Below are 112,448 nucleotides of genomic sequence, written 5' to 3'. Positions count from 1 at the left end.
AAGTCAGATTTAGGTCCAGCCTCTCAGGAAGTTGATCTGATTATTTCGGTGGAAGGTGTACAGCAGAAATAATGCTGAAATGTTGCCGGATGACGCGCATCCGGCAATGATGTTTATTCCGCTGGATCAGGTATGCCCAGTGTCGTATTCAGGCGTCCCCGCGACTTATTGAAGATTTTATTGCCATTTTCTCGCCCGACTCGACGGCGTCGCTGTTCTTCTGGCGGTAACGCGCTCTCTTCGCAGCAAATCTCACTACAACACCCCTTGAATTTCTCAGCACATGTCGGACACTGGATAAACAGCAAGTGACAGCCATCATTTTTACAGTTGGTATGGCTGTCACATGGCGTGCCGCACTGATGGCAATGCGCAATAACTTCATCAGAGATGCGCTCGCCCATCCGTTCGTCAAAAACGAAATTTTTGCCAACAAAACGCACTGGTAAGCCTTGTTCACGCGCCTTACGGGCGTATTCAATAATGCCGCCTTCAATATGCCAGACTTTATTAAAGCCGTTATGCTTCATCCAGGCACTGGCCTTTTCGCAACGAATGCCACCAGTGCAGTACATGACGATTTTTTTATCTTTATGCGTCTGCATCATCTCAACCGCTTTCGGCAGTTGTTCACGAAAGGTATCAGCCGGAATTTCTAACGCATTTTCGAAATGACCGACTTCATATTCATAGTGGTTGCGCATGTCGATAAACAGCGTATCGGGATCATCAAGCATGGCATTCACTTCCGCCGCTTGCAGGTATTCCCCGACATTAGTGGCATCAAATTGAGGATCGTCAATCCCGTCAGCGACAATCCGCTCGCGGACCTTCATGCGCAGCACCCAGAAGGATTTCCCGTCATCATCCAACGCAATATTCAGGCGTAAACCCTCTAACGCAGGATCAAAAGCATAAAGCTGTGCGCGAAATGTCTCGACGTTGCTCCCTGGTACACTAATTTGTGCGTTGATCCCCTCATGAGCCAGATAGACCCGGCCAAAAACATTCAACGAAGCAAATAGCTGATATAAAGCATCGCGGGTCACTTTAGGATCGGCAATATGGAAATATTTATAAAACGAAATGGTGGTGCGCGGTTCACTCTCGGCCAGCATTTTGGCTTTCAGTGCGTCGTTGGAAATGCGGTTGTGTAACACTGGCATGGTGTACGGTTCCTGCGAGGTGGGAAAGTAAAATCCGGCGCATGATATAGCAATAATCGCAAATTAACATCCACACTTTTTACGCTACATTTGCGCATTAAAAATTATTAATAGTTTACATGCGCGGCATTTTCGCCCAGTCTTCAGCCTCAAATTTTGGTTGAGGGCGAAAAAATGCGACAATACATACAATTGCCCGTATAGGTTGAAAGACAGGATTGATATGACGAATCTACCCAAGTTCTCCACCGCACTGCTTCATCCGCGTTATTGGTTAACCTGGTTGGGTATTGGCGTACTTTGGTTGGTCGTGCAATTGCCCTACCCGATTATCTATCGCCTCGGCTGTGTGACAGGACGACTGGCGTTACGTTTTATGAAACGACGCGCCAAAATTGTGCATCGCAACCTGGAACTGTGCTTCCCGGAAATGAGCGAACAAGAGCGCCAGCAGATGGTGATTAAGAATTTTGAATCCGTTGGCATGGGACTGATGGAAACCGGCATGGCATGGTTCTGGCCAGAAAGTCGGGTTGCCCGCTGGACGGAAGTTATCGGCATGGAGCATGTCCGTGACGTGCAGGCGCAAAAGCGTGGCATCCTGTTAGTTGGCATCCATTTTCTGACGCTGGAACTCGGTGCACGACAATTTGGAATGCAGGAGCCGGGGATCGGGGTTTATCGCCCAAATGACAATCCATTGATCGACTGGCTGCAAACCTGGGGCCGCCTGCGTTCGAATAAATCAATGCTCGATCGCAAAGATTTAAAAGGGATGATTAAAGCACTTAAAAAAGGTGAAGTCGTCTGGTATGCGCCGGATCACGATTACGGTCCGCGCTCGAGCGTTTTTGTGCCATTGTTCGCCGTTGAGCAGGCGGCAACCACTAGCGGCACCTGGATGTTGGCACGAATGTCCGGCGCATGTCTGGTGCCATTTGTCCCTCGTCGTAAGCCGGACGGCAAAGGTTATCAATTGATCATGCTGCCGCCAGAGTGTTCACCGCCTCTGGATAACGCTGAAACCACCGCCGCGTGGATGAACAAAGTGGTCGAAAAATGCATCATGATGGCGCCAGAACAATACATGTGGTTGCATCGCCGCTTCAAAACACGCCCGGAAGGCGTTCCTTCACGTTACTAACCTTCTTTATGCCGGATGCGCAGCATCGCATCCGGCACATCAACATCCCCCCCTGATTTAGCGATAAAAGCTCTCTGCATTGCGTCACTTATAAGTCAGGCGCATAATTAGTGTGCTTATCTTTTATTCTCTTGTTCACCGCGCCCTGGCGCACCAACAGCGAATTGCTATGTCACCCTGTGAAAATGACACTCCCATAAACTGGAAACGAAACCTGCTCGTTGCCTGGCTTGGCTGTTTTCTTACCGGCGCCGCCTTCAGTCTGGTAATGCCGTTCTTACCCCTCTACGTTGAGCAACTTGGCGTTACGGGCCACTCGGCGCTAAATATGTGGTCAGGGATTGTCTTCAGTATTACCTTTCTATTTTCCGCCATTGCTTCTCCGTTCTGGGGAGGATTAGCTGACCGCAAAGGTCGAAAAATTATGCTCCTGCGCTCTGCCCTCGGGATGGGTATCGTGATGGTGCTGATGGGGGTAGTGCAAAATATCTGGCAATTTCTGATCCTGCGAGCATTGCTGGGTCTGCTCGGTGGATTTGTCCCTAATGCCAACGCACTAATCGCCACTCAGGTCCCACGCAATAAAAGCGGCTGGGCGCTGGGTACGCTCTCTACCGGTGGGGTTAGCGGCGCGCTGCTCGGCCCCATGGCTGGCGGCTTGCTCGCCGATAACTACGGCTTACGTCCGGTATTTTTTATTACCGCCAGTGTGCTAATACTCTGCTTTTTCGTCACCCTGTTTTGTATCAAAGAGAAATTCCAGCCAGTCAGCAAAAAAGAGATGCTGCACATGCGGGATGTCGTGACAACGCTTAAAAACCCGAAGCTGGTACTTAGCCTGTTTGTCACAACATTAATCATCCAGGTCGCCACCGGTTCAATCGCGCCAATTCTGACACTCTATGTCCGCGAACTGGCGGGGAATGTCAGTAATGTTGCTTTTGTCAGTGGCATGATTGCCTCGGTCCCCGGCGTGGCTGCGCTACTTAGCGCGCCACGGCTTGGCAAACTGGGGGATCGTATCGGGCCGGAGAAGATCCTGATAACGGCGCTGCTCTTTTCTGTGCTGCTGTTAATCCCTATGTCTTACGTCCAGACACCATTCCAACTGGGGGTTTTACGCTTTTTACTTGGAGCCGCTGATGGCGCGTTACTCCCCGCGGTACAAACGCTACTGGTCTATAACTCAACAAACCAAATCGCCGGACGAATTTTCAGCTACAACCAGTCATTTCGTGATATTGGCAACGTTACGGGACCATTGATGGGCGCGGCTATCTCGGCAAACTATGGTTTCCGCGCAGTGTTTCTGGTCACCGCAGGAGTTGTGTTGTTTAACGCGGTTTATTCCTGGAACAGTTTGCGTCGCCGCCGATTGCCCCAAGTGACAGGCTGATTTTTCGCCTTTCATACTTGCAAAAGCGCATAATCAGCTATTCTTTCCCTGAATACATCATCAAATCAAAGGGAGAATCGTGATGACTATGTACGCAACGCTTGAAGAAGCCATTGATGCCGCACGGGAAGAATTTCTTGCTGACAACCCCGGAATCGATGCAGATGAAGCAAATGTGCAACAGTTCAATGTCCAGAAATACATTCTGCAAGATGGCGACATTATGTGGCAGGTTGAGTTTTTTGCTGATGAAGGCGAAGAAGGTGAATGTCTGCCAATGTTCAGCGGTGAAGCTGCACAAAGCGTCTTTGACGGCGATTATGATGAAATTGAAATCCGCCAGGAATGGCAGGATGAAAATACGCTGCATGAATGGGACGAAGGCGAATTTCAGCTTGAGCCGCCTCTGGATACTGAAGAAGGACGCGCTGCCGCCGATGAATGGGATGAGCGTTAATTACTCATATGGCCCATGTTGAATATCAATGGGCAGGAGTAAGGTATCAAAGACGAGGGAGAACGGCAGATCGAGGATCGTAACATAGCGCCATGCGGAGTCACGAACATCCCATTGCACTCCGGGATAATATTGGTTGCCATGCCCCTGCCCCGGTAAAGTGCGGCTAATGATGCTGCCACAGCCACTCAGTAAGGTAACCATGATGCCTACCACAATGAAACGCATTTGATACCTCTTTCCTAAAAAAATACCGGCATTACGCCGGTATTTTTATTGGCTCGTTGTTTTTGCCGGATGCAGCGTGAACGCCTTATCCGACCTACAAAATCTTGCAAACTCAATATATTGCAGGAACGATGTAGGCCTGATAAGCGTAGCGCATCAGGCAACTACGTTTTTATTGCGAAGCCGCATCCGGGTTACGCAATGCCTGTGGATTCAGCTTTATCCCTTCATAGTAACTCACCCATGAAGAATATTTCTCCGGAGAGTTCCATACGCGGAAATGCAAACGTGCCATCGTTACCGGGTCGCTCAAAAGCACCAGACGACGATCGCGGTTCAGCTTCTCTGGCGTCTCGTTCAGCGCCTGTTCAACGTGGCGGTCACGGGCGATTTCCAGCACCTTACTGGCGCGGTGACGCGCGGTCGCCATTGCCGTTGCCAGGGCGTTAAACGACGGGTTAAATACCGCGTGCATAAAGCCATCGTCGAGAGAACGTTGACGGTTCATCTCAAGGAAACGATCGGTATCTACCAGCACCTGCGGCGGTGAATACTCTTCCGGGATCAGGAACAGTTTCCAGCGTTTCGCACGCAGCCCCACGGTCGCACGACTGGAGATCACCGAAACAAACGGTGACAGGATCAGTGAGAAGACAATCGGCGCCAGCCAGAACAGGAATCTCAGGTCCAGCCATGCCATGCCAACCGCCCACACAAGACCCAGTAACAGTTGCGAACCGTGACGTTTAAACGCTTCTCCCCAGGAAGTGGAGTCATCATCACGTTGCGGTGAATTCCACACCACCTCCCAGCCTAGGAATGCACTGACCACGAATACCGTATGAAACAGCATGCGCACCGGCGCCAGCAGTACGGAGAACAGCACTTCCAGCAGCAGCGACAAGGTGACGCGCCAGAAGCCACCATACTCTTTAGTCCCTTTGCACCAGATGAGCAAAATACTCAACAATTTTGGCAGGAACAGCAGCACCATTGTTGAGGCAAACAGTGCAATCGCCAGTTCAGGACGCCATTGCGGCCACACCGGAAACAACTGCCGTGGTTGCAGGAAGTATTGCGGTTCGGTCAACGCATGCACTACCTGTAATGCGGTCGAGAGCGCGAGGAACATAAACCACAGCGGCGCAGAGAGATAAGACATTACCCCCGTCAGGAACACCGCACGGTGTACCGGGTGCATCCCTTTGACCAGGAACAGGCGGAAGTTCATCAGGTTGCCGTGACACCAGCGACGGTCACGCTTTAGCTCGTCCAGCAAGTTTGGTGGCAACTCTTCATAAGAGCCTGGGAGATCGTACGCAATCCATACTCCCCAACCTGCACGGCGCATCAGTGCCGCTTCTACAAAGTCGTGCGACAGGATTGAACCGGCAAAAGAGCCTTCACCCGGCAACGGCGCCAGCGCGCAGTGCTCGATAAAGGGTTTCACGCGGATAATCGCGTTATGCCCCCAATAGTGCGACTCGCCAAGTTGCCAGAAGTGCAGACCGGCAGTGAACAATGGCCCATAAACACGGGTCGCAAACTGCTGGCAGCGCGCGTACAGCGTATCCATACCAGATGCTTTCGGCGAAGACTGGATAATCCCGGCGTTCGGGTTGGCTTCCATCAGGCGCACCAGGCCGCACAAGCAATCACCGGTCATCACTGAATCGGCATCCAGCACTACCATGTAGCTGTACTGACTGCCCCAGCGACGGCAGAAGTCATCGATATTACCGCTTTTACGCTTTACACGACGGCGGCGGCGGCGATAGAAAATCTGCCCTTCGCCGCCGACTTCAGCGATAAGCTCCATCCAGGCTTTTTGCTCTGCGACGCAGATATCCGGGTTGTAACTATCACTCAGAATGTAGACATCAAAGTGTTTAGCATTGCCGGTGGCTTTTACCGATTCCCACGTTGCGCGCAAGCCTGCAAAGACGCGATTCACGTCTTCATTACAGATGGGCATGATCAATGCAGTACGATGCTCCGGGTTTAGCGGTTCATCGCCAACGGTCGACGCAGAAATACTGTATTTATCGCGACCAATGAGCAGTTGCAGGAACCCCATCAACGCGGTCCAGAAACCGGCAGACACCCAGCAGAAAAGAACAGCAAAGAGGATCAGAATGCCGGTTTGCAGCATATAAGGCAGGAGCTGCATAAAGGAAACCCACAGATCCTGATCGACCATATCAACCGGATTAATAAACGCCCACCCCTGGTACGGAAGAATCGTCTTCATGTACCAGGTGGCGACAACGGTTTGCGCCAGTGTCAGGATAAGCAGGATATAACGACGGATTGTCCCGACGGTACGCCATTTTTGCTCGCTTTCCTGTTCTTCTTTGGTCAACCGAGCCAGATAGCGCGGTGTCACATCGCGCCCGCGCAGACGATCCCAGAATCGCCCTACCGGGTTAGTTCGCCACGGGTCGGGAAACATAGAGGAACGTTTTGCTTTCGGCATGGCCTGCAGCTGATCGCGTCCTTCGTCGTCTTTAATTAACTGCCCATCAGCCAGTGAATCCGGCCAGGCTTGTTCAAGACGCGCCTTCACCGACCCTTGCGGGGAGTCATCCTCCCGCGCCCAGGTGCGGTGTTCGGCATCCAGCGCCTGATGAACGGCGCGGATATCGGTCTTCGGCAATGCCGCTTTCTCACTGGCGGAGATGGGCATTGCGTCAATGTACTCAGTTGTTTTATTCATTGGCAGGTAACTGGTAGCTCCAGGTTTCACTCAACGTCTGATCGGCATTCACCAGCGCAGCACGCATTTCAGTGGTTTTCTTGGCATCTTTCACTTTCACGCGCATTACCAGACGCCAGCCTTTGGTGACCGGGTTATAACGCACTGTACTCTCTACAATCTCACCATTATCGCCAATACTGGTTTGTGCGGTGACTGGCGTATCCGCTGGCAGTTTTTTCATTTCTGCACCAGTAAAATCGACCACAAAGGCGATAGTACCGTCAGGTTGACGAATCAGGTTTGATTGTTTCACATCCCCCGTTGAACGACGCGTCTGCTGTACCCAGGCGTTATCTGGCGCATGCAATTTGTCTTCGTCCCGGCTGAAGGTGATGGTGTATTTAAAGTTCATCTCTTTACCCGGTTCCGGCAGCTGGTCCGGCGTCCAGTAAGCGACGATGTTATCGTTAGTTTCATCGTTGGTCGGGATTTCTACCAACTCAACGCTACCTTTACCCCACTCCCCTTTCGGTGTTACCCAGGCGCTTGGACGCAGATCGTAACGGTCGTCGAGATCTTCAAAACGAGAGAAGTTGCGGCCACGCTGTAACAGACCAAACCCTTGCGGATTCTCCATAGAGAAGCTGCTAACTGCCAGATGTTTCGGGTTATTCAGCGGACGCCAGATCCACTCGCCGTTACCGGCATGGATAGACAAGCCGTTTGAGTCGTGCAATTCCGGACGATAGTTATTCGCCGGAGACGGCTGGTTCGGTCCGAACAGGAACATACTGGTTAGCGGCGCAACACCCAATTTGCCGACTTTGTCGCGCAGATAAATTTTAGACTGCACATCAACAACCGTGTCACGTCCTGGCATAACCACAAACTTGTAAGCGCCTGTCGCCCGCGGTGAGTCAAGCAATGCATAAATGGTTAAACGTTTATCAGTCGGTTTTGGACGCTCGATCCAAAACTCTTTAAAGCGCGGAAATTCTTCACCGGATGGCAACGCGGTATCAATTGCCAGGCCGCGTGCAGAAAGGCCATAAACCTGACCTGCACCAATCACGCGGAAATAGCTGGCCCCGAGCATGCTGACGATTTCATCGTTTTTATCTTTGCTGTTGATCGGGTAAAGCACTTTAAAACCGGCAAAACCAAGGTCTTTTACCGTGTCTTTGTCATGCTGAACATCGCCGAATGTAAAATAATCCGGACTGTATTTGATTCTTTTTACTGCCGTTGCAGTAACTTCATTGATTTTGACCGGTGTGTCGAAGTACATACCCTGATGGTAGAACTCGAGCTTGAATGGGGTCTTCAGATTGTTCCAGTAGGCTTTGTCATGATTAAACTGGATCTGCTGATAGTCCGCGTATTTCATGTCGCGGAAAACGGAGGGCAAGTTGCTTTTAGGCGCCTCATAGCCTTTTCCGGCTAAGGATTGAGCTTGCTTTGCAACATCGTCAATGCTGAACGCCCAGCTTGAAGAGGTATACAGGGTTAACATTACTGCAGCACTCAACCAACGCATTTTCATCATTTGTAGTTTATGTTTCATAATAAGTAAGCACTTCCCCCTTTGTGTGCTTATATCGATCCGATCTATTTTAATGGATAACCAGCCATTACGACAACAGAATCCCGGTGTTATTCAGCATGCTGGCTCATGGATTAAGCACTTGATTGCGGCCGTTTTCACTTTCCGTGCTTCTCCTAAAGACAGAAGCAGCGAGTTCGTGTAGGGTTTGCCAGCAAAGTTATTTATCAACAGTCTTACAGACGCTTCCATTTTGGTTAGTGGTAGTGACTATGCCGCGCAAAAACACCCGTGAAGCCTGTGCCAGATGCGGTCAGGTCGATGTTGTTATGGCAAAAGCCTAAAGGCATTACCCGGCAGGGATAAGACGAAAAATCCGAGATTAGTTAATCATATATGAATCCAGTACCCGCGCAGCGTGAATATTTCCTCGACTCCATCCGCGCCTGGTTGATGTTGTTAGGGATCCCTTTTCATATTTCTTTAATCTATTCAAGCCACACCTGGCATGTGAATAGCGCAGAACCATCCTGGTGGCTGACACTTTTTAACGATTTCATCCACTCGTTCCGCATGCAGGTATTTTTCGTTATTTCTGGTTATTTTTCCTACATGCTTTTTTTGCGCTACCCATTGAAAAAATGGTGGAAAGTTCGCGTCGAACGTGTGGGGATCCCGATGTTAACGGCCATTCCTCTGCTGACCTTGCCGCAATTCATTATGCTGCAGTATGTCAAAGGCAAAGCAGAAAGCTGGCCTGGCCTGTCATTATATGACAAATATAATACACTGGCCTGGGAATTAATTTCGCACCTGTGGTTTTTACTGGTATTGGTGGTCATGACGACACTTTGCATATGGATATTTAAGCGCATCAAAGATAATTTAGATAATTCCGAAAACAAAAATAAAAAATTCTCAATGGCTAAACTATCGGTGATCTTCCTATGCCTCGGCATCGGCTATGCGGCAATAAGAAGAACGCTCTTTATCGTTTATCCGCCTATTTTAAGCGATGGCATGTTCAATTTTATTTTCATGCAGACGCTGTTTTATATGCCGTTTTTTATCCTTGGCGCATTAGCTTTTATTTTCCCTAATCTTAAAGTCTTGTTTACCACACCTTCTCGTGGTTGCACACTCGCTGCAGCAATGGCATTTGTCGCATATTTGCTCAATCAACGTTACGGTAGCGGCGATGCCTGGATGTATGAAACCGAGTCGGTGATCACGATGGTACTCGGCTTGTGGATGGTGAATGTGGTTTTCTCCTTTGGTCACCGTTTGCTCAATTTTCAGTCGGCGCGGGTGACCTATTTTGTAAACGCATCGCTGTTTATCTACTTGGTTCACCACCCGTTAACGCTGTTTTTCGGCGCATACATCACCCCGCATATCACCTCAAATTGGCTTGGTTTTCTCTGCGGCCTGATATTTGTGATAGGGATTGCGATAATTCTGTATGAAATTCATTTACGCATTCCGTTGTTGAAGTTTTTGTTCTCCGGAAAACCGGCCATTAAGCGCGAGAATGATAAAGCGCCAGCCCGCTGAGCCACGCTTACAATAACCATTCAACGGGTAATATTGACGCCAGTCTGACCAAAACCCGCTTCCAGACACTGGTTGCGGGTTCTTTTTTGAGAATAATTTCTTCCTTCCCGTGGCGATCGACCCAGTTAATCCGCCCCCACCGATCCAAACGCAACTGCCAGGCCGCATCATACTGACTCTGAATAAAGCGTTTATCGATCAGTTGCGCCAGCGTTTTGCTCTCTATTACCAGGCCCATTTCAGTGTTGAGTAATGTTGAACGCGGGTCGAAATTGAATGAACCAATAAATACGGTTTTGCCATCGACACTGAAGGTCTTGGCATGCAGACTGGCACCGGAATTCCCGGTTATTCCACGGTCGTGCAGTGTACCGGGTTGTTCCTGCGTCGGCTTCAGTTCATAGAGTTCCACGCCATAACGGAGCAATTTTTTGCGCCAGCGTGCGTAGCCAGCATGCACCACAGCGACATCATTGGCGGCAAGTGAGTTGGTTAAGATTGCTATCTTTACCCCTTTTCTTACCATCCGTAACAGTTGCGCTACACCTGCACGCGTCGGCACAAAATAGGAAGAGATAATATCAATCCGCTCGCCGGGTGACCCCATGATATCGAACAAACGCTGCGGCAGAAGGGAATGGCGTTTTGCTTTGCCCTCCCCTTTCGCAGGATCATCACTTAATAAACGCGTTTTTGCCCAAATAAGCGGTAACGCCCCCTCAACGAGTTGATTCATAAAAGGGCTTGATTCCAGTTTATGCAAATAGCGATGCGTGATGCTGTCATTATGCCAGGATGCGGGTAGCTCAATACGATCAGCCATTTCACCTTCTGGCACATCCAGAACATGCTGCAAGGGTGAAACTGATTTGCAATACCAGTAGCGGGCGAAATCATCAGCGACGTCCTCAACAACCGGCCCCATTGCCATCACATCTAAATCTGAAAAAAGCGGTTCTTCTCCTGCGCCAAAATATGCATCGCCGATGTTTCTCCCCCCCACCAGCGTCACCACGCCATCGACGGTAAAACTCTTATTGTGCATACGTCGATTGAGACGGGAAAAATCGGTGATATAGCCAAGCGGACGCAATAAGCGAAATGAGAAAGGATTGAAAAGTCGAACTTCAATCCGCGGATGACTATCGAGCAAGCGTAAAATGTCATCAAGTCCGGGTGTATTGTTGTCATCAAGCAACAAACGAACGCGAACGCCACGCTTCGCGGCGGCTAACAGAGCGGAAAACAGTAACCGCCCCGACATATCGTCCTGCCAGATGTAATACTGAACATCCAGCGTATGTTCCGCCATTTCTGCCAGGCAATAACGTGCGGCAAACGCATCCAGACCTTTATCAAGGGGGAAAATGCCGCACAGTCCTGGATGCTGCGAACACAAGGGCAACACCGCGCTCGCCAGCCGGGGCAAATCATTCATCTCCTTGTTGGGTAAGGAGTCTTTCGTAGAGATGGGCGTTTTCTTCATCATAACAGACAAAGTATACCTGCTCGGGTAAAGCGTGACGGGTAATAAATTCCGAAACGGTTTTTACTGCTATTTCAGCCGCTGCAGCGCGTGGGTATCCATAAACACCTGTACTAATGGCAGGGAAAGCTACCGATGTATAACTGTTCGCCGCCACCAGTCGCAGACTATTGAGATAGGCATCCTGCAATAGCTGATCTTCATTTTGTTCTCCGCCGCGCCACACGGGTCCAACAGTATGTACAACAGCTTTGGCGGGGAGATCGCCTGCGAGGGTAATTACTGCGTGTCCCGTAGGGCAGTCGCCCTGTTGTTGTCTGACTTTTAAACAGGCATCCAGCAGCGCCGGACCGGCAGCGCGATGTATAGCGCCATCGACGCCGCCTCCCCCCATCAACGATGGATTTGCCGCATTAACAATCACATCAACGGCCAGTTTGGTAATATCGCCCTGTACAACATGAATACGCGATTTCATAACGCCTCCTTACACCATCTTGTTTCTTAAGTGTACAGCAGGGTTTTTAGAGAAATCGCATTTTTCTTGTCAGCGACGTGAGTGATTCAGAAACTTAGTTATATTCGATATTCATCACAGCCAGCTTTTTCTGCTCATCAAGATACTGCACTTTTACTGAGGCAATTTGCGCATTTTTGACTTTGCCGCTCATTAGCTCTTTGCTGGAATACGTTTTGCTCTGTACAGGACCATTTTGCATACAGGTCATTTCAACTGGCGCTTGTAGGGAGCTCACGTCACACGCCGGTTCCACAATTTGACCATAAAAATGAATCACGCCACCTTGCGCATTACTTTCCGCTGTTGCAAAGAAAGGAAAAACCAGGCTGCCAAGCATAAGGGAGTTTAATAACGGTCTGAACATCTCTTCTATTTCCTCAATGATTAATCATCCTTGAGGTTGTGTTATCCATGCTTTCAGGTGGTCGATTCGTATCAGACCATTCTCTTCCGGTTCATTTTATGCTCAACTATCAATACATTAAGACTTTCCTGAAGAGGGCGGCCATTGTTGTGATAAATGAAGTGACTGTCCATCAGAAACAGTAACAACTATTTTCACCCGATCGTCCGGGGAAATATTTAAACTCAACTTCGTCAAGGCAATGGGTTGATTAGCGGGTAATGAAAGGGTCTTTTCTTGCTTCGTCTGACTTTGTCCAGAACTGCCTTCACGCAGAGATAATATTTGCACCCGGCACAAGCATGATTGCGTCAGAGTAACCTCAGGAATAATGGTGTACATGTCACCTTGTTGGGTTGTATTAAAGGTTATCTGGCTGGAAAGCGCCGCGAGAAGTAATAACGCGTTCATACTATTCTCCCGAAAAAAAACAGGGCTTGCGCCCTGTTTCTGTAATACAAATGCTGTATTAGTACTGATGAGCGGTCGCGTTGTTACCAAAGCCAACCTGAGTTACGTTGACACTGGAGTTAGATGCAGTCTGGTCAACTGCTGCACCGTTGCCGCCACCGAACTGTTTAACAGTCATTTCAGAGTTTTTACCGTTCCACTGATCCAGTGTCGCGCTGTTACCAAAGCCACGTTGGGTCAGTTCAATTGAGCTGTCATCAGAACCTTGTCCCACATCTGCGCCGTTACCGCCGCCGTGCTGGGTAATTGTCAGATCAGAGTTGCGGGCATCAGCCTGCAATGCAACAGCAGAGTTACCGCCACCGTATTGGTAAATATTCAGTTCTGAATTCGGGCCGCTGTTATTACCGCCACCACCGTGGTTGCCGCCGCCACCGCCGTACTGAGGAATAGAACCTGCCAGAGCGCTACCGGAGAATACGATTGCTGCAATTGCTGCTACTTTTAAAAGTTTCATGTAAAACCCCCATCGGATTGATTTAAAAGTCGAATGGAAATTAACGCTGTGTTACGCGAATAGCCATTTGCGACTGTCTCTGCACTACAATTGCCGTTTTTTGAGTACCATGCTGCGTAATATTTGCTTTATTACCAGAACCTTTCTGGATAATCATTGCAGTATTACCATATGCGCCCTGCGAAATACTGGCATCGTTGGCATTGCCCGCCTGATCAATATACGCAAGGTTATAATCTCCTGTCTGGTCAATCTTTGCCCGGTTGTTATTACCATCTTGCGAAACAACCGACAAAAGTTTAGAGCCTCCCTGCCGTAACTGTGCACTATTATTAGCACCAGCTTGACCAATTATGGCTGCCTGATTAAATGAAGACTTACTCAATTCATTTACCGCAAAGTTATACTCTGAATTAGCTAAATCATAACCTGCCGCGGCTGCAATCCCAGGCGCACCCAGTACTGTTAACATCATAAATAACAATCTGTTTTTCATGTTGTCACCCTGGACCTGGTCGTACATTTAAGAAATTTAAATCATTTCAACTTGGTTGTTAACGCAAACCGTTTTTTGTTAACGCTGCGTTACGATGGAAAGTATGTCTGCGGAAATATTTTTAATAACTCACCCGCGCGTTGTATTTTTCTTTTTTTACTCATGCCAAAGTATTAAAACTCGCGTAAATACGCTGTTATTTACGCAAAAATTATTTTGTTTACTTTTAAACCGTCGTTTTTTGACCACGAAAATTCGACAAACTATCTCTCCTCATGATTCACGAAGATTCTGTCGATATGTTTGCCTGACAAGCCGTCACAAACATCGTTTTTTTGCAGCCAAAAATTGTCCATGAAGAGAATCTGAAAATGCAGACAATTTTAACGCAACGAAAGGACCAGAGATAAATAAATTTTATAAAAACAATCATGTAGTTACGCGTATTTGTATGACTTTTCAAAATTGTGCAATAAAAGCCACATGTACAACTTTTCTATCATTACCAAACTTAACAACCCCTTAATGTTAACAAATTTAATTACCAGATTACATTTTGTTACATGTTTAACACTTGATTTAAGATTTGTAATGGCTAGATTGAAATCAGATGTAATCCATTAGTTTTATTTTTTACCCATTTAGGGTTGATTTATTACTACACACAGCAGTGCAACATCTGTCAGTACTTCTGGTGTCTTTATTGAATAAAGGCAGCTGTCAGGTGTGCGATTAATAAAAAGAGCGGGGTTTCATCATGTTTAATGAAGTCCATAGTATTCATGGTCATACATTACTGTTAATCACTAAACCTTCCTTGCAAGCGACTGCGTTATTGCAGCATTTAAAACAATCGCTGGCAATCACAGGAAAACTACATAACATTCAACGTTCTCTGGACGATATATCTTCTGGCTGCATTATTCTGTTGGATATGATGGAAGCAGATAAAAAACTCATCCATTACTGGCAGGATACATTAAGCAGAAAACACAACAACATCAAAACACTGTTGTTAAATACTCCAGACGATTACCCGTACCGCGACATTGAAAACTGGCCTCATATCAACGGTGTTTTTTACGCCCTGGAGGATCAAGAACGCGTCATCAATGGGTTGCAAGGCGTCTTACGCGGGGAATGCTACTTTACGCAAAAACTTGCCAGCTATCTGATTACACATTCAGGTAACTATCGTTATAACAGCACGGAATCTGCCCTCCTTACTCATAGGGAAAAAGAGATCCTTAATAAACTGCGTATCGGCGCCTCCAATAACGAGATTGCTCGTTCGCTGTTCATCAGCGAGAATACGGTTAAAACGCATCTTTATAATCTTTTCAAGAAGATAGCAGTCAAAAACCGGACTCAAGCAGTCTCATGGGCAAACGATAACCTCAGGCGATAAAGCCATGAAACGTTATTTATGCTGGGTTGTAGCAGCGAATATTTTCTTCGCTGCGGGGAATGTTCACGCCGTAGAGGTAGAAGTACCTGGATTGTTAACTGACCATACTGTTTCATCCATTGGACACGATTTTTATCGTGCCTTTAGTGATAAATGGGAAAGTAGCTATACCGGGAACTTGACGATTAATGAAAGGCCCAGTGCACGGTGGGGAAGCTGGATCACCATAACGGTAAATCAGGACGTTATTTTCCAGACTTTTTTATTCCCATTGAAAAGAGACTTCGAGAAAACTGTTGTCTTTGCACTGGCACAAACTGAAGAAGCACTGAACCGTCGACAGATTAGTCAGGCTTTACTGAGTACGGGCGATTTAGCGCCTGATGAATTTTAAATTAAATTGTCCGGAGGCTGCAATGCGTGTCAAACATGCAGTAATTCTACTCATGCTAATTTCGCCAATAAGTTTGGCCGGGAATATGACCTTCCAGTTCCGCAATCCTAATTTTGGTGGCAACCCCAATAATGGCGCTTTTTTACTAAACAGCGCCCAGGCACAGAACTCGTATAAAGATCCAAGCTATGATGATGACTTTGGTATTGAAACGCCCTCGGCGTTAGATAACTTCACCCAGGCCATTCAGTCACAAATATTAGGTGGGCTGCTGACAAATATTAATACGGGTCAGCCAGGACGAATGGTGACTAACGAATATATCGTCGATATTGCCAACCGGGATGGTCAGCTGCAACTGAACGTAACCGATCGTAAAACGGGTCAAACGTCCACGATTCAGGTTTCGGGATTACAAAATAACTCAACCGATTTTTAAGCCCCAGCTTTGTAAGGAAAATAATATGCAGCGCTTATTTGTTTTGGTTGCAGTCATGTTGCTGAGTGGATGCTTAACAGCACCACCAAAAGAAGCCGCCAAGCCGACATTAATGCCTCGAGCTCAAAGCTACAAAGATTTAACCCATTTACCTTCGCCAACGGGCAAAATCTTTGTCTCGGTATACAACATCCAGGATGAAACTGGACAATTTAAACCCTATCCGGCGAGTAACTTCTCCACCGCAGTTCCGCAAAGCGCGACCGCCATGTTGGTCACCGCATTGAAAGATTCGCGTTGGTTTGTACCACTGGAGCGTCAGGGCCTACAAAACTTACTGAACGAACGTAAGATTATTCGTGCGGCACAAGAAAACGGCACCGTTGCGCTCAATAACCGGATCCCGCTACAGTCGCTGACGGCAGCCAATATCATGGTTGAAGGGTCGATTATTGGTTATGAAAGTAATGTGAAATCGGGCGGTGCCGGGGCGAGATACTTCGGTATTGGCGCCGATACGCAGTACCAACTTGACCAAATCGCGGTGAACTTGCGTGTCGTTAATGTCAGCACCGGTGAAATCCTGTCATCAGTGAACACCAGTAAGACCATTCTTTCCTATGAAGTCCAGGCCGGCGTCTTCCGCTTTATCGACTACCAGCGGTTACTGGAAGGGGAAGTAGGATATACCTCTAACGAACCCGTTATGCTATGCCTGATGTCGGCGATTGAAACCGGTGTTATCTTCCTGATTAATGATGGTATCGACCGCGGTCTGTGGGATTTGCAGAATAAAGCAGATCTGCAGAATGACATTCTGGTGAAATACCGCCATCTGTCAGTACCGCCGGAATCCTGATCCATAAAAAAGCCGGAGTATTAATCCGGCTTTTACATATTCAATATAAAGCGTGATTCTCTCACGCTTTATTTTTTACTTGTTGCTCATGGTTAGCGGTCTTGGCACTGCGCGCCGCCAACCAAAGCCCACTGTTTTTCATCGCGTAACCAAACACCAGCCCAAGCGCCAGAGATGGCAATACCAGTTTCCAGTTTCCCTGCGCGGCAAACGTCGCACACGCACCGATAAATGTACCCGGAACAAATGACAGCAATAGCTGTTTGGCCTGAATACACATCAGGAAAGCGACAATGCCAGTCATGACATAGCCAACTATTTCCAGATGGGGTGCCAGCGCACTACCGTAAATAATGACCATTGCCCACACCACACCGCTAAGCAGCGTTGCAGCGGAGATCGCCAACCCTTTCAGGCCACCTTGCGGACAGGCAAAGTAGGCCGTGCAGCCAAGGAAACCCGCCCAGCTGAGTAAACCAAGGGAAACGGCCACCCATCCCCAGATACCGGAGAGAATGCCCGTTGTGATTGCAATAGAGAGAAGTATGTTCATGCCGCGAATGATAGCAGAAAACGCGGCCATGAATGAGATCGAGCACACATTTTATGCAACGTAGAGTTTGATGTTGCATTCACTAGTGATCATGATCACACTTATTCTTCTTTTTCTTCCTCAAGTTCATCCCACATTGCGCCGATAGCATCGCGGGTCAGTGGTGCCATAGTGCGCCAGAACGGCGTGGTTGCATGGGCCTCAATTTTACCGAGAAATGCGCCACACCACGGCAACAGATACTCGCTGAACAACGTTTCCAGTGCTTCGCTTTCATCTTCCGTTGACTGATCTTCCAGCCAGGAAGCCGCAAGCAGTAACGTGCCGATGTGATCGGCTGGCGTATCTGCTAACGGCATCCCGCGTTCTGAAAGAAAAGCACGCACTTCCGCTTCCGTCGCGCCCTCAACCCAGGCACTGCGGTAAGGCGGTACTGCACATTCATCGCCGATAAACAGCGCATTGTAATCGGCAGATACTTGCGCCATATCACAACTTTTCTGCAAGCGTGCCAGCAACTCATCCTGCTCCAGAGGCCAGCTCGCTGCCAATTTTCCCTCACGAATCAGGGTAAACAGCGGAACCAGTAAAGGGTCCTGCGGTTGGCGGTAATAAAGTGACCCCAGTACACGACACAGGATAGAAAACTCGTTCATTTATTTATTTCCATAAAAGCAATTAAAGTTCAGCAAATTCCGCAATCGGCGCCATACCGCGGGATTCCAGGAAGTTGAGTAAACGGCGCGGTGAAACATTCAAAATGCGTTCTTCTGGAAAATCAACCGCGTCAAGAATTTTACGACACTCTTCAAAATCACCCATAGTAAACGCGGTATGAGAATCCGAGCCTAATGCCACCCAACCGCCAGCATCGCGCACCGCAGCGGCAACTGCACGGCAGTTATCTTCACTGCCTTTGCGCGAGTGTAGGAAGGACGAATTATTGATTTCCAGCGCGACCTGGTGTTTCGCGGCTGCTTCCGCAACTGCTTTGAAATCAATGGAATATTTCGGATTGCCCGGATGGCTTATTATGTGCACATTGCCGCTGGCGATAGTCGCGATCATCGCTTGCGTATTGGTCGCTTCATCATGTGGTGCAAAAACCGGTTCATGAAAACCAGCAATGATTAAATCCAGCGACTCGAACATTTTGCCGCTACAGTCAATTTCACCGTCAACATTTTTAATGTTGGCTTCAATACCGCGCAGGATCCCTACCCCATCAACCACTCGTGGCCAAATACGCATATTAATGAAATGCCAGTGATGCGGCGCATCTTCCATATCCGGGCCGTGATCGGTAATTGCAAAAAGCTTGATTCCCTTCTGTTTAGCCTGGGCAATGTAGTCACTTAATGTGCTGTATGCATGCGTGCTGGCAACGGTATGCATATGTAGGTCGACGGGATACATAACTCTCTCCTGTATTCAATTCTTGCCAAGGATAGCAGGAATCCAGGCGCTTTATTAGTAGCCTCGAACTCGGTCGACTTGCCCGCTGACGGCCTCACCTCTTTCTAGCTGGGAAATGGTGCGCGAAATATACTCCACTGCTTCGACGGGGCGAGTAATAGCTGCCACATGTGGCGTTATCGTGACGCGTGGATGTTGCCAGAGCGGGCTTTCCGGCGGTAAAGGTTCACGATTAAAAACATCCAGCATGGCTCCTTTAATCTTGCCACTTTCCAGCGCCGCGAGCAGGTCATCTTCCACCACATGGACGCCACGCGCCAGATTGAGAAGATACGCGCCATCCGGTAATTGATTGAATAATTGTTGATTAATAATGCCAACCGTTTCGGGCGTATTCGGTAACAGATTAATCAGTACCCGGCATTGACTCAGAAATGCCTTCAGCTCCTCGCTTCCAGCAAAGCTTTGTACATCTGGCCAGGATTTACGACTGCGACTCCAGCAACGCAGCGGAAAGCGCCATGTTTGTAGACTTTGTGCGACTTTACTGCCCAACACGCCAGCGCCCAGGATGCCAATTGTAAAATCTTCCCGATGATATTCAGGCAGCGGTTGCCAGTGTGAAGCATTTTGCTGGATTCGATAATCGTCAAAACGTCGGAACCAATGTAGCACCTGGCTAACAGCATATTCCTGCATTTGCTCGCCCATACCGGTATCTTCCAGGCGGAAAAGCGGAATGGAGGGTTTAAGCATTTCAGGGTGTGCCTGTAGTTTACTCAATATAGAATCCACACCGGCGCCTAGTGCAAACACAGCTTTAAGATCGCGTCCTGCCAGCATTTCAACTGGAGGATGCCAGACTAACGCATAATCCGCGCCCTGGTTATCTCCGTTTTTCCAGGCTCTGACCCTGGCATGAGGTATCGCTTTACTCAGCGCCTCAATCCACCATTTTGAGTCAAAGGTTGGGTGATAAAAGATGATATCCATATTGGCTCCCGAAAAGAGTTGAGCGGAATTTATTCGCGCTTATTGTTATGATCTGCAAGGAACATCAGAATAGCAAATCTGCTGTCGGTGGCAAAAAAAGCAAAACTTGCTTATTTAAGCCACAAATTGATTGAAGTTTGAATAAACGCACTTTTTTTTTAAAAAAGTTTGTTGACCCGAGGCGACTATTTCCCTAAATTAGCGCCCGTTCCAGCAAGACAGGAACAACAATTTGGTGAGGTGTCCGAGTGGCTGAAGGAGCACGCCTGGAAAGTGTGTATACGGCAACGTATCCGGGGTTCGAATCCCCGCCTCACCGCCATATTTTAAGAAGAGCTCGTACGAAAGTACGGGCTTTTTTTTCGCATGTTGCACAGCCCGGCGGGGATGAGAAGCCCGGACCCGGGTTCGACAACTGGCGCCAGCCAGTTGGACAGACCGTGAACGCAGTGAACGGGCTGCCCACAGGGCGAGCGAAGCGAGTCAATCCCCGCCTCACCGCCATATTTTAAGAAGAGCTCGTACGAAAGTACGGGCTTTTTTTTCGCATGTTGCACAGCCCGGCGGGGATGAGAAGCCCGGACCCGGGTTCGACAACTGGCGACAGCCAGTTGGACAGACCGTGAACACAGTGAACGGGCTGCCCGCAGGGCGACGAGGAATTTCCCAACATAGTCTCCTGTTGCGTTCAGAAAGGATGAGGTAAGCGATACCTTGTTTTGCAAAATCATTTTTGCATTAGATAATACCGAAATAATATTTATTATTTACCAAGGCAAAAGCTGAATATAAATGTACAAAGTGATTCAATTCCAACTATTGCGGGTAAATGGATGGGAGTATCCTTTAATAACAGACAGCATGACTATGCTCTTCTGAAGCGAGCACAAGACAAAAGAGTTTCCGATATTGCTTTAGGAACTCTTGATACAAAAGATCCTGATGTTGATACTCACCTGCTTCTTGTTGAAGCAAAATAAATCTTAACTCTTACGAAACAGGTTGGCATTCAGGCACTCCAGACTCGCATATGTTCATGATCTACAAACAAATATTCAAGATGTCATATCTGCGATGAATTCTACATATTCTAAAATGGAGGATAAAGCATGAACTTAACTGAAATTTCAAAAGAAATTGAAAAATTGAAATACCATATAAGTATCCTTGGTGACATAATCGATTACCATAAGCATCCTGTGGAGTCATTAACTATTTCAATGGATTGGAATGAAAGAAACATTAACCGTACACATGATATATTTGAAAAATACGATGAAAAATTAAGCAACAATGAAAAATTAAAATGGTATGAATTTGAAAACGACTTAAAAGATGAACTCGATATTGAATACCAAATGGTAAAACAAGTTATTCTTGCTTTTTATAAAAACCATCAGTGGACAGATGTTTGTTATCAATATGCGCTGAGTTTTGGCCCCAACATACCTGCCGAGTTTTACCAAATTATTCGCCATAATAACTGATTGTTTATCTGGTAGTAGGCTAAATCTATTACCAGATAAATGCATTTGTTCATAATCATTTATTTATCAACTAATCTAATGCACAAACTGATATGGAATTGATTCGGGCGATGAGGTAGTAAATTATATACGATATTAATAATAATATTACGCATACATTAATATCAATTAGTATAGTTTTCATAGTAAATCAATTTAAGGATAGAACCATGTATAATACAAAGCGGATTGCCTGGCGTGCATATAAAAAAGGGTATCATACAGGGGAGAGTATAAAATGGTTTTCATATTTCCACTCAATTCTTACTGGAGCCTGCTTTACCTTTTTTATTGGGCTTTTTAGTGTACCCCCTGTTAATATCTCCAATAGTTTTCCGCTGTGGTGGGCTACGTTAGGTTTCGCAATATCAACATTACTGAACACAGGCTTCTCATTATTTTACATATTCGCAAGTGGCGAAAGGGAATTCATTTTTGAACTACACTCATATAGTAAAGTCGGTAACTTATTGATTATTACCTCATTAGCACTACCAGTAATTTCATTTATCATGTTACTTTTTTATTACTCCACACATATTGGCGTAATTATTTTATTTGTCACGGCCATCATTTTATTGATAATAAAAAGAATGTTTTCAGAGATAAAATCAACGAAGGATAAAATAGAAAAGAAAAAGTTATGGTCAATTGAAAACGAAAAGTTTGATGATTATGATACAATATGTGAACATTATGACTTTCCAATTTTCACACCAGAAGAACAAACCCAGAGGAATATTGAGTTTTACTTCCTTATCAAGATAAATAAAATTATTAAAAATTTTCAAGACAGCAACCCTCAAATCGACAACATGGATAATATTGATTTTTTCAATAACGAATTACTCAGCATTATTCATGAAATGTATAACAGCAGAAATTTCCACCCGGGCATTCTATCAAAAAAAACAAAGGAATTGATTTTATTAACCATGACCGACAACAATGAATTAAACAAGGAAAAAATCGCAGAAGAGCTGACAAAACTGAATGAATATATTGAGAACAGACTTTATAATTTAAAATAGCTATCCTGCATTGCAACTAAACCGGCTGTAGGTAGTTTCAGATAAATTTGCACTCCGAGCATACACATCAAAAACAAAGCCCGGTTAGCCCGGGCTCTGCGCTTGTAATACGCTTAACTATAGGCATGTAGCGTACGTTGGCAAAGAGCCGAACGTACGCAATCATTTTTGCCGAACCGGACGATCCCGACCATTTCATCTTCTTCGAAACGTTCCAGCGCGTCACTTAATCCAGAGCGCACGCCGCGAGGCAGATCGCATTGCGTGATATCACCATTGACGATAACCATTACGTTTTCCCCGAGGCGGGTTAAAAACATTTTCATTTGCGCGGCAGTCACATTCTGCGCCTCGTCAAGAATGACAACTGCATTTTCAAAGGTACGTCCACGCATATAGGCGAACGGCGCGATTTCCACCTTCCCTATTTCTGGTCGCAGGCAGTACTGCATAAAGGAAGCCCCTAAGCGCCGAACCAGCACGTCGTAGACCGGACGAAAATAGGGAGCAAACTTTTCTGCGATATCCCCAGGTAAGAAGCCAAGATCTTCATCGGCTTGCAAAACTGGACGGGTGACGATGATCCTGTCGACATCCTTATGTATCAGGGCCTCAGCCGCTTTTGCCGCACTGATCCAGGTTTTACCGCACCCGGCTTCGCCCGTAGCGAATATCAGCTGCTTACTCTCAATAGCCTTCAGATAGTGCAATTGCGCTTCATTTCGCGCCACGATTGGCGAAGTATCGCGACTGTCGCGGGCCATACCAATGGCTTCTACGCCGCTCATCTGCACAAGCGAGGTGACCGATTCTTCTTCACGCTGTTTATGGCTGCGTGAATCCCGTCTCAGCACACGTTTTGCTTCGCGACGAGCTTTGATCACTGCTTTTTGTCTTCCCATGGAGAGCACCTTGAGTTGTTTGTATTCATCACACGCGCCGTTGGCAGCGCGATTATGCGCACGAACATCAGAGGGTTGGCTTCCTTGTAAGCCATAGTTTGCTTTTGGAAATAACACCGAAAACGGCTACGCGCACCGTTCACGGCGTCGGTAACACAAGAAAAGGGAGGAAGTGAGTAAAAATACAGAGTGACGAAGTTGCTACCGGAGGAGAAATCTCCGCGTTTGGTCGAGCGTTGATTGTCAAAAACATGTCCAGTGCAGGACGTTACCATCCGCGATCTCCATAGTGACTGACTATCACTGCCGGGAACTACCGCTGTTACTTAATAAGTACAACAGTTTTCTCATTCATTGCAACAATATATTTACTTATATTTAACTATAAAGCACCATTTCAGTGACATTAGTTTCTACTGGAAAGATGACAGAGTGATGACAGTGATGAAAAAAGCTGTGTGCTTTCAGCAGGATTCGCTTCAGGCATCTGCACACGAACGCCGGATGCGGCGTAAACGCCTTATCCGCCTAAAAACATTAAACCTGCAATAGCGCCCTTCCCAGGTAATCATTCGCCTCCTTCACCCCCGGCAACGCATAAAAATAACCGCCGCCGATAGGTTTAACGTATTCCTCCAGCGCTTCGCCATTAAGCCTTTTTTGTACTGTCAGGAAGCCCTTTTCCAGATCGTGTTGGTAGCAGACAAACAATAACCCCATATCCAGTTGCCCGGAGTTGGTGACGCCCAACGAATAACTGTAGCCACGACGCAGCATCAGACTGGACTCACTCTCTGGCGTGCGGGGATTCGCCAGCCGGATATGGCTGTCCAGCGCAATCACCTTCCCTTCCGGATCGCTGGCGTAATCGGGAACATCATGCTCATGCTGCATTCCCAGCGGCGCACCGGTTTGCTTATCACGACCAAAAATCGTCTGCTGTTCTTTCAGCGGCGTTCTGTCCCAAAATTCCACTCGAAACTGAATCAAGCGTACTGCCTGATAGCTGCCGCCGATAGCCCACGCTGGCTCCTGCTGATCTGCCGTCACCCACACCACTTTTTGCATCAACTTATCATTCTGGCTATCGGGATTGGCGGTGCCGTCTTTAAAGCCCAGCAAATTTATCGGCGTCTCTTTGCCTTTACTACGCGCTGCGTGATCGGAAATAAACCCTTCCCGCTTCCAGCGCACGCTGAGCAAATCCGGCGTGTGTTTGATGATATCGCGCAGCGCATGGATCACCGTGTCCTGGGTGTTGGCGCAAATTTGTAGCAACACATCACCATGACATAACGCCGCATCCAGCGAGTCGTTGGGGAAACGCGTCATCTTCTGCAACTTTTTCGGCATCTGCGGCGCAAGCCCAAAGCGCTCATCAAACAATGAGTGGCCCACCGATAACGTGATGGTGAGATTATCGGGCGCAATGTAGTCGCCAAGAATGCCGGAATCGAGTGGTGGCAGGCGCGGATTTGGCGTTTCTGGTGCCGCTCCGCCCTGAGTCAGAAACGCAAAACGCTGAGTCAACAAGCGAAACAGCCGTTCAAGATCGGCTTTATCACTGGCAAGCACATCAAATGCCACCAGCATCATTGCGGCCTGTTGTGGCGTCAGGATCCCTGCCTGATGCTCACCATAAAACGGCTGTTTCTCATTACGTGCATCCGGTGAAAGCGTACCCGGCGCACTTTGCGGTTTTTGTGCATGAGCGACCGGACAACTTCCCGCCAGCGCCAGTGCACCAATCCCTTTCAGTAAACGTCGGCGTGACGGTTCATTCACGCCGTTTTCATCTTCATACTGCATAACGCTTAGTCCAGCCCCAGCACACCGCGAAGTTGCGCCAGATCTTCCGCCAGCGCAGTAATCGACCCTTTCAGCGCGTTACGGTCGGCATCGGTCAGTTTGTCGTAGGTTTCAAAACCGTCTTTGGTACGGTATTTCGCCAGAATGGTATCGACCTTTTTGAAGTTAGCATCGACTTTTGCCAGCAGCTCCGGGTTGGCTTTTTGTAGTTGCGGACGCAGCAGATCGACAATTTTCTGCGAGCCTTCAACGTTAGCCTGGAAATCCCACAGATCGGTGTGGCTATAGCGATCTTCTTCACCGCTGATTTTGCTGGCTGCCACTTCCTCAATCAGTCCGGCTGCGCCGCCGACCACTTTTGAAGGTGGGAAAGCCAGTTCACTGATGCGTTTTTGCAAATCGACCACATCGGTATAAAGCTGGTCAGCGTACTGATCCATTCCTTTGGTGGTGTTGTCGCCAAACAATGCTTTTTCCAGACGGTGGAAACCAGTGAATTTCGGATCGGCGGCTTTTTGCTCGTAATCATCTTCACGGGCGTCAATGCTGCCATCCAGATCGGAGAACAGTTCAGCAATCGGTTCGATGCGCTCATAGTGCTGGCGCGTTGGCGCATACAGTGTTTTCGCTTTTTCGATATCGCCTGCTTTAATCGCGTCGGTAAATGCTTTGGTGTCAGTCACCAACTGCGTGGTTTCCGCCATGACATACGCTTTATATGCAGTAATTGCACCACCAAGACTTAACAGCGCATCACTTTGCGCCGCATCCGCCGTTGCCTCGCCTTTGACGATCAACTTCCCTTTCGGGTTAGTCAGCAGGCCGCAGGTCATATCGTATTCGCCAGGCTGTAAATTCGCCGTCATTTTCTGGCTAAAGCCAGGGGCGATATTTTCCCGCTCTTCCACCACCATCACGCCTTTAAGGATCTCCCACTCCAGCGCCTTCTGGCTGTGGTTCTGAATAATGAACTGTGTTTTCCCGGCGTTAACCGTAATGGTCATCGGTTCGCACTGCTTATCCGTCACGGTCACTTTGACCTGCGGTACATCAGCGGCGTTAGCCATAAAAGCAGAAGAAAACAGCGCAGCCACGCTCAACTGCAATGCGTTACGGCGGAAGTTAATGGTCATGACGAGACTATCCCTTTAAAGTATGTTGTAACTAAGCAAGAGTTTGCGTCGTATTTGTTACGCAGAGCGAGACGCTGTCGCCCCTGCACGTGGCGGCAGAGCAAATGCCACCAGCGCCGGGATGAGATAAATAAACCAGACGGCGACTTCGCTGACGCTCGGCGCTTCCTGATAGCCAAAAATCCCTTCCATCAGCGTGCCAAACAGCGAGTGAGTTGAGAGCACCGCGCTCATATCGAAGGCGATTTCCTGAAAGTGGTTCCACAATCCGGCTTCATGAAATGCGCGAATGGCACCAGCTGCCAGCCCTGCGGCGACGAAGAGAATAAACAGGCTGGTCCATTTAAAAAATGCACCAAGATTGAGGCGAATACCGCCCCAGTAGAGCAGGAAGCCGAGCACCACGGCTGTAGCAAGACCGAGCATTGCACCCAGCGGCGGCCAGATCCCGACATCTTGTTGAAATGCCGCCAGCAGGAAAAAGACCGACTCCAGCCCTTCCCTTGCAACGGCAAAAAAAACCATCATCACCAGCGCCCAGCCATGATGATTTCCACGCTGCAATGCGCTATCGACTGCCTGTTCCAGTTGCACTTTGACGTTGCGCGACACTTTGCGCATCCAGAAAACCATCCAGGTAAGAATCACCACGGCGATCACCGCCACGATACCTTCAAACAGTTCCTGTTCTTTTTGCGGAAATTCGCCGGTGGTTTCGTTAATGAAGATTCCCAAGCCCAGGCACAACGCAGCGGCAAGCAACACGCCAATCCACATCACACCAATCCATCGGCCTCGCTGGGTACGCTTAAGATAGCTGGCAATCAAACTGACAATCAGCGCGGCTTCAAGTCCTTCGCGCAACATAATGAGAAACGGAACAAACATGCCACCACCCTTAAACGTTTTTCTGAGTCAATCTATGCAAAGAAAAGTAAATCGCAGTGATAGCGATTATCATTACGGCGAGGAAAAACACAAGCAGAATGTAGTAATAATGATGAGAAAATGTAAAATTTTTTTGAGAGAAAACACAGAGGGCAATCACCGATTGCCCTCTGCTTGCTTCCCATTATAACGTGGGATTTTCGTTAAAACGCCTTCCCTTAGCTTTCCTGCAACCGTGACGGCGGCGCCGAATGATAGTGCGCATCGGCCTCGGCAAAGCGTTTTTGCATCGCCGCTGACGGCGCTTTACCCAGCAAACTAAACACCACAATCCCGATACTGCCGAAGATGAAGCCCGGAATAATTTCGTACAGACCCAGCCAACCGAACTGCTTCCAGACGATAACCGTCAGCGCACCGATGATCATCCCCGCCAGCGCACCGTTGCGCGTCATGCGTGACCACATCACCGAGAACAGCACCACCGGACCAAACGCCGCGCCAAAGCCTGCCCACGCGTAGCTCACTAAGCCCAGCACGCGGTTTTCCGGGTTTGCCGCCAGCGCAATCGCCACCAGCGCCACCACCAGCACCATCACACGCCCTACCCACACCAGTTCTTTCTGGCTGGCATGTTTACGCAGAAACGCTTTGTACAAATCTTCAGTAATCGCACTGGAACACACCAGCAACTGGCAGCTTAAGGTTGACATCACCGCCGCCAGAATCGCCGACAGCAGAATCCCGGCAATCCACGGGTTAAACAGAATTTGCGCCAGTTCGATAAACACACGCTCGGCGTTCTGATTTACCGCACCCGCTACCGCCGGATGATCGTTAAAGTAAGCAATCCCAAAGAAGCCAACAGCCACCGCCCCTGCCAGGCAGAGGATCATCCAGGTCATACTGATACGACGCGCATGGACAATGCTGTGGTGAGAATCCGCCGCCATAAAACGCGCCAGAATGTGCGGCTGCCCGAAGTAACCCAGCCCCCAGCCCATCAGCGAGATAATGGCAACAAAGTTCAGCCCTTTGAGCATATCCACGTTTTCGATGCTCTTTTGTTTGATCACTTCCAGCGAGTCACCAAAGCCACCGACACTGATAATGACGATAATCGGCGTCAGGATCAGGGCAAAAATCATCAGGCTGGCCTGTACAGTGTCAGTCCAGCTCACCGCGAGGAAACCGCCAATAAAGGTGTAAAGGATCGTCGCCGCAGCGCCCGCCCACAGAGCCGTTTCGTAGCTCATGCCGAAGGTGCTTTCAAACAGACGCGCGCCTGCCACAATGCCCGAAGCGCAATAAATGGTGAAGAACAGCAAAATAACCAGCGCGGAGATAATGCGCAAAATGCGGCTTTTATCTTCAAAGCGCCCGGTGAAATAATCCGGCAGAGTTAAGGCGTTATTATTGTATTCGGTATGAACACGCAACCGCCCGGCCACCAGTTTCCAGTTAATCCACGCGCCTAATGTCAGGCCAATGGCGATCCAGCTTTCGGAAATCCCGGAAAGAAAAACCGCGCCTGGCAACCCCATTAACAGCCAGCCGCTCATATCCGACGCACCCGCCGATAATGCCGTCACGAATGGCCCAAGGCTACGACCGCCCAGAATATAATCGTCAAAGTTTTTGGTTGATCGCCAGGCGATAAACCCAATCAATATCATGCCAAAGATATAGACACAAAATGTCACCAACATCGGTGTGCTAATAGCCATCTAAAGTCTCCAAAAATTATTATCGGCAATGTCGAAACTTGCCGTTATATCTGCCACCGGAACGGGGTAACAGAGTTTATGTTTTACCAGGGCGACCGTATCCTGCCGGAAGTGCTGGTTATTCACAATCGATTTAACACATCATTTACATCAAATTTTATTGCCCAGCGATACTATTTTTCATCAGGTTGCACTTCCTCACATTTTTTACGGTTGCACCTTTCAAAAATGTTAACTGCCGCAGAGAAAAAGTCTGCGTTACTTTTTTAATCCCTGTCATATCGATTTCTTTTATTAACATTTCATTCATTTTTAAGCTTGCTACGTAAGTCACATTTAACGCGGTTGCACAAAGTTGCAACATAATAGATATTTCACGATAACGTTAAGTTGCACTTTTCAGAACAACAGGAGTAATGGCATGGGAACCACCACCATGGGGGTTAAGCTGGACGACGCGACGCGTGAGCGTATTAAGTCAGCCGCGACACGTATCGATCGCACACCGCACTGGTTAATTAAGCAGGCGATTTTTTCTTATCTTGAACAACTGGAAAATAGCGATACCTTGCCGGAGCTGCCTGCACTGCTTTCTGGCGCGGCCAATGAGAGCGATGAAGTACCAACTCCGGTAGAGGAACCACACCAGCCATTCCTCGACTTTGCCGAGCAAATTTTGCCCCAGTCGGTTTCCCGCGCCGCTATCACCGCCGCGTATCGCCGCCCGGAAACTGAAGCGGTTTCTATGCTGCTGGAACAAGCTCGCCTGCCGCAGCCGATTGCCGAACAGGCGCACAAACTGGCGTATCAACTGGCCGATAAACTGCGTAATCAAAAAAACGCCAGTGGTCGCGCAGGTATGGTTCAGGGATTATTGCAGGAGTTTTCGCTGTCATCGCAGGAAGGCGTGGCGCTGATGTGTCTGGCAGAAGCGTTGTTGCGTATTCCCGACAAAGCCACCCGTGATGCGTTAATTCGCGACAAAATCAGCAACGGTAACTGGCAGTCACACATTGGTCGTAGCCCATCTTTGTTTGTTAATGCCGCCACCTGGGGGCTGCTGTTTACCGGCAAACTGGTTTCAACCCATAACGAAGCCAGCCTCTCCCGCTCGCTGAATCGCATTATCGGTAAAAGCGGTGAACCGCTGATCCGCAAAGGTGTGGATATGGCGATGCGCCTGATGGGCGAGCAGTTCGTCACGGGCGAAACCATCGCGGAAGCGTTAGCCAATGCCCGCAAGCTGGAAGAAAAAGGTTTCCGTTACTCTTACGATATGCTGGGCGAAGCCGCGCTGACTGCCGCAGACGCACAGGCGTATATGGTTTCCTATCAGCAGGCGATTCACGCCATTGGTAAAGCGTCCAATGGTCGTGGCATCTATGAAGGGCCGGGCATTTCAATCAAACTGTCGGCGCTGCATCCGCGTTACAGCCGCGCCCAGTATGACCGGGTAATGGAAGAGCTTTACCCGCGTCTGAAATCACTCACCCTGCTGGCGCGTCAGTACGATATTGGTATCAATATTGACGCCGAAGAGGCCGATCGTCTGGAGATCTCCCTCGATCTGCTGGAAAAACTCTGTTTCGAACCAGAACTGGCAGGCTGGAACGGCATCGGTTTTGTTATTCAGGCTTATCAAAAACGCTGCCCGTTGGTGATTGATTACCTGGTTGATCTCGCCACCCGCAGCCGTCGCCGTCTGATGATTCGCCTGGTGAAAGGCGCGTACTGGGATAGTGAAATCAAGCGTGCGCAGATGGACGGCCTTGAAGGTTACCCGGTTTATACCCGCAAGGTGTATACCGACGTTTCATATCTCGCCTGTGCGAAAAAGCTGCTGGCGGTGCCGAATCTAATCTACCCGCAGTTCGCGACGCACAACGCCCATACGCTGGCAGCGATTTATCAACTGGCAGGTCAAAACTACTATCCGGGTCAGTACGAGTTCCAGTGCCTGCATGGTATGGGCGAGCCACTGTATGAGCAGGTCACCGGGAAAGTTGCCGACGGCAAACTTAACCGTCCGTGTCGTATTTATGCCCCGGTTGGCACACATGAAACGCTGCTGGCGTATCTGGTGCGCCGCCTGCTGGAAAACGGTGCTAACACCTCGTTTGTTAACCGTATTGCCGACACCTCTTTGCCACTGGATGAACTGGTCGCCGATCCGGTCACTGCTGTAGAAAAACTGGCGCAACAGGAAGGGCAAACTGGATTACCGCATCCGAAAATTCCCCTGCCGCGCGATCTTTACGGTCACGGGCGCGACAACTCGGCAGGGCTGGATCTCGCTAACGAACACCGTCTGGCCTCGCTCTCCTCTGCCCTGCTCAATAGTGCACTGCAAAAATGGCAGGCCTTGCCAATGCTGGAACAACCGGTAGCGGCAGGTGAGATGTCGCCCGTTATTAACCCGGCAGAGCCGAAAGATATTGTGGGCTATATGCGTGAAGCCACGCCGCGTGAAGTAGAACAGGCGCTGGAAAGTGCGGTTAATAACGCGCCAATCTGGTTTGCCACGCCTCCGGCTGAACGCGCAGCGATTTTGCACCGCGCTGCCGTGCTGATGGAAAGCCAGATGCAGCAACTGATTGGTATTCTGGTGCGTGAAGCCGGAAAAACCTTCAGCAACGCCATTGCCGAAGTGCGCGAAGCGGTCGATTTTCTCCACTACTACGCCGGACAGGTGCGGGATGATTTCGCTAACGAAACCCACCGTCCATTAGGGCCTGTGGTGTGTATCAGTCCGTGGAACTTCCCGTTGGCTATTTTCACCGGGCAGATCGCTGCCGCACTGGCAGCAGGTAACAGCGTACTGGCAAAACCGGCAGAACAAACGCCGCTGATTGCCGCGCAAGGGATCGCCATTTTGCTGGAAGCGGGTGTACCGCCAGGCGTAGTGCAGTTGCTGCCAGGTCAGGGTGAAACCGTGGGCGCGCAACTGACGGGTGATGATCGCGTGCGCGGGGTGATGTTTACCGGTTCAACCGAAGTCGCTACGTTACTGCAACGCAATATCGCCAGCCGCCTGGACGCTCAGGGTCGCCCTATTCCGCTCATCGCTGAAACCGGTGGCATGAACGCGATGATTGTCGATTCTTCAGCACTGACCGAACAGGTCGTCGTGGATGTACTGGCCTCGGCGTTCGACAGTGCGGGTCAGCGTTGTTCGGCGCTGCGCGTGCTGTGCCTGCAAGATGAGATTGCCGACCACACGTTGAAAATGCTGCGCGGCGCAATGGCCGAATGCCGGATGGGTAATCCGGGTCGCCTGACCACTGATATCGGTCCGGTGATTGATAGCGAAGCGAAAGCCAATATCGAGCGTCATATTCAGACCATGCGTAGCAAAGGCCGTCCGGTGTTCCAGGCAGTGCGAGAAAACAGTGAAGATGCCCGCGAATGGCAAAGCGGCACCTTTGTCGCGCCGACGCTTATCGAACTGGATGACTTTGCCGAATTGCAAAAAGAGGTCTTTGGTCCGGTGCTGCATGTGGTGCGTTACAACCGTAACCAGCTGCCGGAGCTGATCGAGCAGATTAACGCTTCCGGTTATGGCCTGACGCTTGGCGTTCATACACGTATTGATGAAACCATCGCCCAGGTCACTGGCTCGGCCCATGTTGGTAACCTGTATGTTAACCGTAATATGGTGGGCGCAGTGGTTGGTGTGCAGCCGTTCGGCGGCGAAGGGTTGTCCGGCACCGGGCCGAAAGCTGGCGGTCCGCTCTATCTCTACCGTCTGCTGGCGAATCGCCCGGAAAGTGCGCTGGCGGTGACGCTCGCGCGTCAGGATGCAGAGTATCCGGTCGATGCGCAGTTGAAAGCCGCATTGACTCAGCCGCTAAATGCACTGCGGGAATGGGCAGCAAATCGTCCAGAATTGCAGGCGTTATGTACGCAATATGGCGAGCTGGCGCAGGCAGGAACACAACGATTGCTGCCAGGGCCGACGGGTGAACGCAACACCTGGACGCTGCTGCCGCGTGAGCGCGTGTTGTGTATTGCGGATGATGAGCAGGATGCGCTGACTCAGCTCGCCGCCGTGCTGGCGGTGGGCAGCCAGGTACTGTGGCCGGATGACGCGCTGCATCGTCAGTTAGTGAAGGCATTGCCATCGGCAGTCAGCGAACGTATTCAACTGGCGAAAGCGGAAAATATAGCCGCTCAACCGTTTGATGCGGTGATCTTCCACGGTGATTCGGATCAGCTTCGCGCATTGTGTGAAGCGGTTGCCGCACGGGATGGCGCAATTGTTTCGGTTCAGGGTTTTGCCCGTGGCGAAAGCAATATCCTGCTGGAACGGCTGTATATCGAACGTTCGCTGAGTGTGAATACCGCTGCCGCTGGCGGTAACGCCAGTTTAATGACGATCGGTTAAACAGGTAGCCGGAGGATGTTACAACCTCCTCCGGCATCATTAACGTGGTCGAATCCCTTCAATAATAATCCGCTGCACGTTTTCAACCGTTTGATTGAAAAACACCTCATCGCGCAACGTCGCGCCTGTCACCGCCTCCACCTGAGGGGCAAAATCGGCGTAATGTTGAGTGGAAGCCCAGATCATAAAAATCAAATGCTGCGGGTCAATCGGCGCGAGTTTGCCGCTTTTGACCCAACCGGCAATCAGCGCCGATTTCTCATCAATTAATGCCTTCAAATCGCCCGTCAGTTCATCCATTAACAGCGGTGCACCTGCCAACATTTCCATACAGAACAGGCGCGAAGCCTGCGGATAATCGCGGGACACTTCCAGCTTCAGACGGATGTACTCTTTGATCGCCGCCAGCGGGGCGAAATCTTCACGAAACGCTTTTAACGGTGCCAGCCAGATATCGAGAATTTGCCGCAGCACGGCAATATACAGCGCCTCTTTTGACGGGAAGTAATACAGCAGATTGGTTTTTGAAACACCCGCCAACTCTGCGATCTGCTCCAGCCGTGTGCCGTGAAAACCGAATTGCGAAAAAGTGTCCAGTGCCGCGCTAAGAATCGCTTTTTTCTTCGCGCTTACTGCGCGCGAACGTTTACCCGTTGTTTTCACTGCGCCTTGCGTCATGCGCTCTCCCCTCTTGTAGATTAGCAACAGGATAGCAAAACCCCCGCCCGGCCTCGACCTTCTGCACTCTCATCGCGCACAGATGCATGTTTTATGTGCAACTGTTTTGACCGTTTAGTCCACTTTTTACCAGATATTTTAGATAACGCAATGTTAACACATTAATAACATTAACTTTTTAAAAACTGGCATCCGCTTTGCAAACAAGCCATTACGCGGCTGAAAAGGATATGCAGGATGCAGCGCCCCGTCTGACTTTCACTTTACGAGACGAAGAGAGGTTGATGATGAAAATTGGCGTATTTGTACCTATTGGCAACAACGGCTGGCTCATTTCGACCCACGCGCCGCAGTACATGCCGACCTTTGAACTGAATAAAGCCATTGTGCAAAAAGCGGAGCACTACCATTTCGATTTCGCCCTGTCGATGATCAAACTGCGTGGTTTTGGCGGCAAAACTGAGTTCTGGGATCACAACCTTGAGTCGTTCACCTTGATGGCGGGGTTGGCGGCCGTGACCTCGCGCATTCAGATTTACGCCACTGCTGCCACCTTAACGTTACCTCCGGCAATCGTCGCCCGTATGGCCGCAACCATCGACTCCATCTCTGGCGGGCGTTTTGGCGTCAACCTCGTGACTGGCTGGCAAAAGCCCGAGTATGAGCAGATGGGTATCTGGCCTGGCGATGACTATTTCTCCCGTCGTTACGACTATCTCACCGAATATGTTCAGGTGCTGCGCGACCTGTGGGGCACGGGGAAAAGCGATTTTAAAGGCGATTTTTTCACCATGAATGATTGTCGCGTCAGTCCGCAACCGAGTGTCCCCATGAAAGTGATCTGCGCCGGGCAAAGCGACGCTGGCATGGCGTTCTCCGCCCAGTATGCCGATTTCAACTTCTGTTTCGGCAAAGGCGTAAATACGCCTACGGCTTTCGCCCCGACCGCTGCGCGGATGAAACAGGCCGCAGAGCAAACCGGGCGCGACGTTGGCTCTTATGTGTTGTTTATGATGATTGCCGACGAAACCGACGATGCCGCTCGCGCCAAATGGGAACACTACAAAGCGGGCGCAGATGAAGAGGCGTTAAGCTGGCTAACCGAACAAAGTCAGAAAGATACCCGCTCCGGTACTGACACCAACGTCCGTCAGATGGCCGATCCCACTTCGGCGGTAAACATCAATATGGGGACGTTAGTCGGTTCTTACGCCAGTGTCGCGCGCATGTTAGATGAAGTCGCAAGCGTGCCTGGTGCCGAAGGCGTGCTGTTGACCTTCGATGATTTTCTGTCGGGAATCGAAACCTTCGGCGAGCGCATTCAACCACTGATGCAGTGCCGCGCCCATCTCCCTGCGCTGACTCAGGAGGTGGCATGATGACAACCTTAACCGCTCGACCGGAAGCCATTACCTTCGATCCGCAGCAAAGTGCGCTGATCGTGGTGGATATGCAAAACGCTTATGCCACGCCAGGCGGCTACTTAGATCTCGCCGGGTTTGATGTCTCAACCACTCGCCCGGTCATTGCCAACATTCAAACCGCCGTGACCGCAGCGCGAGCGGCAGGGATGTTGATCATCTGGTTTCAAAATGGCTGGGATGAACAGTATGTCGAGGCTGGCGGCCCCGGCTCACCGAATTTTCATAAATCGAACGCCCTGAAAACCATGCGTAAGCAGCCGCAGCTGCAGGGGAAATTGCTGGCGAAAGGCTCCTGGGATTATCAACTGGTGGATGAACTGGTGCCGCAGCCTGGCGATATTGTGCTGCCGAAGCCGCGCTACAGCGGTTTCTTCAATACGCCGCTGGACAGCATTTTGCGCAGCCGCGGAATACGCCATCTGGTTTTCACCGGTATCGCTACCAACGTCTGCGTCGAATCGACGCTACGCGACGGCTTTTTTCTGGAGTATTTCGGCGTGGTGCTGGAAGACGCAACTCACCAGGCGGGGCCGGAATTTGCACAGAAAGCCGCGTTGTTCAATATCGAAACCTTTTTTGGCTGGGTCAGCGACGTCGAAACGTTCTGCGACGCGCTTTCGCCCACGTCTCTTGCCCGTATTGCCTGAGGAACTTACTTATGCCGAAATCCGTAATTATTCCCGCTGGCAGCAGCGCACCGCTGGCCCCCTTCGTTCCCGGCACGCTGGCTGATGGCGTGGTGTATGTCTCCGGTACGCTGGCTTTTGATCAACATAATAACGTGCTGTTTGCCGATGACCCAAAGGCGCAAACCCGCCACGTTCTGGAAACTATCCGCAAGGTGATCGAGACGGCGGGTGGCACGATGGCGGATGTGACCTTCAACAGCATCTTTATTACCGACTGGAAAAATTACGCCGCGATTAACGAAATCTACGCCGAGTTTTTTCCGGGTGATAAACCGGCGCGATTCTGCATTCAGTGCGGACTGGTAAAACCTGACGCGCTGGTGGAAATCGCCACAATTGCGCATATCGCCAAGTGAGGCCGCGATGAAACTTTCACTCTCACCTCCCCCTTATGCTGATGCGCCCGTAGTGGTGTTGATTTCAGGTCTTGGCGGTAGCGGCAGTTACTGGTTACCGCAACTGGCGGTGCTGGAGCAGGAGTATCAGGTAGTCTGTTACGACCAGCGCGGCACCGGCAATAATCCCGACACGCTGGCAGAAGATTACAGTATCGCCCAGATGGCAGCGGAACTGCATCAGGCGCTGGTAGCCGCAGGGATTGAGCGTTACGCGGTGGTCGGCCATGCGCTCGGTGCGCTGGTGGGAATGCAGCTGGCGCTGGATTATCCCGCGTCGGTAACTGTGCTGGTCAGCGTTAACGGCTGGCTACGAATAAACGCCCATACGCGCCGCTGTTTTCAGGTTCGCGAACGATTACTGTATAGCGGCGGCGCGCAGGCATGGGTGGAAGCGCAGCCGTTGTTCCTCTATCCCGCCGACTGGATGGCGGCCCGCGCACCTCGCCTGAAAGCAGAAGACGCGCTGGCACTGGCGCATTTTCAGGGCAAAAATAATTTACTGCGTCGACTTAACGCCCTCAAACGCGCTGACTTTAGTCACCATGCGGATCGCATCCGCTGCCCGGTGCAAATCATCTGCGCCAGTGATGATCTGCTGGTGCCATCAGCATGTTCCAGTGAGCTTCATGCCGCCCTGCCCGATAGCCAGAAAATGGTGATGCGCTATGGCGGACACGCCTGCAACGTGACCGATCCCGAAACGTTTAATGCTCTGTTACTCAACGGGCTTGCCAGCCTGTTACATCACCGTGAAGCCGCCCTGTAAGGAATTGCTATGAACGAAGCCGTTAGCCCAGGTGCGCTTAGCACCCTGTTCACCGATGCCCGCACTCACAACGGCTGGCGGGAGACACCCGTCAGCGATGAGACGCTACGGGAGATTTATGCCCTGATGAAATGGGGGCCGACATCAGCTAACTGTTCTGCGGCACGGATCGTGTTTATCCGCACGGCAGAAGGAAAAGAACGTCTGCGCCCGGCGCTTTCCAGCGGCAATCTGCAAAAAACCCTGACCGCGCCCGTCACCGCTATCGTCGCCTGGGACAGTGAATTTTATGAACGGTTACCGCAACTGTTTCCTCACGGCGATGCCCGCAGTTGGTTTACTTCCAGCCCGCAACTTGCCGAAGAAACAGCGTTTCGCAACAGCTCCATGCAGGCGGCCTATCTGATCGTCGCCTGCCGTGCGCTGGGGCTGGATACCGGCCCGATGTCTGGTTTCGACCGTCAACACGTGGACGACGCCTTTTTTGCGGGTAGCACGCTGAAAAGCAACCTGCTGATTAACATCGGCTATGGCGATAGCAGCAAACTTTATCCGCGCCTGCCGCGTCTGTCCTTTGAAGAAGCCAGCGGGCTGTTATAAGGAGCAAACCATGAACATAGTTGATCAACAAACCTTTCGCGATGCGATGTCCTGTATGGGCGCGGCGGTCAATATCATCACCACGGACGGTCCTGCCGGGCGCGCCGGGTTCACCGCCAGCGCCGTCTGCAGCGTGACCGACACGCCGCCCACATTACTGGTGTGCCTGAATCGTGGGGCGTCCGTCTGGCCGGTATTCAATGAAAATCGAACGCTGTGTGTAAATACACTTAGCGCCGGGCAGGAGCCGCTTTCAAACCTTTTTGGCGGCAAAACGCCCATGGAACACCGCTTTGCCGCCGCCCGCTGGCAGACGGGTGTGACCGGATGCCCGCAACTGGAAGAGGCGCTGGTTTCGTTTGACTGCCGTATCAGCCAGGTGGTGAGCGTCGGCACCCACGACATTCTGTTTTGCGCCATCGAGGCGATTCATCGTCACGCCACCCCTTACGGCTGGTGTGGTTCGATCGCAGTTATCACGCGCTGATGCGCCCTGCTTGTTAACCTCCTTAAGGAGACAGCTGATGGCAATGTTCGGTTTTCCTCACTGGCAGTTAAAATCGACCTCTACAGAGAGCGGCGTGGTCGCGCCGGATGAACGATTGCCGTTTGCTCAGACGGCAGTAATGGGCGTTCAGCATGCGGTGGCGATGTTTGGCGCGACGGTGTTAATGCCGATTCTGATGGGGCTGGATCCCAATCTTTCTATTTTGATGTCGGGGATCGGCACGTTACTGTTTTTCTTTATTACCGGAGGACGCGTCCCCAGTTATCTCGGTTCCAGCGCGGCTTTTGTTGGTGTGGTGATCGCCGCGACGGGCTTTAACGGTCAGGGCATTAACCCGAATATCAGCATCGCGCTGGGCGGGATTATCGCCTGTGGGCTGGTTTATACCGTCATTGGCCTGGTGGTGATGAAGATCGGTACGCGCTGGATTGAACGCCTGATGCCACCCGTAGTGACGGGCGCGGTGGTGATGGCGATTGGCCTGAACTTAGCGCCTATCGCAGTGAAAAGTGTATCGGCTTCGGCCTTTGATAGCTGGATGGCGGTAATGACGGTGCTGTGTATTGGGCTGGTGGCGGTGTTTACCCGTGGCATGATCCAGCGGTTGTTGATTCTCGTAGGGTTAATTGTCGCCTGTCTGCTGTATGGCGTGATGACCAACGTTGTAGGGCTGGGAAAATCCGTCGATTTTACTCTTGTCAGTCATGCTGCCTGGTTCGGTCTGCCACATTTTTCCACTCCTGCTTTTAATGGTCAGGCAATGATGCTGATTGCGCCCGTGGCGGTGATTCTGGTGGCGGAAAACTTAGGTCATCTCAAGGCAGTCGCCGGGATGACCGGACGCAATATGGACCCGTATATGGGGCGGGGATTCGTCGGTGATGGTCTGGCAACGATGCTTTCCGGCTCTGTCGGCGGTAGCGGCGTGACAACCTATGCTGAAAATATCGGTGTGATGGCCGTGACAAAAGTCTACTCGACACTGGTGTTTGTTGCTGCTGCCGTCATCGCCATGCTGTTGGGCTTTTCGCCGAAATTTGGTGCGCTGATTCATACCATTCCTGCAGCGGTGATTGGTGGTGCATCAATTGTTGTGTTCGGGCTAATTGCCGTCGCAGGCGCGCGGATCTGGGTACAAAACCGTGTGGATTTAAGCCAGAACGGCAATTTGATAATGGTCGCGGTAACGTTAGTGCTGGGCGCGGGTGATTTTGCTCTCACGCTGGGCGGTTTTACGTTGGGAGGGATCGGTACAGCAACTTTTGGCGCGATTTTACTCAATGCGTTGTTAAGCAGAAAGTTGGTTGACGTTCCTCCGCCAGAAGTTGTTCATCAGGAGCCATGAACAGAAAACCGCCGGGATTACCGGCGGTGCAGATTGTTGACAACGTACGCATTGTTCATGCCGGATGCGGCGTAAACGCCTTATCCGGCCTACAAAACAGTGCAAATTCAATATATTGCAATCTTCTGGTAGGCCTGATAAGCATCGCGCATCAGGCAAGCTTACGTTTGTCATCAGTATCAACCGCCGGGTAACCGGCGGTGATGGCTTTTTGACGAGCTAGAGACAAAAATGCATTCGTCATTGATTAGCCCGGCTAGTTGTCGCTTTTGCCGTGGCTGCTTTTGCCACCTTTTTTTCCTGCTTCAGATGCGCGCTGCGGGTCATTTTTGAAATTCCCCCCGCTGTGCTGTCCACCTTTTTTACCTGCTTCTGATGCTCTTTCGCGGTCTTCTGCAAAATTACCTGAACCGCCTCGATGGTTTGCCATTACTGACCTCCGTCTTGATGTAGACATCATATTGCATTGCATAGGATTAACGCGGCGTATGGCGGTGCCATATTTTCGCTACGTGGGACTAAGCTTAGTGAACTGACGCGGGTGGATCCGCGTTTGGTAATATCCTGCAACAGGTTCTGAGCGAGAATAGATATCATTTCCAATAATTATCCATAAGCCTCTCTTATGATTAAAAAAAACGCTATGGGATAAAAATGTATCATTTTGCGACAAATTTACGCGCTTGTGAAAGTTGTTATAAATCAAATAAGTGGTTGTGAAATTTGCACTCTGAAAAGGACGTCTTATCTTTAAAAGAGTGGTAGCGAATCGCTACGGAATAGAGATAACACGAGGAGTGGTTAGAAATGGCTAAAGTTCTGGTGCTTTATTATTCCATGTACGGACATATCGAAACGATGGCGCGCGCAGTCGCTGAAGGCGCAAGCAAAGTCGATGGCGCAGAAGTTGTTGTTAAGCGTGTACCGGAAACCATGCAGCCGCAATTATTCGAAAAAGCAGGCGGTAAAACGCAAACTGCACCCGTTGCAACTCCGCAAGAACTGGCCGATTACGACGCCATTATTTTTGGTACGCCAACCCGCTTCGGCAATATGTCCGGGCAAATGCGTACCTTCCTCGACCAGACGGGCGGCCTGTGGGCTTCCGGCGCACTATACGGAAAACTGGCGAGCGTCTTTAGCTCTACCGGCACCGGCGGTGGTCAGGAACAAACCATCACATCCACCTGGACGACACTTGCGCACCACGGCATGGTGATTGTCCCTATTGGCTACGCAGCGCAGGAACTTTTTGACGTCTCGCAGGTTCGCGGCGGAACGCCGTACGGCGCAACCACCATTGCAGGCGGTGACGGTTCACGCCAACCCAGCCAGGAAGAGTTGTCTATCGCACGTTATCAGGGGGAATATGTCGCTGGTCTGGCAGTTAAACTCAACGGCTAATCTTCAACAGGAGGATACGCATGCCAACTCAAGAAGCGAAAGCTCATCACGTGGGTGAATGGGCATCTCTGCGCAATACGTCGCCGGAAATAGCCGAGGCCATTTTCGAAGTCGCCGGGTACGACGAAAAAATGGCGGAAAAAATTTGGGAAGAAGGTAGCGATGAAGTGTTAGTCAAAGCCTTTGCTAAAACCGATAAAGATTCGCTTTTTTGGGGCGAACAGACCATCGAACGTAAAAACGTTTAATCAGCGACTCCCCCGCTTCTCGCGGGGGAGCTTTCAAATTGTTGACAACGTGCGCTTTGTTCATGCCGGATGCGGCGTGAACGCCTTATCCAGCCTACATGATCGTGCAAATTCGATATAGTGCAATTCTCGGGTAGGCCTGATAAGCGTAGCGCATCAGGCAATCTCACGTTTGTCATCAATCTCATATTCCCCCGCTTCTCGCGGGGGAGCTTTCTGTTATTTCACCGCTTCATTCAACACGCTATCAAACTTATCCATTGGGCAAAAACCGTTGGCATCTATCGGGCAGCCGGTTAATTCCAGCGTCACACGCTGCGCAGGTGCCTGCAACGTTAACGCATCGGCATTACGCAACTGTTCCGCACTCTGGTACACATATTCAATTTTTATCAAATCGCGATTGGCTTTGCTGTCATGCCAACGCTGGAAAACGATTTTGCCGCCAATCGGCGTGCGTTCGTTCTGGTCATGCAACTGATACGGTTTGAAATCCAGCGCCGTTAACAGAGAGGCAATGTTTGAGTCGTGCCCAACCAGCACTGTGATTTTCGGCGCACTGGCACGATCGGTAACCAGGGCTTTGTCGATATAACTGACCAGCGGTTTCGCGACATTACGCGCCACTTCCGGTGAAGTAAACAGGCTATCCTGGTAACCGTTTTTCAGTTTCGACAACACTTTCCATTGTTGATCTGATTTGATTTCCCCCCAGGCCACCTGATCCATCGGGAAACCTTCGTAGTATTGCAGGGTGAACGCGTCCACCAGCGAGTTGCCCACTTTTAGCGGCCCGGAAACGCCTGGTTCTTCCTGATACTTCGCGCTAAAGGTATTTTTACCGTCCACCAGCGAACACTGCTGTTTCTCTTTGCAGGCTGGTGAATCTTTATAGTTAACGATTTTTTCCAGTAACTGGTAGCTGTCGGTAAGCTGAAGTTTGCCGAGCTCTTTTTCCATTGCCGCTACCGCCTGCTCACTGAATGCGGCGGAATCATCGGTGATCACCGGGTTAAAGGTTGGGTCCATAGTGCCCATTTTTTCCTGGTGATGCACAGGAATATCACACCCCGGGAATGCGCCGGTAATAAAGAACTGTGCGGTCGCAACGGTTCGTTGCAGACTATTGGCATAGGCATAAACGGTGTCCGGCGGCGGGCATTCACCCGTTTTCACTATTCCCTGCTCTGCCAGCCACTCACGCATGTAATGGCCCATATACACTTCCAGCACGCCGCCTTTGGTCGTGAGTTGTCCACCGGGAACATCCCACTCCGGCCATTTATTCGGCGTCGACTGCTCAAGCACACTGCCATTATTTGCCAGAGGCGCACGTAAGTTATGACGGCTCATGAGTAGCACTTGCTGTAGTTGATAGCCTTCCGGCACGGTCTGTGCCTGAGCATTCGAAGAGAGTAAAACCATCCCAGCCACGGCCGCAGCGATTAGCGTTTTTTTCATTCCCATCACCTCTTTAGTTATCAATCAATTAAGAGTGTGACAGAAATATGGCATTTTTCCGGGAACAGGTTCGCAATTTAGCAGATGACGAGGCGGGAAACCGTCAAGCGATAACGGACAGTAGTCGCGCTATCGCCTGGTTTGTATCGTTAAACTAATACCTGAAACAGCAAGGCAAAAAGAATGATATTGGCAATGACAATGGCCCAACCGTTATAAAGCATATATTTCAGGTGAGTAGATTGTGCCAGCCCCATTTGACCGAACATATCCGATGACGGGAAAGGTCCAAACCAGTCCACTTGTGATGAGGCTAATAATACTGCCGTTGTACCCTGTGGCGGCACTCCCGCAGCCATCAACATCGGACCAAATATTTTATGCGTGAAGGTCATCTGAGCAACAGCAGCACCGGGTACATGACCGATAATGTTAAAGGCAAAAATACAGAAGCAAAGCCATGCCGGAGATATCCCGGTTAACAGTGGTTGTGTGTATTCGAGCAACCCCTGATACGCCTGCAGGCTATCCATAAGTTCCAGAATCGGGTTATACAGCCAGTAGAGCAGAAACATCCACACCAGTCTGCCACAGCCTTTATACAGCGCTTGCAGGATCCCGGTTGGGCTTAATCCCCCCACCAGCCCGGTGATCAACGCCACCAACAGCATAACGATAATGGCAAAACTAAAACCTGCTTTTATCACTACGCCAATAACCGCCATCACAATAATGGTTGCAGCAAATGCCAGGGCGCTGAGTTTGCGACGACGATCGCGGGCAGGATCCTCTTCTTCCTGAGTTTTCTCAGAGAGATCCACTTCGTAGTGTAATTTTCCTTCCGTCATCTTCTGAATTCGCCCGGCCATTATCCAGCCAGCAAATAACGTCACGGCGCTCATTGGCAGCCCGACGTACATCAGGTATTGCGGATAAGTCAGGCCGCCGAGTTGTAAAATCGTCACAGTACTGGGAGTAAATGGCCCGGTAAACAATCCCACTGACCCCGCCGTCATCATCAGTGCAGCCACTGTAGGCGGTGTCAGCCGTACTGCCGCCGCCACGGGAATAATCACCGCAACAATAATGGCGTTGCCGCCTGCCATTGTGCCCAGCGCGCCACAGATGAGAATGGATGAGACGACGATACCAAATTTGACCCGTGTCTGGCTGGAAAGCCCGATACGATGCACCACAAATTTGACCAGTTCAACGGCGGCTCCGGTACGTGTTGCCACTTCACCTACGCCTGCGCCAAGCATAATGATCAAACCAACAGTGGCGATAAACGATCCCGTCGATTTTGCCAGCATGGCGCCCATTTCAGGTAAGCCGGTGGAGGTCATTATCATCGCAATAATAATCGATGAAATAACCGCCAGAACAATATCGACGCCTATCAACGAGAGCACCGCTAACGCCACCAGTGGTGTAAAACCAAGCAGTCCGAGTTCATTACCTGGACGCCCCTGGCACCAGAACGCTATCAGTAAAAATGCGATCAATAACAAGCCAATAATGACATTCTTTTTGGTGATATTTTGTCTGGTTAGTGAACCACCAGCGAGCATTGAGTCACTCATATAACTCCTTAACCCCATCGAATCGACTTTCAATATCAGCCGATATATTTGGACAGCTCAGAAAATATCCCCCCTCGTTATTATTGTTAGCAAAATGCGCTGAGGGTTTGTCCGGGTACTACAGGTATTATTCTGAGTTCGTAATTAACCCCTTTAGGTGGGCAAATAACGCATTGTTACCAGAACAGGCGTTACGCATTAAATTTATGTTAACTTAGTGTTACCATGAAATGACTTTTTATCTATCGTCTATAACTCTGGGTTAACTCTTAATGAAACTGCGCCACCTGGAAATCTTCTATGCTGTGATGACATGCGGGACACTTTCACGGGCAGCGGAATCGCTGAATATTTCCCAGCCGGCCGCCAGTAAAGCGTTAAAAAACGCGGAACAAAAACTCGGTTTTCAGCTCTTTCAGCGAGTTCGTGGCAAGCTTCTTCCAACCAGCGAAGCGATCACACTTTTCGAAAAAGCGCAGTCGATTTATCACGAACTCGACAACCTGCGACTACTGGCCGATAACCTGACGCGAGATCCGCGAGCCAGAATAGCCCTGGGATGCCTGCCAAGCCTGGGATTAAGTCTGGTGCCGGAAATAGTCACGGCGTTTTACCAGCAGAATGCGAATCTGGTCATGACACTGACGACAGAGCACACTGAAACGTTGGTTAAAAAACTTGATCTGCGTGAGATTGATCTGGCCCTGACGCTACAACCGATTCAACAAGGGGAAATTATGACGACGCTGATCGCCGAAGTTCCGCTGGTTTATATCGACCGGGACTATCGCCAGGGCGCAGTAGAAATAGACAAGATTGACCAACAACGCTGGATTTCTCCCGGCCCTCATTCCCTTTCCGATGCGATAGCTAAACGACGTGATTTTTTGACGACGCGCCTGAATGTCCAGACCTATTACATGGCCACGGAATTTGTAAAACGCGGAATGGGATGCAGTATTACCGATATTTTCTCTGCCCGTCATAACCTCCCGGCAGAGACGATTCACCCCATCGCCCCGCCAATGAAAATTGACCTTTGCTTGCTACGCCGCGCCGACGTTTCACTTAGCCCCATTACACAAAAATTTGTCGATTTCCTTTGTCAGCAATTACGTCTCCAGCTGCGAGCCATTAACCTTGAGTTATACCCTGAAAATAAAAAGTCAATTGCTCCTCAGGCCTAAATGCTTTGACATAACCCCAACGCATTTATTAGCGGTGGATATCTCAGGTGATGAAAAAACGCATTGTAATTATTGGCGGCGGGGTAATTGGTCTGGCAACAGCATGGGTTCTGGTAAAACAGGGCCATCAGGTGCAATTGTTAGAACGCAACAGCCAGGCAGGCGTCGCCACCAGTTTCGCTAATGGCGGGCAACTCAGTTATCGCTACGTTGCTCCTCTGGCGGATAAAGGCGTACCGATGCAGGGAATTAAATGGATGGGGAAAAGCGACTCCCCCCTCAATATGCGTTTGCGCATGTCATTTAGCCAGTGGCGCTGGTTGCTGGAATTTTTATTGGCCTGCAATAGCCGGACAAATAAACTCAATGGCGACCATATTTTACGCTTATCACTGTTAAGCCGTCAGGTCATGGAAGAGTGGCTGCTGGAAGATAATCTTGATGATTTTCACTGGCGCCGTTCTGGCAAACTGATTATTCATCGCCGCCCGCAAGATTTAGCCAAAGCAGCAAAAGGTATTAATCCGCAATTTCAACAGGCTTTATCACGCGAAGAGTGCGTTCATCTTGAACCAGCACTAAAACATATTGGTCATTCATTGTGTGGCGGTATTTACTCCCCCGGCGATGAAACGGCGGACTGCTATAAGTTCTGCCAGGCATTACTTGCCAAACTTAATGCCAGCGTAAATTTTTCGCTACAAACCGATTGTGAAGTTTTGCAGTTGAATAAAAAAGGCGAGCGCATTGATTCCATCACCACCAGCACAGGAACACTGGTTGCTGATGATTATGTCGTTGCCGCGGGTAATGGCAGTAAGCATTTACTTGCCGAAACCGGGACTCACGTACCGCTCTGCGGTCTGAAAGGTTACAGTCTGACGCTCCCCTTCCCACAAGAAATGGGGATCGCACCGCAAATCAGTGTCACCGACTATGGTCATAAAATTGTCTATGCCCGACTCGGTGAGCGGTTGCGTATCGCCGCCATGGTCGATATTGGCTATGACGGTAATGAACTGCGCCCTGAACGAATCAATGCCTTAAAACAGATCGTAGCTAACAGTTTTCCGCAACTGCAAGGCATCGATGATGCTGAATTATGGACAGGTATGCGTCCATCCACCCCTGCGGGTCCGCCACTATTAGGACGGGCGAAGTATCAAAATCTGTGGATGAATCTTGGTCAGGGCAGTCTGGGCTTTACGCTGGCGGCGGGTAGTGCCGTGGTGTTAGGCGCGCTGCTGTCGGGCGAAGATCCTACAATTTCCCTTGATGGACTGACATGGAGCCAATCAGCTTGAATATCAAACGTAATGACCCACAACCTCGTCTTGCCGCCAGTGTGGAATATGGCAATCTTGTATTTCTCTCCGGTCAGACACCGAAGAGCAATACTCCTGACATCGCGCAACAAACGCGCGAAGTGCTGGAGAAAATCGACGCATTACTTGCTGAAGCGGGCAGTGATAAATTTCATCTCTTGTCCGCTCAGGTATGGCTGAAAGATATCAGCCGCGATTTTGCCGATTTCAACGACGTATGGGTTAACTGGCTGCCAGAAGGATATAGCCCGGCACGTGCTGCCGTGCAGGCTGAGATGGCCCGCCCGGAGATTCTGGTTGAAGTGATGGTCACTGCGGTAAAAGCCGGATAATTCACCATTTTCCGCCCCCTGACAACGTTGTCATGGGGCATCTATGAAGGTTAAACGTCCCCTCTTTTACCTGCCAAAATTCAGGCTGAAAATATCATTTTTAGTTATGTTTTTATCACTGGCCTACGATTTTTTCTGATTTCCCCTACACTTAACTCTGATACCTTGTCAGGGGTTTCCCTTTGTCTGTATTGATTTACGCGAGATAACGCTATGGAATTAAAGGATTATTACGCCATCATGGGCGTGAAACCGACGGACGATCTCAAGACAATCAAGACCGCCTATCGTCGACTGGCCCGCAAATACCATCCTGATGTCAGCAAAGAGCCCGATGCCGAAGCCCGCTTCAAAGAGGTCGCTGAAGCCTGGGAAGTGTTAAGTGATGAACAGCGTCGCGCTGAATATGATCAGATGTGGCAGCATCGCAACGATCCGCAATTCAACCGCCAGTTCCAGCATGGCGACGGTCAGAGTTTCAATGCCGAAGATTTTGACGATATCTTCTCGTCAATTTTCGGTCAACATGCCCGCCAGAGCCGTCAACGCCCCGCCACACGTGGCCACGATATTGAAATTGAAGTTGCGGTATTCCTGGAAGAAACGCTTACTGAGCACAAACGTACCATCAGCTATAACCTGCCGGTTTATAACGCCTTTGGCATGATCGAACAGGAAATCCCGAAAACGCTGAATGTGAAGATCCCGGCGGGCGTCGGCAATGGCCAACGTATCCGCCTGAAAGGCCAGGGGACGCCAGGCGAAAACGGTGGTCCAAATGGCGACCTGTGGCTGGTGATTCATATAGCCCCGCATCCGTTGTTTGATATTGTCGGTCAGGATCTGGAAATTGTGGTGCCGGTTAGCCCGTGGGAAGCGGCTCTGGGTAGCAAAGTCACTGTACCAACCCTGAAAGAAAGCATTTTGTTGACCATTCCGCCAGGCAGTCAGGCCGGGCAACGATTGCGCATTAAAGGCAAAGGTCTGGTAAGCAAAAAACAGACTGGTGACTTGTATGCGGTACTGAAAATCGTCATGCCGCCGAAACCGGATGAAAATACTGCTGCGCTGTGGCAACAACTGGCAGACGCCCAGTCGTCTTTTGATCCACGTAAAGATTGGGGGAAAGCATAATGGCTCATGTTACGGTGACTTTTACCATTACCGAATTTTGCCTGCATACCGGCATTTCTGAAGAGGAGTTGAATGAAATTGTCGGTTTGGGGGTGGTTGAACCGAGAGAGATCCAGGAAACAACCTGGGTATTTGATGACCATGCCGCCATTGTGGTGCAACGCGCGGTACGTCTGCGTCAGGAACTGGCGCTGGACTGGCCTGGGATCGCGGTGGCGCTGACGTTAATGGATGATATTGCACATCTGAAACAGGAAAACCGTCTGTTACGCCAGCGGCTTTCCCGGTTTGTGGCTCACCCGTGAGTGTGGCCGCCGGATGCGATGCTGACGTGTCTTATCAGGCCTACAAAAATCACCGTTCCCGTAGGCCGGATAAGGCGTTCACGCCGCATCCGGCGGCTGTGCCATAATGCCTGATGCGACGCTTAACGCGTCTTATCAGGCCTACCAATCGGCATTATCTCTATTGGTTATCGCAAGCAATAACTGGCTTAGTGCCGTGTAAAAACCAAAGCTGTCATACTGATGGCAACGCACTGCAAACTCTGGTAACCATTGCCGCAGCGACGTCAGTGTTTTTTGCCGCAGATTGTCAACTTCCTGTGCAGGTACAATCCCCTCTCCCCGGGCAAAATGCAGATGACTTAACAACTCAAGAAAAATCGCCAGATGATCTGCCGGTTCGTTGAAATTGCCACTGGTGTCCATCCCAGCCTCAGCCAGTAAGCCTTTGATCACCTGTGGGTCCTGCTGATACGCCGATGCATACGGCAGTGCCGCCTGCCTGTCAGTCATCAAAAACAGGCCGCAAAAGTCGGCGGCCAGTTCCAGACGGGCGTCGTCACGTACTGTCAATGCAGCAATACTTTTCTCCAGCTCATTCACCGCCGCAGTCAGCGGCGGCTCGCGTTTCAGCAAAGAAAACCATTCAGCCATCTGTGCACTGGCGATTTGCGTCAGTTGTTCATCGTCCAGTTCACGGGAGAACAACTGCGCCAGCCAGGCATAGACACAAGCATTCTGTTCCACCGTTAGTGAAGTCATGATTTCACCTGCGGTGCCGGAACATATTCGCACTGTGCCACCATCTCAATCGGACCGCTAAACGCCGTTACCTTTTCTATCGGACCGGTGAATTTTTCAATTTCCACAATGGTCGTATGTGAGCTGGTGGCCTGCGCAAGTTGCGAAGTCCCGATGTCGGGCGTAAGCACATTAGGGTTACCGTATTTACACAGCGCATTGAGCTCACCGCCTTTATCCGGATCATACCAGGCGCCTTCATGGATCCGGATCACGCCTGGTGCATAGAGATCAGAAACCACCGCGCCCACCAGAACCTGCCCCCGATCGTTAAAGACTCGCACCACATCACCGTTAGCAATCCCACGCGCACGGGCATCCTGCGGGCTGATATATACCGGCTCTTTACCCGCTACGCTGTAATGCTGACGCAGTGTTTCAGATTCACACAGTTGCGAGTGGACGCGATAATCGGGATGCACCGATTGCAGATGCAGCGGATACTTCTGCGAACCTGGTCCACCGTGGGAACGTTCAATTTTCTCAAACCACATTGGATGCCCCTGACAATCGTCATAGTGCATGTCGGCGATAGTTTGCGAGTAGATCTCAATCAACCCGCTCGGCGTCCCCAGCGGTTCGAGGTCGGGATCTTCGCGGAACGCCTGATGACGCACGAACATCTGCGGATGGTCATAGACCACGTACTCTTTACTGTTCCACAGCTCATCAAAGGTCGGTAAATGGATGCCGAGTCCTTTGGCCTGCTGGAGCGCGTCCTGCCAGATGCGCTTGAGCCAGCCCATCTCATCCAGCCCTTCAGTAAAGGCTTCCTCACGGTCAAAGCGGCGGCACAACTCGCGGAAAATATCAAAGTCGTTGCGCGCCTCAAATTGCGGCTGCACCACCTGTTTAGTGGTGATAAGCCCGTGGCTGGCATAGTCACCAAACTGGTCGAGATCGTTACGCTCAAACTGTGTGGCTGCGGGTAATACAATGTCGGAAAAGCGGCAACTGGAGGTCCACTGGTTATCAATGGAAATCACCGTCTCCAGCTTGCGCCAGCCTTCGATAATGCGGTTGATCTGCTGATGGCGGTGGAACGGATTGGTCCCGGCGAAAACACACATTTTCAGCGGCGGCAACTTAACTGTTTTGCCGTCCCAGTTGATCTCTTTCCCCGGTTCCAGAATGGCGTCGATATAACGGGCCGTTGGGATGGTGCTGCTGTAACCTTTGTAATCGTTGTTGTTATGAACTGGCGGAATTTTCGTGGCACCGGGAAAACCGCTCAGGATAATCCCTTTACGGCCTGGCACGCCTGAGCCGCTGCTGTGCCAACTAAAACCAAAACCGCCACCTGGCAGGCCAATCTGCCCGAGCATTGCCGCCAGCACCACAATCATCCATGACCACTGCTCGCCGTGCTGCATACGTTGGGCGCACCAGCCGGCCATAATTTGCGTTCTTGTGCTCGCCATTTTCCGCGCCAGCATGCGGATCGTTTCGGCGTCAATGCCACACAGTTTTTCTGCCCAGACGGCATCCTTCGGCTGGCCGTCTTTCTCACCCAGCAAATACGGCAGAAATTGCTCGAAACCGACGCAATAATCAGCAATGAATTGTTTGTCGTACAGATTTTCGCTGTACAGGGTATGGGCCATCGCCAGTTGTAGCGGGACATCGGTTTGCGGGTTAACAATAATATGTTTAACGTGCTCACGCCCCAGATATTCATGCGTTGAACTGACCACCGGGTCGATGCTGATAACTTCGATTTCGCCCGCCGCCACCTTTTCTTTCAGTTGCTCGTAATATTCATAAACATCGTGAGACGGGCAGCGGAAATTAACCTGCTGATTCTTCACCAAATCGGTGCCCCACATGACGATGATTTTACTGTTTTGCAACACTAACGGCCAGGATGTTTGCTGTTCGTAAACTTCCATTGACCCCACCACCCGCGGCAGGATCACCTGCGCTGCTCCGGTGGAATAGTCACCGCCGGTGCTCACTTTATTGCCATGTAGTGCGATGGCTTTCGACAGCATTCCCCCGGCGCTATGAAATTTACCGGATGATTGCCCGCCGCTGGCGGTCAGTAACGCACTGGGGCCATAGGTTTTTTGCACCCGTTCCAGTTCTTCATAGAACATGTCCAGGGCTTCATCCCAAGTGACGCGGACAAAACGGTTATCACCGCGCTGAGTGGTGTCACTCAGATGGCGCTTACGCAGCCAGTCGACTCGTACCATTGGGTAGCGAATACGCGCCGGATTGTGGACGTGATCCGGCAGCCCGGCGATAATTTTCGTCGGGTACTTATCCAGTTCGAACGGTTTCACCGCCACAAAGCGCCCGTCTTTCACCGTCGCGCGAATGGCGCCAAACCGCGAACCGGTCAGGATACCTTCTTTCGACGTAACAGCCTGCGCTGCGTTAACACGGCGTGGAGTTAACAGCGATGGCCCCAGCATTCCGGCCAGCGTTAAGCCACCAAGCTGGGTAAGAAAACGTCGACGTGATGCCTGAAAAATGTCTTTATTTTTCATTATTTTCCTTCCTTATCGCTGTGAGACTTCCCTGCGGTATCCGACGCATGCATTTGCAGATATTTCAGCATGGTGCGTTCTTCCCGTTTATCCAGGCTGGTAAAACCAATCATGCCGTTGATTTGGCCGATCCAACCGTTGGCGTCGTAATGGGTGGTTGCCGACGCGCCGTGGCACTGTTTACAGGCGCTGCTGTACAGCGTATCGCCATAGGCCCAGATTGGTTTGATGTCGTCGACCATATCGCCCTTCTTCAACCATGCGGTGGCCTGCATCTTACTCCACTCGGTTTTGGTGTCAGCAACGGTGGTTTTCTCCAGCATTTTCGCCTGCTGCTGGATATCGCCGCGAATGGATGCGACAAAAATCCGTTTGCCGGGCAACTCAGTCAGAACCCGCTGAGTCCCAGCGCTTTCCGTCCAACCGATGATAGCCACCTGCAACCAGTCGCCGTCACGTTTAAGTACTTTCACCTCAGAGGCTGGCAGCAGTGAACCCGTCGCGTCTTTATCATCCTTTGCTGCATAAAGCGGCTTTATATCTATAGAATAAAGGATGTCTTTATCATCTCTGGCGCTGGCGCGTAGTTCTTCGAACTGTTTACGCGAGCCGCTGCTCATGTCCGGCAGCTGATGGGCAATGCCTTTATGGCAGTCGATACAGGTCTGATTATCTTTCGCTGCGGCGGCCATTTGACGTGCGGCTTCCGGATGCTGCTTCGCATGATCCATCGCGTCGTAGTTATGGCAGGAACGGCAGGTCGCTGAATTGTTCTCTTTCATCCGCGCCCATTCGCGCTCGGCAAGTTCTGCGCGTTTAGCGTTGAATTTCTCAGGGGTATCGATGGCGTGACCAATAACGGTCTGATACACCTCATTACTCGCTTCCAGTTTCCGCTTCAACATTCCCGGTAAATCTGACGGGACATGGCAGTCATGGCATTCAGCTCGCACGCCAGAAGCATTCTGGAAATGCGCCGACTTTTTATATTCTTCATACACCGGCGTCATACTGTGGCAACTGACGCAAAACTCAGTGCTGCTGGTGGCCTTGATCCCGAAGTGAGGTAACACAATCAAGGCAATACCGATCACAATCCCCATCAGCACCAGCGCTAACACCGACCAACGCGCACTTGGCCGACGCAGCGCACTCCATAGTCGTCTCATAATAACTCCTGTAAAAATATAATTTGGCAACTGTGATCTTAATAAGCAAATATGAATAGCGGCACTCGTCAGGATGAATGGCTTATGACAGCATATGAATGGATATGAACAGGAAGATCGGGAAAGCAGGGATGTCACACCATATTGTCATTGTTGAAGATGAGCCTGTGACGCAGGCACGTTTGCAAAGCTACTTCATCCAGGAAGGGTATCTCGTGTCGGTCACAGCAAGCGGCGACGGACTACGGGAAATTATGGAAAACCAGCCTGTTGATCTCATTTTGCTGGATATTAACCTGCCCGATGAAAACGGCTTAATGCTTACCCGAGCCCTGCGCGAACGCTCAACGGTGGGGATTATTCTGGTGACCGGGCGCAGCGATCCTATTGATCGAATTGTCGGGCTGGAGATGGGCGCCGATGATTATGTCATCAAACCGCTGGAGCTGCGTGAACTCGTGGTACGGGTAAAAAATCTGCTCTGGCGTATCGATCTGGCCCGTCAGGCCAACGCTCTCTCTCAGGATAACTGCTATCGTTTTGCCGGATATTGTCTGAATATCTCACGCCACACGTTGGATCAAGACGACCGACCTATCAAACTCACCCGCGCGGAATACGAAATGCTGGTGGCCTTTGTCACTAATCCCGGCGAGATCCTCAGCCGTGAACGACTGCTGCGTATGCTCTCCGCCCGGCGGGTAGAAAACCCCGATTTGCGCACCGTGGACGTATTGATCCGCCGTTTGCGTCATAAACTCAGCGCCAACCTGTTAGTTACGCAGCATGGCGAAGGGTATTTCTTAGCCGCTGATGTCTATTAATCCACCGATTCAGGTAATGTGGTGCACCAAGGATGATTTTCACTCTGGCCAAAAGATTGTGGATGGCGTTTGCCCTGATGGCATTGCTGACGCTGGTGAGTATCTTTGTAGGTTGGTATAACCTGCGCGTTTTAACCCAAAGCGCTCAGACCAACACTCTGGCCCTGATCCCAACCATGAATATGGCCCGTCAGTTGAGTGAGGCCAGCGCGTGGGAACTCTTTACCGCCCAAAATCTGAACAACACGGATAGCGTAGAGATGTGGCAATCCCAGGGGAGGACGTTATCGGCGCAGAAGCTGAAAATTGACACCCTGTTGCAGGGTCTGCGCGAGAAAGGGTTTGAGACAATAGCCATTGAACGGCAAGCCTATGAGATTGACCACTCGCTACGCCAGCAAGGTGATCTGGTCGGCCAGCGGCTGAAACTCCACGATCAACAGCAACAACTCAGCCAGCAAATCGTCGCCGCGGCCGGAGAAATCGCCAACATCGCGCAATCCCAGACCCATTACATTGCAATCGCCACCGCATCACCGCAGTCTGGCCCGCAAAGTGTGTTTGGCCACAATCATAACAGGTCGGCGGAGAGCGCCGTCGAACAGTGGGTTGCTGGCGATCGTGAGTACGTCAGGCAGATGCACGAAATGCGCTTTAGCGCTCTGCAAATACAGCATTTCGTTATGAAACTGGAGCTGGAGGAAAGTGAAAAAAATAAGAACAGGCTGCCTGTTCAATTGAAAAACGCCCTTAACAGGGTACAGCTTCAACAAAGGCGCATTAAGGCCCCACCGGTTCGCGCGCAGGCTGAAAAGGCGCTGGAGACAGTACAACGATATGTCGAGTTACTGGCGCTCTACCAACGAGAAAAAGCACTCAATACTCACCTGCAGACGCTGACGCAAAATAATATTGTGCAGTTTGCACAGTTCAGCAACGAAGTTAATCAGTTGGTCGCAACCATTGAGCAGCGTAATCGGGCCGGACTTACACATCTGGAAAGCGCCAGTGAACATGTACGGTTTAACCTGCTACTGCTGGGCGTCGTTTCACTTTGCTCATTGATTCTGATCCTCTGGCGCGTGGTTTATCGCTCAGTCACGCGCCCTCTTGCCGAACAAACGCAGGCGCTGCAACGCTTGCTGGATGGTGATATCGACTCCCCTTTCCCGGAAACCGCTGGCGTGCGGGAATTGGATACCATCGGGCGGCTGATGGATGCTTTTCGCAGCAGTGTTCATGCGCTTAATCGCCACCGCGAACAACTGGCGGCGCAGGTCAAAGCGCGCACTGCCGAATTGCAGGAACTGGTGGTAGAACACCGCCTGGCACGGGCCGAAGCAGAAAAAGCCAGTCAGGCAAAATCGGCGTTTCTGGCAGCAATGAGCCATGAGATCCGCACTCCGCTGTACGGAATTCTCGGCACCGCGCAGTTGCTGGCAGATAACCCGGCGCTTAACGCCCAGCGTGATGATTTGCGGGCGATTACCGACTCTGGCGAATCATTGCTGACCATCCTCAACGATATTCTCGATTATTCGGCTATCGAAGCAGGTGGCAAGAATGTTTCGGTCAGTGATGAGCCCTTTGAACCGCGCCCACTGCTGGAAAGTACCCTGCAATTAATGAGCGGACGGGTTAAAGGTCGTCCGATTCGACTGGCAACAGAAATTGCCGACGATATCCCAACCGCATTAATGGGCGATCCGCGCCGTATTCGCCAGGTTATTACCAATTTGTTGAGTAATGCCCTGCGTTTCACCGATGAGGGGCAGATTATCCTGCGCAGCCGCATTGATGGCGAGCAATGGCTGGTCGAAGTGGAAGACAGCGGCTGTGGTATTGATCCCGCGAAACTGGCTGATATCTTTCAACCGTTTGTTCAGGTGAGCGGCAAGCGCGGCGGCAGTGGACTGGGGCTGACTATCAGTAGCAGTCTGGCTCAGGCGATGGGCGGCGAACTGACCGCCACCAGCAGGCCGGGAGTTGGAAGCTGTTTTGGCTTACGGTTACCGTTACGTGTTGCCACTGCGCCTGCACCAAAAACAGTCAATCAGGCGGTGCATCTGGACTGTTTACGATTACTGTTGATTGAAGATAACCCGCTAACGCAGCGTATTACCATCGAGATACTTAACACCAGTGGCGCTCAGGTCGCGGCCGTGGGAAATGCCGCGCAGGCTTTAGAGACGCTGCAAAATAGTGAACCGTTTGCTGCCGCACTGGTGGATTTTGATCTGCCGGATATCGACGGCATTACACTTGCCCGGCAACTTTCGCTGCAATATCCGTCGCTGGTTTTGATTGGCTTTAGCGCCCATGTCATCGACGAAACGCTGCGCCAGCGTACCAGTTCGCTATTTCGCGGAATTATCCCTAAACCGGTGTCGCGTGAAGTGCTTGGTCAGTTACTGGCGCACTATCTGCACCTGCAAACACATAACCATCAACCACTGGATGTATCGCAGCTCAATGAAGATGCGCAGTTAATGGGGGTGGAGAAAATCCACGAATGGCTGACATTATTTAAACAACATGCCCTGCCGCTTCTCAATGAAATGGACACTGCCCGCGCCAGACACGACAGCGACAAAATCAAACGTGCCGCGCATCAGTTGAAAAGCAGCTGTGCCAGTCTGGGCATGCGCAGTGCCAGTCAGTTGTGCGGACAACTTGAGCAGGAACCATTAACCGCGGTCCTGCCGCGTGAAGAAATTACGCGTAGCATCGCTGCCCTGGAACTGTGGCTGAATAAGAAAGCCCCGAACCCGATGTGAATCAATATCATCCCGTTAAGAAAACTTAGAATAGTGGCATTTGGTATGCAACTTAACGGGCGGGCAAAATTATGACAGAGAAAAAAAGAATCCGCTGGCAGCGACGGCCAGGCACGACGGGCGGTAAATTACCGTGGAATGACTGGCGCAATGCCACGACCTGGTGTAAAGCGACGCAATTATTACTGTTGGCAATCAATATTTATATTGCCGTCACCTTTTGGTACTGGGTGCGCTATTACGAAACGGCAGGTAATACGGCATTTGTCGCCAGACCGGGTGGCATTGAAGGTTGGCTGCCGATTGCTGGTCTGATGAATCTGAAATACAGCCTTGCAACAGGTCAGTTACCTTCCGTGCACGCCGCCGCGATGCTGTTATTGGTCGCTTTTATCATTATCAGCTTACTGCTTAAAAAAGCCTTTTGTTCGTGGCTATGCCCTGTTGGTACGCTCTCTGAATTAATTGGCGATCTCGGAAAAAAACTGTTTGGTCGACAATTCGCCCCTCCACGCTGGCTGGATATTCCTCTACGCGCGGTGAAATATTTGCTATTAAGCTTTTTTCTTTATATCGCGTTATTCATGCCCGCCCAGGCGATTCACTATTTTATGCTATCGCCTTATAGCGTGGTGATGGACGTTAAAATGCTCGATTTCTTTCGCCATATGGGGAAAGCCACATTAATCAGCGTGACGGTTTTGCTGATTGCCAGCCTATTTATTCGCCATGTCTGGTGTCGTTATCTCTGCCCATATGGCGCGCTGATGGGACTGGTTTCGCTATTATCGCCGTTTAAGATTCGTCGCAATGCCGAAAGCTGTATCGACTGCGGTAAATGTGCGAAAAATTGCCCATCACGGATCCCGGTCGATAAATTAATTCAGGTCAGAACGGTGGAATGTACCGGTTGTATGACCTGCGTGGAGTCATGCCCGGTGGCCTCAACATTGACCTTTTCACTGCAAAAACCTGCGGCAAATAAAAAAGCCTTTGCGTTGTCTGGCTGGTTAATGACGCTACTGATTCTGGGGATTATGTTTGCGGTGATTGGTTACGCAATGTATGCGGAAGTATGGCAAAGCCCGGTGCCGGAGGAGTTGTACCGACGCTTAATTCCACAAGCGCCAATGATTGGTCACTAAATTAGCAACAAGCGGAACATCACCTCGCACGGGGTGATGTTCACAAAATCACATTATTTTGATTTTGACATCATAACTTTCAAGCCCGGTCATTTTCTCCCGCGCGGTGAAGCGAATTTCAGAGACTTCTTTCCCTGTGTTCTTGTTAAATTCGGCGATTTTTTGCGCGATGAAATCTGAGATTTCCGTTTCGGCTTGTTTTTTTAGCTCTTCAATATTCACTGTTAACCTCTTCTGGTCTTAAAAGACAGCAACACGCCAGTAAGGTGTTGGTTCCCGGTACCTGGTCAGGTAAGAAATGTTATAAGCTATCTCCCTGAAAGATTCAATAATCAACAGGTTATCGCTTATTATACATACAGAGTTGAGGAAAAATAAGCCAGATATAAAAAAGGCTCCACGAGGGAGCCTGATATTATTTGGTGAAATCCAGTGGTGTCTGGTCAGTGCGTATTTGCAATGCGATGTTATCAAAGGTGATCATCGTCGATTTGCAGAAAATACACTTTGCACCTAAAGGGTTTCGCTCCGTCACATCGAATGCCGATGTGCGGTACTGTGAACCATGACAACATGGACAGCGGAAATGGAGATGCTGAGTAATAGCGGCAACCTTAGAGCGTAACAACGTTCGCTGCCGAGGGACCACGTTGCCCCTGCTCAATAGAAAATTCGACTTTCTGATTTTCGTTCAGCGTGCGGAATTCATTGCTCTGGATGGCGGTGAAATGGACGAAAACGTCCTTGCTGCCATCATCAGGAGTGATAAAGCCGAAACCTTTATCTGCGTTAAACCATTTTACTAAACCAGTCATTTTATTAGACATATTTTTACTTCCTTCATTTTGGGCCTTTCGGCAAACAGGGCTTTAATACAGAAACTACTTAGTGTTCAGGAGAGAGACTCAAAAGAAGGGGATAATGCCTGATAATGAGAACTGCTTTAGTAAACTACTTTGTATGCTGTCTGTCTTTCAAACCGACGCAGCTATTAACGCATGATAAATAAGATTAAGCAAACTTTATTTTGGCCGTCCAGCGGTCTTAAATAAAACTGGCTTTATTTTATTTAGACCGTATAGTGCAGCGCAGATTTATCAGTAAGGAATTTGTTTGTCCCGTAAAATGACAGGAATTGTCAAAACCTTTGATCGCAAAAGCGGCAAAGGATTCATCATCCCCTCCGACGGTCGTAAAGAAGTCCAGGTCCATATTTCCGCATTCACCCCCCGCGACGCAGAAGTGCTCACCCCAGGGTTACGCGTGGAATTTTGCCGCGTCAATGGCCTGCGTGGCCCCTCAGCGGCAAACGTCTATTTGTCCTGATGGAGAGTGCATGCCGGAATGCGTGCTTCATTCACGATTTGCGTAAAACCAGCCAACGAACACATGCCCTGCGCGTTTCTTTCCTCACATTCTGCCAGTGTCAGTTTTACCTCTCCAGGCGGCGTTTTTAGCGACAACGGAGTTTTGTCACGCATCTGCTGTAGGGTCTGGAATACCAGCGATACCTGAATCCACTGGCTGTTATCACTAAGTCGCCGCCAGCGTTCAAAAACCAGTTCGCCCCCCGGTGGGGTATTATCCGGCTGGCCTGGTAGCGTCCAGTTAAGCTCTAACGCGCCCCCCAGATTCGCCAGATTAGTGTCGTGTCCGGCAATAAATAGCAGTGAAGTGGGTAATGTCACGCCATAAACCTGTTGTTGCGTGTTATTTGGCGTCAGCGCCGTCAGTACTAAATCCAGCAACGGCGTGGCACGACTACGGGCAACATCTGGTGTCCGTTGCAGCAAATAAAACTGCGCGTTATGCAGACTTAGCAAGGTGTTCCACTGGTGTGAATCAGTAATTCGTCCCCAGCCAGGCTCCGGCATTCCCTGTGCCTGTTGCAGGAGAAATATCTCCGTCAGCATTGAAGCCAGGCTTGCCGCACCGGTCAGGGATACATTGTCATCACTCACTTTGAGTTCGGACGGCAATGCCTGAGTCAACGTACAACTTTCGTCCTGATTGTCTCGTTTAAGGCACAGATTTGATTGCTGGAAATTGAGAACCTGCTCCAGTTCGCGAAATGCGGTTTGCCGATGCTCGGTAAACTCCGCTATCGATCCCCCTGCTCTACTGAGAATAGTCGCGGTAACGTTCGGCTTATCCAGTTGGCAAACGCCAGTTTTAAGGGGATTAAACAGGGGATCGGGCCGGGAAGTATCTGGCTGGGTATGTACTGTAATCGTACAGTTGGGTGCCAGCCCGGCAGCAAAGGCTTCACCTGTTTTACGCGTACGTTCATCGACATCCGCAATAATCGCAACCTGATCAGGTTTCGGGCAGCCATTTTTTGCCAGTAAACCGTCAGCGACCAGGCGTTGGCGTTGATAATGCCCAAGATAAGTGACCAGTTCGCCGCCACGCGGGGTCAACCAGCCCAATTTCACCGGCCACTCAGGCCATGTGTCTGGAGTGACATCCTGCATGAGTGGCGTGGCTTTGGTGGGCGCACGCACGCCATGACGGCTGACAATCACCACCCGCTCCAGCTTCAGTTCCGGCTCACTCTGAGCGAATGCAGGTGGCGAGGTTAACGGAATCAGAAGAGATAAAAATGGGATCAAAATCGCTTTCATCGATATGTTTCCGTTTTTCATATCCGACATGACTGCCTGATGCGACGCGTCGTATCAGGCCTAAGTTCGTTGTACGCCAGTCATCCCTTCAGACGCGGATCCAGCCATACCAACACGACGGTAGAAAGCGAACACATCAACAAAATGCCGACGAACCACAATAGATACCACATTGTTCATGCTCCTTAGTACAGCTCATGATCGTGACGGCGCAGCGTTTCAGTCGTCATACGACCCCACATTTTGTAGTAGCTCCATAAAGTGTAGAGCAACACTATTGGCAAAAATATCAGTACAATTACTAACATAATGCTAAGTGTCAGTTGGCTGGAGGTACTGTCCCATACGGTCAGGCTGGATATCGGACTGATACTCGAAGGCATAACAAAGGGAAATAACGTAACGCCAGCGGTGAAAATCACACCAAATTGCATCAATGACGCCATCAGAAATCCCCAACCGGGGCGACCACGGTAAATTGCCATCGCCGTCAGTAACGGGCAGAAGAAACCGAGCAGTGGGAAGATCCACAAAACTGGCGATTCGATGAAGTTATTCATCCAGGCGCCTGGCAGTACCGTCACCATTTTCATCAGTGGATTGGACGGACCGTTGACATCCTGAGCGAGTAACACAAAGCCATCAATACCGACCCACAGCCAGTAACCCGCCAGCAGGAAGCAGAGCATCACCAGCAGCGCAGCGTGTTTGGTCGCCAGTTGTGAACGCAGATGAATAGCGCCAACGGTTTTCAGCTGCAACCAGACGCCCCCTTGCAAAATCACCATACCCAGACTGAGCAAGCCGCACAGCAAAGGGAATGGCGTCAGCAACTGCCAGAAGCTACCGAGATAATCCACGCGTAATTGCGGAGTGAAGGCAAACGGCACGCCGAGCAACAAGTTGCCGAAGGCGATACCAAAGACCACTGGCGGGACCAGACTACCAATGACCAGACCGGCATCCCACATTTTGCGCCAGCGGGCATCCGCTATTTTGCCGCGATAATCAAAAGCTAACGGGCGGAAGAACAGCGAGCACAGCACCAGGATCATCGCCACATAAAAGCCAGAAAACGCCGCTGCATAGACTCTGGGCCAGGCGGCAAATAATGCCCCACCTGCGAGGATCAGCCAGACCTGGTTACCCTCCCAGTGAGCGCCAACGCTGTTGATCACTATCCGACGTTCATCATCGTCACGCGCCACCAGTGGCAGCAGACAACCGATCCCCATGTCAAATCCGTCGGTGACCATAAAGACCACCAGAATGACGCCCATCAGCAGCCACCAGATGAACCGTAATGTTTCATAATCAAACATGACTCTCTCCTTTACCCCTGTTGCTGCGCTGGTTGTTCACTCTGCATCGCACTCGGCCCCAGGCGGGCATATTTCTGCATCAGGTAGACTTCGGCGATTAAGAACAGGGTGTAAAGTCCTACGATCATAATCAGAGAGAAGGCCAGTTGGCCCGTGGTTAATGCAGAGTGCGCGGAGTATGTCGGTAAGATGTCCTGAATCGCCCACGGCTGACGACCAAACTCGGTCATAAACCACCCGGCTTCAATGGCAATCCACGGCAGTGGCAAACTCCAGAGCGCCATTTTCAGCACCCAGCGATGTTGATCGATTTTGCCGCGCAGCGTCTGGACGAGCGCAATCAGCATCACCAGTAACAGCAGCGAACCGCAGCCAACCATGATGCGGAAACTCCAGAATACCGGCGCCACTTGCGGGATTGCGCCACGCATCGCCGCCTGGTACTGCGCAGCAGTGACATGATTCATATCCGGTGCATAGCGGGAGAGCAGCATGCCGTAACCGAGATCGCCTTCTAACTCGCGAAACGCCTGTAATACATGCGGCTCGCGGTTGCCCTGCGATATCTCCTGCATTAACAGCCAGGCTATGCGTCCCCGTTGCAGCCGTGGGTAGGTTTCAGCCATCAAATTTTTCAGCCCGGGAACAGGTTTATCCAATGAATGAGTGGCGAGGATGCCTAACAGGGCCGGGATTTTAATGGCAAAAGCGTTGCGTTCTTGATCTTGTTCCGGCCAGGCAACGAGATGGAACGGCGCGGGTGCAGGTTCGGTTTGCCACTCCCCTTCCATCGCCGCCAGTTTTACCGGCTGTACTCGTGCGACCTCATATGCAGAGCTGTCTCCGAGTTGCAGCGCGCCGATTATCGCCAGGGTCCCGAAGACAGAACCGATGGCAAACGAGCGGAGTGCAACGTCGCGCTCCCGCCCACGCAGCAAATACCACGCGCTGATCGCCATAATGAACATTGCCCCGGTCACATAACCTGCCATCACCGTGTGCACAAATTTCACCTGGCTGACAGGGTTAAAGACCAGATCGCTGAAGCTGGTCATCTCCATACGCAGGGTATCGATATCGAAATGCGCCCCGGTCGGGAACTGCATCCAGCCATTGGCATTCAAGATCCACAATGCGGAGATATTTGAACCGAAAGCCACCAGCCAGGTGACCAACAGGTGTTGGTATTTATTCAGGCGTTGCCAGCCGAAGAAGAACAGACCGACAAAAGTGGATTCGAGGAAGAAGGCCATTAATGCTTCCATCGCCAGCGGTGCGCCGAAAATGTCGCCTACATAGTTGGAATAGAATGACCAGTTAGTACCAAACTGAAACTCCATCGTCAGGCCAGTGGCCACGCCGAGAGCAAAGTTGATACCGAAGAGCTTACCCCAGAAACGCGTCATATCGCGGTAGATTGTTTTGCCGGTAACCACGTAAATAGTTTCCATGATGGCCAGCAAAAAAATCAGCCCCAGGGTAAGGGGCACAAATAAAAAGTGATACAGCGCGGTCAGCGCAAACTGCCAGCGCGATAAGTCAATAACATCCCACATGCTAACTCCTGTAGGCGAAGAGAGGGTAATAACCCTTTAATAGTAGATCCCTCTTTTTATCCTTACAGTTTGTAGGTAGTTGTATTCGCTAATTGCGATATTCACAGGACCGAAAGCGATATTTGCCACCGTTTTTACTGTTGTGCGCTTTCCACCAGCCACTGACAAACCTCGCCGAGACGCTGCGCAGAGTCCGCCAGATCTTCCGGCGCAGCCAGCACAACTTCGGGTATCGGGCAGATTTCATAACTCTCAAGCAGCGGGCCTTTTAAGGTGTCCATACAGCGTAAATGCCAGACATGGCGTAATCCCGTAGCGTTGATATAGCTCTCGCCGTAGCCAATGGTCCGAATCTGAATATTGCCCGATCCGCAAAGACGCGACAGAAAAAGCCGGTCAGCTTCGCTGATGGGTAACTGCGTCAGATTAATACTGTGCGGCTGCGCGTCAGGATTACGAACATGTGCCAGTAATTCATGCGCCAACGGTAGGCCATTCATCAGGCCATCAATGGGGGGCGGTAATAGCGAATCTGTCGGCAGCGCGTTTTGCGTTGCCGCCTGCCACAACGCCAGCGGCGCGCAACCAGCCTCCAGTTTGTCCTCCAGCAACTGTTCGCCGCGACGTCTGCGTACACGCCATAATCCACAGAAGATCGCCTCCTGAATTTCACTTTCACTGCCGTCAGCGTGCTGGATGCGCACTGACACTTCCCCTTCCCCAAGCAGCGTATTGATGAAATGACGATCGTCGGCGTTGAGATTTAACAGCTCGACTGCCAGCACCTCACCCAGCGGCGGCTGGCGTTCGCTTAGTTGATGTTGTAACTCGTTTAACAGCGCAATCACCTGCGGGCTATGCACACATTGCTCCAGTGCCGCCATACTTGGTTCATCATTCACCTGACAGGTAATCGGCAATGGATTCATACTGAAACTGTCGTCGCCAGGTTGTGTTCCCGGTCCCAGCAGATGGAAGAAAGTGTCGCTCATGAGGCTCGCTCCTGTTGCGGTTCGACAAGCCCACGCATCAGGTTTATCAGCTCCGCCCACGGGTGAATGCCGTTCAACACGCCGCGATAGCGACCGCCGGTAAACACCAGGGCGGCGGGAAAGCGAAAAACACCAAAGCGATCGCCAATGGCTTCGCTTTGCGCAAGATCGGCAATCGCCACCTTCCACGCATAGTCTGGAAACTCGCGCAGTAGCTCGCCGATCATTACCGGATTGTCGCTGACTTCAGGCGTCCGTTTTGGGTCACTGCTTAACAACACCACGCCGTCTGGCGTTTGCGTAAGCCAGTCATCAAGATGGGATTCACTGACCGGCGTCCAGCCACGCGCCAGCATTCGTTGCCACAACGCATCAAATGGTGTGTCGTTGCTCATCCCTGCTCCTCCAGCGTCATCCGGTACTGGCGCAAACGAACGCCTTCGTAATTTTCCATCGACAGACAGTCATAATTGAGACAACGAGACTCCTCAGTCGGTTGCGGTACAACTCCCCACTCAGCCAGCTGGACCAGCGCCGCCTGTTCCGCAGCGTGCAGTTGCTCTCGCGCCAGTTCGCTCAGGCTGCCGCCGTAGTCGTCGAGCATCGCCGGTTGCAGGCCGACGAGGGCAATATGTGCTGGCAGATGTCCGCGGATATCTGCCAGCGCCAGCACTTCGGAGAAACTGTTCTGGTGCAGGCTCATTTTCTTCGCGCTGAGATAGGCCGGAATACGTTCTCCGGCATAGGTTCGTAGCGTTCCTGGCTCCAGCCCATAATCAATGGCATCGAGAATCAACAAGTGGCTGGCGCTTTCGACATAGCCCAGCAAGTTCAGCCCCTGAGTGCCGCCATCAACAATCTCCACTTCCTCGGGCCAGTGATAATGGGCATACAGCCGTTCCGCCACCCGCACGCCGAAGCCTTCATCGGCCCACAGCAGGTTGCCCAGCCCCATTACCACCACGCGTTGCTCGCTCATGAACGCTCCTTGTTGCTTTTGACTTTAAAAAATTTGTGGCTGCGGTAGCCGTTCACCATGGTGGAGATCACCGTGTCATCAGACATGATGTCTTCACGCAGCGCCATGTAGACATGACCGATCACAAACGCGCCAATCAGCCACATCCCCAGCCGATGCCAGCTGTGAATGTCCATTGAGTTGCCGCCCGTCCAGTAGAAAAATTCCACCACGTAACGGAACGGTGTGAAGATGGCGTACTGACTGTGCTCGCTGAACAGCGCAAAACCGGTGACGATCATAAAAACGGACATCAGAAAATAGCCGAACATCGCGGCCTGGGCGATGGGATTATGACCAATATCAGCACTCGGGCGTTTGGCCAGAAACAGATACCAGCGGATTTCATACCACACGCCCAGCCACCAGCTTTTACGCCACACTGGCACGATGAACAGCTCGCGGGAGTAGCGATTACCAACAAATGCCCAGTAGATCCGCATCAGTAATATCACGGTAAAAATCATCCCGGCGCTGAAGTGAATTAACCGTATGTACCCCATGTAGAACAGATAAGTCGCCTCGCCGCTGACCGAAGGCAGCGGTTTGCCAATAAAGTAGCCAGTAACCATCAACACTGCCATGCACAGCACCGTCAGCCAGTGCCAGATCCGCACGGGCGCTTCAAAGACATAGTGGCTGACAACGTTGTCGCTTTTCTGTTGCATGATGATTCTCCTTCGCTGTTAACGCACCTGCACGGAGATAAGCTCGCTACCGTCGTCGCCCAGCACATGAGTTGAACAGGCGAGGCACGGGTCGAAGCTGTGCAAAGTACGCAGGATTTCCAGCGGCTGTTCAGGAATAGCCATTTTGGTGTTCATCAGCGCCGCTTCATACGCACCAATTTGCCCTTTGGGATCGCGCGGGCTGGCGTTCCAGGTGGTCGGCACCACGCACTGATAGAGATCAATCTTGCCATCGCGAATGGCGGCCCAGTGACCTAACGCCCCGCGCGGCGCTTCGGTAAAGCCAACGCCCCGGCACTCTTTCGGCCAGGTCGCAGGTTCCCATTTGTCAGTGGAGGCGGTGGCGAGGTTGCCGTTTTTCAGGTTGGTCATCAGCTTGTCAAAGAAGTACTGCAACTTACCTGCGGCCCACTGCGCTTCGTGCGCGCGGCACAAAATGCGGCCCAACGTTGACTGGATGCCGGTAAGCGGCAGGTTCAGTGCCGACATCATGCGATCGACCGACTCAACGGTTGCCGCATCGCCTTTGTGGTAAGCGATCAACGTGCGCGCCAGTGGCCCCACTTCCATCGCATGGCCGCGCCAGCGTGGCGCTTTGATCCACGAGTAGCGTTCCTGTTCATTCAGCTGCTGAATGTTGGTGTCACTGCCTTTGACATCGCCGGGGTTGTACCACGGATCGGTAATACCATCGAAAGGATGACGTCCAACCCGATCGTCGGGATAACGATACCAGGCGTGATCGACAAACTCCTGCACCTGCTGCGGATCAACCAAATCCACTGGCAGCACATTTTTGAAGTCGCCGTTGATCACCGCGCCGCCAGGCATCAACAAACTTTTCTCACCAAAGTCGTTGGCGATATCGGGGAACGCACCGTAGCTGAGGACGCATTGATCCGAAAGGCCCGTGCCGATCTCGCTCCACGGTTTGTTGAACTGGCCGATGGCTAAAGCGTCGGGGATCATCACGTTATTAATGAAGTCCGCCGTACGGGTAATGATCGACTGCACCAGGTTCAGGCGTTCCATATTGACCGCCCCGACCGCGCCGCTTTCGTCAATGTTAATTGCGCATGGCATCCCGCCGACAATCCAGTTTGGATGAGGGTTTTTACCGCCAAAGACCGCGTGGATTTTGACAATTTCACGCTGGAAATCGAGAGCTTCGAGATAGTGGGCAAAGCCCATCAGATTGGCTTCTGGCGGCAGTTTATATTGCGGATGGCCCCAGTAGCCGTTGCGGAAGATCCCCAACTGCCCGCCTTCAACAAATTTCTTCAGTCGGTTTTGCACATCGAAGAAATATCCAGGAGACGATTTCGGCCACGAGGAGAGGCTTTGCGCCAGTTCGGAGGTTTTACGCAGATCGGCTTTCAGCGCATCTAACACATCGATCCAGTCCATCCCGGCGAGCTGATAGAAATGCACCAGGTGATCGTGGCACCAGAGCGTTGCCAGCATAATATTGCGGATGATATTGGCGTTGTCCGGCACTTTAATACCGATGGCATCTTCGATGGCGTAAACCGAAGCCAGGGCGTGTACGCCGGTGCAAACGCCGCAAATACGTTCAACGAACGCCCACGCATCGCGCGGGTCGCGCCCTTGCAGGATGATCTCCAGTCCGCGAAACATAGTGCCGCAGGAGACGGCATTGGTTATCACATTCTGATCGTTGATGTTTACTTCGCAGCGCATATGGCCTTCGATGCGCGTGATCGGGTCGACCACCAGGCGGCGCCCGGCATTGTTGATGGTGTATCCCTGAGTTTCGTACTGAGTGCTCATGCCTGTTTATCCTCGTTGCCCGGCTGTTGTTCTGCTTCTGCAAGTTGCTGGTTATGACGTCTGCGCTGGTCAACGGCGCTGGCGACTGCATGTACGCCAACCGCCGCAGCCACCACGCCAAGCGCGGTTAAGCCGACGGTATCGGCGGTGGAGTGAGTCCCCATTTGCGGAATGTCGACCACGCGACTGTAGAACGAGCCGCGATCCCAGAAGCCATTTTCAGAACAACCAAGACAACCGTGACCAGACTGGATCGGGAAGGAAACGCCATCGTTCCAGCGGGTAGAGGAACAGGCGTTATACGTAGTTGGCCCTTTGCAGCCCATTTTGTACAGGCAGTAACCTTTACGCGCCGCGTCATCATCCCAACTCTGGACGAACTCTCCGGCGTCGAAGTGGGCGCGGCGATAGCATTTATCGTGGATTCGCTGGCCATAGAACATCAGCGGACGCCCCATTCTGTCGACATCCGGCAGGCGATCGAACGTCACCATGTAAGTAATGATGGCGCTCATCACATCCGGGATCGGCGGGCAGCCTGGCACTTTAATGATCGGTTTATCGGTGATCACTTTGTCGATAGGCGTTGCCTGCGTCGGATTGGGCCGCGCGGCCTGCACGCAGCCCCAGGACGCGCAGGTTCCCCAGGCGATAATCGCACTGGCTCCGGCAGCGGCACGTTTGAGTTTCTCAATAAACGGTCGACCGCTGCTGATACAGAACATCCCCTGCTCGCCCAGTGGCGGATTACCTTCTACTGCGAGGATATATTTGCCATTGTATTGCGTGATGATGTCTTCAAAGACTTCTTCCGCCTGAGTTCCGGCGGCAGCCATCAGAGTATCGTCGTAGTCGAGAGAAATAAGGGAAAGAATGACATCCTTCGCCAGTGGGTGAGCGGAGCGGATAAAAGATTCGGTACAGCAGGTGCATTCCAGACCGTGGATCCACACCACCGGAATGCGCGGTTTATTTTCCAGCGCCCAGGCAATCTTTGGTGCCATTCCCGCGCCTAATCCCAGCGAGGTTGCAGCCAGACTGCAATATTTGAGAAAGCTGCGCCGGGTGACCCCCTGACGCCGCATGGCCTGGTAAAATGTCTCCTCGTTATTCATATCGCACGTCTCTTCTCCTTGCGACACCAGCAGGACGCCGGGCGCTTATGGTCGGCAAGCGACGTCCCTGTAGCAAGGCAAACCATCGTTTTACGTGAGATGCTGAAAACGAAAGCTCATCCTTATGCACTGGCGCACGTCGCCAGAAAGTATTGTTAATAAATCGTAGTGAAACTTTTGCACAAAACAATACAAACTGTGTGGATTTGTCTTTTAGCGATAAAAATGGACCTTATTTTCCTTAAGGTTTGGCGCAGAAGAATTACGAGCCCATTTTTATGGCGATAGAATGTCCAAATTGCTGTTATTTCAAGCTATCGACACGCATTTGTCTGTTTTTCAAGCAAACAAACAAATTGGGGGTTTACACGACGCATCGGGATGTTTATAGTTCGCGTCATTCCGGAAGTGTGGCCGAGCGGTTGAAGGCACCGGTCTTGAAAACCGGCGACCCGAAAGGGTTCCAGAGTTCGAATCTCTGCGCTTCCGCCAAATAATCAAGGGGTTACCAAGTGGTAGCCCCTTTGCTTTTTGAACTCTTGGTATAAACCTGGTATACCAATTGGTATATTTTCAGTCTTTAATACCTGCGATTATCTTTTGGATTTTTCCCGCGAGTACATCTTTTGATGACTTTGGTGTCGTTCATATAGCCTCAAAGTTTTTCTGAGCTAATGACCAGTTTTCTGATTAAGCGCAAATCCTCCAGGTTGTTCAGTTCATCTTTCATCTCGCGTTGGCACTGATAAATTTCATCGTTCAACAGAACTGTGCAATAGCCAGCCACTGCGTGTCCTTGCATACAGCGTGAATCCATTTTTGTGTTCGCAAAACCGCACAAGGCTCTTTTCAGCCCGACCTTGTTTTAGGTCAAATTTTCACATCGTTTTGTGTATTTATCTCATAAGCATGACTGATAAACATTTCTACAATAAATGGTGACAGGAGATTTATTTTATCGCGCTATCGGTAAATTCACCTGTCAGACGCAGCATCAACCCAACGCCCGGTTTTTGTTGCGCCTTTAGCTGAAATATCCCGTTTGTCAGTATGTTTGTTCAGAATTATTATGTTACCCCGTCTTGTGTAGCGACCTGTTAGCCATGCCTGAGGCCTCGTTATCACTTGCTGAAGACGGGGCTTTTTTTTACTGTTTAGCAGAAGCCTGCTGGTTTTCCTGCTCTGACTGACCGTTGATTGTCATCTCTCTGATTGAGTGTAAATCCTCCAGATTATTCAGTTCTTCCTTCATCTCACGCTGGCGTTGATAAATCTCGTCATTGCGATCGGCCTGTGCCTGCGCCATTGCTGCCGCCAGTTCTTCCAGCTCAGACATCGACAGTTGCACCTGTTGATTATCGGCGTCACCCCACGTCATCACGTCCCGTGCCGCATCAGATTTTGCAGCCATTACCACGGGTGCAATACGCGCCATCGAGTCCGGCCCCGCATTCCAGGTACGACCGTTCCATTCGCATGTGAACGGCTGCGCCTCCTGTTCTGTGCGCCATGCCTCGATTTCCTGGCGTTTAGCGGCTTTTGCTGCTTCCAGCATTTCCGGCGTGACGCTGAACGGGGCAATTTCGCCCCATTTGCCACTTTGTAGTTCCTGCCAGATGTGCTGGCCTGTCTCTGCTGTATCTTCTGCCGTGGCTGTGTAGGGGATGGGGGTATCCATCCCTTCAAACAAAACGTCGCAGTCAATTGCGCCGGATTCGGTATAGCGGGGATTCGTAATTTCTTTCACTTGCATCATGCAATCCTCATGAATAGCGCAACAAAAGCCTGGTCGCTGTATGTTGTGGGTGCTCCAGACAGTGAAACATAGGTTCCGGGGAGTGATTTGCTCTTGCAGCCGGTAATATAGAATCGCGGTGTTGCCGCATACGTACCAGACGGGGTGAACGGGCACTCTATCGCCACAGGTGCAAGTCGTGAGCCGGGGTAAGTCTGACCACGGGATACTTTAATATTTGTGTCGCCGTCAGCGGTTCCCTGGTATGACGCCAGAATTAAACTTCCTGGCTGCGCCGGGTCGCGCCACTCATTGTTATAATTACTGTTAAACGAATACAGCATGGCCCGGACATCAGTAAGCGATGCCAGCTTGCGCCAGCTTATTGTCGAGTTGCTCTGAGCAATACGCCTGCCGATGTGCAAGCATCCGTCATTATCGTAAAAAGCCAGTATTTTCAGAACCTTCGAAGCATCGTTATATCCGCTGCCATTAAGCCACAGCAAATCAACAATCCCCCACTTGTCTCCTTCAGGTGCGAGGTATTCTTTATCACTGGCGCTGACGTAATAACGACCAGGTTTCGCCCACTGTGACCACCACGACGCCGTATAGCCCTCATGAAAATTTATTCGCCCCTGGCTTTGGTCTTCAAATGTGTAGCCAAATCCGTAAGCCCCGGCGAGTGGCAGATGCACCCTTTGTTCATATTCGGTTCTGGCTGGCCATGTATAAGGGGTGGTAATTACCTGTTTATTTTTTACCCCGGAAATCTGTAAATTCCATTGGGCCTGAGCCAGTGCTGACGGGCCAGCATCAACAATTTCCTGAAAGTTGTTTTTTATCTTGAGATACCCACCCTCCAGAATTTCGTCAATTTCGCCTTTGGCGTTCTCTGCGGATTCTGCGGCTGTCGCTGCATCCTGCGCATATTGTTGAGTCTGCTGCTCGTGTTGTTCTGCTTTCTGCGCGTGTTTTTGTGCGTTCTGTTCGCTCAGTGCCGCATTGTCAGCACTGTTTTTTGAGTCAGTGGCACTGTCAGCAGAATTCTTTGCTGCCTGCTGCGCCTTTTTTACCGCATCAGTAACATTCTGCACGCCCTGCTGCACCTGCCCGGCGTTCAGCTCAACTTCTGAGGCCAGCTGTTCAACTTGCTGTTTGCTGGCTGCTACGACTTCTGCATTCTGCTGTACGTTATCCGCCAGCGTCTGGCAATCATCCTTAATCTTCTGCGCATCAGCTGCGTGTTGCCCTGCCTGCTGCTCGCTTTCCGCTGCCGCTTCCGCGCTCTGCTGCGCCTGCGCCATCATTTCCTCAAAGCGTTTCACCACATCGGGTTTGAGGTCGCCTTCATCAAGAGCGGTCAGAAAATCATTCAGCGTGCCGGGCTTTGAGTCATCGTATACAGCAATATCTCCAACACAATATTCATAATCATCTTTAATCCATTGCCTGAGATAAACACAGTATTTCCCGAGCTGTGCCTCGAACGAATATTCCCCATTATTTCCGGTCACCACGTCAGCAACTGTGCGCATCACCACTTCTGAGGTGTTTACCCGGGATTTCAGAATTATGTGGCATCCGGACATGGGGATGCCTGCGCCATCAATCAGCGCACCTGATATCACTACAGACATAGTTTTTCTCGCGATTAATTAAATCAGGAAGAGACTTCCGGAGAGACGGGCCATTCAATGGCTCTGTATGAGGTTTTATCGGTAATAGTGCTGAAATCCAGCGCCTGCAGCGATTTCGCATAAATGCGGTACGCTTTCAGCTTCTCCCTGTCTTCGTCACTGATTAACCCCAGCAGCAGGTCTGTTTCCCGGTCTGCGGTTAACCGCTTTATATCCTTGAGCTTTCTCACCCGCTCATCTTCTGCCTTTTTACCGTAGTCAAATATGAATTGACCATCCCGGTAAAACCAGTAACCCGACATGTCAATTTGTCGGTTAGCTGTGTTATCTGCAATTTCAATTACACTCCTGTTCCTGGGATTAATTGACGCGGCATCTTTTCCAACCCAGGTAACTTTCCCTGTATCCAGATATTCAACTTTTAATGTGTCAGGTGAAAAATTTTTCTGGATTTCATACCAGTTTTCACCGGATTCTGTATACAACCACTCAACACCGTATCTTTTAGTTAACTCATATTGTTCGGGCGTTTTAGGATTCCCTGTCCGGATATTTTTTAAATGCAGCATAATTACATACTCGCGACGTTATACCAGGTTCCGTTAATCAGTTTCTGAAGGGGGCGGATAAACCACCCGTCGGCAGAGTTATCCCAGTCTCCGTAGCAATAGCCACCCACACTGACATAACCAGAAGGGGCCAGGTTTGAGCCTGTACTGCCCATCTGTTGATAACCACCAAGACGCATGTCCTGCACACCCACTTTATTTTGCAGATAAGCCGATAACCAGCCGCCCCATGCGCTGCCATACACGTTACCGTCTGTGGCAAGCTCTGCGTTGCCAGCCTGCAATTTCCCTGTTGCAGCACTGTTCCCGATGACTTTTAACGACTTCAGGCTGTAATTTTCATTATTAAGAAAACGAAATACTGCCTGGTTGTTTGCATAAACATCCAGAACGCCGTCGCTGTTATATTTAAGGCCGGTGTCGTTATCGCCGATAGCTATTGAGCTTCCGCCCAGTGCGTTCTGAACGCCGATACCTAATGCACCGTTTACTTTCGAACCGCCGCCAACAGATACCGGGTGAGACATGGAAACTTCACCCGTCCGCAGGTTAATGCTGAACGGTCGCAGTGGGCCAATATCGCCTTCTTCCCCCTGATTTTCCCGGTAGGTATGAGATGCAGGTGCTCTTCCGAACGACGAAAAATAAGGCCGAATGCTGCATCAAATATCCTGAGCGCATTAACCGTGCCAATTTTCAGCTCTCCGGACATTTTATCGCCGGAACGTTGAACGGCATTTTTTGCCTTGTCCACCGTGGGTTTTAATCCGAGGTTTTCAACAGCCTCATCCCTGTCTTCCACATCCGAAAGATTCCTGTTCTGTCGCAGAAACAGACCATCTCCGGTTGCCACCTTCAGTGTAACCTGCGCGCTTTCAGCCACTGCCAGCCGGAACTGCAGTGTGGCTGTCACACCATTTTTCGGTTTCTCAATGGCAGCACAACTTCCGACGGCATAAAGCTCACCATCGGTGGTCAGCAGCCCCGCTTCCCTGACCGTAAATCCCCCCACGCCCTCCGGCAGCACAAGATACGCAATAAACTGGTTTTCCTGCTCAGGCGAGACCGCCAGACGTGATATGGTGCCGCGATAAACTTCCCTGACCAGAGCCGTCTGCCCTGCCTCTGGCGTGACAGCATTTCCGTTTCCGTCTCCCACCACAAACTTGTCTAATACGACCGGCGCACCACCCGCCGCAGACGCTGCCTCCAGCGCCTTTCCCTTGTTTGTCAGAATACTGCAATGTTTCGTGGTCACGTTATTCTCCCGCCTCAATCACCACATCAATATGCGCGGTCACCGCGCCACCAACATAAAACTGGCTGTCCTTTCCGATATCCGTATTTACGTCAATGGTGCTCAGGCCGCTGCGTAAATTCTTGGCCTTAATGACCAGCGTCCTGACCCGACTGTAAAGCACACTGTCAGCCCCTTCCCGCAAAAACAGCTCCACACGAAAAGTGTACGGTTTTTTGCGCGGTGAATCCTGCCACCACTCTTTGATTGCTGCCGGAACACCAACCGCACCAAGCGCCCGCAGCACCGCCCCCGCCGTCCCCCGGTGCTGATGTACATATGCCGCATCACGTAAAATCTGCCGCTTCTGCTCTTCGCTCCAGTCGTCCTGCCAGAAATCCACAGCAAACTCCCATGCCAGCCACGGCAACAGATGCAACGGACAGGTATCCGGATTTTTCACCTTTCTGACCATATCCGCATCAAGCGTCAGGATACTTTCTGTTGTGGCCTGCTCCTGTGACCGCTCCGGCCTGACAGCGGAAGGCGGCAGAAGTGAGCGAAACGTCTCTGTCATCACCACACCTCTCTGCGCGTCACATTAACGGCGGCACAACGGGGAGCCGTACCGGTTGCCGGTTCAATATCAGCCCGGGGACTGGACAGAATAACCCGCGCCACACCGGTCTGTTGCAGTGCTGCGTAAATAGCGGACAGCGGCACCATGCCATTAATCCGGTTTGCCAGCCGGGTATAAGACATCAGCGTGTTTTTCGCATTTTCCAGCACTTCACCGGCATCCGGACCGTCCGGTATTTCCAGCTCAGCCGTCACGGTATAGTCATTAATAATGGCGCTTTTCACCGTCACAAAATCCGTCAGCGGACGAATTTCATCAGCATTCAGCCGCGCACTGACCGCATCCAGCAACGCCTCGCTGGCAGTGCCATTTCCTTCACGGGACAATACGTAGACATCCACCTCCCCCGCACGCCCGTGCTCTTCCGGACCATAGGCATCAGCATCCAGCACATCTTCATCAGCAGAACGGGCATGAAAACGATAAGCATTGCGGGCGCCTGCAGTATTCAGTTGCGACCAGGACAACTGAATGCGTTCGCGAAAAGCGTCGTCCTCTTCCATAACCGCATCCGTCGGAGGCACGGCATCCGGATTTGCCGGAACAATCACCATACGTCCGACATTGAACGCCGCGCCAATCTGATCGAGATCGGCATTCTGCGCACTTGCCAGAAAAACGGCCCGCACAGCATCATTCACCCGCTGAAAAGCCAGGGTAAGCTGAAAGGCTGTCACTTCGCCCTGCTTGTAAGCCGGGTCGGATTCCACCAGGGCATCAAATTCAGGATCCAGTTCGCGCAGACGTGCCAGCCAGGCCCCGAAAATCACCGCCGCATCAGGCACCACGATGGCATCCGGTACGGGCAAATCCGAAAGATTGATCACATCATAACTTTCTGCCATAAACGGTTATTCCTCCTGTTGTCACCTGTGTACCGGTTTCCGTATTCGTCCCCATGATATCCACCACACATCCGGCCTCATCCTCCGGAAACGTTACGATCACTTTTGACACTTTCAGCCGGGGCTCCCAGCGTGCCAGCGCCGTCGCCGTGGCAGCTATTATGCGCAGCCTCAACAGGTCATCCCGGGGAGAGTCCAGCAATTCAAAAAGATCGCTGCCGTAATCCCTGACCAGAACACGGCTTCCCACTGGCGTGTTCAGAATATCGCTGACAGACTGGCGCAGATGCGCCGCACCGGACAGACGCTTCCCTGTCCGGCAGTTCACACCATTCATGATTATTTTTTTCCCGATCCGGTACCAAAATAATCCGGCCCTGTTTTATCACCGGATTTTTTGCTTTTGATTTCAGCCACCAGATTAAACGTGAAGGTAAAGCCTGAAGAAGAGAGGGAAAACGCCAGTGACTCCACGAGCCAGCGGCGATCTTCCCGCTTACCAAATCCGGATGTCACCACGCCGGATTCGGCGGTCATGGCAACATATGAAGGACGGCACGGCCCCGTCAGCGTCATTTTCCGGCTGTTGCGTTGCGCCTGCGTTTTTTTTGATTTTGCCTGTTGTTCAGCCGTTTCCTTTTCCGGCTGCGTGTACGGGCTGGTCACCGACGAGCCGTCATGCTCCACGGTTGCCGTTTTGGTTCGCCCGTCAGCCTTGTCAAAATAACGAACCGTGATTTTTTCTTTCTTCTTTTCTCCGGTAGAGCTCCCCCGTTCACCTTCCTGATAATTCCAGGATGACACCACGGAAGGCGTCAGCGTCACGGTCTTCAGGGGCGCGCCCGATACGGTGGTTCCGGCTCCCTGCTCCAGAAACAACCAGTAACCTCCGGCAGGTTTACTGACGGCGTTATACGTCCGGGCAAGGCGGGACAACAGGCTGGCATCCGATTCTGCCACCTGATCCACATGGGTAATGCGGATCCCCGCCAGCTTCTCCGCCACCCGGGCCTTCAGTCCGTTTTCCGTGGCAACAGTTTTCACCAGATCACCCAGCGTGAGATTATCCCAGCTGCGTGTTTTCTGATTCAGCACATCACCGGACTGCTTTTCCGCATTCATGGGGGCAGCGGTAGCATAAATCTCGATCCGCCGCGGCGGGCCGCTGCTGCTCACGCCGCACACCACAAACCAGCCCTTATCCACCAGATTACCGTTAAACCCCATCGCCACCCGCAGACGCGCCCCCTTTGTCGGCAGGGGCAGTGTTTCAGAAAGCAAAGTGATTTTCAGTTCATCAGATTTGGCGGTGGCTCCGCCGTAATCCGTCAGGGTGATATCCACAAGATAACGGGCCAGCACCCGCGTGATATCCCGCCCTTCAGCTGTCACCCGATACGCCGGGCAGAATTCCCGGACGGTCGTGGCAATGGTTTCCTGTTTCTTCTCACTGTTCAGGGACGCCTGATACGCAGCATTTATCGCCTGCAGCTGTTCTGATAATGACGTTATCATCTTCTCCCCTAATCCCACAGGCTGTATGGCGACTCAGACACCTGTTGTGTGATTTCAGGCAACACAATGCGGATCCCCGCCGGATAAACCGCGCCCTTCTCTGCCAGCCCCTGATTGGCCTCCAGCACAAGAGTGAGCACGGCAGACAGATTTTCCGTGCCGTAATGCGTGGCGCAAACCGCATCAAGCACATCCCCGTCACGGGTTATCCAGGTCGTCGGCATAATGTTTCAGCTCCAGACTCCACTTTTTGTTACGGTGCCCGCCACCAGGTAAAAAGCGGTCGGTGGAATCAGAAAAACGCTCCACCACCCACCATCCCAGCACATCACCTTCTCCGCTGACCAGCAGTTGCGGCTCAGCCTTATTCGCCAGGTCATACAACGTGTTCACCGCCTCCGTCCCCGACTTCCCCAAAAAGGCGTGCGATTCCCCTTCAAGGCGGACGGTTCGCCCGTTTTTCCCGGTGTACTGCAGCAGACTCTGCTGCCCGATACGCGACTGCTCGCTCCAGGTCCACCCGGCCTCACGGGTCAGCTGGTTATATGCCGTGGTATCCACGGAAAAGGCGAAATCCCCCAGCATCAGCATGACTCTGGCATCTGCAGCACCACGGAGATAACTGTTGTCACGCTGAAGGCTGTCTTCAGCGAGAGCAATAACCGACCCCACACTCACCAGACACTTCCTCCATCCCACAACGCATTATTACCACTGAAGGCCGGGTTGTTTTTCGTCATTCCGGCAATGGCGTCCGCAATACCCTGTTCGCTCTGTCCGGGCTGCGCAACAATGTTGAAGTTATAATTCTTCACACTGTTGTCATTCAGCTGTGCGCCGGACTGTCCGCTCTCAACAGGAATGGCCTGCACGGCAGCCTGCCATGCCCCCGCACTGGCAAAAGGATCATCCTGTTTTCCGGCAGATCCTGCCTGCGCTGCCGGCAACGAAAAATCGAACGTTTTTTCCGGCGTGAGGTAACTGTTCACCGATTCATGAAACGCATCCGTATCCACAATGCCCATAAAGCCCTTCGCGGCGTTATATTTTTCACGGACACTCTTTTCAAAATCCGGATTATTTTTCAGTTGCTCATCAAGCCAGGCATCCTGCCCGCTGTTCCGGGCCACTGTCCGGGCAGCGGTCATGTCACCACGCCCGATATACTCCAGAATCTGCTTCTGATCGCCCTGTTCATCCGGTAATAACCAGGCGAGTTTTTTGGCTACTGCAAAAATAATTTTTCCGACAAAAATGACGCCTTCGCCGAACTTCAGGGCCGCCGGATACAGCGTGTCCCTCAGAAAAGACACAACTTTTTTAATGCCCCCGCCTTTAAACCACTCTGCCAGGTCACCCGCTGTCTGTTGTATAGCGGGGGCCAGCTCTGCGCCCAGTTGTCCGGAAATTTCTGCAACCGCAGAAGAAAAAACCTGCTGCAAATCAGAAACAGCCTTGTTTCCGGCAAGTGCACCAGCCACACCCTCTTTTGTCACCAGGTTATATTTATCCTGCTCAGCCAGCAGTTCCTGAAAGCTTTTTCCTGAACGTTTGATCAGCATCAGCAGTTTACTGGCTTCACCACCAAACAATGCATCCAGCGCAAAAGATGCCTTTGATTCATCTTCCAGAGACAGCGCCCTGTCGATAATTTTTTCGAACTGCGCCTTATCACTCAGTCCGGCAAGATCGCCCTCCTTAAATCCCAGCGTTTCAAAGGCGTCAGAAAGCGAACTCTGCTTGCCATTTTGTTTATATTCCCCGGCCTTATGCAGGTATTCCTCAAATAAATCCCCGATATTATCGCCGGTCATATCGTACTGTTTTGCCAGGGCGTCCCAGTTCATGTACGTGCGGGTATCCACGCCATACGCAGTCGCTTTACCCGCTGTTTCAGCCGTCTGCGCATTCATGGCAGCCGGAGCAATCAGCGCACCAAGTGCCGTGGTCACGGCACCGCCCCCCATCGCCAGACCGGCATTCCAGGCAAATTTGCCGGTTCCGGCAAGCAGACTTTTTCCCTTCCCCATAAAACGTCCGAGCCGATCGCGACGCTCAAGGCTTCGGTTCAGTTTTTTCTGGGCCGCATCCGCTTTCTTAATTTCAGCAGTGAGCCGGGCGTATTCATCCTCCATCGACTTAAAACGCTTCCCTGCCAGCGCCGCCCGCTTCATTTCTGCTGCCAGCTCTGCCTGCTCCTTACGTAAACGCGCAGCCTGCTGCTCCACATCCTGCAGATTTTTTCGCAGATCCGTCGCCGAACGGCGCCACGAACTGTCCAGTTTGCCCCCGAACGACACGGTGGCCTTAAGATTCTGGCTTACGCTTCCCACGTTTTACTGCCTCCACTTCATCCAGTAAAAATGCCGTAAACACACTGAACGGCATGGACAGATAATCGGAAAGAGGAAAATGCAGCCGCCGCCCGAGAAACCTTAACCCTCTGAAGATTTCGGTTTCGGTCGCTTCCCGGGTGGCAGCATAAAAACATTAAAGGCATCCGTCAGCTGGGCATAATCCGCTGCGGTCAGCAGCCAGATATCCTGCTCACTCAGATTACAAAGCTGCGCAATCATACGCGCCTCTTTTTCCTCCTCTGTTCCCCGGTCTTTGGTGAAGGCAATGCGATCGCGCACCAGCGGTTCGCGCATGGTGATGTGTTCCAGCACAGCCCCGCCCCCCAGAGTGACAGGTGTGTACAGTGTGATGGTGCGGGTTTCACCCGGAATATTCATAATCTGCTCCTTAAAAAAACGGCCCGCAGGCCGTTATGTGTTAATCAGAGACGCACTTTTGCCGACAGACCGGCAAGTACATTCACACCGTTGATCCGGCGTTCAAAACGCTCAGTATCAATCATAATGAGTTCGTTCCCCTCCAGCGTCTGACGGTAATAATTCACCGCGATTTCCACTGTCATCGCATTTTCTGACAGCCCGCTGTTTCCGCGCGCATCCGGCGTCACCGTTTTCACAAAACCTTCGATTTCTTCGGTGGTCCCCAGCGCGGTGCCGTTCGCCAGATAGCCCTGATAGGCCGTGAAGCGGGAGCGGTTGCCACTGACAAATCCGAGACTGGACAGCATGTCTGTATCCAGACCATAGAATTTAATCTGGCAGGTCAGCGCCTCCATGCCGTCGTCAACCGGCGTGGGGGCATCCTGTGCCCCGGTGCGTAAATCAGTGGTGGTTATGGACAGCGTGGGTGGCGTGAACTCATGCGCTCCCTGAATACGGATCCCCTGGCGGAAAAAAGTCCAGGCGCGTAATGTGTTTTTACTGCTCATGTTGCCGTCATCTCCTTAATGCCGTATTCGTTGTTGACGCTCACCCGCATGCTGATAAGTTCCGTCGGCGATTTGGGACCGAAGTCATAGTTGATGTACAGTTCACCGGCTGCCAGCGTTTCGGCGGTATTCAGTTCCGGATCCAACCATGCCCGCCCCCCGAAGATGGCACCTTCGGCCACCAGACGGCGCATATACGCATTAATGGTGCCGATGATGTCGTCCGCATTCTGACGATCGAGCGGGCGGTCAACATACGCCAGCATCGCCTCCTGAATACTGTCTTCAATCACATCCGCAGTACGGCGGACAGACTCGAAATGCCACTGGGGATGGGACGAGCACAGCCGGTTTCCCCAGTGTTTAAATCCGGCGCGGCGAATCAGGGTGGAGACATTCTGCATATTAAGCAAGTTGGCATCGCAGTTACGCTCACCGAGGATAAATTCATCCACCTGCTCAACACCGAGGAGGTTGTAAACCTCCTGGTTTGATTTGCTCCACCACCACCCTTTTTCATAGTCAATACGGGCACGCAGTCCGGCTGCAAACGCCGAATACGGGCGATACACCAGCTGCCCCTCTGCATTACTGACCTGCACACGCGGGCGCAGTAATTCAGTCCGGGCACCGTAAGACTGGCGACGCTGCACCACTTCCTGCAATGTCGCGCCCGCAGCACAATCCACGTACGCCACTGCCCGCAGTTTTCCGGCCACAGTTTCCAGTGCCTTACCCACCGCATCGTCTTCACTGAATCCTGGTGCGATCACAATACGTGGCTGATACGTGGTGACGGATTTTGCCGATGACAGCACGCTGATCCCCGCAAGAATGGCAGCACGCTGCTCTTCCGGCTTCGTTTTTTCTTCCACCCGGACGATCACCGACAGCGCGTTACGCTGGTCGTTAACCTCCGTCAGCGCCTGCTTCAGTGTTCCGCTGCCCCCCAGACGTGAAAGCGCCGTCGTTCCCGCCATCGCCACTGGCGTGTTCAGCGGAAACGGTTCATCTTCACCGCCACTCAGTGTTCCGGAAAACGGCGACACAACACCGTCACCGCTTCCGGTGGCACTCACCCCGGCTCCCGCCACCCCATTCACAGCCGTCACAACATCACTGACGGTGGCATTACCTGCCCCCTTTTCACTGCAACCCAGCGTAATCAACAGGCTTCCGTTTTCCCATTTTGCTGACGTGGGGACCGCACCCGCACTTTTTTCTTTGACAGCCTGTTCAGCAATAACGGTAATGGTATTTCCGCTCCGTCCCCCCGCTTTTGCCGTAAAGGTCAGCTCGTTATCCAGCAGCGGCGTTCCCGCTGTCAGTGTCGCTGCCACAGCTCCGGCAGCCTGCGGCGCGGTTCCCACCACACCAATAATGGCTGTCTCTATTGTGGTTACCGCCACCGTGCCTGCTGTCAGCTCGATGGTTTCCACACCATGTAATTGCCCCATTTGCATTCTCCGGACATAAAAAAACCTGCCGCAGCAGGTCACATTTTCTGATTCGGTACTTTCGTGGTTCCCCCACTGTCTCCGGGATGGTCGTGTCCATTAAACGTTTCCCGGATCCGGCTCATGCTGCCGGATTTATCCGTCACCTCTCCTTTTGCATAAAAATCACTTTTCACCACCACTTCACCTTCAACCATCGTGCGTCCGTTCACGATCAGGTCTTCTGAGATCATGACGTTTCCGTCCAGCACACCATTCCCGGTAATGGCATAGGTGCCCCCTTCCGCCAGAATAATGGTCAGTGAGTGCGTCTCCCGGTTATAGCAAATTTCCGTGCCATCTCCGTAACGGGTGATGTGCTCACTGTCACTGCCCTGCGGAGCCGGTGCCGCACCGGTATTCCAGCCGGGAAAAACACGACCGTTATTCAGCTCCCCGGCCTCTGACAGCACCGTAACCGCATCACCCACAGCAAACGGCTCAAAATCTGCCCGGTTTTTTCCGGCAAACCCCTGACATAATGGCAGCCAGGTGGTCACAATATCCCCCAGATCCACGCGGCATTCCGGAAAACCACCGTCCAGCCGCACCGAGTGGATCACCCCGCGCCGGACCATATTTGCCAGACGGCGCTGTAAATCCCCCAGAACCTCATTCACGTGGCTTTCCCTCAAAAATCAGCCGATAATCATCCACATGCTGTCGCCCGATCTCCGGTGCCACGCCCAGCCAGGCCCGCTGTAGCGGCAGGTTATCCGTGGCAAAGGGATCCATACCAAACGTCACCGTCTGGTTAAATGAAATCTGCCAGACCAGATAATCATCCAGGCGCGGATCGGTTTCATCTGCGTCCGCCGAAATAAAAATGGCAGGCTCCACATTTGCCAGTCCGAACGTCTGCCCGTCGAGCCAGTGCGACAACGCGGCGGCCGCCGAACGGATAAAAATATCCGGCTTTATCGCCTTGCGTTCTTCTTTTTTTTCTTTATCCGGCTCACCGGCACGGTCAACCAGCACCCACAGCGCGGCAGACAACACCACCGTCATCTGCCCGTCTGCATTGCTTTTCGCATCCCAGCCATCCACCGCCAGAAATACCGCCGGAGTGACCAGTTGCGTGACCCGTTCCGGATAGGTGTCCGCATCATTGATCCATTTAAGTTTTTTCAGGGCATCCAGCACAGCAGTGTGCCAGGATGCCATGCATAAGGGTTCAGCCATTACATCCTCACGTTTTTTTATCGGGGGTTCACGGTAATGCCATACTTCGCACGTCGCCGGATGTCTGATTCGAACTCTTTCATAAAAATTTCCAGGCACTCTGCAAAAGCCACATCTTCAACATAATCCATCGTACGGGCATAAATACCGGCTTCAGCCTCCCGGACACGCCCGGTTTCCGGATTTTTGATGATGATTGTTCGTCGGTTCTCTTTGCGACTACGTATCACCAGCCCGTTTTCATATGCGGTGGGAGATAAAAACGAACCGTTGGGTTCAAAAACCGGATCGCTGGCTTTGCGGCGACGCCGTCGGACACGATTCTCTTTGATAAACCGCCCGGTTACCGGGTCACGGAGATCATGATGACGAACACGTCGCCCACGAATGCGTCCGCGCAGATCCTTTATCTTGATCGCATTAAGACCAAACCAGAAGCGGGCTTCATCCATTGCATTACCCCGGGTAATGCGAGTGGAAAAAAGGCGCCTGCGCAGCATGTCCATTTTGCGGGGCGCCAGACCGGTTTTCAGTTCCGCAAGCGCCTTCATGCGCATTTTTGATGCTGTTCGCTTCAGCGCACGGGAATAGGCCATACGGAACTGGTGCTGCGTTGCACCAGCCTGCGCCGCAATATCCCGCAATTCATCTACGTCGATATCGAACAACAGATTTCGCCGGATGCGTGATGTCCGCGCCATTGCGATATCTCCTTATGAAGTTTATTTTTTACTCCATTCGATGGTCGGTAATGACGTCCCCCGTCCACGCCCGAGCGTTACGCGTGTGCGCCCCATTTCATCCGCACCAATATGCGTGACGCGGTAAAATTCGTGGTTCAGCTCCACTGCGCAGTTTGTGCTGAGTCCCTTAATATCCTCTGTCAGTGCGCTGAATGCCGGAGCCTGATCGTTAATTTCTCCACCCCCCGGAACACGAACCGGCGCATCCGGAGATTCAAAAATCACCATAACAGGGCGACGCTCACTGCCAATAGACAGTATCGCCGGACACTCCTCGGAAAAAAGCCGGGAAATGCGGGCATCTGCCCGCATCAGCCGTTTATAAAATCGATGCATCAGTACCCCAGACGCACACAAACACAGGCATCTCCGGCTTCAGCCGATGCCCATACTGTTCCCACCAGCGTATTACCTGATTTCGTTGCAGTCAGTGTTGCCGTATCCGCTTTGAAATACACCAGCTTGCCTTGCGTCAGCGCCTCTGCCTCTTTAGGCAAAGAGAAAACTCCCGTCGTATGCAGAATACCCACATCCCCGTCCGGAATATCAGCGTGAGCAACACCAACAAGATTATCCTGAACAACCAGATCGCCAGATGACACCGCCTTTCCGGTCCCATTCAGCCAGTCGACGTTTTTTCCGTCCTGAACAAAATTTTTTGACATTTTTTTCTCCGGTAAATGCGGCACAAAGTGCGCCGCTTCAGCCATAAAAAAACCGCCCTGTCCGGCGGTTATTTATTGTTTTTTCACTTTGACCATGCCACGCCAGTCAAGCGGTGCCACTCCGGCATCAATGCGCACCTTGAATGCTGCACCATCAACCGTAAAGCCCTGTTGCTGCTCCAGATACGGCGTATCAATACCGTCGAGGTAAGCCACTTCAATCGTGTCACGCCCCTGCGCTGCCACCAGGTAATAATCCGTCGGGCTGCTGTCATCAAGACGGGCCTCTGACAGAACCGTGGCAAAATTCTGAATCGGGTTAATAATGCCGCTGTTCGCATCTGCACCAGGCACGCTGGCAGACTTAATCAACTGATTGGCACGCGACTCAATGGCAACAGGCGTCAACATAAAAGCAGGACGAATGTTCAGGCGACGGTCACCCGATTTCTGGAGCAGCATGGCTTTACGCCCGGAATCCAGCCCCTCAATAGACAAATCGGCAGTCACCAGGTTGCCATGATCTGCATGGAACAGCGGTTTACCATCCGACATTTTCGGATTGCTGGTCAGCACGGCCCAGACCAGATCACCCACGGTAGTACGCGCTGCCGCCCCCATTGCCATCGGAATACGGGTCAGCATATCCAGGTCATCATTGATGATGGTCTGGCGATCAATGCTGAACAATTCGCCATAAGTCGCCAGTGCAATCGGTTCGCCACGATCTTTCAGGGTCACATATTTATATTCAGCCCCCGGCAATACTTTTCGCAGCGTAGGGAAAGTTTCCAGCCCGACACGATGCGCGGTTTTAAAATCAGTCAGCGTTCCCTTGCGGGTCCATTTGTCAAAATTTTCGCTGGCATCATCCCATCCCTGCAACGCAGCTTTATGAGCCACATCCATCAGGATATTGCCGAAATCGCTGCTGCTGTGAGTAAATGCCAGCCCAACCATCGCCATCGGTGCGGAATGACCGGAGATACCGATACCGCGATCAACCAGCGAAGCACGCGCCAGCTCGCGCAGAGTAAAACCGTTATAAGCATTATCTTTTTCTGCTTCGGCATATCCGGCGCGTGCCATCACAGCCGCACGAATGGAATCGCCGACCAGATTACCGTTCCCGGCATGAATATGAACAGCGCCCGGGCCTGCACTTGGTGTCGTTCCGGCTGCCAGCGCCTGCAACAGTTTTTCACGGGCCTGTGCTTCCGTACAGGTCATGTCGTTCAGACACTCCGCTTTCAGTGCGGCATAAGACGGGAAAGAGGCAAAAACTGCGGTTACCGCCTGCACACGTTCCGCATTGGCTGCCATCAGTTGTTGCTGAACCTGCGAAGCAATTGCGCTGATATCCACATTTCCGGTTGATGGTGTCTGCTGAGCAGCGATCTGTTGCGCATTTTGCGGGGTTGCTTTCGTCTCCTGCGGCTGTCCGTTCGTCGTTTCTGCACGTGGAGCAAAAAGCGCGTTAAGCTGTTTTGGCATGTTATGATAATCCTTCAGTTTATTTTGGTTCACACAGGCCGCAGCCTGTAATTCAGGTTCAAGCGTATCAGCGAAGCCTTTTTCCACGGCTTCAGCACCGTTCAGCCAGGTTTCTGCTTTCAGCATGGCTTCCAGCTCATCCTGCCCGAGTCCGGTTTTATTCATGTAGGCTGACAGCATCAGCGCCTCATTGCGATCCAGCCAGTCGGCATAATCACGCATATCATCAGAATCACCGGCGATCCCGCCCCACGGCTTGTGCACCATCAGCCAGGCGTTTTCAGGCATATGCACGGTGGCGCCGGGCAGGCAGACAATCATGGAGGCCATGCTGGCAGCAACACCGTCCACCCAGATATCCACCTTCGCTTTCAGGCGTGACAGCGTGTTAAAGATGGCAAAGCCCTGCATCACATCACCGCCCGGGCTGTGGATATGCAGATCAATGGCGCTGGCCTCAAACACTCCCGCATTTTTACAGTCAGAAATAAACTGCTGCGCGGTGATGCCCCATCCGCCAATCACGTCATAGAGGTAAATTTCCACCCGCCCGGCAGTCTGTGCACGGATTTCATACCAGCACTGACCATTAGCGGCATCCACCCCCGCAAGGCTGGCGCGGGGATTAATCATCGTCCCGCGAAGACGCGGGTTTATCATTTGCTGCATCAGGGATCGCTCCTTTATCGTTAGCGGCGTCAGAATCGAACACCAGCCCGTTTTCCCGGTTAAATTCAGTTTCACGCAGTCGCTGACGTTTGACCTCCTGCGGTGACTGCCCACGGGCACGTATCCACTCAGCCTCCGTCCCGGCACCACCGCGAAGAATGGCCCGCCATGCTGCAGCCTCCTTCACCGGATCAATCCACGGCATCACCGGGCCAAGATAAGTGGCATTGAAAAGTGTGGACATATCCACATCAGGAGAAATTTCAAGAAAAGGTATCGCCTGCTCCAGCCATGCCCGGTACACCGGGCGGCTGTACTGACCGACAAACCACTGCTGTAAAACCCCGTAGCCTTCGTAACCTTCCACCAGCTCCTGACGCTGCGAACTGTAGGAGCCGTTATAGTCACGGGCAATACTGGAATAACTGCCACGGGTTCCGGCAGCCACAGCACGCAACTGCCCGTTCCGGAATTCATAAAGATGAACATTCGGACGATTCGACTCCACCATCCCCAGATCTTCACCGGGGGCCAGTTCGTCAAAAATCATGCCCGGTGAAATATCAAAATACCGGGGTTTTTGTTCTGTGGGTGTCCAGTCGTTATCCGTCGGAAAGCTGGCGGCATCACCACGCTTAATGTAGAAACCCAGCGCGGCAGCAATACGGGCAGCCACACGCTCTGATTCTTCGTAATCTTTCAGATCAGCAATCCGGCGAATCACACCATGTAACAGGCTGACACCTCTCACCTGATGAAGCCGTTTCCGCATCGCCAGATGAAGCATGCTGTCTGCGTGAACAGTTTTGAGATCGGCGCTGAATCCACGCATATTTGCAGGATGGTATTTATAAACCCGATACCCTACAGGCCGCCCCCAGTTGTTAAGAATAATGCCCTGACGGACTTGCTGACCCGCGTTCGTGTTCAGACTGACCGGAACAAAATCTGCTTCGAGAAGTTCCAGTGATAATGGCACCACAGTGGAATGATTCAGACCGGCGACAGGACCACGCACCAGTTGTACGAACATCTCGCCATCACGCAAAGCAGATCGCAATGCCATCCGTTCGGCCTCCGGACGGGTGAACATCCCCGTGACCTCAGGGCGAACAGACCATTCAGACCACAATGCCGAGATCTGCTCTGCCAGCGATTCATGCAGGGTGCCATCGCTTCTCAGTGGTTGTGGTTCAACCTGGATCCCCTGCGCGCCAATAACCCGCTCTTCCAGCTTATCCAGCAGACCAATCACGATATCGTGATCTTCATCCAGCGCCCTGGCCTGCTCCCTTAACGAGGTACAGGCAGAAAAAACCGCAGTCTCGGCAGAACGACTCTCGCGCCGGGCTTTATTCAGGCGTGAAGGCTGCGCCGCCTCATAAGCTCTCAGCAGCATTTTGTTTCTGGCGCGCGAAACCGCCCACCCTGGCGCAATTGCGCCAAGTGCTTTATCAAAAAAACCCATAAAAAAACCTCAGGAGAAACGGGCGAGTTTGTACGGTTTCCTTGTGGGCTGGCAGGCCGCCGCCCAGCGTTTTTCCCAGTATTCAAGCTCCCTGCGCAATGCAACAGGATCATGGTTGGTGATCGCCCTGCCATTCACCCCGGTAAAAGACACACTTTTACCATCCAGGGAATCCCTGTATGCCTGACGCACGATAACCAGCATCTGGAAAATCTCATCTTTTTTCACAACCATCCTCCGTTTCGGGGTAGTGATAACCAGTTTCCGGATAACGCTTCCGGCGACGCTGCTTTTTGCCGCTCATCTCTTCCGGCAACGTTTTTCTTGTCCACTGTGCCGGAAGAACGTCTGTCTGCTGAAGCCCCCGCATCAGCATCCTGCCCCCTTGCCCACTGGGGAGGATTGCTCCAGTCACGGATTTTTTCATAGCCACGCAGAATGGCGACAGCATGGGCATAGCAAAAAAGGTCAAACGCTTCGTTATTCCCTTTTCCCGGCTTGCGCCATTTCCCGTCAGCACCGCGTTCCTCATAGGTCAACTCTTCATAAAACCACTCCCCGAGCCAGTCAGGAAAATGAATGTAGCCCGGTCCGGGCATTTCACGTTGCAGGTTATTGCTTAGTTGATCTTTCAGCAGGTCTGTCTGCAGGAGATATACCGGCACCTTTCCCTGAGCATCAGCACGACGATCGCTTCGCCCGGTATTATCCGGGTGTGTGATGGTGATAATTTTCTGGCGTTTCGTGCTGTCTCCCTTTACCAGAAAAACCCGTCGCCCCAGTCCATCCTGACGACATTTTCGCCAGAATTTATAGGCGTTATCCGTCACCCCGTCCTCACCACCACTGTCCACCGCCATTGCCAGTACAGGCATTCTGCGGGCCGGATCGGACTGGAGCGGATACGTTTTCTCCAGTACATCGGTGACCAGCAACTGCCAGTCTTCAGGATAAGCCCCGGGATGCACAGGTAATGCTTCGCCATTTTCATCGCAGCGCAATGACTGTCGGATGTTATAACGGTCCACCAGCCAGCGTTCGCCGTCCTCGCCATAGCCAATAATCTGCACCACAAACCGTCGGTTCTTCCCGCCCTGCACGTCCACAGCCGCAATAAGAAAACGTACTTTCGGCGGTACCAGGCGCTTACCGTAGTCCTCGGCCCGCTGCATCAGAACATCCGCACTACGCAGCTCCATTGCGGAACGAGGCAAATAAGGTAATCCCCAGTCGGTGTTAATCACCGCCTTCAGTGTTTCCTCACTGCCTGTGGCTTCATATTCCTGCTCAGCAGTCAGTAGTTTGTAAACCAGTTGCGCCCAGGTCTGATACGCAGCAGCCGGCCCTTCCATCCAGGAAGAAGTAAATAAAAGGTAACTAAATGATTATAAAATACTATTTTGCTATGGCCCCATCTACATAGTCCAAGATTTAGTACCTGTTTAAGTGATAAAAAAGAAAAAAAGGCGGCAATACTAATTAAAAGCTAAATATGTCGCTATAAATGAATTTTGATATCGCAATACCATCACGATAATGGTTCTTTCCCGTAGCCGTTTCTTTCCAGCAGTTCACTCATCTTGTACATGCAGGCCAGCCATTATCTGAATCGCTTTCTGCAATTTTTCTCGCCATTTCATCACGTAGATCATCAATAATGCGTTGCACTCGTATGACTGCGGAAGGCTGGAGAGCGCAATCGCGCTCAAGAATATCCGGCAACGTTTCCAGCACCATGACTACGGCTTTAGCCAGAGATGAATATTCACGGGCCACCTCTTCGACAGGGAGTAATTCACGTGAAGCTGCTTCAAATTTCAGCCTTTCATTTTCTGACTGATACCAGGCTTTCCGATCCTGTGGTGACATTTCACCATTTTCTTTCATTGATGGGGTCAGTAGTGCCTGAAGTGCCGGACCGAGTTCATACAGTTTAAGATTCTCACCATTCCCGCCAACAAGCTCCAGCTCACGCAAACGGCGTGAAACAAGATTTCGATTCATGCCTACCAGGTCTGCCAGTTGTGAGACATTAACCTGCATTTTGCTCAGTTCCACTTTACCACCTCACTGCACGGTCGCTTTTTCAACAAAACAAATCAATAATGTTAAAAATCAAAGCATTAAACTTATGCTGCTGCACGCATAAAATATCAAAAATCTCTCGATTTATGCGCGTCCGCATCCCCTCGGTGTTCCATTTTTCAGGAAGGACCCATAAAAAAAGCGGCCCGAAGGCCGCAAAAAAACATAACATGCCTGATTATCTGTTAACCACCTGATGACTTAACCATCCCGCGCCAGTCCAGAGGAGAAACTCCGGCATCAATGCGCACTTTGAAAGTTACGCCGTCAACCGTAAAGCCCTGCTGCTGTTCCAGGTACGGGGTATCAATACCATCGAGATAAGCGACTTCAATTGTATCACTTCCCTGACCCGCAAGCAGATACCAGGATTTCACGCTGTCGGCATCAAGTCGCGCCTCTGTGATTACTGTCAGTGCATCATTGTATGGGTTAAACACACCGCTGTTCTGCGCGTCTGGTAGCGACGTAGAACGAATAAGCTGGGTTGCTCTGTCTTCCAGTTCTACCGGAACTAACAGGAAACGAGGCGGAATATTCAGTACAGCACCAGCATTATTTTTTTGCATACGCATAGCTTTACGGGCTGCACTCAGGCCTGGAATATCAAGTTCGCTGTTAATCAGATTGCTGTGTTTCGCATCAAAGAGCGGGTTTTTATCGCCCATCTTCTGATTGGCCACGAGAACGGCATAAACCAGATCCCCGACTGTGCGGCTTGCTGCTGCCCCCATTTGCTGGGGGATTGAAGTCAGTGCGCTCATGTCGTCATTGATGATTGCCTGGCGATCTATGCTGAACAGTTCGCCATAAGTTGCCAGTGCAATTGGCTCGCTGCGATCGGACGTGGACGCGTATTTATATTCGCTGCCTGGCAAAACTTTTCGCAGAGATTTAAAACCATCCATACCAACACGATGGGCAACCTTAAAATCTGTCAGAGTGCCTTTTTTCGTCCAGGCGTGGAACGTCTCCGGCGAATCTTCCCAGCCTTTCAGTAATGATTTATGCGCCACGTCCGCAAGAATGCCGCCAAAATCACTACTGCTGTGAGTAAACGCCATTCCAACCATGCCCAGCGGATTACCTGGAATGCCGCTTACCCCACGATCCACCAGAGAAGCGCGCGCCAGTTCCCGCAATGAATAACCGTTATAGCGGTTATCTTTTTCCACATCCGCCAGTCCACTGCGTGCCATAAGCGCCGCTTTTACTGAATCCCCAACAATATTACCGTTACCTGCATACATGTTCATTGCTCCTGGTCCTGCGCACGGCGTTGTCTCTTCCGCCAGTTTTTCTAAGTGTTTTTTACGTGCTTCTTCGGCAGTGATGGAACCGCTGATAAATTCTTCAACAATTCCTGGCAACCACTCATACGAAGAATTCTTCCAGTAAGCAAACAAAACGTCGGCTTCTTTTTTTCGCTTCTCTCTTTCGTTTGCTGATCCCGTGTCGCCTTTCTTCATCGATGCGATGATGCTTTCCGGCGTTCTGGTAAATTTCTCTACCAGTGATCCGCAACCAGGGGCCATGGCTAATGCCTGTCCCTCTGCCGGATAAATTTCATCAATAAATCCTTTTTCTTTCGCTTCCTCAGCCGTCAGCCATGTTTCAGCATCCATCATGGCTTTGATTTCTGATTCCGGTAATCCGGTTTTGGCAACGTAGGTATCAAGCATTGCCTTGCCGATTTTTTCCATCATGTCGGCTTTTTTGCGGAGATCTTCCGATTCACCAACAAAAACGCCCCACGGGTTATGGATCATCCACCAGCCGTTATCAGCCATCACGACACGCCGGGCACCGAGCGCAACAATGGTAGCCATTGATGCGGCGATACCGTCGATTCTTGCGACCGTGTGGCCTTTGTACGTTCTCAGGGCGTTAAACATCGCCATGCCGTCAGTTACATTTCCGCCACCGCTGTTTATGGCAACCGTAACCGGGCCTTTTGCAGCCATAAGTGAATCGCGGAACTGTCTTGCGGTTACGCCTTCGATTGGCTCATACAATGAAATTTCCATCAACCTTACCCCTCATGAGGCAAATCTTTTTTGTCTGCCTTAATTCCCAGGCTTTGACGCAACAATGAACGGGCAAGCCAGCCGACTGTTGGCGTGGGAAGATCCATTCCCGTTTCTGCATTTTTCTTGCGAATATCTTCGCGCAAACGGTACAGGGCAAGCGCCGTTTCATTGTCGAGATAAACCGATACAGCTTTCTTTTCGTTCACGTAACACCTCGTTTCAGACTGATATTTGAAGTGTGCAGTGTTGATCAAAATGCAATGATGATCAATTGCATTGCAAAATATGCAATATTCATTTTTGTGTGCCAGTGATAAGCATCACCAATCCCAATCACATTTGACATAGGCAGCTCCATTTGGCAGGTGAAAAACAAATTTGTTTATATATTTCAATTAATTGCAAACTGGTCTGATGACAGGGGGAGAAAAAAGATTGTACAGGTGAAAACAGAAATAATTTTTAATTATCAATTAATTATCACACATGCTGCCGCCACCATGAAAATGCAAAAACCAGCCGTTTTCTGCGCGTCCGCATCCCCTCGGTGTTCCATTTTTCAGGAAGGACCCATAAAAAAACCGGGAAAAATCCCGGCTTCTGTCACTCGTTGCTTAAAACGGTATGTTATCCCCGTACGGATCATCATTTCCCGCCTGTTGTTTTGCCCTGTTCAGTGCGTCAGTAGCCTGGCCCTGCTGGCCTTTTTTGCCGCCCGGTCGCGCCGTTCGCGCACTGATTACGCTGTCTGCGATAACCTGCCAGCCCTGCCGCGTTTCGCCGTTCTGGCCTGTCCACTGGCTTACCTGCATGTTACCCGCCACGCTCACCAGTTCGCCTTTGCGGTGTTTTGCCAGTGCGTCGGCCTGTCTGCAAAACGCCAGGACGGATAACCACATTGTCGCCGTTCCGTCATCGGCCTGGCTGCACGGCAGGGGAACAGCCATACTCGCCATCGCCATTTGTGTTCCCTTGCTGGTGGTCTTTAACTGCGGGTCAGCCACCAGCCGCCCGTAAGCCGCTATCTGTGCTGTCATGCTGTCTGTTCTCCGGTTTTAACGTTGATAGTTGTCACCTGTTCCGCTTCCGCAATCTCCCGTTCTGTCAGCGTGGCAAAGTTTGCCGCCGCTGTGTTCATGAATGCGCTTATCAGTTCGGGATGCGCTTTCGCGTATCCTTCTCCCGCGTTGCGGTCGATGATTTTTATCGCCACCCTCAGCCAGTGCTCTGTAAGGTCAATGGCGCGGTTATGTGATTTCTTCTGATTGTTAAATTTTTCTGATGTGTGCATTTTTATTTTTACCCCCTCGTTTAAAAAGTTTTAGGCCTACCCCCACCTTGTCTACTCTGTCTACCTGATAGATGCTCAGGCCAGTAATGACGCGGGTTTAATGGATGTAGACAGTAAAAAACCACTATCTACCTGATGTCTACTCATCCCTCCGGCTGGCTACAAAAACAGGTAGACAGTGTAGATAGCTTGTAGACAGTAAAAAAAAGCTGTCTACCTAAATTAATACACTGAATTAAAACAACTTTTATGTAATCAGGTAGACAAGGTAGACAGCAATTGCCAAAAATTATAAAAACGCGTCGCAATCGTCGGTTGTTATTGCGTTAGTCTGCGTCACCCCATTAATTTTTCGCGTAATATATTCATGTCCGTAAGCTTTTGCGGCTGGCTTCATGGCCTTGCCAAAGTCATTTACGTTTAGTGGTTTGGTTCTGCCTGCGTATGCCATAAACGCCAGATAGACGCGGTAAAGGCTGTTTCTGGTCGTGTACTTCACGGAATCGCCACCGCCGCCCATCATCAGGCCGCGTGCTTCCTCCAGAAAATTCAGGAACTGGCAAAACTCAATAACCGGATCCGTTTGCTGCTTTATCGCCAGTGCTTCATCACCGTCACGCTGTTCCAGTAGTAAAGCCCGCGCCTTTTCAGGGTCTGCAAAGTTCGCCAGTAATCGGCGGATAATGACGGGGATTTCAGCCGCAATCTTTTCCGGTAGTTCCCTGTCTTTTTCGGCCTCGTTGACGATATTGTCGAAACGGAAAATCACGCGACGACGTGCCACGCCTCCGGCCCGTTCGGTGAATATCATCGGGTTATTATTGGTTGCCAGCACAACCGCCCTGATTACCGCTGTGAAACGCTTTTCATATTTCGGGTTAATTTCCACGGGGTCGCCGCCCGTGATTTTCTTGATGCCCGTGCCTTCGCCTGTATATTTCGGCTGGTCTGCCAGGACAATAAGCCGACTCCCGACAACCTGCGCACGCCCACCAGCATCATCAAGCGATGTCATCTCAGCGCTTACTGTGTTCTGTTTCCCTGCCAGAAGGCTGGCTATGTGCGTGAAAGTGCTCTTGCCGCTCCCGCCGTCTCCGGTGGCCTCAATAAACATCTGCCAGTCGTACCGGTTCGCCATAATCATGTATAGCGCGGCGCATATACGCATCATCTTGCCCGGATCTTTTCCGGCAGCGTGATCAAGCCATTTATGAAAGTTTGGCGCGTTGTCGCGGATATTCTCCCCTGGTACTGGCGGCGTGTATTCAATACCGTTGTGCGTGGTGATCCAGTTCTCCGGCGAGTGCGGGGAAAATTCCCCCGTTTTCAGGTCAAGCGCACCATTGGCGAACGGCAGCAAATCACCGGACGGCTCGCCCATTGGTTCGGCAATAACTTTTAACGCTTCAACGGCGTTACTGATTACGCGCTTGCTGAAAGTGGCCTTATGTTCTGAATAAATCGCCACCATTTCGCGACTCAGTTCCATTGTGCTGACCGGACACCATACCCCGCCGCGCCAGACGTGAACGATTTCACTTTCCGGATGCACACATACGCCATCAAACCGACCAGCAAGCATCTGTGCGCGCTCACTGTCTGCCATCTGTGCCAGTTGCGTATTTTTCTGCTCCGGCATGGTAAGCCCTGCGGCAATATTTTCACGCTCAGCATTCAAATAGCGCCGCCAGTTTTCACACTTCTGACCGTGCATTCCTTCAGGGTAAAAATTCGCATCCTGAATATCTGCCGCCGCCAGCTTCTGACCAATCTTTTTGGTCTCCACTAAATCCAGTTCTCCGGCCTGGTACAGCCTTACGCGTTTTTTTCCATCCGGAACAATTTTCAGCGCATCAAGTTCGGCAAGCTGATTTGGCCCAAGCCACACAGGCGGCACATTATCGCCGGATGCGGGACCGTCCTTCTCCTGCCACTGTTGCGCATGCGACCAGGCATCACTACCCGCGAAAATAATTACCTCTGTGTCTTTGTTTTTTATTCCGCGAGGCTGTTTTTTTACGTTCGGTGCCAGTTTCATTTTTTACCTCTGGATGCGCTGAGCATGCTTTTTATTTTCTTAATATTTTCCCGTGCTTTTTCCCTGCTGGTGGGCTTACCGCGTGTTGCGTTCTGTACCAGAGAAAAATCACGCCGGAACTGATAAACAGGCATCACGCAGTCATAGCCGTACCCATCACGGCGGTAAGTAACACACCGTCCCGCCACGCTTTTAATCGTTACAGTGCCGCCGTATTTATCTTTGAAAATATCGCCGGGGCGGATTTCAGGCCGAGAGAGGCCGCTGGCAGTAAAGCCAGAATTTTTCTGTTTCATGGTTTTTATTCTCCGGTGTGATGCGTTTTATTATTCTCGTGAATTGCCATCACCGTATTTAATTCGTTAATTACTGGCGTTAATAATGTGTGCACGGCAGAAAACATCATGGGATATGATTCATCGCCATTTTCCGGCACTTCCATTAACTTAAGTAATAATGCCTCCATTTCCTTTGCGCGGATTAATGCGTTTTCAGAATGAATAAGAACATCAAAAGGTATTTTATGCATCACACAGTTTCCCCCTGATTCTTTTAGTGTCCTCATTGAGGATGTCTGTAGCTTTTGTCAGTGAGTTTTTGGTAATTATTTTTATTGTTTTAAATTTTCTTTTGTCGTACTCCGACTGTGATTTCTTCTCCATGATCTCTACCATGCAATTTATATCCACAAGCGCATGTATCAGTACTTTCAATGCTTCGCCTGCTGCGTCCGGCGTGTTTTTATTGCACATGGTGCACCCCCTGGCGAATACGGGCGGCGAATACCATCACACAGCCATCAGGAGATTGCTGGCGTGCTTCCTGTTCGCTGGTGGCCTCAATGGTAATCACGCGCGGTTGTGCCGTGCTCAGGGCGATAAAACGCCAGATGTATTTATTCAGGTTGTGCGAGTCCCGCCCTTGCGGGTGTGTGGTATGATTTAACATAGCTACCTCGATACGCTTTCTATCGTTGGTGGTTAGAAGCCCGGTTAGTGTTAGCGCACTGCCGGGTTTCGTCGTTTCTGCACCTTGCATCAACAAGGTGTTGAACACCAATTTAAGCCCTGGTGTTAAACACGTCAAGTGTTGAACACTTATTTTTTTTCCTGCATACTGCATTTGTTTTTTGTAAGGGGTACACAACATGGCGACAAAAGCAGTAAACGCAAAATCACAAACAGTTGCGGCAAGGGTTCCGCATGAAGTTATGAACAATGTTGAGGCGGTAAAAATGCCTGGTGAAAGTACAGGGCAGTTTGTAACAGCAGCATTAAAGCGAGAAGTTGAATACCGCCAGCGTCGCAAGGCCAAAGAGCAGGAATAACCATCACCAGCGCCGTGGTGTAAGGTATTACGGCGCATTGCTATGCAGGACAACACAATGACCGATAAAGAATTGACCAAAACATTATCACCGGCACGGAAAAGACGGCGCAGAAAGATAGAGCATGAATCAGAAAGATTCGCGCCATGTGCTTTTGCCCTTGAGCAATTCCTTAAAGAGTACAGGGAAACGCGCTCATTGCAGGTATGGCAACGAACTGAACAAGACTGATTGCATTGCCCACCAGCCTGATAGCGGCTATCATCCCCGTGCTTATGTTTAGTGTTTTCCCATTGGCGACCGCCCCCGGTCGCCTTTGTTTTGTCACTGAATGCAGTTGTCAAAGTAAAACTCAGGCTGATATTCACGTATCAGCCTTTTTTCTTCTTCCTCCAGCTCACGCTTTTTGCGCTTACATGCCTGTAGCTCCCTCCCCTTCTCGCTGGCACTTATCTGATATTGCTCTTTACGGCGGGAAAAATCCTGTAATGCGCCCCACGGGATACCATAAGCCCCCGTTTTTCTGATACCCGGTATCACATTTCTGAATACCCAATTACTGAAACGATGGGCGAACGTGCCAGGAGTAACAGCTTTGCGACTTCTGGCGATCAGCTTGTAAAAACCAGATTCAGAAACGACGCTATGATTTGGATTTCCGCGAATACCGTAGCTTAAAGCGACGGTATTCTTCTCATCCACATCCAGAGCTTTTAGAGCATCGCGTGAGTTGCTTATTTCCAGAGCTTCACAAACATCCTTTGCAACAAACCACGGATCGCCATTCAGATACACCACGCGAACATCCACGCCATCAAAGCGCAGAACGATTAGATCACGAATATTGCAGAAATTTTTCACTGGACGAGCGTCACCCTTGCCCGTCACGGCAATATTTTTATTCATCGTTTTTTTACCTCACATACAAAAAACCCCGCATTGTGTGCGGGGTATGAAAGATATTATTAGTGGGGATTGGCCTGTTCTCGTTGTTTATCTAACCATGCCTCTACATCTCTACGGTGCCAGGTATGCCGCCGCCCAATTCTGAACGGTTGAGGAAAACCATTGCTTTCATCTTTCCAGAAATTAATGAATGCGCTCATTGCCCCATAGCGCAAAATTTTCATTACGTCTTTAGTAAATAAAATATCTTCATTGGTATTCATTTGCTGAACTCCTCAACCATTTACTATTCTCAAACCTTTCTTACCACAGGATCTATTAATTACCCCTTTTCTCGCCTCATCAAAAAAATCGCCTACCCATTGCATCATAATTTTGCGTTGTTCTAAATAAGTAGTTCTATTATAAATATCTCTTATTTTATCACCACTTTTATGTGCTAATGCAGCCTCAATTACATCGGGGTTAAATCCTTCCTCATTTAAAAGCGTACTCCACATCGAACGAAAACCATGTAACGTTACAATCCCTTTGAACTTACTGGAGGTAATCGCAGTATTTATAGTTTTCCTCCCCATAGGCGCGTCTTTGGTTCTGGATGAATAGAATACATAACGCCCTCTTTTTATTTCCTGCATTGTTCTCAGGATGCTAATGGCCTGTGATGACAGGGGCACAACATGTTCACGATGGCATTTCATTTTATGCTCAGGAATAACCCACAGACCAGCATCAAAATCTATCTCTGACCACTCTGCCTGGATCGCCTCTCCCGGCCTGACCATGGTCAATACCTGGAATAAAAGTGCATTATGCGCTATTTGGTAGTTATGAGGCACACTATCCCACCAACTCAGAAATTCAGGTAATCTTTCTATAGGTAACGCAGCCAATGATTTATTTTTCTTTCCAGCGAATGCAGTCTTTATTTTAAGCAATGGATTTATTTTTAACGCACCACAATTTACGGCATAATTCATAATTTCATTTAATCTTGATATTAATTTTTTTTGCAACGCATTTTTATCAGATACTGCATCCAGTATCTTAATTGCTAATGGCGCTGTAATCTTATCTATACTATATTTACCAAAGAAAGGAACAAGATATTTATATACTTCATATTCGATGTTATTTAACGTAGGCTTCCGCAATTCTGCTCCCTTTTTAAAGGCAACCCATGCATTAGCAACAGATTCAAATGTCTGTAGATTTTTTAGTGCCATCTCAATTTTACGATTTTTCTTCTCTGTCACTGGATCAACTCCACGTGCAATCATTCGCCGAAGTTCATCACGTACTTCCCGTGCTTCCGCGAGTGAGAATTCAGGAAAACGCCCTATCGTGTATGTCTGCCGTTTCTTCGTTATCGGATGGCTATAACGAAAACGCCACACTTTCCCACCAGCTTTACTCACATTCAGCAATAAACCGAACCCATCATAAACAGCATAGTCCTTTTCACGTGGTTTCATCCCCTTAACTTCAGTCACGGTTAATGGCTTTACCGACATCTGTCGCCCTCATTTTTTAGTCCGTCATGTAGTCCATTCAAGTCGATAACAAGCGATAAACTAACTCATTATCAAGTAAAGAGAGGAAACTCAAAAAATCACAACTCATTGAAAAGACTATAAAACGACACCAGAACATAAAAACAGGTAAGAAATGTACCCTACATCCAGAAGCTGGCTATCCTTGAATGACGTGGCGTTCCGGTAACATTCCCTTCTCTGTCAATCTGCTCACCTTCACGCAACCAGACACCGCGACCATTCAGTTCACGTTTCATATCTGCAGTGATTTGACTGCCACAATGCGGACACAATATATGAGCCGCTTCACTGGCTTTTACAGGATCAGGATTGTCACGATATCCCGTCATAGCCTCCATCGATGGCTGGAAATAATCACCACAATCCGGACAAGGCCAGTACCAGCGACGACGATCGCCACGGTTATACAGAGAAAGGATCCCCGTGGTGGGCGGGGCTTCATGCGGTGACGTTCTGCGCCACTTGCTGTTTGTGATTTCACGCCCGGGAGAACTCTCCACCAGCGTCATACCAGCTGACATAAATGTTGTGGTACGTTTTGAAGCCAGGGAGAAACCATCACCTTCGCCATCGATATCTTCAGGAAATCGGTCGTAATCAGTCAGCGCCACACATTTAAAATCAGAGGATGACATGACATTGATGGAAGGCCAGCCGATTTTCAGAAAGCTGCCCGACAGAAAATATTTGTCATGAACGTTGTTATCGTTACGGCGTGGGCTGAGGCGTTTTCTGACCTCCGGGCTGCAACGAAATGTTCTTGCCAGGCGCTTTTTGGAGTGCTCCTGCGCCTTATCCTGCGTCATCTGCACCAGCAAAAAGTCAGACGGATCGCAGACAATGTTATAAACCACCCAGCCATCAATCAGGCCGTTAGTCTTGCCCGTACGGGCAGGACCAACAAAAACAACCGCATCAAACTCACGGGACGACAGGCAGTTCATGGGTTCAATCACATACGGTGCAACCATCGGATCCCACGGAACAGAGTTGCCACCAGATGTAGGGACTCGCATAAATTTTTGTACCGCTTCGGCAACAGGCATTCTGCGCGGCGCTTTAATTAACTGGCCTGTATCCAGTTTCAACGATCTGGCGGTCGCCTGCACAGGCATTATTCGTCCTCCTGATTTTCCTCCTCTGCATCTTCCTGTTTGCTGTCATCTGCCACCCGTCGTGCAATTTCGTCACGCAGATCATCAATAATGCTTTGCACCCGCATGACAGCCGAAGGCTCAAGAGCACAATCGCGTTCAAGAATATCGGGGAGAGTTTCCAGAACCTGCACCATAGCCTTTGCCATTTCAGCAAATTCACGAGCGACATCAGACGCAGGGATCAGTTCTCCGACCTCCTGTTCGAATTTCAGGCGTTCACGTTCTGACTGATACCAGGCTTTTCGGTCATGGGGATCCATCTCCCCTTCAGCGACAGGCGGTGGCAATTTCATTAGCTCTGCCAGAATATCGGTAAGTTTATACAGCTTGAGATTACTTTCATGTCCACCCGCTGTTCGGACATTTTTGATTCTTGATGCGACAGTCTGTCGGTGCACACCAGACAGCGCAGCCAACTGGCTGACATTAAGAACAAGGTGTTTCAGTTCCTTATCCACTTACCCTCCAGTGATGAACAAAAAACGAGCACTTTCGACACCAACTTTTTTTTAACCTTTCATTATCAATAAATTACAGTGGTGGTGATGAACGATGAAAATGCAAAAATTTGGCGATTTCTGCGTGTCCGCATCCCCTCGGTGTTCCAAAATTCAGGAAGGACCCGTGAAAATGGGAATGATTCGCATATCCATACATCGTTAACATGACGTGCATCACAGAAGCCCTACGCATTCACATAGATGTAAATAAAATTATTGTATTCAACAGAGAATCAGCTTAGGTTGAGCGCCTGGCACTTTTTCGCCACCGGCAGATCTTTAACGGATTCTCCCTGGCCGGTTTTTATTCCTGTGTTGCATTATCGCAGCCCCTCACTGAAGGGCTGCTGTAATGCCTGTTACTCACGAATCAATCGAGCATGTTGACCGCTCATTTCGATACGTGAGTATTTCGCATTACCATTAACATATGCAACAATCACTTTCTCACCTGTAGTTTTCCACATAATTACTCCAAAAATTCCAACCTCCTGAAGAGGAGTTTTATTATTGACAATAAAAAAACCCGCCGAAGCGGGTTTGATTTGAATTCATTATTTAATCAAGTTGAATAATATCGTTCAGCACTGGATTCATAATAGGTCCTTCAATATTCCCTCCATTAATACGAATAGGAATCGGCATTTCAATATGAATTGGCACATCCATACGCCCATTTACAGGATGGACGAATACAAGGTGAAGTTTTCGTCCTTCTGCCCCTATGAATCGTCCAATCTGCATACCATACAGGCCAAACATCTTACCTACAGCGGGCCCCGTACCTTGAGTATCATTAAGATAGTCAGCAATACTTTTCATATTTTCTCCAATTGTTGCGTACGCATGGAGAAATTATCATCAGAACCATGCTAACTCATTGATAATGATCATTTATTTCAAAACAACGTCGAACACCATCAATCAACTGGCAAACCTGAGAAGCAGCGTCCAAAAACTGGCGCGCCTTATCCAGACTGACGCATCCCACCAAGAAAAAAGGCACCAGTATCGCTACCAGTGCCCATTTCGCCGCCGTTCGCGGCATTCTGTGTGTCCAGTGTTTTCGGCTCATGTCACCACCAACGCACAGCCCAAATCAGAACAGCGACCGCCACAAGGCGAATTGCAAAGGCCGCAGCCCTTGTCAAATCAAGGCTCGCGGGAGTTTCCACTTCTATACCTTTCATAATGGACAACCTCAAAAAGAATCTTTTATACTTCCCCACGAGGATTTTCTCCGTACTCACTGATCACAATTTCCTCTTTGACGTGAAAACCAAAAACCCCGGACTGTTCCAGCAGCCGGGGTTTTACTTTTTATTTACTGGTATGGGTTCGGCATCTGGCTATTTCATTCCTGGCTTTACTGTCACCGCGACAGATACAACGCACCGTGTCTCCAGTCAGCGTGGTAATGTAAGCCTCATCCTCTTTTTCTACCGGAATACATGGAATACCCCCGCCCCGGCAATACTCAATTTTTGCTGCAAGATGAGTGTCACGCGGATAGAACTCCAGACGATACATATCCCCCAGGACATGCACTTCCTCAACCTGGCGACCATCTTCAGTTACCGTAATTTTTTTCAGTGCGTACATACGTACCTCCGTTCTTTCGTTTTTTGAGCAATAAAAAAGGCCGCCGCAGCGACCTTTTCCGATAAATTTACAAACCAACGCGCTCTTTCATCCAGCCGTACACAAACGACTCGTTGGCTTCCCGTTTCTCTGCCAGCTCCAGATAGCGGTCACCCTGCGTACAGTTCAGGGCGGTCAGCATTACCAGCTCTCCATCCCTGCCGCGATTTTTCAGATATGCCCGTAACGCATTAACAGTTCGTGGGCCGATACGTCCGTCTGCATCCATATCCGGATACAGTTTCCCGCGCAGGTTGAAAGCGTTCAGCCAGCGTTGAAGCATTCTGGACGCCACGGCTGGTCCCATGTTCACGCCCGTGTCGCACAGCTCTGCAGCAATATCCGGTGACAGGTTCGCAATCTGGTCGAATCGTGGGCCATACCAGTAATCCGCCTCGAGTATTTCCAGCGCCTGCCCGCGCGTCAGGTCACGCATATCGCCCTGATATCCGTGCGCACGGGCGACTTTTTCCGTAATGCCCCATTTGGTCGGCCCACCTTTATCATCCGGATGGTTGACGTAGCCGCCCTCTTTACCCAGAACGGCATCAAAAATCTCGTCTTTTGTCATGATATTTTCCTGTTAATTTTTTCCTGCTGTTTACCAGTCGGGATATATTTCCCCCGGCACCCCATACAGTCACCAGCAGTGCGATATTGATAACGGTTTCGGGTATGCTCGGATGACGATAGACCCCGGTCAGAATCAAGATGGTTACCGAGCCGCAGGCAACCATCAGCAACCAGGCGCAAAAAGAGGACTTCCAGCAGTAATTTGCGCCACTTCGTTGATAAGCCAGAAGGACGAGAACAATCAGGGCGCAGGTGAACGCATTCAGCGTAAGAATAAAATTACTTACCCCCATCGCCTCCTCTCCCTTTAGGCCAGAACCGACCAAATAATGATGACGGCTCATTCCCCAACAGCATTAGCAAGCGGACCGATACCGCAGACGCCACCAGCGCACCAACCGAACGACTGGCTGAAATGCTTTCCGGTGTCAGCAAAGTGATAACCGAAGACGAGAACGGTGCGGCGACAATTCCCGCCATCAGTGACGCGATAAAAAGCAGCAATTTTCCCCAGACCGGGTATTCGCGCGCCGACATAACAAAAATAATGGAACCTGCAAAAGCCCCGATTAATACGCCTGGCTCAATCCAGTCGAACAGGCCGACAACGGTTACCCCGCCAACAGCCAGCCCGGCCTGTGTCGTGCCGGATACTGGTTCTGCCATAACATCTCCTGTAAATAAAAAAGGGCCACCAGCGGCCCGTAAAAAACACCCCGTCAAAAGCACCGGCATCCGCAGATGCCCTTTGCGTGGCGTTATTTGATGCGCGCCAGATGTGGCGCAAAGAAATGAAATAAAGCTTATCTGAAATTAAGGTTAATCTGAGGATTTAAACTATTTTTAAAGCTTAGTAATATTAACTCGTCCCCAGAAGGGGGCCAATACTTATTCTTCTTCACGGACTTTGTCCCGCGGCGTTAATCCGACAGCCGCGCTTTTTTTTGCGCCATATTCATCGCTGACTTACATGGCATTGCCACACGGACATTATCAGTGTCCGTGCATTCTTTTTTTCCGGATTGATAATAAAAAAACCGCCCAGTGGAGGCGGTTGGTCAATGTAATGGATGTATCATTTTTGTTGTAATGTATTCGAGGTGTCGGGTGCCTCCCGAAATATCCATCCCTACAACAGATATTGTGATTCCCCGCTAAACCACTATATAAACCACCCTCGCACTGAGGAACACCTCTGCGGTGCTGTTTACAACACCAGAATGATGCATCACCGACCCTGCCAGGAAATACAAAATCTCCACCGATAATGCACCATTCTGCTGCCGTAAAAAATCAGCACTGAGGCTACACCCGGCCTCAAATCATAGCCAGAGAACAGAATGCTTTTTCAAAACAACCTGCTCCCACGTAATAAAAAAAATACGCCAGTGCCGCAATACAATAAGGCTTGTTTCAAATGCTGGAGCGGGTAGCGGGAATCGAACCCGCATCATCAGCTTGGAAGGCTGAGGTAATAGCCATTATACGATACCCGCATATGGTGCCGACTACCAGAATCGAACTGGTGACCTACTGATTACAAGTCAGTTGCTCTACCTACTGAGCTAAGTCGGCATTGGTTCCTCAAGAGAAATAAAAATGACCGCGCTTACATCCCCTTCGGAACCGATGACAGATATTAATAATGCCGGTTCTTTTTTCAATAGAAAGCCATGTCAATATTCGTAAATATACGTATGCATTTTTATTATTTCTAAATTTTAAAAAAACAACATACACATTTAACGTACTGCACCATTTTTCAGACACAAAAAAACCCGCTTGGCGGCGGGTTTAAGCTGTGTGGCGAAGTAACCACTCTTAACAGGATATCCGGATTTTTACGATCGTAAACATCTTTGTGTTACATTAGTATTCTCCGTCCACACATATAGGCAAATTCGTATATCCCGGTTTATGCGCCATATTCAGCGGCGCACAAGTCGGTACATTTTTTTTCTGCTGAAACGCTGTCTTCTCTCGCCGGTCTGGTTGGCTATTTTTTATACTTGATGTATTTTTGCTCGCCTTATTTATTTTTTTCTTTTGAATAGCTGGTTTTGGATCTTCGCCCTGTTTTATGTCTTTGCCCTTGCACACTCCAAAATAATCAACATATCCTTCCGAGCAAACTTCCTGCTTACTTGCTCTGTTATCCCTGTAATAGTGATGATGCTGCGAACGATGAGATGATCTTTTATGTCTCCGTTTTGCGTCCGCAAAAGAAGAAAAAAGCAAACACATCACCAATGTTAAGAGTAATGATTTTTTGAACATATCCATCCTGTTTACTGTATTACCAAAAACTTTTGCTATTCTCTCCATTGCGCCGCTGTAAAAAATGACATAAATCAAACCGACACAGCCCAATCCATCTCCAGTGAGACATTCAGCATCATCAACATACCATCAATTACCCCTTCTGCTTTTTGTAGACGTTTACCAATACACGTATCAGAACACCCGTGTTTACGTGCCAGCGCCATAAACGTCATTCCCCCAACGTAATAATCCACCAGTAGATCATGCTGATCTTTGTTATTCTTATTCAGCCGGGCCATGCACCCACAAATGATCATTGCGTCATCGTCGGAACATTGGGGACGTGATTTCACCTTCGACGGTATTAACCCTTTAAAACCTGCAGCAATAGATGACCATGTAACATCCTCGTGGTTATTTGCCACCCATGCCCCCCATCGCTCCAGAACCATCTGAATATCACGCGCCATCGTTATTACCTCTGATTTCGTAAATCTTCACGCCCAGTCGCCCACCTGGAACGAGCTGACCGCGCACAATATTAATTTCATCAAACTGCTCGTCGTCGATAAGCAGTCCTGCATGTGTCAGTGCATCCAGTGGTGCCTTCAGGATATTGTCCAGGTCGCGGCGGCGCTTATCCGGTGGCTCTGCAATAATCCTGATTGCCAATCTACCGGACAGATTTAATTTCAGTCGCTGCTGGCGAACAATAAGCGCCACATCCCGGCGATAACGCTCACCGGCTTTTGATACAAAATATGTGCTGCCACGACGTCGCCAATAGGTGTTCACCGTCGGCGGGTAAGGCAAAACAAACTCTATACGCATCAGTAACCTCTTTTACCCAAGCACGCCGGTTGCAAAGGCGTGATCAAGAAAACGGAAAATTAAATCAATCTGGGAACCATGCTTTTCTTCAAATGCCAGCGGATCAGCATGAAGTTCGTTGTGATGCTCCCGGCACAGCGGTAGCGTGAAAATATCGTGGGCTTTTGTCCCTATTCCGCCCTGACCGTGGCCTATCAGGTGGTGGGGATCGTCGGCTGGCTTACCACAACACGCACACGGCTGCGCCTTAACCCAGCGCGTGTACTTTTCATTAACCCAGCGGCGACGTTTTGGTCGCTTCATGAAAGATTCCGGAGACTCCGGATCAACAGCGATGCTTACCACCGTCTTTTCCTGTGGCAGGCTCTGTTGCTGGTGGACGTGAGGCGGTAACGCAATATTTTTTGTGCGCTGCTTCAGTATGCTGGTGGCTCTCTGCTCTCCCGGTACGATGTCGCTTTCGCGATATACGGAACGGATTTTTTCCACTGGTAATCTCAGCGAACGACGTATTACTGCCTCCGGTAATGCGTCCGCTACCTGATTGCAGACCGCCCACCAGGATAATTCAGCCAGCGATAATTCCCGCTCCCGCGGGCCGTTCATTGCGTGACGGGTGACGTCAATCATCCAGGCTGCCAGGTTTTGTTGAGCCAGATGTTCCAGTGATTCGGAGGTCTGGTCGCGCAACTGGTTGTCGCAGTGCCAGCACAACACCATCGCGCCAGCACCGTAACGGTGAATGACGGTTTCACTGTGATGATAATCGCCGTGTGGCCACTGGCAGGATTTAACATGCCGCAGTAACCAGTCAGACAGTGCACCAGCACCGCCAGCAGCACGAATCACCCGTTCGTCGCTGAAAAATGGCAGTAACGATTTATCTTCCGCCAGCGGCTGGCGAACGGCGGGAACGACTCCGGACGGCAGACCGCGCATGCTTTTCGGTTCAGGCTCCACCAGCACTCGAGGGTTATGAAATACTTGCATGGATTCACGGCCCGGCCTAAGGACCACCAGCCCAAGTTCCGGTACCGGAACAGGTCGAAGCAATACCCGCACGTTACCTCCAGATGCGTTGCTGGAATGTGCGGGACGGACGCGGTGGGCGCTCGGAGTACGGCAGTCTGACGTAGATTATCCAGTGACGATAATCGAGACTGAGGGCTTTCTTAAACTCATACCCACGTCTGCGGTAGTTATGAATCAGCCATTCGGCCTGTTCTTCAGTGCAGGGATCGTGCTGATACCAGTCATATTTGAATGCGTGAGAGCGCCGCCCGTGCCTGCTGGCAAAGACGGCTGAATTATCAGAATTGTGTGGTCTGGAATTTTGCGCCATCGGCTTTCTCCGGTGGCACAGTGTTACTCAACAGGGGGTTCAGCCCTGTGCTGAATTGTAGCTGAATTCACACATCCTCAAAAGCAGAAAAGCCAGCTTTAAGCCCGGCCTCTTTCAGCCCCCGTAATGATGTGACAAATTCATCTTCACGCAAAATAAAACCGTCCGTCATAAGCCCGTCCACAAAATGAATTAACACAGCTCCACTCTTCCTTTGTTGAGACTGTAAACATTTAATGCGGCAGTAACTGACAATAGATCCATTCTCAACGCGCACGGCATAGAGGCCATTTTCACTAAAAATTTCACGCAATTCTTCGATTTTCATCTTCAGAATCCTTCCAGATAAATAGCTCTCCCCTTCTCAGGGTCCATCCCTCTTATCCCTGCGCGCTACTTAAGTGAATCGATTCTAGTCAGGTATACCCGCTTATCAACAAACGAAGGTCGGTTTAATGGCTGAATCGGCTAAAACTTGATCTGTTAAAGCAAAAAATGCTGAGCGGATAATCTCCGGATATGTTAAAGGCGCGCCAGTCGGTAAACTGGACGCGCCTTAGTTACGTTTCCCGCTATTACAAGAACAACAGGATCAGCTGTAAAACAGCAATGATGATCTCGATTACCTGTTTAATCAGGTGTCGGGCGTCCATCATCCGTTTTCCTTACGTAAGGAAGTGGCAGAATTGACTGGCTCTGACATTTCCCCAAAGTCAATTCGTGCTTCTGTTGAGTGTTGCTTGCCATCTTCCAGGTTAGAGCCCTGACAGCACCACCTGTTTCACCGGGGAAAATCCGTTTCAGCACCTGTTCTGATAACAGTAACGTTCTCAACAAGTTGCATTTTACACAACTCGCGATATTAGGAAAAGCTAATAATTTCTTGAAATTTGCGGAGAATTAAGTAATCTTAACCCTGTTGAGTGTTGCCTGCCTGTACAAGCAACAAAACAGTGGTTATATGCGAATTCACACCACTTTTCGCGAAAACCATCAAAAAACCCCTGACCTAACCAGCAGGGGTTTTTTGTATCTGGTTTAAAGCTCCATTAATTTTCCGGCCAGTTCATCCCGTGGCATTACCAGCCATCCGCGCGATTTAAGCAAAGTCAGGGCTTCTTCAACCGTCACCAGCTGACCAGGCGCATAACTTCGGATGAAGGCGGTCTTATCGTCACGGATTGCCAGGTGAAAATCGATATTCATTTTACCCGTAGCGCGCTCTTTCTCGTACTGGTTGAAGTAGCTGTCTTCCAGTTTTTCGAACACTTCCCACGCCTGATCGGTTTCCAGCATTTTTGCGTGGCGGGCTGCTCCGCGTTCTGTCCAGAGTATAAGCGAGCGGGTTTTGGGCGAAATTTGTAACTGACTTACTGTCAGTCGCAAATTTTTAAGCTCCTCGCCCATAACCTTAAAAAAATGTTTACCTTCAATAAAACGCACAGAGTTGCGCTTATGATTTTGCTGGATACTGTTTACATCCGCGCCATAGAGGTGCGCCAATAGTTCTGTGGTAATAACTGGGATCTGATTATGGGTAATCGGGGAAAGGTTTTCGACAGAAATTTGAGTCGTCATGATAACGCCCTCTGGTTGATGAATTTAACTATCACCACCGTCAGGTTCCAATCATTGGGTGGTGAGACGTACAGGGTTGGAACTACCGGATCAACCAACCGGCGAGCCTTTCGGCTCCCCCATACGCCCCACCATAATTCAGATGTGTGTGCTTACGACAATAAAAAACACGCTCGCGGCGTGTATCTGTCGCGGTTGAATATCCGGGGTTCCAATCCCGGCGCCAGATTTTGCTGACGCGTCGGAAATATAGCCCCGGATTAGTAATTACGTCAACCCCAGCGGCAAATCGAATACACCACCAGCGCCACCGCCATCGCAATTCCTACCGTTGTGAATGCCTCAGGCCAGCTCACTTATCCCCCTCCTCATGACCTCCCCGCTCCCACGGGATGACCAGATCAACATCCACCTTCGCAGCAGCTATTTCTTCCTGTGGAAGGGTGCCATAAAATTTACGAAGACTTTTCGACATTCTCTCGAAAAAATTAGCCATGTATAAAACACCATCCCCCGCATCCTCTCTGATGCACGAACTTGTATACGCCTTTAGCAAATCCAGAAACGATATACGTAATGCTCCAGCACACGTATCAAATAAATCCTCATCCTGCTCACCCTCAATGTAGGGAATTATCATATACGGCGGCACTGATACCCACACCTCAACATCATCAGCACAACTAACACTGATACTCGCAGAGAACGATTCAGGAACATCATCCTCCGGTTCAGAGCCAGTTAATGGCACGCACCATTCCTCACCAGTCCAGACGAATTCTTCCAGTAGCTCAACCCCATCGTTCGGTAACACTTGTGCTGGCGGCGCTGCATAAAGTGGTGTTATTTCTGCCCGAAAGTCACCCACTTCATGCAGTCGCACCCACCGTTCGGCTTCTGCTTTGCCAGAATACATAGCGGTGAACGTATTATATTCATGGTCAATTTGCGTGAAGGTTACCTTCCACGCCACCGGCTCTGCTTCCAGCGATGCCAGCGCGATACGAAACACATTGGCAAGCAGGCTGTTTGAAGATCGGTTATCGTGCGCTGAATCGCTCAAAAAGCCAGTGATGAAGGATTTAATCTCCGCGTTTTCTCTGGTTATAGTGGTCATGTCAGTTTTCCTTATACGGATTAATTTTATTGTGCAGTGTGTTGAACGGGGCCCATACAACGTCGTTATACAATTCAATAACTGGCTCAATTATTTTCCCGATTGCCCAGACAAAAATTAGCGGGGATATCGGTATCATTAACACAACAAACAGAATGAGAAACAGAAATTCTGTCGCTCTACTTTTTCGCGGATATTCTTTTCTGAATAATGTAGTCATTTCTTACCGCCCTTTCGGGCGGCCTCCTGATGTTCTGAGGGTGAAGAAATCCCTCCGGTTAAGGATTAAATTTTTAACAGTGTTAAATTTAATTATTCAGTTCTGGATTTTGTCGCCCTGCGTATCCGCGCTTTCGCGTTACGCTCAATCTGAATTAACTTTTCTATATTTTTCCGCCTTTCCTGCTCCTCCTGGCGCAATAGCCTTACATCATCTGCCAGTCTGGTTTCTTTTTTCGCCACAGAGAGCATCCAGTCAAACGGCTCCACAACTGCACCACAGATTTTGCAGCGGACCTGACGCTCTTTTTCGTCAACCCGGACAGAGGCGTGATGGCAATATGGTCTTTCCGATGGCTCATAAAGAAAATTAACCTGATTACGTGGGTCATCCTCTTTTACCGGAAATAAAACGATATTGCTTAACTCATCTTCTGGTTTTATTTCCATGCTCCTCTCCTTTGATGCGGATGCCAGCGGTAATTGAAGCCTGATAGCTAATTTCACTCACAGCATCACCTCCTGATAATTACCCTGATAGAACGCCAAAATCCGCTGCATAACCTCACTCTGCCGGCACTCACGGCAGATTATATTCAGGCGTCTGTCGTAGAGGCGTATCTCTCCGTCTGGTAACTTTCGAATCAGTGTCTGGTCAGTTGTTTTCTCCGGTGTCTTACGCCATTCACGATACGCCTGCTCCGATGCAAAAACACCGTATTCCCCGGACATGTATAAATCGCCACAAGCCAGCACATCCACAAGGCAGCGTCGGACCGAATGCCAGCCTGCCCCAGTCGCTCTCTCCAGCTGCGACATCGTCATGCGTCCATTTTTGCGTACCAACCCGATAATTCGTGCCTTCAGCTCTTCCCGCTGTTCGGGTGTAAAAACTTTTGCCACAAGTCCTCCTGAAAAATCACCTTCACAATTCATACAAAACCAGCTGCCTTCCGGCGTTCATACTCCCGTTTCAGCAACTCAATTGGTGTTGGCCCCGACGGGCGTTCTGGTGCTGCCAGTTGCCGCCGGACAGGCGGAACGCTGAGGCCATTACCAACATGCTTTGCCCATTTCGTCAGCTGCCGTTCTGCAAGCCGTTTTAACTCCCCTTCGGTCATCTGACGCTCAATCCCTTTTGCCCGCATCTCGAGGCAAATGTGATACAGCACGGGCTGGGACCACGGATATTTATCGCTTCCGTCGTATCGCCAGGACTCATTGCGCCAGCGGCGGTATTCCTCCATCACAGCATCCACCGTCAAACCGAATGGATTGGCCCCGCTTTCCGAAATCAGCGCCACAAACTCAGCCAGGTCCGGAGGCCATGTTTCACCCGCCCGGCAGCGGTCCATGCACTGTCGGCAGACCTGCCGGATTTGCTGCTCAGTCATCGCGCCAATCTGTGCAATCCAGAGCTTCGAAGGTGCGGCCCCGTTCTTCTGGGTCCAGCGGTTCGAATAAACCTCCCCCATGAGTTCCCACAGCTTCCACGCCGTTTCCGTCGCTGATAAATCCGTTTTCACGTTCCCACTGCTCACGTGCTGCCCGAATTTCCTGAACTGCCCGTGATGCGGTGCCACCTGGTGCTGCTGCATGGTTWCCCCCTTGCTGACTGGTTTAGCCCTGCGCCTGACGTGATTTACGTG

At 50.6% G+C, this 112,448-nt stretch carries 122 protein-coding genes, 4 tRNA genes and 10 pseudogenes (1 of these 136 running past the window's edge); 34 read left to right on the top strand and 102 right to left on the bottom strand.

What is annotated here, in order from left to right; translation table 11 throughout:
• Positions 1–72 carry the final stretch of a YceI family protein gene (locus FFT88_RS03725; protein WP_064528519.1) on the top strand. The gene continues 504 nt to the left of window position 1, outside the view, so the window shows 72 of its 576 coding nt (coding positions 505–576); its start codon lies beyond the left edge, outside the window; it ends in the stop codon at positions 70–72.
• 41 nt (positions 73–113) lie between these two features.
• Here FFT88_RS03725 and FFT88_RS03720 read toward each other — a convergent pair whose 3' ends face one another.
• Positions 114–1,166: a rhodanese-related sulfurtransferase gene (locus FFT88_RS03720; RefSeq protein WP_135404182.1), complete on the bottom strand. Its 1,053-nt coding sequence runs from the start codon at positions 1,164–1,166 to the stop codon at positions 114–116.
• 223 nt (positions 1,167–1,389) lie between these two features.
• Between FFT88_RS03720 and lpxL the strand changes: the two genes are divergently transcribed.
• The 3 genes from lpxL to FFT88_RS03705 all read left to right on the top strand — a co-directional run bounded on the left by lpxL (position 1,390) and on the right by FFT88_RS03705 (position 4,163).
• Positions 1,390–2,310: a kdo(2)-lipid IV(A) lauroyltransferase gene (lpxL, locus tag FFT88_RS03715; protein ID WP_130258286.1), complete on the top strand. Its 921-nt coding sequence runs from the start codon at positions 1,390–1,392 to the stop codon at positions 2,308–2,310.
• A 169-nt stretch (positions 2,311–2,479) separates the two neighbouring features.
• Entirely contained in the window at positions 2,480–3,706 is a 1,227-nt protein-coding gene (gene mdtG / locus FFT88_RS03710) for a multidrug efflux MFS transporter MdtG (RefSeq protein WP_135404459.1), read from the top strand.
• 82 nt (positions 3,707–3,788) lie between these two features.
• The gene (locus FFT88_RS03705) at positions 3,789–4,163 is read left to right on the top strand and encodes a MysB family protein (protein ID WP_130205483.1); all 375 of its coding nucleotides are present in this window, start codon (positions 3,789–3,791) and stop codon (positions 4,161–4,163) included.
• Here the strand turns inward: FFT88_RS03705 and FFT88_RS03700 are convergent, their stop codons facing one another.
• The 3 genes from FFT88_RS03700 to mdoG all read right to left on the bottom strand — a co-directional run bounded on the left by FFT88_RS03700 (position 4,164) and on the right by mdoG (position 8,635).
• On the bottom strand, positions 4,164–4,391 hold the full coding sequence (locus tag FFT88_RS03700) for a YceK/YidQ family lipoprotein (RefSeq protein ID WP_130205481.1): 228 nt from the start codon (positions 4,389–4,391) through the stop codon (positions 4,164–4,166).
• 172 nt (positions 4,392–4,563) lie between these two features.
• Positions 4,564–7,107, bottom strand: coding sequence for a glucans biosynthesis glucosyltransferase MdoH (gene mdoH, locus FFT88_RS03695; protein WP_130222068.1), 2,544 nt, complete (start codon positions 7,105–7,107; stop codon positions 4,564–4,566).
• Complete coding sequence (mdoG, locus tag FFT88_RS03690) at positions 7,100–8,635, bottom strand: glucans biosynthesis protein MdoG (protein ID WP_130258319.1); 1,536 nt, start codon at positions 8,633–8,635, stop codon at positions 7,100–7,102. The genes mdoH and mdoG overlap by 8 nt, the downstream gene beginning before the upstream one ends.
• A gap of 393 nt (positions 8,636–9,028) precedes the next feature.
• On the opposite strand from mdoG, the gene mdoC reads away from it, so the two are divergent.
• Positions 9,029–10,186 (top strand): glucans biosynthesis protein MdoC, encoded by a 1,158-nt coding sequence (gene mdoC / locus FFT88_RS03685; RefSeq protein WP_135404181.1) that lies wholly within the window; start codon positions 9,029–9,031, stop codon positions 10,184–10,186.
• Between the two features lie 7 nt (positions 10,187–10,193).
• Here the strand turns inward: mdoC and clsC are convergent, their stop codons facing one another.
• The 6 genes from clsC to csgB all read right to left on the bottom strand — a co-directional run bounded on the left by clsC (position 10,194) and on the right by csgB (position 14,019).
• On the bottom strand, positions 10,194–11,675 hold the full coding sequence (gene clsC / locus FFT88_RS03680) for a cardiolipin synthase ClsC (protein WP_135404180.1): 1,482 nt from the start codon (positions 11,673–11,675) through the stop codon (positions 10,194–10,196).
• Positions 11,617–12,150, bottom strand: a complete 534-nt coding sequence (gene ymdB / locus FFT88_RS03675; RefSeq protein ID WP_064528503.1) for an O-acetyl-ADP-ribose deacetylase — start codon at positions 12,148–12,150, stop codon at positions 11,617–11,619. Before ymdB ends, clsC begins: the two co-directional genes overlap by 59 nt.
• Before the next feature lie 94 nt (positions 12,151–12,244).
• On the bottom strand, positions 12,245–12,556 hold the full coding sequence (locus tag FFT88_RS03670) for a type 1 fimbrial protein (protein ID WP_130205471.1): 312 nt from the start codon (positions 12,554–12,556) through the stop codon (positions 12,245–12,247).
• 117 nt (positions 12,557–12,673) lie between these two features.
• Positions 12,674–13,006, bottom strand: a complete 333-nt coding sequence (gene csgC, locus FFT88_RS03665) for a curli assembly chaperone CsgC (RefSeq protein ID WP_000992819.1) — start codon at positions 13,004–13,006, stop codon at positions 12,674–12,676.
• A gap of 58 nt (positions 13,007–13,064) precedes the next feature.
• Positions 13,065–13,523, bottom strand: coding sequence for a curli major subunit CsgA (gene csgA, locus FFT88_RS03660; RefSeq protein ID WP_000771421.1), 459 nt, complete (start codon positions 13,521–13,523; stop codon positions 13,065–13,067).
• A gap of 40 nt (positions 13,524–13,563) precedes the next feature.
• A complete protein-coding gene (gene csgB, locus FFT88_RS03655; protein WP_130215852.1) occupies positions 13,564–14,019 on the bottom strand; it encodes a curli minor subunit CsgB in 456 nt (151 codons plus the stop codon).
• Positions 14,020–14,776: 757 nt separating this feature from the next.
• Here csgB and csgD point away from each other — a divergent pair.
• The 4 genes from csgD to csgG are packed head-to-tail and all read left to right on the top strand — an operon-like array spanning position 14,777 to position 17,119.
• The gene (gene csgD / locus FFT88_RS03650; protein ID WP_064528493.1) at positions 14,777–15,427 is read left to right on the top strand and encodes a biofilm master transcriptional regulator CsgD; all 651 of its coding nucleotides are present in this window, start codon (positions 14,777–14,779) and stop codon (positions 15,425–15,427) included.
• Positions 15,428–15,431: 4 nt separating this feature from the next.
• Complete coding sequence (csgE, locus tag FFT88_RS03645) at positions 15,432–15,821, top strand: curli production assembly/transport protein CsgE (RefSeq protein ID WP_135384690.1); 390 nt, start codon at positions 15,432–15,434, stop codon at positions 15,819–15,821.
• Positions 15,822–15,843: 22 nt separating this feature from the next.
• On the top strand, positions 15,844–16,260 hold the full coding sequence (gene csgF / locus FFT88_RS03640) for a curli production assembly/transport protein CsgF (protein WP_135404179.1): 417 nt from the start codon (positions 15,844–15,846) through the stop codon (positions 16,258–16,260).
• Positions 16,261–16,285: 25 nt separating this feature from the next.
• Positions 16,286–17,119 carry a curli production assembly/transport protein CsgG gene (gene csgG, locus FFT88_RS03635; RefSeq protein WP_130205462.1) on the top strand — a complete coding sequence of 278 codons (834 nt, stop codon included), beginning with the start codon at positions 16,286–16,288 and terminating at the stop codon, positions 17,117–17,119.
• Positions 17,120–17,180: 61 nt separating this feature from the next.
• On the opposite strand, the gene FFT88_RS03630 is transcribed toward csgG, so the two are convergent.
• The 4 genes from FFT88_RS03630 to ghrA form a co-directional block, all read right to left on the bottom strand.
• Positions 17,181–17,672: a DUF1097 domain-containing protein gene (locus FFT88_RS03630; protein WP_130205460.1), complete on the bottom strand. Its 492-nt coding sequence runs from the start codon at positions 17,670–17,672 to the stop codon at positions 17,181–17,183.
• A 101-nt stretch (positions 17,673–17,773) separates the two neighbouring features.
• The gene (ycdY, locus tag FFT88_RS03625) at positions 17,774–18,328 is read right to left on the bottom strand and encodes a molecular chaperone YcdY (protein ID WP_130205458.1); all 555 of its coding nucleotides are present in this window, start codon (positions 18,326–18,328) and stop codon (positions 17,774–17,776) included.
• A gap of 22 nt (positions 18,329–18,350) precedes the next feature.
• Complete coding sequence (ycdX, locus tag FFT88_RS03620; protein WP_130205456.1) at positions 18,351–19,088, bottom strand: zinc-binding phosphatase; 738 nt, start codon at positions 19,086–19,088, stop codon at positions 18,351–18,353.
• A 54-nt stretch (positions 19,089–19,142) separates the two neighbouring features.
• Positions 19,143–20,081: a glyoxylate/hydroxypyruvate reductase GhrA gene (gene ghrA / locus FFT88_RS03615; RefSeq protein ID WP_135404178.1), complete on the bottom strand. Its 939-nt coding sequence runs from the start codon at positions 20,079–20,081 to the stop codon at positions 19,143–19,145.
• A gap of 234 nt (positions 20,082–20,315) precedes the next feature.
• Between ghrA and FFT88_RS03610 the strand changes: the two genes are divergently transcribed.
• The 3 genes from FFT88_RS03610 (at position 20,316) to FFT88_RS03600 (ending at position 22,638) form a co-directional block, all read left to right on the top strand.
• Positions 20,316–20,403, top strand: a tRNA-Ser gene (locus FFT88_RS03610).
• A 787-nt stretch (positions 20,404–21,190) separates the two neighbouring features.
• Positions 21,191–21,568, top strand: coding sequence for a DUF1878 family protein (locus tag FFT88_RS03605; protein WP_135404177.1), 378 nt, complete (start codon positions 21,191–21,193; stop codon positions 21,566–21,568).
• Between the two features lie 209 nt (positions 21,569–21,777).
• A complete protein-coding gene (locus FFT88_RS03600) occupies positions 21,778–22,638 on the top strand; it encodes a hypothetical protein (protein WP_135404176.1) in 861 nt (286 codons plus the stop codon).
• Positions 22,639–22,751: 113 nt separating this feature from the next.
• On the opposite strand, the gene phoH is transcribed toward FFT88_RS03600, so the two are convergent.
• The 6 genes from phoH to FFT88_RS03570 all read right to left on the bottom strand — a co-directional run bounded on the left by phoH (position 22,752) and on the right by FFT88_RS03570 (position 29,461).
• Entirely contained in the window at positions 22,752–23,540 is a 789-nt protein-coding gene (gene phoH / locus FFT88_RS03595) for a phosphate starvation-inducible protein PhoH (protein ID WP_167851600.1), read from the bottom strand.
• A 537-nt stretch (positions 23,541–24,077) separates the two neighbouring features.
• Positions 24,078–25,349, bottom strand: a complete 1,272-nt coding sequence (efeB, locus tag FFT88_RS03590) for an iron uptake transporter deferrochelatase/peroxidase subunit (protein ID WP_135404174.1) — start codon at positions 25,347–25,349, stop codon at positions 24,078–24,080.
• Between the two features lie 5 nt (positions 25,350–25,354).
• Positions 25,355–26,482 carry an iron uptake system protein EfeO gene (efeO, locus tag FFT88_RS03585; RefSeq protein ID WP_135404173.1) on the bottom strand — a complete coding sequence of 376 codons (1,128 nt, stop codon included), beginning with the start codon at positions 26,480–26,482 and terminating at the stop codon, positions 25,355–25,357.
• Between the two features lie 57 nt (positions 26,483–26,539).
• Positions 26,540–27,370 (bottom strand): iron uptake transporter permease EfeU, encoded by an 831-nt coding sequence (efeU, locus tag FFT88_RS03580; RefSeq protein WP_000497942.1) that lies wholly within the window; start codon positions 27,368–27,370, stop codon positions 26,540–26,542.
• A 218-nt stretch (positions 27,371–27,588) separates the two neighbouring features.
• On the bottom strand, positions 27,589–29,097 hold the full coding sequence (gene putP, locus FFT88_RS03575; RefSeq protein ID WP_135404172.1) for a sodium/proline symporter PutP: 1,509 nt from the start codon (positions 29,095–29,097) through the stop codon (positions 27,589–27,591).
• A 157-nt stretch (positions 29,098–29,254) separates the two neighbouring features.
• Positions 29,255–29,461 carry a hypothetical protein gene (locus tag FFT88_RS03570; RefSeq protein WP_135381141.1) on the bottom strand — a complete coding sequence of 69 codons (207 nt, stop codon included), beginning with the start codon at positions 29,459–29,461 and terminating at the stop codon, positions 29,255–29,257.
• A gap of 57 nt (positions 29,462–29,518) precedes the next feature.
• Here FFT88_RS03570 and putA point away from each other — a divergent pair, with 57 nt between their 5' ends.
• Entirely contained in the window at positions 29,519–33,481 is a 3,963-nt protein-coding gene (gene putA, locus FFT88_RS03565) for a trifunctional transcriptional regulator/proline dehydrogenase/L-glutamate gamma-semialdehyde dehydrogenase (RefSeq protein ID WP_135404171.1), read from the top strand.
• A gap of 39 nt (positions 33,482–33,520) precedes the next feature.
• On the opposite strand, the gene rutR is transcribed toward putA, so the two are convergent.
• Entirely contained in the window at positions 33,521–34,159 is a 639-nt protein-coding gene (gene rutR, locus FFT88_RS03560) for an HTH-type transcriptional regulator RutR (protein WP_000191701.1), read from the bottom strand.
• A gap of 287 nt (positions 34,160–34,446) precedes the next feature.
• Here rutR and rutA point away from each other — a divergent pair, with 287 nt between their 5' ends.
• The 8 genes and pseudogenes from rutA to FFT88_RS25800 form a co-directional block, all read left to right on the top strand.
• Positions 34,447–35,538, top strand: a complete 1,092-nt coding sequence (rutA, locus tag FFT88_RS03555) for a pyrimidine utilization protein A (RefSeq protein ID WP_135404458.1) — start codon at positions 34,447–34,449, stop codon at positions 35,536–35,538.
• On the top strand, positions 35,538–36,230 hold the full coding sequence (rutB, locus tag FFT88_RS03550; RefSeq protein WP_032255822.1) for a peroxyureidoacrylate/ureidoacrylate amidohydrolase RutB: 693 nt from the start codon (positions 35,538–35,540) through the stop codon (positions 36,228–36,230). Before rutA ends, rutB begins: the two co-directional genes overlap by 1 nt.
• 11 nt (positions 36,231–36,241) lie before the next feature.
• The gene (gene rutC / locus FFT88_RS03545; RefSeq protein ID WP_001126780.1) at positions 36,242–36,628 is read left to right on the top strand and encodes a 3-aminoacrylate deaminase; all 387 of its coding nucleotides are present in this window, start codon (positions 36,242–36,244) and stop codon (positions 36,626–36,628) included.
• Positions 36,629–36,635: 7 nt separating this feature from the next.
• On the top strand, positions 36,636–37,436 hold the full coding sequence (rutD, locus tag FFT88_RS03540; protein ID WP_135404170.1) for a pyrimidine utilization protein D: 801 nt from the start codon (positions 36,636–36,638) through the stop codon (positions 37,434–37,436).
• Positions 37,437–37,445: 9 nt separating this feature from the next.
• Positions 37,446–38,036 (top strand): malonic semialdehyde reductase, encoded by a 591-nt coding sequence (locus FFT88_RS03535; protein ID WP_135404169.1) that lies wholly within the window; start codon positions 37,446–37,448, stop codon positions 38,034–38,036.
• A gap of 10 nt (positions 38,037–38,046) precedes the next feature.
• Positions 38,047–38,540 (top strand): annotated as a pseudogene (rutF, locus tag FFT88_RS03530) (NADH-dependent FMN reductase RutF).
• Between the two features lie 20 nt (positions 38,541–38,560).
• The gene (rutG, locus tag FFT88_RS03525) at positions 38,561–39,889 is read left to right on the top strand and encodes a pyrimidine utilization transport protein G (protein ID WP_135404168.1); all 1,329 of its coding nucleotides are present in this window, start codon (positions 38,561–38,563) and stop codon (positions 39,887–39,889) included.
• Positions 39,890–39,948: 59 nt separating this feature from the next.
• Positions 39,949–40,047 (top strand): annotated as a pseudogene (locus FFT88_RS25800) (hypothetical protein); the annotation flags it as partial.
• Between the two features lie 98 nt (positions 40,048–40,145).
• Here FFT88_RS25800 and FFT88_RS03520 read toward each other — a convergent pair.
• The gene (locus tag FFT88_RS03520; protein ID WP_001273658.1) at positions 40,146–40,319 is read right to left on the bottom strand and encodes a general stress protein; all 174 of its coding nucleotides are present in this window, start codon (positions 40,317–40,319) and stop codon (positions 40,146–40,148) included.
• A gap of 377 nt (positions 40,320–40,696) precedes the next feature.
• On the opposite strand from FFT88_RS03520, the gene wrbA reads away from it, so the two are divergent.
• Together wrbA and FFT88_RS03510 are read left to right on the top strand one after the other, a co-directional pair.
• Positions 40,697–41,293: an NAD(P)H:quinone oxidoreductase gene (gene wrbA, locus FFT88_RS03515; protein ID WP_001151442.1), complete on the top strand. Its 597-nt coding sequence runs from the start codon at positions 40,697–40,699 to the stop codon at positions 41,291–41,293.
• A 20-nt stretch (positions 41,294–41,313) separates the two neighbouring features.
• On the top strand, positions 41,314–41,541 hold the full coding sequence (locus FFT88_RS03510) for a YccJ family protein (protein WP_001143120.1): 228 nt from the start codon (positions 41,314–41,316) through the stop codon (positions 41,539–41,541).
• Between the two features lie 219 nt (positions 41,542–41,760).
• On the opposite strand, the gene agp is transcribed toward FFT88_RS03510, so the two are convergent.
• Both agp and FFT88_RS03500 read right to left on the bottom strand, forming a co-directional pair.
• Positions 41,761–43,002, bottom strand: a complete 1,242-nt coding sequence (gene agp, locus FFT88_RS03505; protein WP_135404167.1) for a bifunctional glucose-1-phosphatase/inositol phosphatase — start codon at positions 43,000–43,002, stop codon at positions 41,761–41,763.
• Positions 43,003–43,151: 149 nt separating this feature from the next.
• On the bottom strand, positions 43,152–44,585 hold the full coding sequence (locus FFT88_RS03500; RefSeq protein ID WP_135404166.1) for a gluconate:proton symporter: 1,434 nt from the start codon (positions 44,583–44,585) through the stop codon (positions 43,152–43,154).
• A gap of 272 nt (positions 44,586–44,857) precedes the next feature.
• Here FFT88_RS03500 and FFT88_RS03495 point away from each other — a divergent pair, with 272 nt between their 5' ends.
• From FFT88_RS03495 to cbpM, 5 genes are all read left to right on the top strand, one after another.
• Entirely contained in the window at positions 44,858–45,772 is a 915-nt protein-coding gene (locus tag FFT88_RS03495; RefSeq protein ID WP_130222081.1) for a LysR family transcriptional regulator, read from the top strand.
• A 50-nt stretch (positions 45,773–45,822) separates the two neighbouring features.
• A complete protein-coding gene (locus FFT88_RS03490; RefSeq protein ID WP_135404165.1) occupies positions 45,823–47,076 on the top strand; it encodes a D-amino acid dehydrogenase in 1,254 nt (417 codons plus the stop codon).
• A complete protein-coding gene (locus FFT88_RS03485) occupies positions 47,073–47,429 on the top strand; it encodes a RidA family protein (protein ID WP_135404164.1) in 357 nt (118 codons plus the stop codon). The genes FFT88_RS03490 and FFT88_RS03485 overlap by 4 nt, the downstream gene beginning before the upstream one ends.
• Before the next feature lie 213 nt (positions 47,430–47,642).
• Positions 47,643–48,563 carry a curved DNA-binding protein gene (gene cbpA, locus FFT88_RS03480; protein ID WP_130205426.1) on the top strand — a complete coding sequence of 307 codons (921 nt, stop codon included), beginning with the start codon at positions 47,643–47,645 and terminating at the stop codon, positions 48,561–48,563.
• Positions 48,563–48,868: a chaperone modulator CbpM gene (gene cbpM / locus FFT88_RS03475; RefSeq protein ID WP_130205424.1), complete on the top strand. Its 306-nt coding sequence runs from the start codon at positions 48,563–48,565 to the stop codon at positions 48,866–48,868. The genes cbpA and cbpM overlap by 1 nt, the downstream gene beginning before the upstream one ends.
• Before the next feature lie 141 nt (positions 48,869–49,009).
• On the opposite strand, the gene torD is transcribed toward cbpM, so the two are convergent.
• The 3 genes from torD to torC are packed head-to-tail and all read right to left on the bottom strand — an operon-like array spanning position 49,010 to position 53,309.
• Complete coding sequence (gene torD / locus FFT88_RS03470) at positions 49,010–49,609, bottom strand: molecular chaperone TorD (RefSeq protein ID WP_135404163.1); 600 nt, start codon at positions 49,607–49,609, stop codon at positions 49,010–49,012.
• The gene (torA, locus tag FFT88_RS03465; RefSeq protein WP_135404162.1) at positions 49,606–52,140 is read right to left on the bottom strand and encodes a trimethylamine-N-oxide reductase TorA; all 2,535 of its coding nucleotides are present in this window, start codon (positions 52,138–52,140) and stop codon (positions 49,606–49,608) included. Before torA ends, torD begins: the two co-directional genes overlap by 4 nt.
• Entirely contained in the window at positions 52,140–53,309 is a 1,170-nt protein-coding gene (torC, locus tag FFT88_RS03460; protein ID WP_135404161.1) for a pentaheme c-type cytochrome TorC, read from the bottom strand. Before torC ends, torA begins: the two co-directional genes overlap by 1 nt.
• A gap of 131 nt (positions 53,310–53,440) precedes the next feature.
• Between torC and torR the strand changes: the two genes are divergently transcribed.
• The 3 genes from torR (at position 53,441) to FFT88_RS03445 (ending at position 58,055) form a co-directional block, all read left to right on the top strand.
• Complete coding sequence (torR, locus tag FFT88_RS03455; RefSeq protein WP_130205416.1) at positions 53,441–54,133, top strand: two-component system response regulator TorR; 693 nt, start codon at positions 53,441–53,443, stop codon at positions 54,131–54,133.
• Positions 54,134–54,165: 32 nt separating this feature from the next.
• The gene (gene torS / locus FFT88_RS03450; RefSeq protein ID WP_135404160.1) at positions 54,166–56,910 is read left to right on the top strand and encodes a TMAO reductase system sensor histidine kinase/response regulator TorS; all 2,745 of its coding nucleotides are present in this window, start codon (positions 54,166–54,168) and stop codon (positions 56,908–56,910) included.
• A 71-nt stretch (positions 56,911–56,981) separates the two neighbouring features.
• Positions 56,982–58,055, top strand: a complete 1,074-nt coding sequence (locus FFT88_RS03445; RefSeq protein ID WP_135404159.1) for a 4Fe-4S binding protein — start codon at positions 56,982–56,984, stop codon at positions 58,053–58,055.
• A 48-nt stretch (positions 58,056–58,103) separates the two neighbouring features.
• On the opposite strand, the gene FFT88_RS03440 is transcribed toward FFT88_RS03445, so the two are convergent.
• The 4 genes and pseudogenes from FFT88_RS03440 to cspG all read right to left on the bottom strand — a co-directional run bounded on the left by FFT88_RS03440 (position 58,104) and on the right by cspG (position 58,882).
• The gene (locus FFT88_RS03440; RefSeq protein WP_130205410.1) at positions 58,104–58,277 is read right to left on the bottom strand and encodes an addiction module toxin, GnsA/GnsB family; all 174 of its coding nucleotides are present in this window, start codon (positions 58,275–58,277) and stop codon (positions 58,104–58,106) included.
• Positions 58,267–58,502 (bottom strand): annotated as a pseudogene (locus FFT88_RS03435) (cold-shock protein). The gene FFT88_RS03440 and the pseudogene FFT88_RS03435 overlap by 11 nt, the downstream one beginning before the upstream one ends.
• Positions 58,471–58,659, bottom strand: coding sequence for a cold-shock protein (locus tag FFT88_RS03430; RefSeq protein WP_130216139.1), 189 nt, complete (start codon positions 58,657–58,659; stop codon positions 58,471–58,473). The pseudogene FFT88_RS03435 and the gene FFT88_RS03430 overlap by 32 nt, the downstream one beginning before the upstream one ends.
• A 10-nt stretch (positions 58,660–58,669) precedes the next feature.
• Positions 58,670–58,882: a cold shock protein CspG gene (cspG, locus tag FFT88_RS03425; RefSeq protein ID WP_000066493.1), complete on the bottom strand. Its 213-nt coding sequence runs from the start codon at positions 58,880–58,882 to the stop codon at positions 58,670–58,672.
• Positions 58,883–59,168: 286 nt separating this feature from the next.
• Here cspG and cspH point away from each other — a divergent pair, with 286 nt between their 5' ends.
• Positions 59,169–59,381 carry a cold shock-like protein CspH gene (cspH, locus tag FFT88_RS03420; protein WP_130205408.1) on the top strand — a complete coding sequence of 71 codons (213 nt, stop codon included), beginning with the start codon at positions 59,169–59,171 and terminating at the stop codon, positions 59,379–59,381.
• Here cspH and FFT88_RS03415 read toward each other — a convergent pair.
• The 10 genes from FFT88_RS03415 to hyaA form a co-directional block, all read right to left on the bottom strand.
• Entirely contained in the window at positions 59,369–60,679 is a 1,311-nt protein-coding gene (locus FFT88_RS03415) for an AppA family phytase/histidine-type acid phosphatase (protein ID WP_135404158.1), read from the bottom strand. The genes cspH and FFT88_RS03415 overlap by 13 nt on opposite strands.
• Before the next feature lie 80 nt (positions 60,680–60,759).
• Positions 60,760–60,852 carry a cytochrome bd-II oxidase subunit CbdX gene (gene cbdX / locus FFT88_RS03410; RefSeq protein ID WP_032161491.1) on the bottom strand — a complete coding sequence of 31 codons (93 nt, stop codon included), beginning with the start codon at positions 60,850–60,852 and terminating at the stop codon, positions 60,760–60,762.
• A gap of 12 nt (positions 60,853–60,864) precedes the next feature.
• Complete coding sequence (gene appB / locus FFT88_RS03405; RefSeq protein WP_135404157.1) at positions 60,865–62,001, bottom strand: cytochrome d ubiquinol oxidase subunit II; 1,137 nt, start codon at positions 61,999–62,001, stop codon at positions 60,865–60,867.
• Between the two features lie 11 nt (positions 62,002–62,012).
• Positions 62,013–63,557 (bottom strand): cytochrome bd-II oxidase subunit 1, encoded by a 1,545-nt coding sequence (appC, locus tag FFT88_RS03400; protein WP_131162308.1) that lies wholly within the window; start codon positions 63,555–63,557, stop codon positions 62,013–62,015.
• A gap of 134 nt (positions 63,558–63,691) precedes the next feature.
• Positions 63,692–64,549, bottom strand: a complete 858-nt coding sequence (locus FFT88_RS03395) for a hydrogenase expression/formation protein (RefSeq protein WP_135404156.1) — start codon at positions 64,547–64,549, stop codon at positions 63,692–63,694.
• Positions 64,546–64,944 (bottom strand): hydrogenase-1 operon protein HyaE, encoded by a 399-nt coding sequence (gene hyaE, locus FFT88_RS03390; protein ID WP_135404155.1) that lies wholly within the window; start codon positions 64,942–64,944, stop codon positions 64,546–64,548. The genes FFT88_RS03395 and hyaE overlap by 4 nt, the downstream gene beginning before the upstream one ends.
• Positions 64,941–65,528, bottom strand: a complete 588-nt coding sequence (hyaD, locus tag FFT88_RS03385; RefSeq protein WP_135404154.1) for a hydrogenase 1 maturation protease — start codon at positions 65,526–65,528, stop codon at positions 64,941–64,943. The genes hyaE and hyaD overlap by 4 nt, the downstream gene beginning before the upstream one ends.
• Positions 65,525–66,235: a Ni/Fe-hydrogenase b-type cytochrome subunit gene (hyaC, locus tag FFT88_RS03380; protein WP_001186409.1), complete on the bottom strand. Its 711-nt coding sequence runs from the start codon at positions 66,233–66,235 to the stop codon at positions 65,525–65,527. Before hyaC ends, hyaD begins: the two co-directional genes overlap by 4 nt.
• 18 nt (positions 66,236–66,253) lie before the next feature.
• The gene (gene hyaB, locus FFT88_RS03375) at positions 66,254–68,047 is read right to left on the bottom strand and encodes a Ni/Fe-hydrogenase large subunit (protein ID WP_135404153.1); all 1,794 of its coding nucleotides are present in this window, start codon (positions 68,045–68,047) and stop codon (positions 66,254–66,256) included.
• Positions 68,044–69,162, bottom strand: a complete 1,119-nt coding sequence (gene hyaA / locus FFT88_RS03370; RefSeq protein WP_010344442.1) for a hydrogenase 1 small subunit — start codon at positions 69,160–69,162, stop codon at positions 68,044–68,046. Before hyaA ends, hyaB begins: the two co-directional genes overlap by 4 nt.
• A 404-nt stretch (positions 69,163–69,566) precedes the next feature.
• Between hyaA and FFT88_RS03360 the strand changes: the two genes are divergently transcribed.
• A tRNA-Ser gene (locus FFT88_RS03360) sits at positions 69,567–69,654 on the top strand.
• A 163-nt stretch (positions 69,655–69,817) separates the two neighbouring features.
• Here the strand turns inward: FFT88_RS03360 and FFT88_RS03355 are convergent.
• From FFT88_RS03355 to FFT88_RS25500, 34 genes and pseudogenes are all read right to left on the bottom strand, one after another.
• A pseudogene (locus FFT88_RS03355) lies at positions 69,818–69,922 on the bottom strand (DUF4376 domain-containing protein); the annotation flags it as partial.
• Between the two features lie 387 nt (positions 69,923–70,309).
• The gene (locus FFT88_RS03350; RefSeq protein ID WP_240731054.1) at positions 70,310–70,918 is read right to left on the bottom strand and encodes a DUF4376 domain-containing protein; all 609 of its coding nucleotides are present in this window, start codon (positions 70,916–70,918) and stop codon (positions 70,310–70,312) included.
• The gene (locus FFT88_RS03345; RefSeq protein ID WP_135404151.1) at positions 70,915–72,537 is read right to left on the bottom strand and encodes a prophage tail fiber N-terminal domain-containing protein; all 1,623 of its coding nucleotides are present in this window, start codon (positions 72,535–72,537) and stop codon (positions 70,915–70,917) included. The genes FFT88_RS03350 and FFT88_RS03345 overlap by 4 nt, the downstream gene beginning before the upstream one ends.
• A 23-nt stretch (positions 72,538–72,560) precedes the next feature.
• A complete protein-coding gene (locus FFT88_RS03340; RefSeq protein ID WP_135404150.1) occupies positions 72,561–73,106 on the bottom strand; it encodes a tail fiber assembly protein in 546 nt (181 codons plus the stop codon).
• Positions 73,107–73,108: 2 nt separating this feature from the next.
• Positions 73,109–74,364: pseudogene (locus FFT88_RS03335) on the bottom strand (phage tail protein).
• Position 74,365: 1 nt separating this feature from the next.
• Entirely contained in the window at positions 74,366–74,920 is a 555-nt protein-coding gene (locus FFT88_RS03330; RefSeq protein ID WP_135404149.1) for a phage tail protein I, read from the bottom strand.
• The gene (locus tag FFT88_RS03325; RefSeq protein ID WP_135404148.1) at positions 74,920–75,828 is read right to left on the bottom strand and encodes a baseplate J/gp47 family protein; all 909 of its coding nucleotides are present in this window, start codon (positions 75,826–75,828) and stop codon (positions 74,920–74,922) included. Before FFT88_RS03325 ends, FFT88_RS03330 begins: the two co-directional genes overlap by 1 nt.
• Positions 75,812–76,165, bottom strand: coding sequence for a GPW/gp25 family protein (locus FFT88_RS03320; protein WP_105224473.1), 354 nt, complete (start codon positions 76,163–76,165; stop codon positions 75,812–75,814). Before FFT88_RS03320 ends, FFT88_RS03325 begins: the two co-directional genes overlap by 17 nt.
• Positions 76,166–76,167: 2 nt before the next feature.
• The gene (locus FFT88_RS03315; protein ID WP_135404456.1) at positions 76,168–77,340 is read right to left on the bottom strand and encodes a contractile injection system protein, VgrG/Pvc8 family; all 1,173 of its coding nucleotides are present in this window, start codon (positions 77,338–77,340) and stop codon (positions 76,168–76,170) included.
• A gap of 11 nt (positions 77,341–77,351) precedes the next feature.
• Positions 77,352–77,567 carry a tail protein X gene (locus FFT88_RS03310; protein ID WP_135404147.1) on the bottom strand — a complete coding sequence of 72 codons (216 nt, stop codon included), beginning with the start codon at positions 77,565–77,567 and terminating at the stop codon, positions 77,352–77,354.
• Entirely contained in the window at positions 77,542–78,021 is a 480-nt protein-coding gene (locus FFT88_RS03305) for a phage tail protein (RefSeq protein ID WP_135404146.1), read from the bottom strand. The genes FFT88_RS03310 and FFT88_RS03305 overlap by 26 nt, the downstream gene beginning before the upstream one ends.
• The gene (locus FFT88_RS03300; protein WP_135404145.1) at positions 78,018–79,676 is read right to left on the bottom strand and encodes a hypothetical protein; all 1,659 of its coding nucleotides are present in this window, start codon (positions 79,674–79,676) and stop codon (positions 78,018–78,020) included. The genes FFT88_RS03305 and FFT88_RS03300 overlap by 4 nt, the downstream gene beginning before the upstream one ends.
• Before the next feature lie 102 nt (positions 79,677–79,778).
• Entirely contained in the window at positions 79,779–80,078 is a 300-nt protein-coding gene (locus FFT88_RS03295) for a phage tail assembly protein (RefSeq protein ID WP_001025007.1), read from the bottom strand.
• A gap of 44 nt (positions 80,079–80,122) precedes the next feature.
• Complete coding sequence (locus tag FFT88_RS03290) at positions 80,123–80,629, bottom strand: phage major tail tube protein (protein ID WP_135404144.1); 507 nt, start codon at positions 80,627–80,629, stop codon at positions 80,123–80,125.
• Positions 80,626–82,086: a phage tail sheath C-terminal domain-containing protein gene (locus tag FFT88_RS03285; RefSeq protein ID WP_135404143.1), complete on the bottom strand. Its 1,461-nt coding sequence runs from the start codon at positions 82,084–82,086 to the stop codon at positions 80,626–80,628. Before FFT88_RS03285 ends, FFT88_RS03290 begins: the two co-directional genes overlap by 4 nt.
• A 38-nt stretch (positions 82,087–82,124) precedes the next feature.
• Entirely contained in the window at positions 82,125–82,745 is a 621-nt protein-coding gene (locus tag FFT88_RS03280) for a phage baseplate assembly protein V (RefSeq protein WP_046788663.1), read from the bottom strand.
• Complete coding sequence (locus FFT88_RS03275) at positions 82,738–83,307, bottom strand: hypothetical protein (protein ID WP_097728341.1); 570 nt, start codon at positions 83,305–83,307, stop codon at positions 82,738–82,740. Before FFT88_RS03275 ends, FFT88_RS03280 begins: the two co-directional genes overlap by 8 nt.
• Positions 83,308–83,324: 17 nt before the next feature.
• The gene (locus FFT88_RS03270; RefSeq protein ID WP_135404142.1) at positions 83,325–84,008 is read right to left on the bottom strand and encodes a hypothetical protein; all 684 of its coding nucleotides are present in this window, start codon (positions 84,006–84,008) and stop codon (positions 83,325–83,327) included.
• A gap of 21 nt (positions 84,009–84,029) precedes the next feature.
• Complete coding sequence (locus tag FFT88_RS03265) at positions 84,030–84,386, bottom strand: hypothetical protein (RefSeq protein WP_000554575.1); 357 nt, start codon at positions 84,384–84,386, stop codon at positions 84,030–84,032.
• Complete coding sequence (locus tag FFT88_RS03260) at positions 84,386–84,715, bottom strand: DUF2190 family protein (protein ID WP_071290241.1); 330 nt, start codon at positions 84,713–84,715, stop codon at positions 84,386–84,388. The genes FFT88_RS03265 and FFT88_RS03260 overlap by 1 nt, the downstream gene beginning before the upstream one ends.
• A gap of 72 nt (positions 84,716–84,787) precedes the next feature.
• Positions 84,788–86,878, bottom strand: a complete 2,091-nt coding sequence (locus tag FFT88_RS03255; RefSeq protein ID WP_135404140.1) for a ClpP-like prohead protease/major capsid protein fusion protein — start codon at positions 86,876–86,878, stop codon at positions 84,788–84,790.
• Entirely contained in the window at positions 86,835–88,346 is a 1,512-nt protein-coding gene (locus FFT88_RS03250; RefSeq protein WP_135404139.1) for a phage portal protein, read from the bottom strand. Before FFT88_RS03250 ends, FFT88_RS03255 begins: the two co-directional genes overlap by 44 nt.
• A gap of 9 nt (positions 88,347–88,355) precedes the next feature.
• Positions 88,356–88,580, bottom strand: a complete 225-nt coding sequence (locus FFT88_RS03245; protein ID WP_000260557.1) for a hypothetical protein — start codon at positions 88,578–88,580, stop codon at positions 88,356–88,358.
• Positions 88,571–89,701, bottom strand: a pseudogene (locus tag FFT88_RS03240) (terminase gpA endonuclease subunit); the annotation flags it as partial. The gene FFT88_RS03245 and the pseudogene FFT88_RS03240, both read right to left, overlap by 10 nt.
• A 220-nt stretch (positions 89,702–89,921) precedes the next feature.
• Entirely contained in the window at positions 89,922–90,404 is a 483-nt protein-coding gene (locus FFT88_RS03235; protein ID WP_135404138.1) for a DUF1441 family protein, read from the bottom strand.
• A gap of 212 nt (positions 90,405–90,616) precedes the next feature.
• Positions 90,617–92,458, bottom strand: a complete 1,842-nt coding sequence (locus FFT88_RS03230) for a ClpP-like prohead protease/major capsid protein fusion protein (protein ID WP_135404137.1) — start codon at positions 92,456–92,458, stop codon at positions 90,617–90,619.
• Between the two features lie 5 nt (positions 92,459–92,463).
• Entirely contained in the window at positions 92,464–92,667 is a 204-nt protein-coding gene (locus tag FFT88_RS03225; RefSeq protein WP_001003170.1) for a hypothetical protein, read from the bottom strand.
• Positions 92,668–93,075: 408 nt separating this feature from the next.
• Entirely contained in the window at positions 93,076–93,498 is a 423-nt protein-coding gene (locus FFT88_RS03220) for a single-stranded DNA-binding protein (RefSeq protein ID WP_135404136.1), read from the bottom strand.
• Entirely contained in the window at positions 93,495–93,752 is a 258-nt protein-coding gene (locus tag FFT88_RS03215) for a hypothetical protein (RefSeq protein ID WP_135404135.1), read from the bottom strand. Before FFT88_RS03215 ends, FFT88_RS03220 begins: the two co-directional genes overlap by 4 nt.
• A gap of 289 nt (positions 93,753–94,041) precedes the next feature.
• The gene (locus FFT88_RS03210) at positions 94,042–95,790 is read right to left on the bottom strand and encodes a DUF5906 domain-containing protein (protein WP_135404134.1); all 1,749 of its coding nucleotides are present in this window, start codon (positions 95,788–95,790) and stop codon (positions 94,042–94,044) included.
• Complete coding sequence (locus FFT88_RS03205) at positions 95,787–96,086, bottom strand: DUF4222 domain-containing protein (protein WP_048222894.1); 300 nt, start codon at positions 96,084–96,086, stop codon at positions 95,787–95,789. The genes FFT88_RS03210 and FFT88_RS03205 overlap by 4 nt, the downstream gene beginning before the upstream one ends.
• A 5-nt stretch (positions 96,087–96,091) precedes the next feature.
• Positions 96,092–96,319, bottom strand: coding sequence for a hypothetical protein (locus tag FFT88_RS03200; RefSeq protein WP_048222897.1), 228 nt, complete (start codon positions 96,317–96,319; stop codon positions 96,092–96,094).
• Positions 96,312–96,542, bottom strand: a complete 231-nt coding sequence (locus tag FFT88_RS03195; RefSeq protein ID WP_135404133.1) for a hypothetical protein — start codon at positions 96,540–96,542, stop codon at positions 96,312–96,314. Before FFT88_RS03195 ends, FFT88_RS03200 begins: the two co-directional genes overlap by 8 nt.
• Positions 96,532–96,738, bottom strand: coding sequence for a host cell division inhibitor Icd-like protein (locus FFT88_RS25500; RefSeq protein ID WP_240731053.1), 207 nt, complete (start codon positions 96,736–96,738; stop codon positions 96,532–96,534). The genes FFT88_RS03195 and FFT88_RS25500 overlap by 11 nt, the downstream gene beginning before the upstream one ends.
• Before the next feature lie 199 nt (positions 96,739–96,937).
• Between FFT88_RS25500 and FFT88_RS25495 the strand changes: the two genes are divergently transcribed.
• The gene (locus FFT88_RS25495; protein WP_000201462.1) at positions 96,938–97,117 is read left to right on the top strand and encodes a YlcI/YnfO family protein; all 180 of its coding nucleotides are present in this window, start codon (positions 96,938–96,940) and stop codon (positions 97,115–97,117) included.
• A gap of 324 nt (positions 97,118–97,441) precedes the next feature.
• On the opposite strand, the gene FFT88_RS03185 is transcribed toward FFT88_RS25495, so the two are convergent.
• The 27 genes and pseudogenes from FFT88_RS03185 to FFT88_RS03045 all read right to left on the bottom strand — a co-directional run.
• The gene (locus tag FFT88_RS03185) at positions 97,442–98,023 is read right to left on the bottom strand and encodes a BRO family protein (protein WP_135404132.1); all 582 of its coding nucleotides are present in this window, start codon (positions 98,021–98,023) and stop codon (positions 97,442–97,444) included.
• Between the two features lie 59 nt (positions 98,024–98,082).
• Positions 98,083–98,286 carry a hypothetical protein gene (locus FFT88_RS03180; protein WP_001095276.1) on the bottom strand — a complete coding sequence of 68 codons (204 nt, stop codon included), beginning with the start codon at positions 98,284–98,286 and terminating at the stop codon, positions 98,083–98,085.
• Between the two features lie 12 nt (positions 98,287–98,298).
• Complete coding sequence (locus FFT88_RS03175) at positions 98,299–99,537, bottom strand: integrase arm-type DNA-binding domain-containing protein (RefSeq protein ID WP_135404131.1); 1,239 nt, start codon at positions 99,535–99,537, stop codon at positions 98,299–98,301.
• Positions 99,538–99,701: 164 nt separating this feature from the next.
• Positions 99,702–100,694, bottom strand: a pseudogene (locus tag FFT88_RS03170) (phage terminase large subunit family protein); the annotation flags it as partial.
• Positions 100,694–101,194 carry a DUF1441 family protein gene (locus tag FFT88_RS03165; RefSeq protein WP_135404130.1) on the bottom strand — a complete coding sequence of 167 codons (501 nt, stop codon included), beginning with the start codon at positions 101,192–101,194 and terminating at the stop codon, positions 100,694–100,696. The pseudogene FFT88_RS03170 and the gene FFT88_RS03165, both read right to left, overlap by 1 nt.
• A 600-nt stretch (positions 101,195–101,794) precedes the next feature.
• On the bottom strand, positions 101,795–102,058 hold the full coding sequence (locus tag FFT88_RS03160; RefSeq protein ID WP_062887078.1) for a hypothetical protein: 264 nt from the start codon (positions 102,056–102,058) through the stop codon (positions 101,795–101,797).
• A gap of 254 nt (positions 102,059–102,312) precedes the next feature.
• Complete coding sequence (locus FFT88_RS03155; RefSeq protein ID WP_001305859.1) at positions 102,313–102,426, bottom strand: hypothetical protein; 114 nt, start codon at positions 102,424–102,426, stop codon at positions 102,313–102,315.
• A gap of 130 nt (positions 102,427–102,556) precedes the next feature.
• Positions 102,557–102,838, bottom strand: a complete 282-nt coding sequence (locus FFT88_RS03150; protein ID WP_135404129.1) for a hypothetical protein — start codon at positions 102,836–102,838, stop codon at positions 102,557–102,559.
• A gap of 67 nt (positions 102,839–102,905) precedes the next feature.
• A complete protein-coding gene (locus tag FFT88_RS03145) occupies positions 102,906–103,451 on the bottom strand; it encodes a glycosyl hydrolase 108 family protein (RefSeq protein WP_135404128.1) in 546 nt (181 codons plus the stop codon).
• Positions 103,426–103,743 (bottom strand): phage holin family protein, encoded by a 318-nt coding sequence (locus tag FFT88_RS03140; RefSeq protein ID WP_167851599.1) that lies wholly within the window; start codon positions 103,741–103,743, stop codon positions 103,426–103,428. The genes FFT88_RS03145 and FFT88_RS03140 overlap by 26 nt, the downstream gene beginning before the upstream one ends.
• The gene (locus FFT88_RS03135) at positions 103,730–104,116 is read right to left on the bottom strand and encodes a putative holin (protein ID WP_135404126.1); all 387 of its coding nucleotides are present in this window, start codon (positions 104,114–104,116) and stop codon (positions 103,730–103,732) included. The genes FFT88_RS03140 and FFT88_RS03135 overlap by 14 nt, the downstream gene beginning before the upstream one ends.
• 755 nt (positions 104,117–104,871) lie before the next feature.
• Positions 104,872–104,946: transfer RNA gene (locus FFT88_RS03125), tRNA-Gly, on the bottom strand.
• Between the two features lie 3 nt (positions 104,947–104,949).
• Positions 104,950–105,025: transfer RNA gene (locus tag FFT88_RS03120), tRNA-Thr, on the bottom strand.
• Between the two features lie 294 nt (positions 105,026–105,319).
• On the bottom strand, positions 105,320–105,820 hold the full coding sequence (locus FFT88_RS03115) for a hypothetical protein (RefSeq protein WP_135404125.1): 501 nt from the start codon (positions 105,818–105,820) through the stop codon (positions 105,320–105,322).
• The gene (locus FFT88_RS03110; protein ID WP_000090267.1) at positions 105,802–106,182 is read right to left on the bottom strand and encodes an antiterminator Q family protein; all 381 of its coding nucleotides are present in this window, start codon (positions 106,180–106,182) and stop codon (positions 105,802–105,804) included. Before FFT88_RS03110 ends, FFT88_RS03115 begins: the two co-directional genes overlap by 19 nt.
• Positions 106,172–106,543 carry a RusA family crossover junction endodeoxyribonuclease gene (locus tag FFT88_RS03105; protein WP_135404124.1) on the bottom strand — a complete coding sequence of 124 codons (372 nt, stop codon included), beginning with the start codon at positions 106,541–106,543 and terminating at the stop codon, positions 106,172–106,174. The genes FFT88_RS03110 and FFT88_RS03105 overlap by 11 nt, the downstream gene beginning before the upstream one ends.
• Before the next feature lie 12 nt (positions 106,544–106,555).
• A complete protein-coding gene (locus tag FFT88_RS03100; RefSeq protein ID WP_135404123.1) occupies positions 106,556–107,605 on the bottom strand; it encodes a DUF968 domain-containing protein in 1,050 nt (349 codons plus the stop codon).
• Position 107,606: 1 nt separating this feature from the next.
• Positions 107,607–107,885 (bottom strand): hypothetical protein, encoded by a 279-nt coding sequence (locus FFT88_RS03095; RefSeq protein WP_135404122.1) that lies wholly within the window; start codon positions 107,883–107,885, stop codon positions 107,607–107,609.
• Between the two features lie 39 nt (positions 107,886–107,924).
• Positions 107,925–108,213 (bottom strand): annotated as a pseudogene (locus FFT88_RS03090) (hypothetical protein).
• Positions 108,214–108,460: 247 nt separating this feature from the next.
• Complete coding sequence (locus tag FFT88_RS03085; RefSeq protein ID WP_135404454.1) at positions 108,461–108,541, bottom strand: small toxic protein shoB; 81 nt, start codon at positions 108,539–108,541, stop codon at positions 108,461–108,463.
• Positions 108,542–108,923: 382 nt separating this feature from the next.
• Positions 108,924–109,463, bottom strand: coding sequence for an ORF6N domain-containing protein (locus FFT88_RS03080; RefSeq protein ID WP_135404120.1), 540 nt, complete (start codon positions 109,461–109,463; stop codon positions 108,924–108,926).
• 802 nt (positions 109,464–110,265) lie between these two features.
• Positions 110,266–110,580: pseudogene (locus FFT88_RS25490) on the bottom strand (hypothetical protein); the annotation flags it as partial.
• Position 110,581: 1 nt separating this feature from the next.
• Positions 110,582–110,800 carry a DUF4014 family protein gene (locus FFT88_RS03065; RefSeq protein ID WP_135404119.1) on the bottom strand — a complete coding sequence of 73 codons (219 nt, stop codon included), beginning with the start codon at positions 110,798–110,800 and terminating at the stop codon, positions 110,582–110,584.
• A 92-nt stretch (positions 110,801–110,892) separates the two neighbouring features.
• Positions 110,893–111,249 carry a hypothetical protein gene (locus FFT88_RS03060; RefSeq protein ID WP_135404453.1) on the bottom strand — a complete coding sequence of 119 codons (357 nt, stop codon included), beginning with the start codon at positions 111,247–111,249 and terminating at the stop codon, positions 110,893–110,895.
• Between the two features lie 57 nt (positions 111,250–111,306).
• A complete protein-coding gene (locus FFT88_RS03055; protein WP_135404118.1) occupies positions 111,307–111,702 on the bottom strand; it encodes a DUF977 family protein in 396 nt (131 codons plus the stop codon).
• 29 nt (positions 111,703–111,731) lie between these two features.
• Positions 111,732–112,193 (bottom strand): replication protein P, encoded by a 462-nt coding sequence (locus FFT88_RS03050; protein ID WP_240731051.1) that lies wholly within the window; start codon positions 112,191–112,193, stop codon positions 111,732–111,734.
• A pseudogene (locus tag FFT88_RS03045) lies at positions 112,186–112,448 on the bottom strand (hypothetical protein); the annotation flags it as partial. The pseudogene FFT88_RS03045 and the gene FFT88_RS03050, both read right to left, overlap by 8 nt.

The sequence above is a fragment of the Escherichia sp. E4930 genome (assembly GCF_005845405.1).
Lineage (GTDB): Bacteria > Pseudomonadota > Gammaproteobacteria > Enterobacterales > Enterobacteriaceae > Escherichia.
The sequence above is the reverse complement of the archived record's forward strand: the minus strand, read 5'-3'. Positions and strand labels throughout refer to the sequence as shown.

What these genes read in the sequence shown, in the direction of transcription:
- FFT88_RS03720 (WP_135404182.1), bottom strand. Translation starts at nt 1,166, where the DNA reads ATGCCAGTGTTACACAACCGCATTTCCAACGACGCACTGAAAGCCAAA.
- lpxL (WP_130258286.1), top strand. Translation starts at nt 1,390, where the DNA reads ATGACGAATCTACCCAAGTTCTCCACCGCACTGCTTCATCCGCGTTAT.
- mdtG (WP_135404459.1), top strand. Translation starts at nt 2,480, where the DNA reads ATGTCACCCTGTGAAAATGACACTCCCATAAACTGGAAACGAAACCTG.
- FFT88_RS03705 (WP_130205483.1), top strand. Translation starts at nt 3,789, where the DNA reads ATGACTATGTACGCAACGCTTGAAGAAGCCATTGATGCCGCACGGGAA.
- FFT88_RS03700 (WP_130205481.1), bottom strand. Translation starts at nt 4,391, where the DNA reads ATGCGTTTCATTGTGGTAGGCATCATGGTTACCTTACTGAGTGGCTGT.
- mdoH (WP_130222068.1), bottom strand. Translation starts at nt 7,107, where the DNA reads ATGAATAAAACAACTGAGTACATTGACGCAATGCCCATCTCCGCCAGT.
- mdoG (WP_130258319.1), bottom strand. Translation starts at nt 8,635, where the DNA reads ATGATGAAAATGCGTTGGTTGAGTGCTGCAGTAATGTTAACCCTGTAT.
- mdoC (WP_135404181.1), top strand. Translation starts at nt 9,029, where the DNA reads ATGAATCCAGTACCCGCGCAGCGTGAATATTTCCTCGACTCCATCCGC.
- clsC (WP_135404180.1), bottom strand. Translation starts at nt 11,675, where the DNA reads ATGATGAAGAAAACGCCCATCTCTACGAAAGACTCCTTACCCAACAAG.
- ymdB (WP_064528503.1), bottom strand. Translation starts at nt 12,150, where the DNA reads ATGAAATCGCGTATTCATGTTGTACAGGGCGATATTACCAAACTGGCC.
- FFT88_RS03670 (WP_130205471.1), bottom strand. Translation starts at nt 12,556, where the DNA reads ATGTTCAGACCGTTATTAAACTCCCTTATGCTTGGCAGCCTGGTTTTT.
- csgC (WP_000992819.1), bottom strand. Translation starts at nt 13,006, where the DNA reads ATGAACGCGTTATTACTTCTCGCGGCGCTTTCCAGCCAGATAACCTTT.
- csgA (WP_000771421.1), bottom strand. Translation starts at nt 13,523, where the DNA reads ATGAAACTTTTAAAAGTAGCAGCAATTGCAGCAATCGTATTCTCCGGT.
- csgB (WP_130215852.1), bottom strand. Translation starts at nt 14,019, where the DNA reads ATGAAAAACAGATTGTTATTTATGATGTTAACAGTACTGGGTGCGCCT.
- csgD (WP_064528493.1), top strand. Translation starts at nt 14,777, where the DNA reads ATGTTTAATGAAGTCCATAGTATTCATGGTCATACATTACTGTTAATC.
- csgE (WP_135384690.1), top strand. Translation starts at nt 15,432, where the DNA reads ATGAAACGTTATTTATGCTGGGTTGTAGCAGCGAATATTTTCTTCGCT.
- csgF (WP_135404179.1), top strand. Translation starts at nt 15,844, where the DNA reads ATGCGTGTCAAACATGCAGTAATTCTACTCATGCTAATTTCGCCAATA.
- csgG (WP_130205462.1), top strand. Translation starts at nt 16,286, where the DNA reads ATGCAGCGCTTATTTGTTTTGGTTGCAGTCATGTTGCTGAGTGGATGC.
- FFT88_RS03630 (WP_130205460.1), bottom strand. Translation starts at nt 17,672, where the DNA reads ATGAACATACTTCTCTCTATTGCAATCACAACGGGCATTCTCTCCGGT.
- ycdY (WP_130205458.1), bottom strand. Translation starts at nt 18,328, where the DNA reads ATGAACGAGTTTTCTATCCTGTGTCGTGTACTGGGGTCACTTTATTAC.
- ycdX (WP_130205456.1), bottom strand. Translation starts at nt 19,088, where the DNA reads ATGTATCCCGTCGACCTACATATGCATACCGTTGCCAGCACGCATGCA.
- ghrA (WP_135404178.1), bottom strand. Translation starts at nt 20,081, where the DNA reads ATGGATATCATCTTTTATCACCCAACCTTTGACTCAAAATGGTGGATT.
- FFT88_RS03605 (WP_135404177.1), top strand. Translation starts at nt 21,191, where the DNA reads ATGAACTTAACTGAAATTTCAAAAGAAATTGAAAAATTGAAATACCAT.
- FFT88_RS03600 (WP_135404176.1), top strand. Translation starts at nt 21,778, where the DNA reads ATGTATAATACAAAGCGGATTGCCTGGCGTGCATATAAAAAAGGGTAT.
- phoH (WP_167851600.1), bottom strand. Translation starts at nt 23,540, where the DNA reads ATGGGAAGACAAAAAGCAGTGATCAAAGCTCGTCGCGAAGCAAAACGT.
- efeB (WP_135404174.1), bottom strand. Translation starts at nt 25,349, where the DNA reads ATGCAGTATGAAGATGAAAACGGCGTGAATGAACCGTCACGCCGACGT.
- efeO (WP_135404173.1), bottom strand. Translation starts at nt 26,482, where the DNA reads ATGACCATTAACTTCCGCCGTAACGCATTGCAGTTGAGCGTGGCTGCG.
- efeU (WP_000497942.1), bottom strand. Translation starts at nt 27,370, where the DNA reads ATGTTTGTTCCGTTTCTCATTATGTTGCGCGAAGGACTTGAAGCCGCG.
- putP (WP_135404172.1), bottom strand. Translation starts at nt 29,097, where the DNA reads ATGGCTATTAGCACACCGATGTTGGTGACATTTTGTGTCTATATCTTT.
- FFT88_RS03570 (WP_135381141.1), bottom strand. Translation starts at nt 29,461, where the DNA reads ATGTTGCAACTTTGTGCAACCGCGTTAAATGTGACTTACGTAGCAAGC.
- putA (WP_135404171.1), top strand. Translation starts at nt 29,519, where the DNA reads ATGGGAACCACCACCATGGGGGTTAAGCTGGACGACGCGACGCGTGAG.
- rutR (WP_000191701.1), bottom strand. Translation starts at nt 34,159, where the DNA reads ATGACGCAAGGCGCAGTGAAAACAACGGGTAAACGTTCGCGCGCAGTA.
- rutA (WP_135404458.1), top strand. Translation starts at nt 34,447, where the DNA reads ATGAAAATTGGCGTATTTGTACCTATTGGCAACAACGGCTGGCTCATT.
- rutB (WP_032255822.1), top strand. Translation starts at nt 35,538, where the DNA reads ATGACAACCTTAACCGCTCGACCGGAAGCCATTACCTTCGATCCGCAG.
- rutC (WP_001126780.1), top strand. Translation starts at nt 36,242, where the DNA reads ATGCCGAAATCCGTAATTATTCCCGCTGGCAGCAGCGCACCGCTGGCC.
- rutD (WP_135404170.1), top strand. Translation starts at nt 36,636, where the DNA reads ATGAAACTTTCACTCTCACCTCCCCCTTATGCTGATGCGCCCGTAGTG.
- FFT88_RS03535 (WP_135404169.1), top strand. Translation starts at nt 37,446, where the DNA reads ATGAACGAAGCCGTTAGCCCAGGTGCGCTTAGCACCCTGTTCACCGAT.
- rutG (WP_135404168.1), top strand. Translation starts at nt 38,561, where the DNA reads ATGGCAATGTTCGGTTTTCCTCACTGGCAGTTAAAATCGACCTCTACA.
- FFT88_RS03520 (WP_001273658.1), bottom strand. Translation starts at nt 40,319, where the DNA reads ATGGCAAACCATCGAGGCGGTTCAGGTAATTTTGCAGAAGACCGCGAA.
- wrbA (WP_001151442.1), top strand. Translation starts at nt 40,697, where the DNA reads ATGGCTAAAGTTCTGGTGCTTTATTATTCCATGTACGGACATATCGAA.
- FFT88_RS03510 (WP_001143120.1), top strand. Translation starts at nt 41,314, where the DNA reads ATGCCAACTCAAGAAGCGAAAGCTCATCACGTGGGTGAATGGGCATCT.
- agp (WP_135404167.1), bottom strand. Translation starts at nt 43,002, where the DNA reads ATGAAAAAAACGCTAATCGCTGCGGCCGTGGCTGGGATGGTTTTACTC.
- FFT88_RS03500 (WP_135404166.1), bottom strand. Translation starts at nt 44,585, where the DNA reads ATGAGTGACTCAATGCTCGCTGGTGGTTCACTAACCAGACAAAATATC.
- FFT88_RS03495 (WP_130222081.1), top strand. Translation starts at nt 44,858, where the DNA reads ATGAAACTGCGCCACCTGGAAATCTTCTATGCTGTGATGACATGCGGG.
- FFT88_RS03490 (WP_135404165.1), top strand. Translation starts at nt 45,823, where the DNA reads ATGAAAAAACGCATTGTAATTATTGGCGGCGGGGTAATTGGTCTGGCA.
- cbpA (WP_130205426.1), top strand. Translation starts at nt 47,643, where the DNA reads ATGGAATTAAAGGATTATTACGCCATCATGGGCGTGAAACCGACGGAC.
- cbpM (WP_130205424.1), top strand. Translation starts at nt 48,563, where the DNA reads ATGGCTCATGTTACGGTGACTTTTACCATTACCGAATTTTGCCTGCAT.
- torD (WP_135404163.1), bottom strand. Translation starts at nt 49,609, where the DNA reads ATGACTTCACTAACGGTGGAACAGAATGCTTGTGTCTATGCCTGGCTG.
- torA (WP_135404162.1), bottom strand. Translation starts at nt 52,140, where the DNA reads ATGAAAAATAAAGACATTTTTCAGGCATCACGTCGACGTTTTCTTACC.
- torC (WP_135404161.1), bottom strand. Translation starts at nt 53,309, where the DNA reads ATGAGACGACTATGGAGTGCGCTGCGTCGGCCAAGTGCGCGTTGGTCG.
- torR (WP_130205416.1), top strand. Translation starts at nt 53,441, where the DNA reads ATGTCACACCATATTGTCATTGTTGAAGATGAGCCTGTGACGCAGGCA.
- torS (WP_135404160.1), top strand. Translation starts at nt 54,166, where the DNA reads ATGATTTTCACTCTGGCCAAAAGATTGTGGATGGCGTTTGCCCTGATG.
- FFT88_RS03445 (WP_135404159.1), top strand. Translation starts at nt 56,982, where the DNA reads ATGACAGAGAAAAAAAGAATCCGCTGGCAGCGACGGCCAGGCACGACG.
- cspG (WP_000066493.1), bottom strand. Translation starts at nt 58,882, where the DNA reads ATGTCTAATAAAATGACTGGTTTAGTAAAATGGTTTAACGCAGATAAA.
- FFT88_RS03415 (WP_135404158.1), bottom strand. Translation starts at nt 60,679, where the DNA reads ATGAAAGCGATTTTGATCCCATTTTTATCTCTTCTGATTCCGTTAACC.
- cbdX (WP_032161491.1), bottom strand. Translation starts at nt 60,852, where the DNA reads ATGTGGTATCTATTGTGGTTCGTCGGCATTTTGTTGATGTGTTCGCTT.
- appB (WP_135404157.1), bottom strand. Translation starts at nt 62,001, where the DNA reads ATGTTTGATTATGAAACATTACGGTTCATCTGGTGGCTGCTGATGGGC.
- appC (WP_131162308.1), bottom strand. Translation starts at nt 63,557, where the DNA reads ATGTGGGATGTTATTGACTTATCGCGCTGGCAGTTTGCGCTGACCGCG.
- FFT88_RS03395 (WP_135404156.1), bottom strand. Translation starts at nt 64,549, where the DNA reads ATGAGCGACACTTTCTTCCATCTGCTGGGACCGGGAACACAACCTGGC.
- hyaE (WP_135404155.1), bottom strand. Translation starts at nt 64,944, where the DNA reads ATGAGCAACGACACACCATTTGATGCGTTGTGGCAACGAATGCTGGCG.
- hyaD (WP_135404154.1), bottom strand. Translation starts at nt 65,528, where the DNA reads ATGAGCGAGCAACGCGTGGTGGTAATGGGGCTGGGCAACCTGCTGTGG.
- hyaC (WP_001186409.1), bottom strand. Translation starts at nt 66,235, where the DNA reads ATGCAACAGAAAAGCGACAACGTTGTCAGCCACTATGTCTTTGAAGCG.
- hyaB (WP_135404153.1), bottom strand. Translation starts at nt 68,047, where the DNA reads ATGAGCACTCAGTACGAAACTCAGGGATACACCATCAACAATGCCGGG.
- hyaA (WP_010344442.1), bottom strand. Translation starts at nt 69,162, where the DNA reads ATGAATAACGAGGAGACATTTTACCAGGCCATGCGGCGTCAGGGGGTC.
- FFT88_RS03350 (WP_240731054.1), bottom strand. Translation starts at nt 70,918, where the DNA reads ATGATGCAAGTGAAAGAAATTACGAATCCCCGCTATACCGAATCCGGC.
- FFT88_RS03345 (WP_135404151.1), bottom strand. Translation starts at nt 72,537, where the DNA reads ATGTCTGTAGTGATATCAGGTGCGCTGATTGATGGCGCAGGCATCCCC.
- FFT88_RS03340 (WP_135404150.1), bottom strand. Translation starts at nt 73,106, where the DNA reads ATGCTGCATTTAAAAAATATCCGGACAGGGAATCCTAAAACGCCCGAA.
- FFT88_RS03330 (WP_135404149.1), bottom strand. Translation starts at nt 74,920, where the DNA reads ATGACAGAGACGTTTCGCTCACTTCTGCCGCCTTCCGCTGTCAGGCCG.
- FFT88_RS03325 (WP_135404148.1), bottom strand. Translation starts at nt 75,828, where the DNA reads ATGGCAGAAAGTTATGATGTGATCAATCTTTCGGATTTGCCCGTACCG.
- FFT88_RS03320 (WP_105224473.1), bottom strand. Translation starts at nt 76,165, where the DNA reads ATGAATGGTGTGAACTGCCGGACAGGGAAGCGTCTGTCCGGTGCGGCG.
- FFT88_RS03310 (WP_135404147.1), bottom strand. Translation starts at nt 77,567, where the DNA reads ATGCCGACGACCTGGATAACCCGTGACGGGGATGTGCTTGATGCGGTT.
- FFT88_RS03295 (WP_001025007.1), bottom strand. Translation starts at nt 80,078, where the DNA reads ATGAATATTCCGGGTGAAACCCGCACCATCACACTGTACACACCTGTC.
- FFT88_RS03290 (WP_135404144.1), bottom strand. Translation starts at nt 80,629, where the DNA reads ATGAGCAGTAAAAACACATTACGCGCCTGGACTTTTTTCCGCCAGGGG.
- FFT88_RS03285 (WP_135404143.1), bottom strand. Translation starts at nt 82,086, where the DNA reads ATGGGGCAATTACATGGTGTGGAAACCATCGAGCTGACAGCAGGCACG.
- FFT88_RS03275 (WP_097728341.1), bottom strand. Translation starts at nt 83,307, where the DNA reads ATGGCTGAACCCTTATGCATGGCATCCTGGCACACTGCTGTGCTGGAT.
- FFT88_RS03270 (WP_135404142.1), bottom strand. Translation starts at nt 84,008, where the DNA reads ATGGCGCGGACATCACGCATCCGGCGAAATCTGTTGTTCGATATCGAC.
- FFT88_RS03265 (WP_000554575.1), bottom strand. Translation starts at nt 84,386, where the DNA reads ATGCATCGATTTTATAAACGGCTGATGCGGGCAGATGCCCGCATTTCC.
- FFT88_RS03260 (WP_071290241.1), bottom strand. Translation starts at nt 84,715, where the DNA reads ATGTCAAAAAATTTTGTTCAGGACGGAAAAAACGTCGACTGGCTGAAT.
- FFT88_RS03255 (WP_135404140.1), bottom strand. Translation starts at nt 86,878, where the DNA reads ATGCAGCAAATGATAAACCCGCGTCTTCGCGGGACGATGATTAATCCC.
- FFT88_RS03250 (WP_135404139.1), bottom strand. Translation starts at nt 88,346, where the DNA reads ATGGGTTTTTTTGATAAAGCACTTGGCGCAATTGCGCCAGGGTGGGCG.
- FFT88_RS03245 (WP_000260557.1), bottom strand. Translation starts at nt 88,580, where the DNA reads ATGGTTGTGAAAAAAGATGAGATTTTCCAGATGCTGGTTATCGTGCGT.
- FFT88_RS03230 (WP_135404137.1), bottom strand. Translation starts at nt 92,458, where the DNA reads ATGGAAATTTCATTGTATGAGCCAATCGAAGGCGTAACCGCAAGACAG.
- FFT88_RS03220 (WP_135404136.1), bottom strand. Translation starts at nt 93,498, where the DNA reads ATGACAGCACAGATAGCGGCTTACGGGCGGCTGGTGGCTGACCCGCAG.
- FFT88_RS03215 (WP_135404135.1), bottom strand. Translation starts at nt 93,752, where the DNA reads ATGCACACATCAGAAAAATTTAACAATCAGAAGAAATCACATAACCGC.
- FFT88_RS03210 (WP_135404134.1), bottom strand. Translation starts at nt 95,790, where the DNA reads ATGAAACTGGCACCGAACGTAAAAAAACAGCCTCGCGGAATAAAAAAC.
- FFT88_RS03205 (WP_048222894.1), bottom strand. Translation starts at nt 96,086, where the DNA reads ATGAAACAGAAAAATTCTGGCTTTACTGCCAGCGGCCTCTCTCGGCCT.
- FFT88_RS03200 (WP_048222897.1), bottom strand. Translation starts at nt 96,319, where the DNA reads ATGCATAAAATACCTTTTGATGTTCTTATTCATTCTGAAAACGCATTA.
- FFT88_RS03195 (WP_135404133.1), bottom strand. Translation starts at nt 96,542, where the DNA reads ATGTGCAATAAAAACACGCCGGACGCAGCAGGCGAAGCATTGAAAGTA.
- FFT88_RS25500 (WP_240731053.1), bottom strand. Translation starts at nt 96,738, where the DNA reads ATGTTAAATCATACCACACACCCGCAAGGGCGGGACTCGCACAACCTG.
- FFT88_RS25495 (WP_000201462.1), top strand. Translation starts at nt 96,938, where the DNA reads ATGGCGACAAAAGCAGTAAACGCAAAATCACAAACAGTTGCGGCAAGG.
- FFT88_RS03185 (WP_135404132.1), bottom strand. Translation starts at nt 98,023, where the DNA reads ATGAATAAAAATATTGCCGTGACGGGCAAGGGTGACGCTCGTCCAGTG.
- FFT88_RS03180 (WP_001095276.1), bottom strand. Translation starts at nt 98,286, where the DNA reads ATGAATACCAATGAAGATATTTTATTTACTAAAGACGTAATGAAAATT.
- FFT88_RS03175 (WP_135404131.1), bottom strand. Translation starts at nt 99,537, where the DNA reads ATGTCGGTAAAGCCATTAACCGTGACTGAAGTTAAGGGGATGAAACCA.
- FFT88_RS03160 (WP_062887078.1), bottom strand. Translation starts at nt 102,058, where the DNA reads ATGAAAAGTATTGCTGACTATCTTAATGATACTCAAGGTACGGGGCCC.
- FFT88_RS03155 (WP_001305859.1), bottom strand. Translation starts at nt 102,426, where the DNA reads ATGAAAGGTATAGAAGTGGAAACTCCCGCGAGCCTTGATTTGACAAGG.
- FFT88_RS03150 (WP_135404129.1), bottom strand. Translation starts at nt 102,838, where the DNA reads ATGTACGCACTGAAAAAAATTACGGTAACTGAAGATGGTCGCCAGGTT.
- FFT88_RS03140 (WP_167851599.1), bottom strand. Translation starts at nt 103,743, where the DNA reads ATGGGGGTAAGTAATTTTATTCTTACGCTGAATGCGTTCACCTGCGCC.
- FFT88_RS03135 (WP_135404126.1), bottom strand. Translation starts at nt 104,116, where the DNA reads ATGGCAGAACCAGTATCCGGCACGACACAGGCCGGGCTGGCTGTTGGC.
- FFT88_RS03110 (WP_000090267.1), bottom strand. Translation starts at nt 106,182, where the DNA reads ATGGCGCGTGATATTCAGATGGTTCTGGAGCGATGGGGGGCATGGGTG.
- FFT88_RS03105 (WP_135404124.1), bottom strand. Translation starts at nt 106,543, where the DNA reads ATGCGTATAGAGTTTGTTTTGCCTTACCCGCCGACGGTGAACACCTAT.
- FFT88_RS03095 (WP_135404122.1), bottom strand. Translation starts at nt 107,885, where the DNA reads ATGGCGCAAAATTCCAGACCACACAATTCTGATAATTCAGCCGTCTTT.
- FFT88_RS03085 (WP_135404454.1), bottom strand. Translation starts at nt 108,541, where the DNA reads ATGATGGACGCCCGACACCTGATTAAACAGGTAATCGAGATCATCATT.
- FFT88_RS03080 (WP_135404120.1), bottom strand. Translation starts at nt 109,463, where the DNA reads ATGACGACTCAAATTTCTGTCGAAAACCTTTCCCCGATTACCCATAAT.
- FFT88_RS03065 (WP_135404119.1), bottom strand. Translation starts at nt 110,800, where the DNA reads ATGACTACATTATTCAGAAAAGAATATCCGCGAAAAAGTAGAGCGACA.
- FFT88_RS03060 (WP_135404453.1), bottom strand. Translation starts at nt 111,249, where the DNA reads ATGGAAATAAAACCAGAAGATGAGTTAAGCAATATCGTTTTATTTCCG.
- FFT88_RS03050 (WP_240731051.1), bottom strand. Translation starts at nt 112,193, where the DNA reads ATGACTGAGCAGCAAATCCGGCAGGTCTGCCGACAGTGCATGGACCGC.